At 31.1% G+C, this 98,058-nt stretch carries 112 protein-coding genes, 1 other RNA gene, 1 pseudogene and 1 other annotated feature; of the genes and pseudogenes, 95 read left to right on the forward strand and 19 right to left on the reverse strand.

The features are described from left to right. Positions 1-263 precede the first annotated feature (263 nt). From rpsJ to Q0O83_RS04565, 43 genes are all read left to right on the forward strand, one after another. Positions 264-575: a 30S ribosomal protein S10 gene (rpsJ, locus tag Q0O83_RS04355; RefSeq protein ID WP_023050803.1), complete on the forward strand. Its 312-nt coding sequence runs from the start codon at positions 264-266 to the stop codon at positions 573-575. Positions 576-753: 178 nt separating this feature from the next. Further along, on the forward strand, positions 754-1,380 hold the full coding sequence (gene rplC, locus Q0O83_RS04360; protein WP_294094492.1) for a 50S ribosomal protein L3: 627 nt from the start codon (positions 754-756) through the stop codon (positions 1,378-1,380). Positions 1,381-1,410: 30 nt separating this feature from the next. Continuing rightward, positions 1,411-2,043 carry a 50S ribosomal protein L4 gene (gene rplD / locus Q0O83_RS04365; RefSeq protein WP_294094494.1) on the forward strand — a complete coding sequence of 211 codons (633 nt, stop codon included), beginning with the start codon at positions 1,411-1,413 and terminating at the stop codon, positions 2,041-2,043. Then, positions 2,043-2,330, forward strand: a complete 288-nt coding sequence (gene rplW / locus Q0O83_RS04370) for a 50S ribosomal protein L23 (protein WP_023050806.1) — start codon at positions 2,043-2,045, stop codon at positions 2,328-2,330. The genes rplD and rplW overlap by 1 nt, the downstream gene beginning before the upstream one ends. Before the next feature lie 92 nt (positions 2,331-2,422). Then, entirely contained in the window at positions 2,423-3,253 is an 831-nt protein-coding gene (gene rplB / locus Q0O83_RS04375) for a 50S ribosomal protein L2 (protein ID WP_047384395.1), read from the forward strand. Between the two features lie 24 nt (positions 3,254-3,277). Continuing rightward, positions 3,278-3,559, forward strand: coding sequence for a 30S ribosomal protein S19 (gene rpsS / locus Q0O83_RS04380; protein ID WP_047384397.1), 282 nt, complete (start codon positions 3,278-3,280; stop codon positions 3,557-3,559). Between the two features lie 47 nt (positions 3,560-3,606). Next, positions 3,607-3,939 carry a 50S ribosomal protein L22 gene (rplV, locus tag Q0O83_RS04385; RefSeq protein ID WP_023050809.1) on the forward strand — a complete coding sequence of 111 codons (333 nt, stop codon included), beginning with the start codon at positions 3,607-3,609 and terminating at the stop codon, positions 3,937-3,939. Positions 3,940-3,954: 15 nt separating this feature from the next. After that, positions 3,955-4,611, forward strand: coding sequence for a 30S ribosomal protein S3 (gene rpsC, locus Q0O83_RS04390; protein ID WP_294094495.1), 657 nt, complete (start codon positions 3,955-3,957; stop codon positions 4,609-4,611). Positions 4,612-4,613: 2 nt separating this feature from the next. Next, a complete protein-coding gene (gene rplP / locus Q0O83_RS04395; RefSeq protein WP_294094497.1) occupies positions 4,614-5,036 on the forward strand; it encodes a 50S ribosomal protein L16 in 423 nt (140 codons plus the stop codon). Beyond that, positions 5,036-5,218, forward strand: coding sequence for a 50S ribosomal protein L29 (gene rpmC / locus Q0O83_RS04400; RefSeq protein WP_023050812.1), 183 nt, complete (start codon positions 5,036-5,038; stop codon positions 5,216-5,218). The genes rplP and rpmC overlap by 1 nt, the downstream gene beginning before the upstream one ends. Before the next feature lie 50 nt (positions 5,219-5,268). Then, positions 5,269-5,520 (forward strand): 30S ribosomal protein S17, encoded by a 252-nt coding sequence (rpsQ, locus tag Q0O83_RS04405; RefSeq protein ID WP_294094498.1) that lies wholly within the window; start codon positions 5,269-5,271, stop codon positions 5,518-5,520. A gap of 34 nt (positions 5,521-5,554) precedes the next feature. Then, the gene (gene rplN, locus Q0O83_RS04410) at positions 5,555-5,923 is read left to right on the forward strand and encodes a 50S ribosomal protein L14 (protein WP_294094500.1); all 369 of its coding nucleotides are present in this window, start codon (positions 5,555-5,557) and stop codon (positions 5,921-5,923) included. Between the two features lie 22 nt (positions 5,924-5,945). Further along, positions 5,946-6,287 (forward strand): 50S ribosomal protein L24, encoded by a 342-nt coding sequence (gene rplX / locus Q0O83_RS04415; RefSeq protein ID WP_185875512.1) that lies wholly within the window; start codon positions 5,946-5,948, stop codon positions 6,285-6,287. Positions 6,288-6,305: 18 nt separating this feature from the next. Beyond that, positions 6,306-6,857, forward strand: coding sequence for a 50S ribosomal protein L5 (gene rplE / locus Q0O83_RS04420; RefSeq protein ID WP_294094503.1), 552 nt, complete (start codon positions 6,306-6,308; stop codon positions 6,855-6,857). Positions 6,858-6,879: 22 nt separating this feature from the next. After that, positions 6,880-7,167 carry a 30S ribosomal protein S14 gene (rpsN, locus tag Q0O83_RS04425; protein WP_294094505.1) on the forward strand — a complete coding sequence of 96 codons (288 nt, stop codon included), beginning with the start codon at positions 6,880-6,882 and terminating at the stop codon, positions 7,165-7,167. A 23-nt stretch (positions 7,168-7,190) separates the two neighbouring features. Then, positions 7,191-7,586 (forward strand): 30S ribosomal protein S8, encoded by a 396-nt coding sequence (rpsH, locus tag Q0O83_RS04430; RefSeq protein WP_294094507.1) that lies wholly within the window; start codon positions 7,191-7,193, stop codon positions 7,584-7,586. A gap of 18 nt (positions 7,587-7,604) precedes the next feature. Further along, a complete protein-coding gene (gene rplF, locus Q0O83_RS04435) occupies positions 7,605-8,141 on the forward strand; it encodes a 50S ribosomal protein L6 (protein WP_294094508.1) in 537 nt (178 codons plus the stop codon). A 47-nt stretch (positions 8,142-8,188) separates the two neighbouring features. Beyond that, positions 8,189-8,557 carry a 50S ribosomal protein L18 gene (gene rplR, locus Q0O83_RS04440; RefSeq protein ID WP_047384416.1) on the forward strand — a complete coding sequence of 123 codons (369 nt, stop codon included), beginning with the start codon at positions 8,189-8,191 and terminating at the stop codon, positions 8,555-8,557. Positions 8,558-8,581: 24 nt separating this feature from the next. Further along, a complete protein-coding gene (gene rpsE / locus Q0O83_RS04445; RefSeq protein WP_294094510.1) occupies positions 8,582-9,082 on the forward strand; it encodes a 30S ribosomal protein S5 in 501 nt (166 codons plus the stop codon). A gap of 13 nt (positions 9,083-9,095) precedes the next feature. Then, complete coding sequence (rpmD, locus tag Q0O83_RS04450; protein WP_047384421.1) at positions 9,096-9,278, forward strand: 50S ribosomal protein L30; 183 nt, start codon at positions 9,096-9,098, stop codon at positions 9,276-9,278. Between the two features lie 3 nt (positions 9,279-9,281). Beyond that, positions 9,282-9,761, forward strand: a complete 480-nt coding sequence (rplO, locus tag Q0O83_RS04455) for a 50S ribosomal protein L15 (RefSeq protein WP_047384423.1) — start codon at positions 9,282-9,284, stop codon at positions 9,759-9,761. 36 nt (positions 9,762-9,797) lie between these two features. Next, positions 9,798-11,078 (forward strand): preprotein translocase subunit SecY, encoded by a 1,281-nt coding sequence (gene secY, locus Q0O83_RS04460; RefSeq protein WP_294094511.1) that lies wholly within the window; start codon positions 9,798-9,800, stop codon positions 11,076-11,078. Between the two features lie 57 nt (positions 11,079-11,135). Further along, complete coding sequence (locus tag Q0O83_RS04465) at positions 11,136-11,777, forward strand: adenylate kinase (protein WP_294094512.1); 642 nt, start codon at positions 11,136-11,138, stop codon at positions 11,775-11,777. A gap of 26 nt (positions 11,778-11,803) precedes the next feature. Further along, positions 11,804-12,571, forward strand: coding sequence for a type I methionyl aminopeptidase (gene map / locus Q0O83_RS04470; protein WP_294094515.1), 768 nt, complete (start codon positions 11,804-11,806; stop codon positions 12,569-12,571). A 90-nt stretch (positions 12,572-12,661) separates the two neighbouring features. Continuing rightward, positions 12,662-12,880: a translation initiation factor IF-1 gene (gene infA / locus Q0O83_RS04475; protein ID WP_040407300.1), complete on the forward strand. Its 219-nt coding sequence runs from the start codon at positions 12,662-12,664 to the stop codon at positions 12,878-12,880. Between the two features lie 28 nt (positions 12,881-12,908). Then, on the forward strand, positions 12,909-13,022 hold the full coding sequence (gene rpmJ, locus Q0O83_RS04480) for a 50S ribosomal protein L36 (RefSeq protein WP_185875523.1): 114 nt from the start codon (positions 12,909-12,911) through the stop codon (positions 13,020-13,022). A gap of 155 nt (positions 13,023-13,177) precedes the next feature. Next, positions 13,178-13,534 carry a 30S ribosomal protein S13 gene (gene rpsM, locus Q0O83_RS04485; RefSeq protein ID WP_023050828.1) on the forward strand — a complete coding sequence of 119 codons (357 nt, stop codon included), beginning with the start codon at positions 13,178-13,180 and terminating at the stop codon, positions 13,532-13,534. A gap of 61 nt (positions 13,535-13,595) precedes the next feature. After that, positions 13,596-13,985: a 30S ribosomal protein S11 gene (gene rpsK / locus Q0O83_RS04490; RefSeq protein ID WP_294094518.1), complete on the forward strand. Its 390-nt coding sequence runs from the start codon at positions 13,596-13,598 to the stop codon at positions 13,983-13,985. A gap of 60 nt (positions 13,986-14,045) precedes the next feature. Beyond that, complete coding sequence (rpsD, locus tag Q0O83_RS04495; protein ID WP_294094521.1) at positions 14,046-14,633, forward strand: 30S ribosomal protein S4; 588 nt, start codon at positions 14,046-14,048, stop codon at positions 14,631-14,633. A gap of 26 nt (positions 14,634-14,659) precedes the next feature. Continuing rightward, the gene (locus Q0O83_RS04500) at positions 14,660-15,637 is read left to right on the forward strand and encodes a DNA-directed RNA polymerase subunit alpha (protein ID WP_294094523.1); all 978 of its coding nucleotides are present in this window, start codon (positions 14,660-14,662) and stop codon (positions 15,635-15,637) included. A 24-nt stretch (positions 15,638-15,661) separates the two neighbouring features. Then, a complete protein-coding gene (gene rplQ / locus Q0O83_RS04505) occupies positions 15,662-16,012 on the forward strand; it encodes a 50S ribosomal protein L17 (RefSeq protein ID WP_023050832.1) in 351 nt (116 codons plus the stop codon). 235 nt (positions 16,013-16,247) lie between these two features. Further along, entirely contained in the window at positions 16,248-16,448 is a 201-nt protein-coding gene (locus tag Q0O83_RS04510; protein WP_294094525.1) for a cold shock domain-containing protein, read from the forward strand. 105 nt (positions 16,449-16,553) lie between these two features. Continuing rightward, positions 16,554-17,150, forward strand: a complete 597-nt coding sequence (gene coaE / locus Q0O83_RS04515) for a dephospho-CoA kinase (RefSeq protein WP_294094526.1) — start codon at positions 16,554-16,556, stop codon at positions 17,148-17,150. Continuing rightward, complete coding sequence (locus Q0O83_RS04520; protein ID WP_294094527.1) at positions 17,147-19,297, forward strand: U32 family peptidase; 2,151 nt, start codon at positions 17,147-17,149, stop codon at positions 19,295-19,297. Before coaE ends, Q0O83_RS04520 begins: the two co-directional genes overlap by 4 nt. Beyond that, complete coding sequence (locus tag Q0O83_RS04525) at positions 19,298-19,795, forward strand: phosphatidylglycerophosphatase A (RefSeq protein ID WP_294094529.1); 498 nt, start codon at positions 19,298-19,300, stop codon at positions 19,793-19,795. 12 nt (positions 19,796-19,807) lie between these two features. Next, positions 19,808-21,013, forward strand: a complete 1,206-nt coding sequence (locus Q0O83_RS04530) for a CinA family nicotinamide mononucleotide deamidase-related protein (RefSeq protein WP_294094531.1) — start codon at positions 19,808-19,810, stop codon at positions 21,011-21,013. 3 nt (positions 21,014-21,016) lie between these two features. Next, positions 21,017-21,565: a cupin domain-containing protein gene (locus Q0O83_RS04535; protein WP_294094533.1), complete on the forward strand. Its 549-nt coding sequence runs from the start codon at positions 21,017-21,019 to the stop codon at positions 21,563-21,565. 15 nt (positions 21,566-21,580) lie between these two features. Beyond that, positions 21,581-24,097, forward strand: coding sequence for a DegV family EDD domain-containing protein (locus tag Q0O83_RS04540; RefSeq protein ID WP_294094534.1), 2,517 nt, complete (start codon positions 21,581-21,583; stop codon positions 24,095-24,097). 149 nt (positions 24,098-24,246) lie between these two features. After that, positions 24,247-25,236 carry a UDP-glucose 4-epimerase GalE gene (galE, locus tag Q0O83_RS04545; RefSeq protein WP_294094536.1) on the forward strand — a complete coding sequence of 330 codons (990 nt, stop codon included), beginning with the start codon at positions 24,247-24,249 and terminating at the stop codon, positions 25,234-25,236. 47 nt (positions 25,237-25,283) lie between these two features. After that, positions 25,284-25,991 (forward strand): biotin--[acetyl-CoA-carboxylase] ligase, encoded by a 708-nt coding sequence (locus Q0O83_RS04550; RefSeq protein WP_294094538.1) that lies wholly within the window; start codon positions 25,284-25,286, stop codon positions 25,989-25,991. 25 nt (positions 25,992-26,016) lie between these two features. Continuing rightward, positions 26,017-27,060 (forward strand): tRNA 2-thiouridine(34) synthase MnmA, encoded by a 1,044-nt coding sequence (gene mnmA, locus Q0O83_RS04555; RefSeq protein WP_294094539.1) that lies wholly within the window; start codon positions 26,017-26,019, stop codon positions 27,058-27,060. Between the two features lie 11 nt (positions 27,061-27,071). Then, positions 27,072-28,136 carry an aminopeptidase P family protein gene (locus Q0O83_RS04560; RefSeq protein ID WP_294094541.1) on the forward strand — a complete coding sequence of 355 codons (1,065 nt, stop codon included), beginning with the start codon at positions 27,072-27,074 and terminating at the stop codon, positions 28,134-28,136. Between the two features lie 191 nt (positions 28,137-28,327). Beyond that, positions 28,328-29,854 (forward strand): AbgT family transporter, encoded by a 1,527-nt coding sequence (locus Q0O83_RS04565; RefSeq protein ID WP_294094542.1) that lies wholly within the window; start codon positions 28,328-28,330, stop codon positions 29,852-29,854. A 157-nt stretch (positions 29,855-30,011) separates the two neighbouring features. On the opposite strand, the gene Q0O83_RS04570 is transcribed toward Q0O83_RS04565, so the two are convergent. After that, the gene (locus Q0O83_RS04570) at positions 30,012-31,091 is read right to left on the reverse strand and encodes an SEC-C metal-binding domain-containing protein (RefSeq protein WP_294094544.1); all 1,080 of its coding nucleotides are present in this window, start codon (positions 31,089-31,091) and stop codon (positions 30,012-30,014) included. 133 nt (positions 31,092-31,224) lie between these two features. After that, positions 31,225-31,404 (reverse strand): 4Fe-4S binding protein, encoded by a 180-nt coding sequence (locus tag Q0O83_RS04575; protein WP_023049759.1) that lies wholly within the window; start codon positions 31,402-31,404, stop codon positions 31,225-31,227. Between the two features lie 184 nt (positions 31,405-31,588). Between Q0O83_RS04575 and yfcE the strand changes: the two genes are divergently transcribed. Next, positions 31,589-32,134, forward strand: a complete 546-nt coding sequence (gene yfcE, locus Q0O83_RS04580) for a phosphodiesterase (protein WP_294094545.1) — start codon at positions 31,589-31,591, stop codon at positions 32,132-32,134. 25 nt (positions 32,135-32,159) lie between these two features. Here the strand turns inward: yfcE and lon are convergent, their stop codons facing one another. Next, entirely contained in the window at positions 32,160-34,535 is a 2,376-nt protein-coding gene (gene lon, locus Q0O83_RS04585; RefSeq protein WP_294094546.1) for an endopeptidase La, read from the reverse strand. A gap of 161 nt (positions 34,536-34,696) precedes the next feature. Here lon and Q0O83_RS04590 point away from each other — a divergent pair, with 161 nt between their 5' ends. From Q0O83_RS04590 to Q0O83_RS04635, 10 genes are all read left to right on the forward strand, one after another. Further along, the gene (locus tag Q0O83_RS04590; RefSeq protein ID WP_294094548.1) at positions 34,697-36,211 is read left to right on the forward strand and encodes a Ppx/GppA phosphatase family protein; all 1,515 of its coding nucleotides are present in this window, start codon (positions 34,697-34,699) and stop codon (positions 36,209-36,211) included. A gap of 10 nt (positions 36,212-36,221) precedes the next feature. Next, the gene (locus Q0O83_RS04595; RefSeq protein ID WP_294094550.1) at positions 36,222-37,748 is read left to right on the forward strand and encodes an HD domain-containing protein; all 1,527 of its coding nucleotides are present in this window, start codon (positions 36,222-36,224) and stop codon (positions 37,746-37,748) included. Beyond that, a complete protein-coding gene (ppk1, locus tag Q0O83_RS04600) occupies positions 37,748-39,784 on the forward strand; it encodes a polyphosphate kinase 1 (RefSeq protein WP_294094551.1) in 2,037 nt (678 codons plus the stop codon). The genes Q0O83_RS04595 and ppk1 overlap by 1 nt, the downstream gene beginning before the upstream one ends. 27 nt (positions 39,785-39,811) lie before the next feature. Next, positions 39,812-40,456, forward strand: coding sequence for a 6-phosphogluconolactonase (pgl, locus tag Q0O83_RS04605; protein WP_294094552.1), 645 nt, complete (start codon positions 39,812-39,814; stop codon positions 40,454-40,456). Between the two features lie 75 nt (positions 40,457-40,531). Beyond that, the gene (locus tag Q0O83_RS04610; protein WP_294094553.1) at positions 40,532-40,795 is read left to right on the forward strand and encodes a glutaredoxin domain-containing protein; all 264 of its coding nucleotides are present in this window, start codon (positions 40,532-40,534) and stop codon (positions 40,793-40,795) included. Between the two features lie 70 nt (positions 40,796-40,865). Next, the gene (locus tag Q0O83_RS04615) at positions 40,866-41,243 is read left to right on the forward strand and encodes a hypothetical protein (RefSeq protein WP_294094555.1); all 378 of its coding nucleotides are present in this window, start codon (positions 40,866-40,868) and stop codon (positions 41,241-41,243) included. A gap of 48 nt (positions 41,244-41,291) precedes the next feature. Next, on the forward strand, positions 41,292-41,468 hold the full coding sequence (locus Q0O83_RS04620) for a hypothetical protein (RefSeq protein ID WP_294094556.1): 177 nt from the start codon (positions 41,292-41,294) through the stop codon (positions 41,466-41,468). Between the two features lie 8 nt (positions 41,469-41,476). Beyond that, positions 41,477-42,871: a potassium/proton antiporter gene (locus Q0O83_RS04625; RefSeq protein WP_294094558.1), complete on the forward strand. Its 1,395-nt coding sequence runs from the start codon at positions 41,477-41,479 to the stop codon at positions 42,869-42,871. A gap of 74 nt (positions 42,872-42,945) precedes the next feature. Next, entirely contained in the window at positions 42,946-44,112 is a 1,167-nt protein-coding gene (locus Q0O83_RS04630) for a class I SAM-dependent rRNA methyltransferase (RefSeq protein ID WP_294094559.1), read from the forward strand. A gap of 72 nt (positions 44,113-44,184) precedes the next feature. Then, on the forward strand, positions 44,185-44,727 hold the full coding sequence (locus tag Q0O83_RS04635; RefSeq protein WP_294094561.1) for a hypothetical protein: 543 nt from the start codon (positions 44,185-44,187) through the stop codon (positions 44,725-44,727). 78 nt (positions 44,728-44,805) lie between these two features. On the opposite strand, the gene ssrA is transcribed toward Q0O83_RS04635, so the two are convergent. The 5 genes from ssrA to Q0O83_RS04660 all read right to left on the reverse strand — a co-directional run bounded on the left by ssrA (position 44,806) and on the right by Q0O83_RS04660 (position 48,704). Continuing rightward, positions 44,806-45,153: a transfer-messenger RNA gene (ssrA, locus tag Q0O83_RS04640) on the reverse strand. A 45-nt stretch (positions 45,154-45,198) separates the two neighbouring features. Continuing rightward, positions 45,199-46,536: an MATE family efflux transporter gene (locus tag Q0O83_RS04645; RefSeq protein WP_294094562.1), complete on the reverse strand. Its 1,338-nt coding sequence runs from the start codon at positions 46,534-46,536 to the stop codon at positions 45,199-45,201. Positions 46,537-46,557: 21 nt separating this feature from the next. Continuing rightward, positions 46,558-47,187, reverse strand: coding sequence for a hemolysin III family protein (locus Q0O83_RS04650; RefSeq protein ID WP_294094564.1), 630 nt, complete (start codon positions 47,185-47,187; stop codon positions 46,558-46,560). Positions 47,188-47,197: 10 nt separating this feature from the next. Then, positions 47,198-47,689, reverse strand: a complete 492-nt coding sequence (locus Q0O83_RS04655; protein WP_294094566.1) for a cytidine/deoxycytidylate deaminase family protein — start codon at positions 47,687-47,689, stop codon at positions 47,198-47,200. Between the two features lie 22 nt (positions 47,690-47,711). Next, complete coding sequence (locus Q0O83_RS04660) at positions 47,712-48,704, reverse strand: chorismate synthase (protein ID WP_294094568.1); 993 nt, start codon at positions 48,702-48,704, stop codon at positions 47,712-47,714. 188 nt (positions 48,705-48,892) lie between these two features. Between Q0O83_RS04660 and obgE the strand changes: the two genes are divergently transcribed. From obgE to Q0O83_RS04695, 7 genes are all read left to right on the forward strand, one after another. Further along, positions 48,893-50,179: a GTPase ObgE gene (gene obgE / locus Q0O83_RS04665; protein WP_294094569.1), complete on the forward strand. Its 1,287-nt coding sequence runs from the start codon at positions 48,893-48,895 to the stop codon at positions 50,177-50,179. 57 nt (positions 50,180-50,236) lie between these two features. Beyond that, positions 50,237-51,142, forward strand: a complete 906-nt coding sequence (miaA, locus tag Q0O83_RS04670) for a tRNA (adenosine(37)-N6)-dimethylallyltransferase MiaA (RefSeq protein WP_294094571.1) — start codon at positions 50,237-50,239, stop codon at positions 51,140-51,142. A 107-nt stretch (positions 51,143-51,249) separates the two neighbouring features. Then, on the forward strand, positions 51,250-51,636 hold the full coding sequence (locus Q0O83_RS04675; protein ID WP_294094572.1) for a hypothetical protein: 387 nt from the start codon (positions 51,250-51,252) through the stop codon (positions 51,634-51,636). 4 nt (positions 51,637-51,640) lie between these two features. Further along, the gene (locus Q0O83_RS04680; RefSeq protein WP_294094575.1) at positions 51,641-52,033 is read left to right on the forward strand and encodes an ATP-binding protein; all 393 of its coding nucleotides are present in this window, start codon (positions 51,641-51,643) and stop codon (positions 52,031-52,033) included. A 1-nt stretch (position 52,034) separates the two neighbouring features. Beyond that, on the forward strand, positions 52,035-52,382 hold the full coding sequence (locus Q0O83_RS04685) for an STAS domain-containing protein (RefSeq protein ID WP_294094577.1): 348 nt from the start codon (positions 52,035-52,037) through the stop codon (positions 52,380-52,382). Between the two features lie 24 nt (positions 52,383-52,406). Next, positions 52,407-53,972 carry a ribonuclease Y gene (gene rny / locus Q0O83_RS04690; RefSeq protein ID WP_294094579.1) on the forward strand — a complete coding sequence of 522 codons (1,566 nt, stop codon included), beginning with the start codon at positions 52,407-52,409 and terminating at the stop codon, positions 53,970-53,972. A gap of 60 nt (positions 53,973-54,032) precedes the next feature. After that, the gene (locus tag Q0O83_RS04695; RefSeq protein WP_294094581.1) at positions 54,033-55,238 is read left to right on the forward strand and encodes a GGDEF domain-containing protein; all 1,206 of its coding nucleotides are present in this window, start codon (positions 54,033-54,035) and stop codon (positions 55,236-55,238) included. Positions 55,239-55,278: 40 nt separating this feature from the next. Here Q0O83_RS04695 and Q0O83_RS04700 read toward each other — a convergent pair whose 3' ends face one another. Beyond that, positions 55,279-56,619: an alanine/glycine:cation symporter family protein gene (locus tag Q0O83_RS04700; protein ID WP_294094583.1), complete on the reverse strand. Its 1,341-nt coding sequence runs from the start codon at positions 56,617-56,619 to the stop codon at positions 55,279-55,281. Between the two features lie 395 nt (positions 56,620-57,014). On the opposite strand from Q0O83_RS04700, the gene Q0O83_RS04705 reads away from it, so the two are divergent. The 26 genes and pseudogenes from Q0O83_RS04705 to Q0O83_RS04830 all read left to right on the forward strand — a co-directional run bounded on the left by Q0O83_RS04705 (position 57,015) and on the right by Q0O83_RS04830 (position 81,293). Further along, positions 57,015-57,617, forward strand: coding sequence for a DUF445 family protein (locus tag Q0O83_RS04705; RefSeq protein ID WP_294094584.1), 603 nt, complete (start codon positions 57,015-57,017; stop codon positions 57,615-57,617). Between the two features lie 9 nt (positions 57,618-57,626). Further along, positions 57,627-58,616, forward strand: coding sequence for a Holliday junction branch migration DNA helicase RuvB (gene ruvB, locus Q0O83_RS04710; RefSeq protein WP_294094586.1), 990 nt, complete (start codon positions 57,627-57,629; stop codon positions 58,614-58,616). Between the two features lie 5 nt (positions 58,617-58,621). Next, on the forward strand, positions 58,622-59,047 hold the full coding sequence (locus Q0O83_RS04715; protein ID WP_294094588.1) for an Rrf2 family transcriptional regulator: 426 nt from the start codon (positions 58,622-58,624) through the stop codon (positions 59,045-59,047). Positions 59,048-59,056: 9 nt separating this feature from the next. Then, on the forward strand, positions 59,057-59,767 hold the full coding sequence (locus Q0O83_RS04720; protein ID WP_294094590.1) for a 16S rRNA (uracil(1498)-N(3))-methyltransferase: 711 nt from the start codon (positions 59,057-59,059) through the stop codon (positions 59,765-59,767). Further along, complete coding sequence (gene mtaB, locus Q0O83_RS04725; RefSeq protein ID WP_294094592.1) at positions 59,757-61,076, forward strand: tRNA (N(6)-L-threonylcarbamoyladenosine(37)-C(2))-methylthiotransferase MtaB; 1,320 nt, start codon at positions 59,757-59,759, stop codon at positions 61,074-61,076. Before Q0O83_RS04720 ends, mtaB begins: the two co-directional genes overlap by 11 nt. Further along, positions 61,054-62,055, forward strand: coding sequence for a LytR family transcriptional regulator (locus Q0O83_RS04730; protein WP_294094593.1), 1,002 nt, complete (start codon positions 61,054-61,056; stop codon positions 62,053-62,055). The genes mtaB and Q0O83_RS04730 overlap by 23 nt, the downstream gene beginning before the upstream one ends. 19 nt (positions 62,056-62,074) lie before the next feature. After that, positions 62,075-62,470, forward strand: a complete 396-nt coding sequence (locus Q0O83_RS04735; RefSeq protein WP_294094595.1) for a hypothetical protein — start codon at positions 62,075-62,077, stop codon at positions 62,468-62,470. After that, the gene (mrdA, locus tag Q0O83_RS04740) at positions 62,467-64,257 is read left to right on the forward strand and encodes a penicillin-binding protein 2 (RefSeq protein WP_294094597.1); all 1,791 of its coding nucleotides are present in this window, start codon (positions 62,467-62,469) and stop codon (positions 64,255-64,257) included. The genes Q0O83_RS04735 and mrdA overlap by 4 nt, the downstream gene beginning before the upstream one ends. Before the next feature lies 1 nt (position 64,258). Then, positions 64,259-66,202 (forward strand): ribonuclease J, encoded by a 1,944-nt coding sequence (locus Q0O83_RS04745; protein ID WP_294094599.1) that lies wholly within the window; start codon positions 64,259-64,261, stop codon positions 66,200-66,202. A gap of 36 nt (positions 66,203-66,238) precedes the next feature. Further along, positions 66,239-66,547 carry a ribosome assembly RNA-binding protein YhbY gene (gene yhbY / locus Q0O83_RS04750; protein WP_294094601.1) on the forward strand — a complete coding sequence of 103 codons (309 nt, stop codon included), beginning with the start codon at positions 66,239-66,241 and terminating at the stop codon, positions 66,545-66,547. Positions 66,548-66,570: 23 nt separating this feature from the next. Continuing rightward, entirely contained in the window at positions 66,571-67,032 is a 462-nt protein-coding gene (locus Q0O83_RS04755) for a divergent PAP2 family protein (protein WP_294094603.1), read from the forward strand. A 12-nt stretch (positions 67,033-67,044) separates the two neighbouring features. Further along, positions 67,045-68,868: a 1-deoxy-D-xylulose-5-phosphate synthase gene (gene dxs / locus Q0O83_RS04760; protein ID WP_294094604.1), complete on the forward strand. Its 1,824-nt coding sequence runs from the start codon at positions 67,045-67,047 to the stop codon at positions 68,866-68,868. Further along, positions 68,855-69,685, forward strand: a complete 831-nt coding sequence (locus tag Q0O83_RS04765) for an HD domain-containing protein (protein WP_294094606.1) — start codon at positions 68,855-68,857, stop codon at positions 69,683-69,685. The genes dxs and Q0O83_RS04765 overlap by 14 nt, the downstream gene beginning before the upstream one ends. Next, positions 69,685-70,491: pseudogene (locus Q0O83_RS04770) on the forward strand (TlyA family RNA methyltransferase); the annotation flags it as partial. The gene Q0O83_RS04765 and the pseudogene Q0O83_RS04770, both read left to right, overlap by 1 nt. Beyond that, a complete protein-coding gene (locus Q0O83_RS04775; RefSeq protein ID WP_294094608.1) occupies positions 70,488-71,762 on the forward strand; it encodes a S41 family peptidase in 1,275 nt (424 codons plus the stop codon). The pseudogene Q0O83_RS04770 and the gene Q0O83_RS04775, both read left to right, overlap by 4 nt. Positions 71,763-71,779: 17 nt before the next feature. Further along, entirely contained in the window at positions 71,780-72,445 is a 666-nt protein-coding gene (gene rsmI / locus Q0O83_RS04780) for a 16S rRNA (cytidine(1402)-2'-O)-methyltransferase (protein ID WP_294094609.1), read from the forward strand. A 12-nt stretch (positions 72,446-72,457) separates the two neighbouring features. Next, a complete protein-coding gene (gene ylqF / locus Q0O83_RS04785) occupies positions 72,458-73,354 on the forward strand; it encodes a ribosome biogenesis GTPase YlqF (protein WP_294094611.1) in 897 nt (298 codons plus the stop codon). Between the two features lie 9 nt (positions 73,355-73,363). Beyond that, entirely contained in the window at positions 73,364-74,188 is an 825-nt protein-coding gene (locus Q0O83_RS04790) for an NAD+ synthase (protein ID WP_294094612.1), read from the forward strand. A 17-nt stretch (positions 74,189-74,205) separates the two neighbouring features. Further along, entirely contained in the window at positions 74,206-74,598 is a 393-nt protein-coding gene (locus Q0O83_RS04795; protein ID WP_294094614.1) for a hypothetical protein, read from the forward strand. Further along, entirely contained in the window at positions 74,588-75,007 is a 420-nt protein-coding gene (locus Q0O83_RS04800) for a YchJ family metal-binding protein (protein ID WP_294094616.1), read from the forward strand. The genes Q0O83_RS04795 and Q0O83_RS04800 overlap by 11 nt, the downstream gene beginning before the upstream one ends. Positions 75,008-75,032: 25 nt before the next feature. Next, complete coding sequence (locus Q0O83_RS04805; protein WP_294094618.1) at positions 75,033-76,319, forward strand: hypothetical protein; 1,287 nt, start codon at positions 75,033-75,035, stop codon at positions 76,317-76,319. A 247-nt stretch (positions 76,320-76,566) separates the two neighbouring features. Next, complete coding sequence (locus Q0O83_RS04810) at positions 76,567-77,376, forward strand: DUF3100 domain-containing protein (protein WP_294094619.1); 810 nt, start codon at positions 76,567-76,569, stop codon at positions 77,374-77,376. After that, on the forward strand, positions 77,369-77,836 hold the full coding sequence (locus Q0O83_RS04815; protein ID WP_294094621.1) for a hypothetical protein: 468 nt from the start codon (positions 77,369-77,371) through the stop codon (positions 77,834-77,836). Before Q0O83_RS04810 ends, Q0O83_RS04815 begins: the two co-directional genes overlap by 8 nt. Before the next feature lie 44 nt (positions 77,837-77,880). Beyond that, positions 77,881-79,197, forward strand: a complete 1,317-nt coding sequence (locus Q0O83_RS04820; RefSeq protein WP_294094622.1) for an amidohydrolase — start codon at positions 77,881-77,883, stop codon at positions 79,195-79,197. Positions 79,198-79,408: 211 nt separating this feature from the next. After that, positions 79,409-80,002 carry a TetR/AcrR family transcriptional regulator gene (locus Q0O83_RS04825; RefSeq protein WP_294094624.1) on the forward strand — a complete coding sequence of 198 codons (594 nt, stop codon included), beginning with the start codon at positions 79,409-79,411 and terminating at the stop codon, positions 80,000-80,002. After that, a complete protein-coding gene (locus tag Q0O83_RS04830; RefSeq protein WP_294094625.1) occupies positions 79,992-81,293 on the forward strand; it encodes an outer membrane protein transport protein in 1,302 nt (433 codons plus the stop codon). Before Q0O83_RS04825 ends, Q0O83_RS04830 begins: the two co-directional genes overlap by 11 nt. A gap of 41 nt (positions 81,294-81,334) precedes the next feature. Here Q0O83_RS04830 and smpB read toward each other — a convergent pair whose 3' ends face one another. The 10 genes from smpB to hrcA form a co-directional block, all read right to left on the reverse strand. Next, positions 81,335-81,778 carry an SsrA-binding protein SmpB gene (gene smpB, locus Q0O83_RS04835; RefSeq protein WP_294094626.1) on the reverse strand — a complete coding sequence of 148 codons (444 nt, stop codon included), beginning with the start codon at positions 81,776-81,778 and terminating at the stop codon, positions 81,335-81,337. Between the two features lie 3 nt (positions 81,779-81,781). Then, positions 81,782-83,929: a ribonuclease R gene (rnr, locus tag Q0O83_RS04840; RefSeq protein ID WP_294094628.1), complete on the reverse strand. Its 2,148-nt coding sequence runs from the start codon at positions 83,927-83,929 to the stop codon at positions 81,782-81,784. 18 nt (positions 83,930-83,947) lie between these two features. Further along, entirely contained in the window at positions 83,948-84,511 is a 564-nt protein-coding gene (gene yqeK / locus Q0O83_RS04845; RefSeq protein ID WP_294094629.1) for a bis(5'-nucleosyl)-tetraphosphatase (symmetrical) YqeK, read from the reverse strand. A gap of 55 nt (positions 84,512-84,566) precedes the next feature. Next, complete coding sequence (locus tag Q0O83_RS04850; protein ID WP_294094630.1) at positions 84,567-85,106, reverse strand: GerMN domain-containing protein; 540 nt, start codon at positions 85,104-85,106, stop codon at positions 84,567-84,569. 8 nt (positions 85,107-85,114) lie between these two features. After that, positions 85,115-86,146, reverse strand: a complete 1,032-nt coding sequence (locus Q0O83_RS04855; protein WP_294094632.1) for an N-acetylmuramoyl-L-alanine amidase — start codon at positions 86,144-86,146, stop codon at positions 85,115-85,117. A 72-nt stretch (positions 86,147-86,218) separates the two neighbouring features. Next, positions 86,219-86,491, reverse strand: coding sequence for a preprotein translocase subunit YajC (gene yajC, locus Q0O83_RS04860; protein ID WP_294094634.1), 273 nt, complete (start codon positions 86,489-86,491; stop codon positions 86,219-86,221). 70 nt (positions 86,492-86,561) lie between these two features. Beyond that, positions 86,562-87,725 carry a molecular chaperone DnaJ gene (gene dnaJ / locus Q0O83_RS04865; RefSeq protein WP_294094635.1) on the reverse strand — a complete coding sequence of 388 codons (1,164 nt, stop codon included), beginning with the start codon at positions 87,723-87,725 and terminating at the stop codon, positions 86,562-86,564. A 79-nt stretch (positions 87,726-87,804) separates the two neighbouring features. Next, on the reverse strand, positions 87,805-89,616 hold the full coding sequence (gene dnaK, locus Q0O83_RS04870; protein ID WP_294094637.1) for a molecular chaperone DnaK: 1,812 nt from the start codon (positions 89,614-89,616) through the stop codon (positions 87,805-87,807). A gap of 45 nt (positions 89,617-89,661) precedes the next feature. Continuing rightward, positions 89,662-90,192 (reverse strand): nucleotide exchange factor GrpE, encoded by a 531-nt coding sequence (gene grpE, locus Q0O83_RS04875; RefSeq protein ID WP_294094653.1) that lies wholly within the window; start codon positions 90,190-90,192, stop codon positions 89,662-89,664. Next, entirely contained in the window at positions 90,182-91,177 is a 996-nt protein-coding gene (gene hrcA / locus Q0O83_RS04880; RefSeq protein ID WP_294094639.1) for a heat-inducible transcriptional repressor HrcA, read from the reverse strand. Before hrcA ends, grpE begins: the two co-directional genes overlap by 11 nt. Positions 91,178-91,391: 214 nt before the next feature. Here hrcA and ptsP point away from each other — a divergent pair, with 214 nt between their 5' ends. From ptsP to Q0O83_RS04920, 8 genes are all read left to right on the forward strand, one after another. Next, positions 91,392-93,149 (forward strand): phosphoenolpyruvate--protein phosphotransferase, encoded by a 1,758-nt coding sequence (gene ptsP, locus Q0O83_RS04885; RefSeq protein ID WP_294094640.1) that lies wholly within the window; start codon positions 91,392-91,394, stop codon positions 93,147-93,149. Continuing rightward, complete coding sequence (locus Q0O83_RS04890) at positions 93,146-93,415, forward strand: HPr family phosphocarrier protein (RefSeq protein ID WP_294094642.1); 270 nt, start codon at positions 93,146-93,148, stop codon at positions 93,413-93,415. Before ptsP ends, Q0O83_RS04890 begins: the two co-directional genes overlap by 4 nt. 5 nt (positions 93,416-93,420) lie before the next feature. Then, positions 93,421-94,287: a 4-hydroxy-3-methylbut-2-enyl diphosphate reductase gene (gene ispH / locus Q0O83_RS04895; RefSeq protein WP_294094644.1), complete on the forward strand. Its 867-nt coding sequence runs from the start codon at positions 93,421-93,423 to the stop codon at positions 94,285-94,287. Next, the gene (locus Q0O83_RS04900) at positions 94,280-95,902 is read left to right on the forward strand and encodes a S1 RNA-binding domain-containing protein (RefSeq protein ID WP_294094646.1); all 1,623 of its coding nucleotides are present in this window, start codon (positions 94,280-94,282) and stop codon (positions 95,900-95,902) included. The genes ispH and Q0O83_RS04900 overlap by 8 nt, the downstream gene beginning before the upstream one ends. A 106-nt stretch (positions 95,903-96,008) precedes the next feature. After that, positions 96,009-96,145, forward strand: a sequence feature (ribosomal protein L20 leader region). Positions 96,146-96,157: 12 nt separating this feature from the next. Beyond that, entirely contained in the window at positions 96,158-96,670 is a 513-nt protein-coding gene (gene infC, locus Q0O83_RS04905; RefSeq protein ID WP_294094647.1) for a translation initiation factor IF-3, read from the forward strand. Positions 96,671-96,697: 27 nt separating this feature from the next. Beyond that, complete coding sequence (gene rpmI / locus Q0O83_RS04910) at positions 96,698-96,904, forward strand: 50S ribosomal protein L35 (protein ID WP_294094649.1); 207 nt, start codon at positions 96,698-96,700, stop codon at positions 96,902-96,904. Positions 96,905-96,956: 52 nt separating this feature from the next. Continuing rightward, positions 96,957-97,307: a 50S ribosomal protein L20 gene (gene rplT, locus Q0O83_RS04915; protein WP_023050246.1), complete on the forward strand. Its 351-nt coding sequence runs from the start codon at positions 96,957-96,959 to the stop codon at positions 97,305-97,307. Between the two features lie 132 nt (positions 97,308-97,439). Next, positions 97,440-98,003: a tetratricopeptide repeat protein gene (locus Q0O83_RS04920; protein WP_294094651.1), complete on the forward strand. Its 564-nt coding sequence runs from the start codon at positions 97,440-97,442 to the stop codon at positions 98,001-98,003. Positions 98,004-98,058: the final 55 nt, after the last annotated feature.

Genomic DNA, 98,058 nt, shown 5'->3' on the forward strand with positions numbered 1-98,058 from the left:
GGAAGAACGGTAGCTTCTGGAGTTGTTGCAGAAATTACTAAGTAATCTTACTTAATCAAGAATTTAAAAACTAAGTGAAATTTAGTTCATATAAAAGGGGACTTAGTCCCCTTTTATAATCCTAAAAAAGCTAAGTAAAAAAACTTTTAAATAAAAGCAAAAAACATTTGCTTTTTGTAAAAAATGTGATATAATTACCAGAGTGTACAAAAGAATTATTTAATTCTTTTAATCGAAACTTTTAAGGAGGTGCGAAAAGTAAAATGGCTTCTAACAAGTTAAGAATTTACTTAAAAGCTTATGATCACACTTTATTAGATCAATCAGCTAAAAAGATAGTAGAAGTAGCAAAGAAATCTGGTGCAGAAATTGCAGGACCTATGCCACTACCTACAAAAATAAAGAAATATACAGTACTTAGATCAGTACACGTAAACAAAGACTCGAGAGAGCAATTCGAGATGAGAGTGCACAGAAGAATGGTAGAGATTAAAAACTCTAACCCTAAGACAATTGCTTCTTTAACAGCAGTTAACTTACCAGCTGGTGTTGGAATCGAAATAAAGCAAGCGTAATAGTTTGTTGAAAAAGATTCTGATGAAAAAAAGCAAACAGCTGATTTTCGGGTAATTTGATACTAAGAATTAAATTATCCTTACAGAATAATACAAGTTGGCGTTTTTTTTAAAGAAAAGTGGTGGAACCACGAGGGCAAGTTGTCAACCAATATATTATTTGATGGAGGTAAAAGACATGTCAGGAATTTTAGCAAAAAAAATTGGAATGACTCAAATTTTCGAAGATGGAAAATTTATTCCAGTTACTGTTGTTGAAGCTGGACCGAACTTTGTTCTTCAAAAGAAGACTACAGAGAACGATGGATACACAGCTTTACAATTAGGATTTGACGAAAAAAGAGAAAAAAATACTACAAAGCCATTAATGGGAATTTTTAACAAAGCTGGTGTAAAGCCGTTAAGATTTGTTAAAGAGTTAAAAGTTGATTCAGTAGAAGGAATCGAACTTGGACAAGAGATCAAAGTGGATACTTTAGCAGAGGTTGCTTTCGTAGACATTACTGGTACTTCAAAAGGTAAAGGAACATCAGGAGTTATGAAGAGACATAACTTCAGTGGAAACAGAGCTTCACACGGTGTGTCTAGAAACCATAGACTTGGAGGATCAATAGGAATGTCGTCTTGGCCTGGAAAAGTTCTTAAGAACAAAAAAATGGCTGGACAATACGGAAATGCAACTGTAACAGTTCAAAACTTAAAAATTGTTAAAGTTGACGCAGAAAACAACTTACTACTAATTAAAGGTGCAGTACCTGGTCCAAAGAACGGATATATCGTTGTTAAACCAGCTGTAAAGAAATAATTAGTTAGTAGATGAGGAAGGAGGAAAATAATGGCAGTTTTAAACATATATGACTTAGCAGGTAACCAAACTGGTACTGTAGAAGTTAAAGATTCTGTATTTGGAATCGAGCCTAATCAAGCAGTATTACATGAAGTATTAACTGCGGAGTTAGCAGCTGCTAGACAAGGAACTGCAGCTACTAAAACTAGAGCTATGGTTAAAGGTGGAGGAAGAAAGCCTTTCAAACAAAAAGGAACTGGAAGAGCTAGACAAGGTTCTATCAGAGCTCCACACATGGTAGGTGGAGGAGTTACTTTCGGACCACAACCAAGATCATACGAGAAAAAAGTAAACAAAAAAGTAAGAAACCTTGCTTTAAGATCAGCACTTTCTGCGAAAGTTGCTGCTGGAGAAATCTTAGTTCTTGATGGAACTATAGAAACTCCAAAAACAAAAACGATAATCGCTTTAACTAACGCTTTAACAGCTAACACAAAGCAATTATTCGTTGTAAATGACCTTGCTACAGAAGCTGATTACAACTTATACTTATCAGCTAGAAACTTAGAGAACGCAGTAGTTCTTCAACCGAATGAGATTGGAGTTTACTGGTTATTAAAGCAAGAGAAAGTTATCGTAACTAAGGAAGCGTTAACGACAATCGAGGAGGTGCTTGCATAATGACTGCTTACGATATCGTAAAGAAGCCTGTAATCACTGAAAAAACTGAGATTTTAAGAAGAGATTACAACAAGTACACATTTGAGGTAAGTCCAAAAGCAAATAAAGTTGAGATCAGAAAAGCTATCGAAACTATATTTAACGTAAAAGTTGAATCTGTAGCTACAATCAACGTAAAGCCAGTTACTAAAAGACATGGAATGAAACTTTACAAGACTCAAGCTAAGAAAAAAGCTATTGTTAAATTAGCTGCTGGAAACACAATAACTTACTTCGCAGAAGTATAATTGAAAGATAATTAGAAGTTTAGTTCTTTATAAATAAATAAGGATAAAGCTAAAGATAATTATAGGTCAGGAAATTTTGGAGGTTAACAAAGATGGCAATTAGAAAGTTAAATGCTATAACTAATGGTACTAGACATATGTCTAGATTAGTTAACGAAGATTTAGATAAAGTTAGACCTGAAAAGTCTTTAACTACTCCATTAAAATCTGCTTATGGTAGAGATAACTATGGACACAGAACTTGTAGAAATAGAGACAAGGGACACAAAAGACTTTACAGAATCATCGACTTTAAGAGAAATAAATTAGATGTACCTGCAAAGGTAGTATCACTTGAGTACGATCCAAATAGAACAGCAAACATTGCTCTATTATCGTACGCAGACGGAGAAAAGAGATATATTCTTGCTCCAAAGGGACTTAAGAAAGGTGATATCGTAATGGCTGGTTCAAATGCTGAAATAAAGCCAGGAAATGCTCTTAAATTAAAAGAGATGCCTGTTGGATCACAGATACACAACGTTGAGTTACAAAGAGGAAAGGGTGGACAATTAGTTAGATCTGCAGGAACTGCAGCAAGACTAGTTGCAAAAGAAGGAACTTACTGTCACGTTCAGTTACCATCAGGTGAATTAAGATTAGTTCACGGAGAATGTATGGCAACTATCGGTGAAGTAGGAAACTCAGAGCACAGCCTAGTTTCACTAGGTAAAGCTGGAAGAAACAGACACAAAGGAAGAAGACCTCATGTTAGAGGATCTGTAATGAACCCTTGTGATCACCCACATGGTGGAGGAGAAGGTAAAGCTCCAGTAGGAAGAAAATCTCCTATGACTCCTTGGGGTAAACCAGCTCATGGTGTTAAGACAAGAGGAAGAAAAACTTCTGACAAGTTTATCGTAAGAAGAAGAAACGAAAAGTAATTTTCGAGAGGAGGCTAATAGGTAATGGCTAGATCATTAAAAAAAGGACCTTTTTGTGACCACCACTTAATGAAGAAAGTTGACGAAGCAGTTGCTACTGAAAATATAAAAGCGGTAATAAAAACTTGGTCAAGAAGATCAACTATATTCCCTAACTTTATAGGATTAACTTTCGGTGTTTACAATGGAAAGAAACATATACCAGTTCATGTAACAGAGCAAATGGTTGGACATAAACTAGGTGAGTTCGCACCAACTAGAACATACTATGGTCACGGTGTAGACAAAAAGAAAAAGAAAAAATAATTGATTTATTATAATAAATCAAATAGTAGAAAAAGGAGGTTGGACTAGTGGAAGCTAGAGCAATAACTAGATTCGTAAGATTATCTCCAAGAAAAGCTAGACTTGTAGCAGACTTAGTGAGAGGAAAATCAGCATTAGAAGCTTTAGATACGTTAGAATTTACTAACAAAAAAGCGGCTAGATTTATAAAGAAAACACTAGCATCAGCAATTGCTAATGCAACTAACAACTTCAATATGGACGAAGAAAAGTTAGTAGTATCAACTATAATGATAAATGACGGACCAGCTCTAAAAAGAATCATGCCTAGAGCAATGGGAAGAGCAGATATAATAAGAAAACCAACAGCACACATTGTTGTGGCAGTGTCTGAAAAGTAGTAAGGAGGTAAGACTGTGGGACAAAAAGTAGACCCTAGAGGACTGAGACTTGGAATAACAAGAACTTGGGATTCTATCTGGTATGCAGATAAAAAAGAATACGCAAAGTTCTTCCATGAAGATACAAAGATCAGAGATATGATCAAGAAGAACTACTTCCACGCGGGAATTTCGAAGGTAAAAATCGAGAGAACTTCTCCATCACACGTTGTAGTTTTAATACACACAGCTAAAGCTGGTATAATCATCGGAAGAAAAGGTTCTGAAATAGAATCTTTAAGAGCTAAACTTGAAACATTAACTGGAAGAAAAGTTACAGTTAAAGTTCAAGAAGTTAAAGAATTTAACAAAGATGCAACTTTAGTTGCTGAAAATATTGCTACATCTATCGAGAAAAGGGTAGCATATAAGAGAGCAATAAGCCAAGCTGTTATGAGAGCAATGAAGTCTGGAGCAAAAGGAATCAAAGTTATGGTTTCTGGAAGATTAAATGGTGCTGAGATCGCAAGATCTGAGTGGGTAGTAGAAGGAAAAGTACCTCTACATACATTAAGAGCCGATATCGACTACGCAACAGCTACAGCTCATACAACTTATGGAGCTCTTGGAATCAAGGTTTGGATCTTCCACGGTGAAGTACTTCCAACTAAGAAGGAAGGAGGGGAAGCGTAATCATGTTAATGCCTAAAAGAACAAAACATAAAAAAATGTTTAGAGGAAGAATGAAGGGTACAGCTCAAAGAGGTAACACTGTTGCTTTCGGAGATTACGGATTACAAGCCCTTGAACCAGCATGGATAACAAACAGACAGATTGAATCTTGTAGAGTTGGAATCAACAGAACATTCAAAAGAGAAGGTAAAACTTTCATTAGAATATTCCCAGATAAGCCAATCACTGCTAGACCAGCTGGAGTGAGAATGGGTAAAGGTAAAGGAAACGTAGAAGGTTGGGTAGCAGTAGTTAAACCTGGAAGAATAATGTTCGAGGTATCTGGTGTTACTGAAGAGAAAGCTATAGCAGCTTTAAGAAAAGCTTCTATGAAACTTCCTATTAGATGTAAGATTGTAAAAAGAGAGAATGGTGGTGAGAACTAATGAGAGCTAAGGAAATAAGAGAAATATCTACTGAAGACTTAGTAGTAAAGTGTAAAGAGCTTAAGGAAGAATTATTCAACCTAAAGTTCCAACTATCATTAGGACAAGTAACTAACACTGCTAAGATAAGAGAAGTAAGAAGAGAGATCGCAAGAATAAACACTATATTAAACGAAAGATAATTAAATCTTTTGTTTACAATATAGATTCTTAAGAAGAGGAGGTCAAAATCTTGAGAAACGAGAGAAAAGTAAGAGAAGGAATCGTTGTTTCAGATAAGATGGACAAGACGATAGTTGTTGCTATCGAAACAATGACATTACACCCAATCTACAAAAAGAGAGTTAAGAAGACTATGAAGTTCAAATCACACGATGAGAACAACGTAGCTCAAACTGGAGATAAAGTAAGAATCATGGAAACTAGACCATTATCAAGAGATAAGAGATGGAGACTAGTTGATATTATAGAGAAAGCTAAATAATAATCCAAATTATTGTTGAGAGGAGGATAATTTAATGGTACAACAACAAACTATCCTTAATGTTGCTGATAACTCGGGAGCTAAAAAACTTATGGTTATAAGAGTTCTTGGAGGATCTAGAAGAAGATTCGGTAGAATCGGTGACATTGTTGTGGCATCAGTTAAGGAAGCAATACCTGGTGGAAACGTTAAAAAAGGAGACGTAGTAAAAGCAGTTATTGTTAGAACTAGAAAAGAATTAAGAAGAGAAGATGGATCATACATCAAGTTTGATGATAATGCAGCTGTTGTTTTAAACAACAACAACGATCCAAAAGCAACGAGAATATTCGGACCAGTTGCAAGAGAATTAAGAGCTAAAGACTTCATGAAGATAGTATCACTAGCTCCAGAAGTAATATAATTGAGAGAGGAGGCTAATTGTCGTGGCTAAACCTAAGATTAAATTTGTACCAGAGTCATTACATGTAAAAACTGGAGATACAGTTTTCGTAATATCTGGAAAAGATAAAGGTAAAACAGGTAAGGTAGTAAAAGTGTTCCCTAAAAAAGGAAAAATCGTTGTTGAGAACATCAACATGGTTACAAAGCACATGAAACCTTCACAAATAAACCCACAAGGTGGAGTTGTAACTAAACCAGCTCCAATGTTCTCTTCAAAAGTAATGTTATTTGATGAGAAAGCTGGTAAACCAACTAGAGTTGGATACAAGTTTGTGGACGGTAAAAAAGTAAGATACTCTAAAGTATCTGGAGAAACTTTATAAGAGAGGAGGAGAACGTAAGTGTCTAAATACGTTTCTAGATATCACAAGTTATATAACGAGACAATAGTTGCTAACTTAATGAAAGAGTTAGGATTATCAAACGTTATGGAATGTCCAAAGTTAGACAGAATTGTTGTTAACATGGGAGTAGGAGAGGCAACTCAAAACACTAAGTTAATCGATTCTGCAATGGCTGATTTAGCAATAATCACAGGACAAAAACCAGTTGTAAGAAAAGCAAAAAAATCAGAAGCTGGATTTAAGTTAAGAGAAGGAATGCCAATCGGTGCAAAAGTTACTTTAAGAAAAGAGAGAATGTACGATTTTCTAGATAGATTAGTAAATGTAGTTCTTCCAAGAGTAAGAGACTTCGAAGGAGTTCCAGCGGATTCATTCGACGGAAGAGGAAACTACTCTTTAGGATTAAGAGATCAATTAGTTTTCCCTGAGATCGAGTTTGATAAAGTTGACAAGCTTTTAGGAATGTCTATCACTATAGTATCTTCAGCTAAAACAGATGAAGAAGGAAGAGCTTTACTTAAGGCATTCGGAATGCCTTTCAAAAAGTAAATAGTGAGGAGGTTAAGAATAAATGGCTAAAAAGTCAATGATCGCTAGAGAAACAAAAAGAACAACTTTATGCGATAAATATGCTGAAAAAAGAGCTGAACTGAAGAAGAGAATCAACGAGGGAGATATGGAAGCTATGTTTGAGCTAAACAAATTACCTAAGAACTCTTCAGAAGTTAGAAAGAAAAATAGATGTCAATTAGATGGAAGACCAAGAGGATTCATGAGAGAATTCGGGATTTCGAGAGTTAAGTTCAGACAATTAGCAGGTGCTGGACTTATTCCAGGTGTAAAGAAATCATCTTGGTAATTGATGAAAGGAGGATTTAATAGATGTTTTTAACAGATCCAATTGCAGATATGTTAACAAGAGTTAGAAATGCAAATGCTGTAATGCACGAGAAAACAGATGTTCCTCACTCTAACATGAAAGAGAAAATCGCTGAGATTTTAAAGGAAGAGGGATACATTTCTAACTATAAGATTGTAACAGATGGAAATAAAAAGAATATAAGAGTATACTTAAAGTATGACGGAAAAGAAAGAGTAATCAAAGGAATCAAGAGAATTTCTAAGCCAGGAAGAAGAGTTTATTCTTCTGTAGAAGATATGCCTAGAGTATTATCAGGTTTAGGAATCGCTATAGTTTCAACTTCTAAAGGAATCGTAACTGATAGAGTAGCTAGAAGAGAAAATATGGGCGGAGAAGTTCTTGCATTCGTTTGGTAAAAACTAGGAGGTAGCCATATGTCAAGAGTAGGTAAAAAGATCATAGTGGTACCTGCTGGGGTAGAAGTTACAGTAGCTGCAGGAAATGTAGTTACTGTAAAAGGACCTAAAGGTACTTTAACTAAGAATTTTAACGAAGAGTTAACAATAAATGTAGAAAACAACGAAATTACAGTTGCTAGACCAAATGACTTACCAGCTGTAAGAGCTATACACGGAACTACAAGAGCTCTATTAAACAACATGGTTGTTGGAGTTGCTGAAGGGTTCAAGAAAACTCTTACATTAGTAGGAGTTGGATACAGAGCTACTGAGAAAAATGCTGGATTAGAGATGGCTTTAGGTTATTCTCACCCAGTTGTAATCGATGCTGTTGAAGGAATCAAAATGACAGTTGAGAAAAATACAACTATCCACATTGAAGGTATAGAGAAAGATGTAGTAGGACAAGTTGCTGCTGACATCAGATCTAAGAGAGCTCCAGAGCCTTACAAAGGTAAAGGGGTTAAGTATTCTGACGAAGTAATCAGAAGAAAAGAAGGTAAGAAATCATAATACTAACTAAAATTAGTTAGTATGCTGAGAATAAGGAGGTTAAAACGTTGTTTAAGAAAGTTAATAGAGACGCTATTAGAAGAAGAAAGCACTTATCTATCAGAAACAAAATTTCTGGTACAGCAGAGAGACCAAGACTTTCTATATATAGATCAAACAACAACATCTTTGCTCAATTAGTTGATGACGTAAATGGAGTAACTTTAGTTTCTGCATCTACAATAGCTAAAGAGATCAAAGGAGATGTAAAACACGGTGGAAACATCGAGTCTGCTAAGCTTGTTGGAAAGCTAATAGCTGAAAGAGCTGTAGCAAAAAATATATCTGTTATCGTATTTGACAGATCTGGTTATAAATACACAGGAAGAGTAGCTGCCCTTGCAGAGGCTGCAAGAGAAGCAGGACTTAAATTCTAATTCTTGTAGAGAGGAGGACTTCACTTGTCTAAGTTAGTTAAAGAAGAAAAACAATTTCAAGAGAAATTATTAAAGATTTCTAGAGTTTCTAAGACAACTAAAGGAGGAAGAACAATATCTTTCTCAGTTTTAGCTGCTGTAGGAGACGCTGAAGGAAGCGTAGGAATGGGATTAGGAAAAGCGAATGGTGTACCTGATGCAATCAGAAAAGCAATCGCTGCTGCTAAGAAAAACATGGTAAAGGTTTCGTTAAAAGGAACTACTATTCCTCATGAAATCGTTGGTAAGTGGGGAGCAACATCAATTTGGATGGCACCAGCTTACGAAGGTACTGGAGTTATCGCAGGATCATCTTGTAGAGAGGTTCTTGAGTTAGCAGGAGTACACAACATCCTTACAAAAATCAAAGGATCAAGAAATAAGCACAACGTTGCAAGAGCTACAATCGAAGGTTTAGCAGCATTAAGAACTGCTGAAGAGGTTGCAGCTTTAAGAGGAAAAGAAGTAAAGGAAATCTTAAGCTAGGAGGTAAAAAAAGATGGCAAAGCTTAGAATAGAGCTTGTAAAAAGCATAATCGGAAGAAAGCCTAACCATATAGCTACTGCAAAGTCGCTAGGGCTTAAGAAGATGAATGATGTTAGAGAGCATAACGTGACTCCAGAATTAATGGGGAAAATCGCTCTAATTTCTTACCTAATAAAAGTAGAGGAGGTGCAATAATCAATGAAATTAAATGAATTAAAGCCTTCTGTACCAAGAAAAGCTAGAAAAAGAATCGGAAGAGGAGAGTCTTCAGGTTTAGGAAAAACTGCTGGAAAAGGAAGCAATGGTCAAAACTCTAGAGCTGGAGGAGGGGTAAAACCTTACTTCGAGGGTGGACAAATGCCTTTATATAGAAGAACTCCAAAGAGAGGATTCTCTAACGCTATATTCAGAAAAGATTATGCAGTAATAAACTTATGTGATTTAAATAGATTCGAAGAGGGAACTGAAGTAACTCCTGAGCTATTAGTAGCAGCTGGAATTATCAAGAAAACTCTTGCAGGAATCAAAGTTTTAGGAAACGGAGAGCTAGAAAAGAAAGTTTCTGTAAAAGCTCATAAAGTTTCTGCTTCTGCAAAAGCAGCTATCGAAGCAAAAGGTGGATCTGTAGAAATTATAGAAGTAAAAACTTTTGCTGATGTAGCAAAAAATAACAAGTAATATACAACTAGTTATTTCAATGTGAGGTGAAGAATTTTGGGTTTAATTGAAAAGTTTGAAACGAAGATTAGAGGTATATTTAAAATTCCGGAACTGAGAGAGAGAATCATCTTCACCTTATTAATGTTCCTAGTAGCTAGGGTAGGGACATATATCCCTGCTCCTGGTGTGGACATTGATCGTTTAGCTCAAATGACTGCACAGAGTGATTTACTAGGATACATTAATATGTTCTCGGGTGGGGCATTCCAAAGAGTATCTATATTTGCATTGGGAATTGTACCTTATATCAATTCATCAATTGTATTTAGTTTACTTGCTGTAATAATTCCTAAGATTGAAGAAATTCAAAAAGAGGGAGAGTCAGGAAGAAATAAGATTACTCAATGGACAAGATATCTAACAATTGTAATAGCTATAGTCCAAGGAATTGGAGTATGCACTTGGTTACAATCTGTAGGATTAGTAACAACACCAGGGTTTACATTTTTCTTATCAACAATAACAACTTTAACGGCAGGAACAATATTTTTAATGTGGGTAGGGGAACAGATATCTATCAAAGGGATAGGTAACGGAGTTTCGCTACTAATATTTTTAAATGTTATTTCTGGAGCACCGGGAGCTGTTATCCAAACTATACAAGATATGAGAGGGAGTAAGTTTCTTATTCCTGTTTTGTTATTAGTGGGAGTTGCTGCAGTTTTAACGATTGCAGGAATTGTTGTGTTCCAATTAGGACAAAGAAAAATACCAGTTCACTATGTAGGAAGAGGATTTGCTGGAAATAATGGAATGGGTCAAAATTCATATATCCCATTGAAATTAAATAGCTCAGGTGTTATGCCTGTAATATTTGCTTCAGTGGTTATGATGATACCTTCTTTAGTAGTAAACGTTCTTCCAGGAGAGTTTTCTGGAAAAGTAGTACTTGCTAGAATATTTAGTGACCAGCATCCTGTATACTTAATACTATTTGCTGCTGTAATTATATTCTTCTCGTTCTTCTACACTTCTATAGTTTTCGATCCTGAAAAGGTTGCAGAAAATCTAAAGCAAGGTGGAGGTACGATTCCAAGTATTAGACCTGGAGCAGATACAGCTGATTATCTTGAAGGAGTTGTAACTAGAATAACTTGGGGTGGAGCTATTTTCTTAGCTTTAATCGCAATTGCACCAATGGTTCTATTTAAAGCCTTTGGACTACCAGTATTCTTTGGTGGAACAGGAATTATAATAGTAGTAGGGGTTGCACTAGATACAGTACAACAGATAGATGCTCATCTTATCATGAAAGAGTATAAAGGATTTTTATAAAATCTAGGCACGGCATAAGTCGTGCCCTTTTTATTTAAAATAAAGGAGATGAAACTAATGAACATAATGTTATTTGGAGCACCTGGTGCAGGAAAAGGAACTCAAGCAAAATTCATAATAGATAAATATGGAATTCCTCAAATTTCAACTGGAGATATGCTAAGAGCAGCTATATCAGAAGGAACTGAAATGGGTATGGAAGCCAAAAAATTTATGGATGAAGGTAAATTAGTTCCAGATTCAACAATCATAGGAATAATAAAAGATAGATTATCTCAAGAAGATTGTAAAAAAGGATTTATCTTAGATGGATTCCCAAGAACTTTAGCTCAAGCAGAAGCTTTAGAAATACTTTTAAAAGATCTTAACATGAACTTAGATAAAGTTATTTCTTTAAATGTTCCAGATGAGTTAATTGTTGGAAGAGTTGTTGGAAGAAAAGTTTGTCCAAGCTGTGGAGCATCATTCCACGTTGTAAATAATCCTCCAAAAGTAGAGGATAAATGCGATTATTGTGGAGCAGATTTAATAGTTAGAAAAGATGATAATAAAGAAACTGTAGAGAATAGATTATCAGCTTATCATGAGCAAACAGCACCATTATTTAACTTCTATACTGAAAGAGGAGTAATGGTTGAGTTAGATGGTACTAAAGAGATCAATGAAATTGCAAAGGAAATCTTTAACATTTTAGGATAATTTTTAGATATCTAGAAAGGAAAAATATGGTTATATTAAAAACTAGAGAAGAGATTGAAAAAATCAAAAAACCATGTCAATTAATTGCAAGATTATATGCAGAGTATTTACCTCAGTTTATAAAACCAGGTATTTCAACATATGAATTAAACAAAATTATTGAAAACTACTTAATTGAAAATGGAGCAGAGTTAGCAACTGTAGGAGTTGGAGGACCAATAAATCCATTCCCAGCAGGTTCGTGTATCTCTGTGAATGAAGAAGTGGTTCATGGTGTTCCAAAAGAAAAAAGAATTCTTCAAGAGGGAGATATTGTAAGTGTTGATGTAGTAGCTAGAATGGATGGTTTCTACGGAGATTCTGCAATAACATTCCCAGTAGGAAAGATTGATGAAGAATCACAAAAATTAATCGATGTTACTAAAGAAGCAAGAAGAATAGGAATAGAGCAAGTTTTTGCAGGAAATAGACTTGGAGATGTAGGAAATGCAATCCAAAAATATGTTGAAGCAAATGGCTTCACTGTAGTTAAAGACTTTGCTGGGCATGGAGTAGGAAAAGCTATGCATGAAGATCCTTGTATACCTAACTACGGAAGAAAAGGTAGAGGTTTAAAAATCGAGGAAGGAATGGTTTTAGCAATAGAGCCAATGGTAAATATTGGTACTTACAAAGTGAATATAATCGATGATGGGTGGACAGTAGTGACAAGAGATGGAAAGCGTTCGGCGCACTTCGAACACACTGTTGCCGTAATAGATGGAAAGCCAGTTATTTTAACGGAATTAGCGTAGTAAATACAACAAAAAATAGTTAAAAATTAGCTAGACTTTTTGTAAAATAAATGTTAAAATAATATGAATTTCTGTTCGATAGGAGGTAGTATGTCGAAAAAGGATGTTATCGAATTAGAAGGAACTATATTAGAGGCCCTTCCAAATGCGATGTTTAAAGTGGAATTAGAGAATGGACACACAATTTTAGGGCACATTTCTGGAAAAATGAGAATGAATTACATTAAAATTTTACCAGGAGACAAAGTAACGGTACAAATTTCTCCTTATGATTTATCTAGGGGAAGAATAGTATACAGAAAAAAGTAAAGTTATGATCACGAGAGGAGGTAATTAAGTGAAAGTAAGAGTATCAATTAAGCCTATTTGTGACAAATGTAAAGTTATCAAGAGACACGGGAAAATCAGAGTTATCTGTGACAACCCTAAGCACAAACAAGTACAAGGATAACTTGAAAAGTTTTGCAAACTAGTACTGACATGGGAAGTACTGTAAAGGTATGTTAGGCTGTAGAGCTAGTAACTCGAAAGAGGCATACCGAAGAAAGTCTTAGTTGGTTTTTATACCGACGGATATATAAAATTTTCGGAAGAGGAGGAAAAATTTTGGCTAGAATCGCAGGAGTAGATATTCCTAGAAACAAAAGAATAGAGATTGCTTTAACTTATGTTTATGGAATTGGAAAACCAACTTCACAAAAAGTATTAACAGAAGCAGGAGTAAACTTTGACACTAGAGTAAAGGATTTAACTGAAGAAGAGTTAAACAAAATCAGAGCCATTGTTGAAACTATCAAGGTAGAGGGAGATCTTAGAAAAGAGATCAGACTTGCAATAAAGAGACTTATGGACATTAGATGTTACAGAGGTTCAAGACACAAGATGAACTTACCAGTAAGAGGACAAAAGTCAAAAACAAATGCAAGAACTAGAAAAGGTCCTAAAAAACCTATAAAGAGATAGTTTTAAGCTAATTATAGTATAGTTAAAAACGGAATTTTATCGTAAGGAGGTAGCTTAAAAAATGGCTAAGAAAAAAGTAGCTAAAATCAAAAAGAAATTGAAAAATATTCCTAACGGAGTAGCTCATATACACTCAACTTTCAACAACACAATAGTAGCAATTACTGATGTTGATGGTAAAGTAGTAAGTTGGAAATCAGGAGGAACTTCTGGTTTCAAAGGAACTAAAAAAGGAACTCCATTTGCGGCTCAAATCGCAGCAGAGCAAGCAGCTCACATCGCAATGGAAAATGGAATGAAAAAGGTTGAAGTAAAAGTGAAAGGACCTGGATCAGGTAGAGAGGCATGTATCAGATCTCTACAAGCTGCAGGATTAGAAGTTACAAAGATAACTGATGTAACTCCAGTTCCACACAACGGATGTAGACCACCAAAAAGAAGAAGAGTGTAATAACACCTTCAGCTCATTATCGTAGTAATTTATTAAAGTGTAAGGAGGAACAATAAAGAGATGGCAAGAAATAGACAACCTGTTTTAAAGAAATGTAGAGCTCTTGGAATTGATCCAGTTATCTTAGGAGTAAATAAATCTTCTAATAGAGGACCAAGACCAAATGCAAACAAAAAGCCTACAGAGTATGCAATTCAGTTAAACGAAAAGCAAAAAGCTAAATTTATATACAATGTAATGGAGAAGCAATTCAGAAAATTATATGAAGAGGCTTCAAGAAAGGATGGAGTTACTGGTTTAACTTTAATCCAATACTTAGAGAGAAGATTAGAGAACGTAGTTTACAGACTAGGATTCGCTAAAACTAGAAGACAATCTAGACAAATAGTGTCTCACGGACACGTTGCTGTTAACGGAAGAAGAGTTAACATTGCATCTTACAGAGTAAAAGCAGGGGACGTAGTATCAGTAATTGAGAACTCAAAGAACATTGAGTTAATCAAAACTGCAATAGAAGAGAAAGCAGTTCCAGCATGGTTAGAGTTAGATAAAGCTAACTTCGCAGGAAAAGTTCTTCAGAACCCAACTAAAGACGACTTAGATTTCGATCTAAACGAAGCTTTAATAGTTGAGTTCTATTCAAGATAATAAATCCTTTGACAGGAGTTGATTAAATGTTAAAAATAGAAAAACATGCTAAGGGTATTAACATTACCGAATTAAAAACAAGTGACTTTTCAGGTCAATATGTTATAGAACCTTTATATAGAGGATATGGACATACAATTGGTAATGCTTTGAGAAGAGTTTTACTATCATCTATACCTGGTGCTGCCATCAAAGGAGTTAGAATTGATGGAGTACTAAGCGAATTTTCAGTTATGGAAGGTGTAAAAGAGGCCGTTACTGAAATAATGCTAAATGTAAAAGAGGTAGTAATAAAGGCAGAAACTGCTGGAGAAAGAAAAATGACTCTTTCTGCAAAGGGACCTAAGACTGTTACAGCTGCTGATATAATACCAGATATTGGACTAGAAATTGTAAATCCTGATCAAATTATTTGTACGTTAACTACAGATAGAGAGATAGATATGGAATTTATAGTTGATACTGGTGAAGGATTTGTTGTTGCTGAAGAGATAGAGAAAAAAGATTGGGCTGTAGATTTTATAGCAGTTGATGCTATCTACACACCTATTAAAAAAGTATCTTACTCAGTTCAGGATACAATGGTTGGAAGAATGACTGATTTCGACAAGTTAACTTTAGATATTGAAACTGATGGAAGTGTAGAGATAAGAGATGCAATCTCTTATGCTATAGAGCTTTTAAAGTATCATTTAGATCCTTTCCTAGATTTAGGAAACAGAATGGATCACTTAAGAGTAGATCTTGAGGAAGAGGAGGAAACTCCAACATCAACAAACAAAACAGATGATATAATGAACACTAGAATAGAAGAGCTTGACTTGACTGTTAGATCATTTAACTGTTTAAAGAAGGCTGGAATAGAAGAAGTAGGACAATTGGCAAAAATGTCAATGAACGAACTTCTAAAAATAAAAAATCTAGGAAGAAAATCACTAGATGAGATCCTTGAAAAGATGAAAGAACTTGGGTTCGATCTGAATGGAAATGGATCTGTAGAATAATTAGATAAGGAGGCTAACTGACTAATGAACCACAATAAATCATATAGAAAGTTAGGGAGAAGAGCTGATCATAGAAAAGCTATGTTAATGAACTTAACAATATCTCTAATTTTATCAGATAGAATAGAAACTACTGTTACTAGAGCAAAAGAACTTAGAAAGTTTGCTGAGAGAATGGTAACTCTTGGTAAAAAAGGAACTCTTGCACACAGAAGACAAGCTTTCGCTTTCTTAAGAAGCGAAGAGGCTGTAGCTAAGTTATTTAACGATTTAGCTCCAAAGTATGCTGAGAGAAACGGTGGATACACAAGAATCATCAGAACTTCTGTAAGAAAGGGAGATTCTGCTGAGATGGCTATAATCGAATTAGTATAATTCTAATTCGTTTGGAAAGAGAACTACATTGTAGTTCTCTTTTTTTTTAATTTAAAATGCTATAAAATTAAACAAAACAAAAAAAATGTCCTAAATTTCAAACAAAGGTTAAAAAATCATTTTTTCTTCAAAAAACAAACAAAATGTATTGCAAATAAGACTTTATTAATGTATAATATATCCATAAAGTGCCTAGGGGGACTTACTATACTTTTATTATCATTCGGAGGTTAAAATGTTAAAAGGAACAGTAAAATGGTTCAACAAAGAAAAAGGATTTGGTTTTGTAACATGTGAAGAGGGAAAAGATTATTTCGTACACTTTACTGGAATTATTGGGGAAGGGTTTAGAACTTTAGAAGAAGGACAAAATGTTTCATTTGTTGTAGAAGATGGAAATAAAGGACCAATTGCTAAAGAAGTAACTGCAGCTTAATTAAATATAAAACCAAGAGTGAAATTTAAATTTCACTCTTTTTTTTTACAAAAAAAGTCAGAAAATATGTTAAAATATAATATATTCGATTTTAAGGAGATAATAATGATATTGGGATTAACTGGTGGTATAGGTAGTGGAAAATCGACAGTTAGCAAGATATTTTTATCTATGGGATTAAAAGTTTTTGATGCAGATTTAATAGCTAAAAATATCTTAGAAAGTGATACAACAAAAGAGGAAATTAAAGAAAGATTAGGAAAAGAGTTTGTAAATTTAAAAGATAACTCTGTTGAAAAAAATTTATTAAAAACAGAAGTTTTTAATAAGCCAGAAAAATTAAAAATTTTAAATTCGATAGTTCATCCAAAGGTTTTAAAAATTTATAAGGATTTGTCATCGAAATATTTTCAAAGCCATGAGATAGTAATTTTTGATGTTCCTTTATTATTTGAAGTTAACTTAGAAATGTATTGTAATAAGGTTATAGTAGTAGATATAGGCTCAGAATTACAGATAGAAAGAATAAAGAAAAGAGATGGAATAAATGAGGAACTTATAAATAAAATTGTTTCGAATCAGATATCTAGAGATGAAAGAAATTTAAAAGCTGATATTATTATAGAAAATAATGGAACATTAGAGGAATTAGAAATTAAAGTAAAAAAAATTATATATGATATAGAAAGAGGAAAAATATGAAAATAGTTGCCCCAGCGGGTAGTATAGAAAGATTTCACGCCGCAATAAAAGCAGGTGCTGATGAGATTTATATGGGTTTAAAAGGATTTGGAGCGAGAAGAAATGCTGTAAATTTAACATTAGAAGAGTATAAAGAGGCTTTAGATTACGCTCATGAAAGAGGAGTTAAAGTATTTTTAACTTTAAATACAATTATGATGGATGTAGAGATTGAAGCTATTTCAATCAACTTAAGAGAGTTGTATAAGCATGGATTAGACGCTGTAATTGTTCAAGATTTTGGATTGGCAAAATTTATAAAAGAAAATTATCCAGGGCTTGAACTACATGGAAGTACTCAAATGACTGTTGCAAATCATATAGAGGCAAATTACTTAAAATCTATTGGATTTGAGAGAGTTGTTTTACCAAGAGAGTTATCATTTGAAGAGATAAAAGAGATTAGAGAAAAAAGTGAAATTGAATTAGAGATATTTGTTTCAGGAGCACTCTGCATATCATATTCTGGAAATTGTTATATGAGTAGTTTTATTGGCGGACGTAGTGGAAATAGAGGAATGTGTGCTCAACCATGTAGAAAAAAATATAGTTCTGAAGGTGAAGATGAGGGATATGCTTTAAGTCCTAAAGATCAACTTTATGGATTTGATGAGATTCAAAAGTTAAAAGAGATTGGAATAGATAGTATTAAATTAGAAGGAAGAATGAAAGAGCCTAACTATGTTTTCCAAACAGTAAGTTATTATAAAGATTTAATAGATGGAAAGAATGTTGAGGAGAAGAGTTCTCAAATATTTAATAGAGGATATAGTACTGGATACTTCTATAAAAATAGACCTGAAATAATGAATAAAGAGTTCGCAAGTCATTTAGGTAAAAATTTGGGAGAACTTAAAGAAAATAGATTGAAATTAAATGAAAAAATAATTTTAGGTGATGGAGTTACATTTTTATCTAAAGATTATGAAAAAATTGGCGGAACTTATATAAATAAAATTGATACAAGGTTTGAAAGAGGAAAAAGAGAAGCTAATCCTGGAGAAACTATAGTATTAAGAGATTTACCAACTGGAACAAAGTATGTTTATAGAAATTACTCTAAAGAGATAAGTGATTTAATAGAGCAAAAATTAAAAACTACAGATAAGAAACATTTAATAGAATTTAATTTTACTGCTAAAGTTGGAGAAAATGCATCTATAAAAGTTTCAACACTTAATAATAGATTAGAATTAGTAACAGCAGAGATATTATCTGAAAATATTGTTGAATTAGCAAAAAATAAAGGTACTTCAAAAGAGGTTATAGAGGAAAAAATTCTTGAAATAGGTGATACAACATTTAAAGGAGTTGTAAGAAATATAGATATTGATGAAAATATATTTTTACCAATATCTGTATTAAAACAGATGAAAAGAGATGTTGTAAAAGAGCTTTTAGAAAAGTTAATTGTGAGTTATAGAAGAGAGGTTTTTGAAGATATAAAAAAGCTTCCTAGAGTGGAAACTATAGAGAAAGAAATTATAGTATCAGCTATAGTTTCAAATAAAGAACAAAGAGATATTTTAGAATCTTTAGGAATAAAAAAGATTTATAATAAAGGTTATGATGTAGCAAGAGAGGGTATTTTAGATAAAATTGATTTAAATAATAATATGGCTACAAATTTATACCAAGCGTTAGAAAATAAAAATGATAAAATAACTTTAGGTTGGAATTTGAATATTTCTAATCGTTATGCATTTGATCAATTTTCAACATTAAAAAATGTAGATACAATAATATTGTCTCCAGAAATAAGCTATAGAAGATTAGAAGAGATGGGAGAAACAAAAATTAAGAAAGCTATTTTAGCTTATGGAAGACCAAGAGCTATGTATACTGAGTTATCTTTAGGTGGAAAAGAGCAAAAAGTTATTGAAAATGAGCAAGGCGATAAGTTTACAATTATTCAAAATGATTTAGGGAATAGTGAAATCTACTTAGAGCATCCATTAAATATATTAGAAGATAAAGAATATCTAGAAGAGATAGGAGTTTCAGAATTAGTTTTAGAATTTACAACAGAAACAGAGGATGAAATAAAAAATATTTTAGAAGGTAAGGGAGAGTATAGACCTTATAACTATGAAAAAGGAGTGTTTTAAGTGAATATAAGGCTAGTTAGAAATTTAGCAACAGTATTTGGATTAGGAGATATGCCAGTAGCTCCAGGAACATTTGGAACATTGGGTGGAATACCTTTATATATTGGATTGGTTTTATTAAAAAGAATATTTCCAAATAATATGATATATAACTCTTTTTATTTTATGTTTTTAATGACCTTTTTCGCTATATCAGTTTACGTTTGTGATATTGCTGAAAGAGAGATATTCAAAGAGAAAGATCCACAAAAAGTTGTGATAGATGAGGTTCTAGGATTTTTAACTACTTTATTCTTAATAAATCCAGTTGGAATTTTTGAAACAACAGCAGCTATAATTTTAGGATTTATTATATTTAGATTCTTTGATATAACAAAGATAGGTCCAATTTATAAATCACAATTTTTTGGTAATGGAGTTGGGGTTGTTTTAGATGATTTCTTAGCTGGAGTAATTGGAAACTTTTTAATGGTTTGTATTTGGACTATATTTTTCTAAGAGGTAGATAAGATGAGATGTACTTTAATATTGGTTGGAACAGAGTTATTAAATGGTGCAACTTTAGATACAAATAGTGTATTTATGGCTAATGAGCTAAATAAAGTAGGCATAAAAATAGATTTTAAATTGACAGTAGGTGACTCTTTAGAAAAAGTTATTGAAGCTATAAAGTTTGCAAAAGAAAGAAATGAACTTGTAATTTTATCAGGTGGTTTAGGTTCAACAGATGATGATTTAACAAAAGAGGCTATCAGTAAATTTTTAAATAAAAAAATGATAGTTGAAGAGGATGAATTAGTTGAAATACAGAAAAAATTTGAAAAATTAAATATAGAGTTTCTAAAGAAAAATTATAAAGAGGTTGAGAAACCAGAAGGAGCCATTTCAATAAAAAATGATGTAGGAATGGCACCTGCATTCTTTATAAATGGAATTGCTGCTTTCCCAGGAGTTCCTAAAGAGTTATACAATATGTTTCCAAAGTTTTTAAAATACTATACAGAGAGCTATTGTGAAAATGTAGATCCAATTTACATAAAAGATATTGTTGTATCAGGAATTCCTGAATCTATATTGGAAGAGAAGATAAAAGTGTTTTTTACAGAACCAAATATAGAATATGAGTTTTTAGTTAAGGATTATGGTATAATAGTGAGGATGCAAACACTAGAGAGCTTTAAAAACACAGTGGAAAAAATTAAGGAAAAGATATATAATAGTATAGGAAAATATATTGTAACTGAAGACGAAGAGAAAATAGAAGAAAAAGTTTGTAATCTTTTAAAAAGTAAAAATTACACATTAGCTGTTGCGGAGTCATGTACTGGTGGAATGTTAGCTTCAACTATTGTAGGATTATCTGGAGTCTCAGAAATTTTTATAGAGGGATTAGTAACATATAGTAACGAATCAAAAATAAATCGGTTAAATGTTGATAAAAATATAATAGAGAGATATGGAGCTGTTAGTAAAGAAGTAGCAGAAGCGATGGTTTTTGGATTAAAAGCAAAAGTTGCAATTTCAACAACTGGAATTGCTGGTCCAAATGGTGGAACTTTAGAAAAACCTGTAGGTCTTGTTTATGTAGGTCTTAAGGTTAAAGATAAAATTAAAAGCTTTAAATTCAATTTCACAGGGGATAGAGAGAGAATAAGAAGAAAAGCAGTTCTCCATAGTCTATTTGAACTATATAAAATGTTAGAGGAGGATGAATAGAAAGTGAGTATAGGAGAAAGAATAAAAAAAAGCAGAAATGAGAAATCATTATCATTAAGAGAGTTGGCAACAATGGTTGATTTATCAGCTAGCTTTTTATCACAAATAGAACAAGGAAAAGCATCTCCTTCAATTGAGAATTTGAAGAAAATAGCAAACTCATTAGATGTAAGAGTTAGTTATCTAATTGAAGATGAAGAGGTAAAGAAAAACTCTGATTTAATTAGAGCCAAAGAGAGAAAATTTGTAGAGAGTGTGGATTCGAATACAACATTATCACTTTTAACGTCATCAAATATAGAGAAAAGTATGGAGCCAATTTTATATGAGATTGGACCTGGTGGAGAAAGTGGAAGAAGCTATTATACACATCCTGGAGAGGAGTTTATATTTGTTCTTGAAGGAAGTATTGATATATATATAGAGGAAGCTATTCATAACTTACACGAAGGAGATAGTTTCTATTTTAAATCTAGTCAAAAGCATAGATTTAAAAATAATACAGATAAAAGAGCTAGAGCTCTTTGGGTGGTAAATCCACCTACATTCTAATAATGGAGGCAAATAATGAATATAGAAGTAAAGGTATTGAATTCTACAAGATTAACTAAGCTGTTAATCGCAGCAAGTAGATGGTTATCAAAATATTCAGATGTTTTAAATGATCTAAATGTCTATCCTGTTCCAGATGGAGATACAGGAACAAATATGTCAATGACATTACAAGCGGTTGAGAATGAGTTAATTAAATTAAATCATGAACCTGATATGGAGGAGTTAGCAGAGATAGTATCTGAAGCTATACTTTTAGGAGCTAGAGGAAACTCAGGAACAATTTTATCACAAATAATTCAAGGTTTCTTAGAGGGTGTAAGAACTAAAGAGGAAGTTGGAGTAGATGATGTTAAAGTTGCTTTCAGAATAGCAAAAGAAAAAGCTTATAAAGCTGTAAGTGAACCTGTAGAAGGAACTATGTTAACAGTTATAAGAAGAGTTGCTGAAGAAGCTGAAAAATATACAGGACCATCGGATGATTTTATTCCGTTCTTAGTATACTTAAAAGAAGCAGCACAAGAAGCTGTTCAAGAAACTCCAAATCAATTACCAAAGTTAAAAGAAGCTGGAGTTGTAGATGCTGGAGGTCAAGGGATATTCTATATCTTAGAGGGATTTGAAAAATCTGTTACAGATCCAGATATGTTACATGATTTAGAAAGAATAGTTCAATCACAAGCTAAAAGAAAAGATATAATGGAACATTCAGGAAATCATGTTTTTGAAGATATTAAATTTAAATATTGTACAGAGTTTGTAATTGAATCTGGAGATTTTGATTTAGATGATTATAAATCAAAAATTGTAAATCATGGAGACTCTATGGTTTGTGCTCAAACTTCAAAGAAGACAAAAACTCATATACATACAAATAATCCTGGATTAGTTTTAGAAATAGCTGGTCAATTAGGAAATTTATCAAATATAAAAATTGATAACATGGAGATTCAACATAAAAATATGTTATTAGCTGATGCAGAGCATTATAAAGTTGATAAAAGAGGAAAAGTTTTAGTTCAAAATGAAAATAGCAAACCAATTGCTTACTTTGCTATTGTTGATAATATGGAGTTAGGTAACTTATTCTTAGATAATGGAGCAACAGCCGTTTTAATAGGAGGGCAAACTCAAAATCCGAGTGTTGCAGATATCGAAGAGGGAATTAATAAAATAAAGGCTGACAAAATTGTTATTCTACCAAATAATAAAAATATCATATCATCAGCAAAGATTGCAGCTGAAAGATCTTCTAAAGAAGTAATGGTTTTAGAAACAAAAACTATGCTAGAAGGAGAGTATGTTGTAAAAAATAAAGAGTTTGGAATGGATGAGATGTTAAAGCAACTTCCATTTAATACATCAATTGAAATAACTCAAGCAGTAAGAGATACAAAGGTTGATGAATTAGTTATAGCTCAAGGAGATTATATAGCTTTAATTAATGGTAAAATAAAAGCTAAAGGATTAACTTTAGAAGAGACAATTGAAAGTGTATATAAGATGTGTGTAAACAGTGAGACTTTAAATATATTTGCATGTATTGGAAAGGGTTCAACTGAAGAAGCTAATAAGGTTTTAAAAGGAATTAAATCTACAGTTAAATATTCAGATTTAGTAATTGGTCAAGAAAATTATCCTTACTACATATATGTAACAAATAGAAATCCTGAGTTACCTGAAATAGCGATTGTAACAGATTCTACATCAGATTTAACACCAGAGATGATAAAAGGTCTAGATGTAGATATTATACCATTAAAAATTAAATTAGCAGGAGACACTTACTACAGAGATGGTGTGGATATGTCTAAAGGTGAATTCTGGAAACAGTTATTAAAAGATGGTGTTGTTCCAAAAACATCACAACCATCACCAGCTGAGTTCAAGGAGCTTTATGAAAAGTTATTAGAAAGAGGATATAAAAAGATTATATCTATTCATATTTCAAGTAAATTAAGTGGAACTCAACAAGCTGCAAGAGTAGCGAGAGGTATGTTAAATAGAGAGGATGATATAGCGATAGTAGATTCTAAAGTTGTAACATTTGCACTAGCTCATATAGTTATTGAAGCTGCTAAAATGGTAAAAGATGGAAAAGCTTTTGATGAAATTATTGAATGGATAGATGAAACTAAGAGTAAAATGAAAGTTTACTTTGTTGTAAAAGAGTTATCGTACCTAGAAAAAGGTGGAAGAATAGGAAGAGCATCATCAGTTATTGGTGGATTCTTGAAAATAAAACCTGTTTTAAAATTAGAGAACGGTGAAGTTTGTATTGAGGCTAAAGCACTTGGAGAAAGAGGCGCTTTATCTTATATGGAGAAACTTATTAAAAACGAAAAGAACTCTATTATAATGTATACTGGTTGGGGTGGAACTCGTAATGAGTTAGAAGCAGCTGATCAATTAAGAAGTATAGCTGAAAAAACTAAGAAATTAGATTACAGATCTAGAATGGAGATTGGTGCAACAATAGCATCGCATACTGGTCCTGTATATGGAATGGGAATTTTAAATAAAATAAGATAATAAAAAATAGCTAGATTTTTAATCTAGCTATTTTTACAAAGAACATCTTTTTTTAATAAATTAAATAAGAATAGCTATAAAGAGATTTTAAGGGATTGACTGGACATTAAAAAGAAAATATAATAAAGAAAAACCATAGGAGGAGAAAGATGGCAATATTAGTTTGTGGTGGAGCTGGATATATAGGAAGTCATGCGGTTAGAGCTTTATTAGAAGCAAAGAGAGAGGTTATTGTTTTAGATAACATGCAAACAGGTCATGTAGAAGCAGTATCTGAAGATGTTAAGTTAGCATTAGGGGATTTAAGAGATATAGAGTTTTTAAAAAGAGTTTTTAAAGAGAATAAAATAGAGGGGGTTATACACTTTGCCGCTGATTCATTAGTTGGAGAAAGTATGACAAATCCAGCTAAATATTTTGAAAATAATGTTTTAGGAACAATGAATTTACTTAACACAATGAAAGAGTTTGAAGTAAAAAACATTGTATTCTCATCAACAGCAGCAACATATGGAGAACCTAAAAATATACCAATACTTGAAATAGATGAAACAAATCCAACAAATCCGTATGGTGAAAGTAAATTAATGGTTGAGAAACTATTAAAGTGGTACGACTATGCTTACGGAATAAAATATACAGCTCTTAGATACTTTAATGTAGCTGGAGCATATCCAACAGGAGAGATTGGAGAAGACCATAGTCCAGAAACACATCTAATTCCTATCATATTACAAGTTGCTTTAGGAAAAAGAGAAAAAATAGGAATATATGGAGATGACTATCCAACAGAGGATGGAACTTGTATTAGAGACTATGTTCATGTAATGGATTTAGTTGATGCACATATATTAGCGTTGGATAGATTAAAAAATGGTGGAGAGAGTACAGTTTATAATTTAGGAAATGGAGAGGGATTCTCAGTTAAACAAGTTATAGAGGTAGCTAGAAAGGTTACAAAGCATGAAATACCAGCTGAAGTATCTCCTAGAAGAGCTGGAGATCCTGCAAAATTAGTTGCAAGCTCTCAAAAAGCTATGAATGAATTAAAGTGGAAACCTAAGTATGCTTCGTTAGATTCAATAATAGAGACAGCATGGAAATGGCATAAAGAAAATCCTGAAGGATATAACGACTAAAAAAATTAGGCAGAACTCTGCCTAATTTTTTATTTTAAGGAGAAAATATGAGAATATATAGATTTGATGAGATAGATTCGACTAATAGATTTTTAAGAGAGAAAGATGATGTCTTAGAAAAAGATTTAGCAATTGCAAAAGTTCAAAATGCAGGAAGAGGAAGAAGAGGAAATAAATGGGTATCAACAGAAGGTGCAGCATTATTTTCTTTTGCCTTAAAGCATGATTTAGGAATACAAGATGAAGAATATATGAAGCTTCCTCTTTTAGTAGGGTATTCGTTATTATATTCTTTAAAAGAAATAGAGAATTTAGATTATAAGTTTAAATGGACAAATGATTTATATTTAGAAGATAAAAAAATTAGTGGAATCTTAGTTGAAAAGATAAAAGATTATTATATAATTGGAATAGGATTAAATGTAAATAATTTGAATTTAGAAGAAGCAAAAGATAAAGGAATGTCACTGAGAGAAAAAACAGGAAAAGAGTATGATCTAGAAGAGGTTATACTTACAATAGTTTCAGATTTCTTTAAGAGCTTTGAAGAGTTTAAAATTGGAAAATGGAAAGAGATTTTAGAGAAAATAAATAAAGTTAATTACCTATACGGAAGAAGAATTGAGATTGTAAATTTTGATAAAGAAGAGAGTGGAATAGCAGGAGATATTTTAGAAGATGGAACTCTTGAGGTATTTGTAGGAAACGAAATAAAAAAATATAATATAGGTTCAATCCATATAGCAAAAAAATAGAGGAGAATATAAACAAAAAGAGAATATGAACAAGAAGAGAATAGTATTAGGAATGAGTGGAGGAGTTGATTCTTCAACTTCTGCATATATGTTAAAAGAGGATGGTTTTGAAGTAATAGGAGTTACTTTAGTTGTAAGTAAAGAGCAAAGAGAGTCCCAAGATTTAAAGGATGCAATAGCTTTAGCCAAAGAGTTAGAGATTGAGCATATAATTTTAGATATAGTAGATGAGTTCAATGAAAAAATAGTAAAATACTTTGTTGATGAATACTCTAAGGGTATGACTCCATCTCCTTGTGTAGTTTGTGACGAGATTATAAAAATGAAAAAGTTGATTGAAACTGCAAATTTAAAAGATGCTTACTATATAGGAACAGGGCATTATTGTGAAGTAAGTAGAGATAATAGATTCAATAAAAGTTTATTTAAAAAACCAGCAGATACAAGAAAAGATCAAGGATATATGCTGTATAGAATAGATTCTGAAATAATTGATAGAATGATTTTTCCGTTAGCAAAGTATGAAAAAACATTAGTTAGAGAAAAAGCTAAAAGTTATGGAGCGAAAGTTCATGATAAAAAAGATAGCCAAGGAATTTGTTTTGCAAAAGAGGGGTATTTAGAGTTTTTAAAAAAAGCTTTAGGTGATAAAATAAAACCAGGAAACTTTGTAGATAATAGTGGAAAAATTTTAGGTCAACACCAAGGGTATCAACTATATACAATTGGACAAAGAAGAGGATTAGGGGTTTTATTTCCTAAAATATACTTTATTATAGATATTATTCCAGAAAAAAATGAAATAATTTTGGGAGACTATATAGAGTTATATAGAAAAAAAGTTGAATTAGAAGACTTTAAAACTCAGATTCCATTCCAAACTCTTTTGGAGATGAGAGTATTTGCAAAACCTAGATTTTCTAGTTTAGGTTTTTATGGAAAAGTTATTAAAGAGAATGAAAAAATATATTTTGAATATGACGAGGAAAATCCACAAAATGCTAAAGGACAGCATTTAGTTATATATAGCGATGATTTAGTTATCGGTGGAGGAAAAATAATATTTTAAGGGGGTAAAAAATGAAGCTAGAAAGATTAATGAAAGAAAAAGGGGTAGATGCAATTTTAATAACAAGTCTACTAAATGTAAGATATTTTACAGATTTTACAGGAACAACTGGAACGGCATTAGCAGTAAAAGATAAAAGGTTTTTTATAACAGATTTTAGATATGTATCTCAAGGTAAAAATGAAGTAGAAAAAAATGGATTTGAATTGATTTGCGAAAATATATCTACTTTAAAAAAAGTAGGAGAGTTACTAAAAGAGTTTGAAGTGAAAAAAATTGCAATTGAAAATCAAAGTGTTACTCTTGATCAGTTTAAATTATTCCAAAGTAATTTTCCAGAAGTTGAGTTTGTATATTTAGATGATACATTTATAAAAGAAAGAGAGATAAAATCAGAGGAAGAGATAGAAATAATAAGAGAATCTGTAAAAATTGCAGAAGTAGCCTTAGAAAAGACTTTACCAAAAATTAAAATTGGAATTAAAGAAAGAGAGATTGCTGCTGAATTAGAGTATCAAATGAGAAAATTGGGTGCTTCGAAAGCTTCATTTGATATTATCGTTGCTTCTAACGAAAGATCAGCTTTACCTCATGGAGTAGCAAGTGAAAAGCTAGTAGAAGAAGGTTTCTTAACAATAGATTATGGATGTTTTTATAAAGGGTATGCTTCAGATATAACGAGAACATTCTATATTGGAGATAATCCAACACAGAAGCATTTAGAGATATATGAGATTGTAAAAGAAGCAAACGAAAGAGCTATTAAAGCTGTAAAAGCTGGTATTACAGTTCATGAGTTAGATGCAATAGCAAGAGACTTTATAAAAGAAAGGGGATATGGTGAATATTTTGGTCATGGGTTAGGTCATGGGTTTGGATTACAGATTCATGAGTACCCAGGAATCTCATTTAAAGCTGAAAATAAAGTTTTAAAAGAGGGGATGATTATAACGATAGAACCTGGAATTTATCTTCCTGATTTTGGAGGGGTTAGAATAGAGGATGATATTTTAGTTACAAAAAATTCATGTGAAATATTAACAACTTTAGATAAGAAATTTAAAAAAATAAAATAAAATATCTAAAAAAATAAAAAAACGTTCGCAAAAAGCACGAATTGACGAACAATATATATTTTTTTTATAAAACATATATATAATTAATCTTTTTAATTTGTACAAAAGTATGATATTCTTTATACAATACTGGAAAGTTTATTAAGCATTTTGATATAAAATGAAAATAAATTATCAATATGGAGGGGATTATGCAGGCTGAATTAAAAAGAACAGAAAAAAAGAGTTTCATAGACAAGTTTTTGAACATAATTGAAAAAGGGGGAAATGCTTTACCTCACCCAGCAACACTATTTGCAATATTAGCATTAACAGTTGTAATTATTTCAGGAATAGGTGGAGCTTTAGGTTGGTCAGTTGATTTCGTTGGAATCAATAGAAAAACAATGAAAACAGAAGAGATGGTAATTGCTACTAAATCTCTTATGACAAAAGAGGGAGTAAACTATATATTTACTTCAATGGTAAATAACTTTACTGGGTTTGCACCGTTAGGAACAGTTTTAGTTGCAATTATAGGTATAGGAATAGCTGAAAGATCAGGATTAATGGCAGCTATTTTAAAGAAAGTAGCGTTATCAACGCCAAAGAAATTAGTAACAGTTATGGTTATATTCTTAGGAATTATGTCAAACGTAGCATCAGATGCTGGGTATGTTGTTTTACCACCACTAGCAGCACTAATATTTATATCATTTGGAAGACATCCAATAGCCGGATTAGCAGCAGCCTTTGCTGGAGTTTCTGGAGGATTCTCAGCTAACTTATTGATAGGAACAATCGATCCACTTTTAGGAGGAATATCAACAGAAGCAGCAAGAATACTTGATCCAACATATTATGTTGCACCAACAGCAAACTGGTACTTCATGATGGCTTCAACATTTGTAATTACATTCTTAGGAACTTTAATAAATGATAAAATAGTAGAACCAAGATTAGGAAAATATACTGGTGAAAGTGGAAGTGATTTCCAAGAAGTAACAGCTCAAGAGAAAAAAGCTTTAAGAGCAGCAGGGATAGCAACTGTAGTTATGTTAATCTTATTAGTTCCAATTTACTTAGCTTTAGGTAAGAATTTCTTAGGAAATGGATTAGTACCAGTAATTGTATTATTCTTTGCACTTCCAGGATTAGCTTATGGAAAATCTATAGGAACAATTAAAAGTGATTCAGATGTAATGGGTATGTTAACAAAATCAATGCAAGGAATGGCTGGATATATAGTTTTAGTATTCTTCGCAGCTCAATTTATAGCATACTTTGGATATACAAATTTAGGAACAATTTTAGCAGTTAAAGGAGCAGATTTCTTAGAGGCAGCTGGAATTGGTGGAATTCCATTAGTAATAGGATTTATAATAATAGTAGGATTCTTAAATCTATTCATGGGATCAGCATCAGCTAAATGGGCTATCTTAGCACCAGTATTTGTTCCTATGTTAATGAGAGTAGGTTACTCACCAGAGTTTACACAACTTGCATACAGAATAGGAGATTCAACTACAAATATAATATCTCCATTAATGTCATACTTTGCAATGATAATAGTGTTCATGCAAAAATATGATAAGAAAGCATCGTTAGGAACATTAATATCAGTAATGCTTCCATATTCGATTGTTTTCTTAATTGGATGGTCAATTTTCTTAGCAATTTGGATGATGAGTGGACTTCCAATAGGTCCAGGAGCATCAATGCTATTAGCAGGATTTTAATAATTAAAAGGTTGGAGTATTCCAACCTTTTTTATTAGAGCGTATTAATCAAAATATTATCTTGACAAAATCTGTATTATACTATACTATAACAGTATAGAAATTGACTAAACCAAATATAATTAAATAAAAAAAATAGGAGCTAGCTCCTATTTTTTTATTTTCCACAACATTTTTTATATTTTTTACCTGATCCACAAGGACAGTTTTCATTTCTACCTATTTTTGTAACAGTTCTAGGAGGTTGATTTTCTCCAAAAATTTCTGTGTAAGTATGTCCTTTTAAAATCCATAATGGTAATGATTTTGAGATTCTAGTAATTAAAGTTAGGAAGATAGACTCAGAATTTGAACTTTCAAATGTGATTCTTGTTTTTACATCTTCAACTATAGACTCAACAGATAAATTATTTTTTAATCTATCAATAATAGTAGTTATTTCAAAACCAATTTGTGGACCTTGTAACTTATGAGACATTAAAAGAGCTATTAAATCAGCTACATCTTGAGTTTTTTCGATATAGAAATAGTTCCAATAGTTTTTATACTCATCATTAGTTAAAACTTTATAATCTAATCCTTCATATTTGATAGTTTCATGTAAAATATCTACAGGTTCAGAAACAGAGTCTGCAATTAAGTAGATAGTTTTACTTCCAGAATCTTCTAATTTAGAGATAAATACATTTAAAATCCATCTTGAATCAATGAAAGCATGTATTTTCTCAAGAGTGATATCATTAAATGTAGGAGTTAATAGCTCTAATAATTTGTGCTCATCAACAACTCCATAGAATCTAATCATTCCTAGGATTAGCATCTCTAACTCTTGATAGAAATCTATAAGAGTTTTATTTTCATCTTTTTCAGATAAAGAATTAATTCTTTCAACGAACCATGTTGAAAGAACATAATGGTTGTTATCCTTTTCTTTTATAACAGTTTTAGAAATAAATCCAAAACTTTGTAGAGGTAATAAGAACTCCTCATATTCGAAGAACTCCTCTTCACTTACTTTACTATTCTCAATGTTAAATTGAGAAAGATAAGTTATTGTATCCTTAGAAAAAATCTCTAAGAAAGTATTTGAATTATTTTCATAAGCCTCAACAATTTTTTCTATAATTTTTCCTTTTACAGTACTTTTAGCGATTTTTATATTAAATTTAGCTAAAATTTTAAAAAGATCATCTTTAAGTAGGCTATTTAAAGATTCTATTAAAAATTTATCTTCCACGTTGACCTCCAAGCATTTTTTATTATTATTATACCACAAAAATATAAAAATACAAAAATGTATAGAAGTTAAGTCCAGAATGGGTTAAAACTTTATAATAAAAAAGAGATCAATACTGATCTCTCATTAAAATTTATTCAGCTGGAGCAATACACTCAACAGGGCAAGCACCTGCACAAGCACCACAGTCGATACATTGGTCTTCGTCGATTCTTCTTTTTCCACCATCTACTTCAGAAATGCAACTTACTGGACAGATTGCTTCACAAGTTCCACATCCGATACAGATATCTTCATTAATTCTATGAGCCATGATAACCTCCTTTTAAAATATTAAGTATGAATATACAAAATTAAAGTATACTCGACATGAAGTATACCATTTTGCTATTCAAAAGGCAACTATTTTCTAAGCTATTATTAAAAATTAATTTATAAATTCCTTTTTTTTTAAGAAAAATTAATATATAATTAGAAAAAAATGAGGTGATAAAATTATGAAAATATTTGTGATATCTGATATTCATGGTTCAAGTTATTATTTAAAAAAAGCTTTAGAAGCATATGCTAAAGAAAAAGCAGATTATTTATTAATATTAGGAGATGAACTATATCATGGTCCAAGAAATCCACTTCCTCAAGATTATAATCCAAAAGAGGTTTCAGAAATTTTAAATAAGTATAAAGAAAAAATAATTGCTGTTAGAGGAAATTGTGACAGTGAAGTGGATCAAATGTTATTAGAGTATCCACTTATGTCAGATTATTCTATTTTGTTTATTAATAGTAAGAGAATTTTTGCTACTCATGGACATATATACAATGAGGATAAGCTTCCAAATCTTTCAGAAGGTGATATATTTATATATGGACATACACATCTTCCAGTAGCAAAATATGAAAATAACTTATATATATTAAATCCTGGGTCGATAACTCTTCCAAAAGGTGGGAATAAAAATAGTTATGGATTGTTTGAGAATAATAGTTTTTATATTAAAGATTTAAATGGAGAGATTATAAAAGAGATAGAACTAAAATAGGAGTGCAAAAGCACTCCTATTTTATCTATTTAATTGCATACTTTAAAACATCAATGAAATAATCAACATAGTTTACAGTTATTCCAGTTTTTAAAAAATCTGGAAGTCTATCAAAATCTTTTTTATTGTCCTTAGGCAAAATCAACTCAAAAATACCAACTCTTCTAGCAGCAATAGTTTTTTCTCTAACACCACCGATAGGAAGAACTTTTCCAGTTAAAGTTAACTCACCTGTCATAGCAATACCTTTTCTTATAGGTGTATTCGTTGCTAGTGAGTAAAGAGCAAGAGCCATAGTTATACCAGCTGATGGACCATCTTTAGGAGTTGCACCTTCAGGAACATGTAGATGTACTCTATTATGATCAAAATACTCTTTTATTTCAGTTGGGTATTTATCCTCTTTAAAAAGAAGAGATCTAATGTACGAGTAAGCAATTTCAGCGGATTCTTTCATAACATCCCCAAGTTGCCCAGTCAGTTTAAGTCCACTATCTTTATTACTAATGCTTGTAGCCTCAATATATAAAGTAGCTCCACCAAGAGATGTCCAAGCCAATCCAAGAGTTACTCCAGGAATCTCTTTTTGATAAAGTTCCTCAGTTGTAAATATTGGAGCTCCCAAATAGGATTCTACATTGTTTTCATTTATTCTAACTTTATCTGTATTCCCTTCAGCAATTTTCAAGTTAACTTTTCTCATAATTTTTCGAATACATTTATCAAGAGTTCTAACACCAGCTTCTCTAGCATATTTATCTATTATAAATTTTAAAGCATTTTTACTGATAGTAACCTCTTTATTATCTAAAGCGTGTGCTTTTAATTGTTGAGGAATTAGATATTTTTGTGCAATCTGAAGCTTTTCTTCAAGTATGTACCCAGAAAGATGAATTATTTCCATTCTATCTAATAGTGGCCTAGGAATTGTATCTAGTTGGTTAGCTGTTGTAACAAAAAGTATTTTAGAAAGATCATATCTTATGTCTAGATAGTGATCTAAAAAATCTTTATTTTGTTCGGGGTCTAAAACTTCTAAAAGTGCAGAGGCAGGATCCCCTCTAAAGCTATTTCCAATTTTATCAATCTCGTCAATCATAATAACTGGGTTTGAAGTTTGGACAAGCTTCAGTGATTGAATAATCTTTCCAGGCATAGCTCCAATATATGTTCTTCTATGACCTTTTATTTCTGCTTCATCAACCATTCCACCTACAGAGAATCGATAAAATTGTCGATTTAAAGATTCAGCAATAGATTTTCCAATAGATGTTTTTCCAACTCCAGGAGGACCAACAAGGCAAAGAATCGAACCATTTACATTTCCTGTTTTTATAACAGTACTCACAAACTCTAAGATACTGTTTTTAATATCTTCTAATCCGTAATGATCTCTATCTAAAATCATTTTAGATTTTTTAATGTCCAATCTATCTTTAGAGAAAACTCCCCAAGGAAGTTCAACAATAGATTCCACATAGGTTCTAGCAACGTGGTATTCAGGAGAACCTTGATCTAGAATGGATAGTTTTTCCAGTTGCTCGTTAACAATTTTTTCAGCTTCTGGCGAAAGATGAATATGATTTATTTTATCTACTATTTTGTCGACGACAGCAGATTTTTCATCCTTTTCTAAGCCAAGTTCTTGCTTTATTAATTTCAGTTGTTCTCTTAAAAAATATTCTTTTTGCTGTTTACTAACTTTATCCTCAATTTGTTTAGAGATTTTAGCTTGAAGTTGCGATATCTCCAACTCTTTTTTTAACATAGTTAATAGTCTTTGAGAACGATTGTTTATATTAAACTCTTCTAAAAGCTCTTGTAAATCTTTGGCTTCTGCTTTTAGCATCGATGAAACAAAATCAATAAAGATACTTGGATGATCATAAGATGCTTGAGAAACTAAAAGTTTTAACTCCTCTTTTAAAATAGGATTAACTTCAAAAATTTCTTTTAAAGAAGTCATAATTGCTAACATATAAGCTTTTAATTCAATTGATGAATCACTAGTTTCTTTGTTGTATTTAACTTTCCAACATAATCTAGAGTTACCAGGGACTACTTTTTTCTTTTTAAAACGCTCTACACCAAAAACAATAGCTTGAACAGAATCTTGAGAAATAGAGGTTACCTTATTAATTTTAACAACAGTTCCTACATCATAAAGGTTAGAATTAAAATAGTCATTATCATCGATATCTTTAACAAAAACAAGTCCAATAAAACCGTTATAGTGTTCTTCAGCGTCTTTTATTGCTTGTAAAAAATCTTCTCCAGTAAATGCAATAGGAGTTAAAATATTTGGAAAAATAGGTCTTATAACAAGAGGAAGAATAGGTATATCTTCAGGTAAAAGATCTCTTATATTAACAAGATCTGTTGAATTATGGCTTGTAGTCATAGACGCCTCCTTAAATTTATATTATCATATAGTTAGAGTACATATAATTGATAACATTTCCTTTTATAAATTCAAAATAAAGATATTGAATTTTATTTTGAAAGGAATATCTAGAAAAAAACAGTAAATCCTTAAAAATATAAAAAATTTGGAGGGGCAGGATGAATGTAAGAAAAAGAATATGTGTTATGGATATAGGATCAAACTCTATAAGGATGGTTATCTATGAGATAACACCGAATAAAGCTTTTATACCGATAGAGGATATAAAAGAAACAATTAGACTTGGAGAGGGAATTAACGAAAAGAAAGAGTTAAAAGCAGAGAAGATAAGTTTAGCTTTAAAGACAATACAACTTTTCAAAAAAGTTTGCTTAAAAAATAATGTAGATGAAATTGTAGCATTTGGAACTGCGGCATTAAGAATTGCAACAAATGGAGAGTGGTTATTAAAAGAGATTTTGAAAACCACAGGAATAGATGTGATTGTATTTAAAGGAGAGGATGAAGCTTATTTCTCTTTTGAAGGAGCTATAAATACTTTAGATATAAACGAAGGAGTAGTAATAGATTTGGGTGGATCAAGTTTAGAGATTGTTCACTTTAAAAATAGAGAAGCTTTAGAACGAGTGAGTTTGAATTTTGGAGCTGTAACTTTATCAGAGGTTGTTGATTTGAAAGATAAATTAGGAAAAAAAGATGAAAATATTTTAAGAGAATTCATAAGAGAAGAATTAAAATTTGTTGAATGGAAAGATAACATCAAAAATTTACCGTTGATAGGTGTTGGAGGAACGGTTAGAAATATAGGCGGAGTTCATCTTTATATGAATAACTACCCTTTAGAGCTACTTCATAACTATAGAGTTAGCGTTGAAGGAGTAGAGGATGTAGTTAAAAAGTTAAAAGAGTTGGACTATAAAGAGAAGCAGGATGTCCAAGGTTTATCTAAGGCTAGAGCGGATATGTTTATAGGAGCAGCTATAGCAGTTGAAGAGGTTTTAACATATTTTAAATTAAAAGAGTTAATAATAAGTGGTTATGGAATTAGAGAGGGGGTTCTTTACGAACGTTTAAGTGAATGTGGAAAAGTAGTAGATAATCCATTTGAAGATGGATTTAAAGATGTAGTAGAGATATTAAGTGTAAATCCATTTCTGAAAGAAAAGCAGTATAAAATATTTAAAAAAATATATGAAAAAATAAACGAAGAGTATAGTTTTAATTCTATAAATGAAAAGATAATAAAAATTGTGACATACTTATATGATATAGGGAAATGTATAAATTATGTAAACTACCCTTTACATTCTGCGTATATGATATTAAACTTAGGGATAAAAGGAGTAGAACAAAAGGAGTTAATTGCTGCAGCTTTAATTGTAGCTAGAGGAAATAAAAAATATAAAGGACTAGAAAAATACAAAGATTTATTTGAGGATTATGAAGTAGATGAGTTTATGATGCTTTCTAAAATTTTGAATATCACTAATATCTTTAGTGATGATTTATTATTAGATGAAAAAAACTTTGATATAGAAGTGAATAAGGATGAGATTGTATTTTATATAAAAGAAAAAGATGAAGAGGATTTAAAAGTGATTGATCTATTTATTTCTCAAAAGAAATTTATAAATACATTCGATAAAAAGCTAAAGTTTAAATTGAAAAAATAGGGTGGGGATTATGCTGACTTATGCGGTAATTGAGATTAATTCAACTTTTATAGAGATGAGAATTTATGAAAAGAGGGATAGTAGTTATAGAGTTTTAGAAAAAATAACAGAGGATATAAATATTTTTAAAGAGATGAGAGAGAAAAATGAGATATCTTTAGAAAAAATGAGAAAGATGTGTGATATTTTAAAGAAAATGAACAATTTATCTAGAGATTATGGAGTTTTAGATAAAAAAATTATATTTAGTGATTTTTTTAAAAATATAAGTAACTTTCCAATGATAGTTGATCAGATTAAATTAAAAGTAAATATACCTGTAGAGGATATAGATTTAAATGAAAAAACATATCTTTCGATAAAAAAGGTTATCTATTCTGAAAAAGATATATTTTCTAAAAAGGATAGCAGGTTATTTTTTAATATGAAATCATTTAGTTCAAGTGTTTATCTTTTTTATAAAGGTGAACTCTCAATAAATGAAAATATAAACTTGGGTGTTGAAAAATTATATTCTATTTTAGAAGAAAATAATATTCACTCTAAAAAGGCGTTTGATTTTATTTGTGACTATATGGAGAGTTATGTTGAATTTGTGAGAAAAGGAATTGGACGTAAAGTAATAAAAAAGTTAATTTTAGAGGGAGAGTTAGAAGAGAAAGTAATGAAGATATTATTTTCTAAAAAACCTCTTGAAAGCATAACTTTAGCAGATTTGAAAGATAAGTTAAAATATATTCAAGAGCACTCTTATAATGAGATAGCCTTAAAGTATGGTTGTACTTTATCAATGGCAAAATTGATGGTTATATCACTTTGTTTAATTATAAGCTTTTGTGATTATTTTGAAATTCAAGAGATTAAATTTTTAAATTTTAATATAAAGGATATTTGTGCATTGGAAAAGTTTTATCCAGAGTTAAAAAAGAAATTTGATGATACTTTATGGAAAATAACATTAGATTCAGTGATAGAGCTAGGAGAAAGATTTGATTTTGACAAGGAACACTCAGAGTTTGTAAAAGATATAGGTTTAAAACTTTTAGAAAATTTGAAAAAATATCACTCTTTAGGAAAAGAGGAGTATAGATATTTTGTTGTAGCAGCTTATCTTCATGATATAGGAAAAGTAATAGATTTTAAAGAGCATAGTGAACACTCAGCTTATATTTTAGAGAATACAACAATTTTTGGTTTGAATAAAGAGGTGATTGAAAAGATAGCTTTTATAGTTAGAGCTCATACTGCTAGTGCAAAATTAGAAGAACTTTATAACTACGAGTTTAAAGGAGAAGAGCTAATAAAGCTATTAAAAATAGTAGCCATAATAAAGATAGCGACAGCTCTTGATAGAGGAAAAAAACAGAGGCTATATAATGAGAAGATTAGATTAGAGTGTAATACTTTAGTAATAGAGTTTGATACAGATGAAGATTTTTATATGGAGAAAAGTAGTTTTGAAAAACAATCAAAGTTATTTAAATATCTTTTTGATTTAGATGTAGAGCTTAAAATAAACAGGAGGTTTGGGGAGTAATGGCTTATACTGGAAAGGATTTTTACAATAGGGAATTGAGCTGGATAGAGTTTAATAAGAGGGTTTTGTCGGAAGCAGAAGGAGTTGAAAATCCACTTTTAGAAAAATTGAAGTTTTTAGCTATTGTAAGTTCAAATTTTGATGAGTTTTTCAAAGTTAGGGTAGCTGGATTGAAAGCTCAAGAGGAATCAAATTTAGAGTTAAGAGATATGGCTGGATTTCTTCCAAAAGAGCAGCTGTTGATGATAAAAAAAGAGGTTACAGATGTTGTTGATAAGCAATATAAGTATTACACATCTATAATGGAGAAAATAAAAAAAGATGGAAAGATATCTATAAAAAATTATAATGAATTAGCTGGAAAAGAGTTAAGATTTATAGAGAACTATTACAGTGAAACAATATTTCCGATTTTAACACCTATGGCAATTGATACATTTAGACCATTTCCTCATTTAAATAGTGGAGCTATAAATCTAATTTTAAATGTTAAGGAAAAAGATGGAATATCTTTTGCTATTGTTGAAGTACCTAGAGTAATCAACAGATTGATAAAGCTTCCGGGAGGAAATAGTTTTATTCTTTTAGAAGAGGTGGTAAAAAATAATCTGAAGAGATTGTTTAATGGCTATGAAATAATAGATATTGGACATTTTAGAATAACAAGAGATGAAGACTTAGGAATTGATGATAATAATGGTGCTGAGGATTTACTTTCAGAGATTGAAAAAGAGGTAAAAAATAGAAAATGGGGAAATCCTGTTAGGGTTGAATATATAGATGGAGTATCTAAAAAAAGCTTAGAGTTTTTAAAAGAGCAGATAGAACTAGAGGAACAAAATTTTTATTCGGTTTTAGGCCCACTTGATTTAACTTTTTTATGGGGTGTTGTAGGAGTAGTAGGAGCAGAGGAGTTACGATTTGTAAAGAATACTCCAAAGTATTATAAAGAACTAGCTGGAGAAAATTTGTTTAGAGTTTTATCTAAGAGGAATATACTGTTGAGACATCCATTTGAAAGTTTTGAACATGTAATCGACATGGTTAAAGTTTCAGCTCAAGACCCAAAAGTATTGGCTATAAAACAAACTCTTTATAGAGTGAGTGGAGATTCTCCAATAATAAAATATTTAAAAAAAGCTGCTGAAAATGGAAAACAAGTAACTGTTCTTGTGGAGTTAAAAGCAAGATTTGATGAGGAAAGAAATGTAAAATGGGCTAGAGAGTTAGAGGAAGCAGGGTGCCATGTAATATATGGACTGAGTGGACTAAAGACTCACGCTAAGTGTCTTTTGGTTATTAGAAAAGAGGATGATGGAATAAAAAGATATATTCACTTAGGAACTGGTAACTATAATGATTCTACAGCTAAGTTATATGTTGATTATTCATTCTTTACTAAAGATGAAGAGATGGGAATAGATGCAAGTCATCTATTTAATAAACTTACAGGATTTTCTATAATTGATGATTGGAAAAAATTGATTGTTGCTCCAACACACTTAAGACCTAGTTTATATAAACTTATAGATAGAGAGATTGAAAATGTTAAAAAAGGTGGTTTAGGAAAAGTTACAATAAAAGTAAATGGGTTAACAGATCAAGGAATAATTGAAAAGCTTTATGACGCTTCTAAAGCAGGTGTTGAAATTATTTTAATTGTAAGAGGAGCTTGCTGTTTAAAAAGTGGTATTGAAGGGTTGAGTGAAAATATAAAAGTATACAGTTTAGTAGGAAGATTTTTAGAGCATGATAGAATATATTTCTTTGAAAATAATGGAGATGAAGAGCTTTATTTAGGAAGTGCAGACTGTATGAGAAGAAATTTAGATGGAAGAGTTGAAACAATATTTCCATTAGAAAATAAAGATGATAGAAAAAAAGTTACACAATTTTTAAAGGATATTTTAAAAGATAATGTAAAATTAAGAATACAAAACAGAGATGGTAGTTATTCGTTAGTGGGTGCTAAAAATAAAAAAGGAACTCTAAAGTATAACTATCAGGAGAATTATAGAGAAAAGTATATAGAGTAAATTATATTTTAAGAAGGGGTGAATCTTATGAGGTTGATAAAAGTTTCAAAGAAAGTGGATTTATTTAAAAAAGCCATTGATATATTTAAAGAAACAACTTATGGAAAAGAAATAGTTAATATCGCTTTTTCAGGCGGAAGAACACCGAAAGAGTTTTTTACAAAATTATCAAAAGAGGATATTGATTGGGATAAGATAAATATATTTTTAGTAGATGAAAGATTTGTTCCCTTAGATAGTGAGCATAGTAACTACAATCTATTAAAAAAAAATCTTTTAGATAAGATAGAGATTCCAGAAAAAAATATACACAAAGTTGAAATTTTAAAAACACCATTAGATTCTAAAATAGATTATGAAAAAAGATTATTAAAATATTTTAAAGGGGATATAAAATTTGACGCAGTTTATTTAGGAGTTGGAGAAGATGGTCATACAGGTTCAATTTTTACATTAGATGATGTAGAGGTTGAAGAACCGACTCTTATAACTGAAAGCTCAAATCATCCGTATAAAAGAATAACGTTGAGTATGGAAACTATAAATAAAGCTGAGAAAAAAATATTAATTGCAACAAAAGAAAAAGGGTATGTTTTAGAAAATCTACCTCAATGGAGATGTCCTGCATTTTTTATAGAGGACCCTATTATATTGGTAGAATATGAAAAATAAAATTCTTGACTTTTAAACTAAAGTTTTATATTATATGTATTATATACAGAATAAGTATAAATGGAGGAAGAAATTATGAGAATAATGTTATTTACAACACCAACTTGTCAATACTGTGGACCAGCAAAAGAGTTATTAGCAGATACAGAGGGTGTAGAAGTTATAAACGCAATGGAGAACCAAGAGTTAGCAGCAATGTATGGAATTAGATCTGTACCTTGTTTAGTAGTAGAGAAATGTAGTGGAACACAATCTTACGTAGGATTAGATCAAATCGCTAGATTCGTTGACGAGAAAGGTCAAGCATCTGGTGGATGTGGATGTAGCTGCGGGCATTAATTATTAGGCCATGTAAACAATAGTTTACATGGTTTTTTTTTCGATGTATAATAAGCTCAGAGGTGAAAATATGAGAAAAAAAATATTTTTATTTTTGCTTCTTTCTATTATTTCAATTTTTGGAGGTATTAGGGAGGAAGCTAAAAATAAAGCAAACCTATATACTTTTGTAAGTTCTGAAATAAAAGAGTTGAAAAACGAAAAAAAAGATAAGCATATTGTGCTTAATATTTCTAAGAAAAATATCGAGCTTCTAAATAGCTCAAATAGAAATAAAAAAGATGAAGATATCGATGAAAATGAAACTCAAATCTATTTAATTAATTCTAATTTTACTCCAATTTTAAAAATTAGTTTTGTAGATAAAGAGTTGTTAAAAAAATATTCATATAAAAACTTAACTTATACAATTTTAAATAGAGATGAAAATAGAGTTTTAAGAATTTAAAAATAGTTTTTTCAGAAAATATATATTATATAAAAATTGGAGGAAAAAATGAAAAAACTATTAATAACTGAAGAGAATGAAATTTTACAAAAGAAAGAGAGCTTTATGGAAAGATTTTTTAAGGTTCTTTTTTTAATTATGTTTGTGGGATCATATTTGTTACTCGTAGGAGTTATGTCTTTTAAGCTTTTAGAATATATATTTATATATTTTATTTCAAGGTAGGTGTATAGATGGGTGTTGAAATATTAGTAGTTGGAATTATAATACTTATCAGTTTATTTTCAATAAGAATCTCTAAAAAATTGGAGATTCCTTTGTTAATAATGTTTTTATTAGTAGGAATGTTAGCTGGTTCAGAAGGAGTTGGAGGAATATATTTTGATAATGCTTTAGTTGCTCAAAATATAGGAACGATAGCTTTGATGTTTATAATATTTTCAGGTGGATTGGAAACAGATAAGGCAGATGTTAGAAAATCAATATGTCCGAGCGGAATTTTGGCAACTTTAGGTGTGCTTTTAACAGCGGGATTATCCAGTGTTGCTGTGTATTATTTAACTGATTTTACTTTGAAAGAGTCACTACTTTTCAGTGCAATGGTTTCATCGACTGATGCAGCGGCTGTTATGTCAATACTAGGAGATTCGAAGTTAAAAAAAGATGTTAAATCTGTTGTTGAGATTGAATCTGGAAGTAATGACCCTATGGCTTATGCACTGATACTATTTCTTCTTTCGTTTTTCAAAGAGGGAGAAAACCCATCTTTAGTTGTAGGAGTTATATTTTTATTAAAACAGATAACTTTAGGAGCTATGATAGGTTATATCTTTGGAAGAATAACTCTGCCTTTAGCGAACTATATAAAAATAGTGAGAGAGGAGTTTTTAACGATTCATCTTATAGCAATGCTGTTTATATGTTTTGGGTTGGCTACAGTTTTTGATGGAAATGGATTCTTAGCTATATATATAGCTGGAATAATGGTTGGAAATAAAAAGTTTAACTATAAATTAAACTCTATCAGAAATATGAGACTTATAACTTGGTTTATGCAAATAGGGATGTTTGTAATGTTAGGTCTTCTTGTTTTTCCGAGTCAACTACTTGGTTATATAGCGGTAGGAAGTTTACTCTCTGTAATTATGATTATTGTTGTTAGAATACTTATTGTTTATGGATTGTTACTTCCATTTAAATTTTCTTCGAAAGAGAAACTTTTTATATCTTGGGCTGGACTAAAAGGAGCTGTTCCAATTATATTTGCAACGATGGCTGTCACAGAGGGATTACCTAATGCTCAAGGGATGTTTAATCTAACGTTTTATATTGTTGTATTCTCAGTTTTACTTCAAGGGATGACATTGAAGTATGTCGGAAAAAAGTTGAATCTATTTGAAGAGGAGATTGAAACAGAGAACGCTATTGAAATGGATGAATTAGAGGAGTTGGCACTGAAGAAGATGTTACTTCATGAAGATTCTGAGTATGTGGATAAAAAAATCAAAGAGTTAGAACTTCCATCAGGAATGTTGATTGTTTCGATTAAAAGAGGGGATTCATACGTAACTCCTAAAGGTGATGTGGTGCTTTTAGTAGGAGATACACTTCTATTTTCTCGAAATTAATTGTATTTTTCTCAATATAGTTATAAAATAGAATATAAAATTAATTTATTTTTTGTTTAAAAGGACGTGAGAAATTGAGTAAAATTTTTATAAAAAAGGATAGAGAAAGATTATGGTATAGTGGTCATCCATGGATGTACTCTGGAGCTGTAGAAAAGATAGAGGGAAAACCAGAGGGTGGATCTGTTATAGAGGTATATAACTCGAAAAAAGAGTTTATAGGATATGGACACTACAATAAGAACTCAAAAATAATGGTTCGTATGCTTGAAAAAAATATCGATAAAAAGATAGACTTAAATTGGTATTGTGAAAAAGTGAGAGAAGCATTTACTTTAAGAGAGATGATATCTATAGATAGTAATGGTTATAGACTTATTCATAGTGAATCTGATTCTTTACCTGGAGTTATAGTGGATCGTTTTGGTGACTACTTAGTAGTTCAAGCTTCAACTCTTGGAATGGAGAGAGATAAAAATCTTTTAGTGGAAGCTTTGAAAAAAGAGATTCCTAATGTAAAAGGAATATATGAAAAGAGTGAAGGGGATGGAAGAAAGTTAGAAGGGCTTCCAGAAGTTTCAGGAGTACTTTTTGGTGAGGTTCCAGATGAGATTGAAATCTACGAAGGAAAAGCTAAGTTTACAATAGATTTAAAAGGGCAAAAGACTGGGTTCTATTCAGATCAAAGAGATAATAGAGTTTTAATGGGAAATCTTTCAAAAGGAAAGGATTTCTTAGATGTATGTAGTTATACAGGAGGATTCTCTCTTCATGCAATGGTAAACGGTGCTAACTCATCAACTTTAATAGATGTGAGTGAGGATGTTTTAAATGTAGCTAGAAAAAACTTAGAGGCTTATGAAAATGTTGAGTTTATAAAAGGAAATATCTTCAATGTTTTAAGAGACTTAGTGAAAGAGGGGCGTCAATGGGATTTAGTTAATTTAGATCCTCCGAAATTAGCTCCGAATAGAAGAGATTTAGATAAAGCATTAAAAGCTTACAAGGATATAATTTTAAATGGATTGAAGCTAACAAAAAAAGGTGGATTCTTATCTATCTATAGTTGTAGTGGAGCTGTAACAAGTGCTGATTTAAGAATGGCATTGGCGTTTGCAGTGAAAGATGCAGGAGTGAAAGCGATAATCGTTAATCAACTGCACCAAAGTCCATGTCACCCGATATCAGTGGCAGTACCTGAAACTGAGTATTTAAAAGGGTTCTTAGTTAGAGTAATATAGAGTTTAAATTATAAGGGGGCGTACCAATATTTGGTGCGCTCTTTTCTTAAAATATAAGGATGGTGGCGTTAGATGAAAAAAATTAGCTTATTATTTTTGACGGCAGCGATTGGTATGAACTTATTTGGAAGTGAGATGAAAAGTTTAAAATCAGAGAGTGTTAGAGATCGAAAAATTGAAGAGTCTCTAATAAGAGAGTTTGATTTAAAACGTGGAGAAGATAAAGTTAACTATATGTATAATAGAGTTGACTTGAATGGAGATGGAAAAAACGAGGTTATAGTTTATGCATATGGACCAATGATAGGTGGAAGTGGTGGCGACTCTGGTTTGGTTTTGAAAGAGAGAAGTGAGGGATATGATACTATCTCTAAATTTAGTCAGCTTAGAATACCGATAGTTATCAGTGATAAAAAAACAAAAGGTTGGAAGGATATCATACTTTCTGTATCAGGAGGGGGAGCTGAACCCGGTATGGTAGAGATGAAATTCAATGGGAAAAAATATCCAAGTAATCCAACAGTTTTACCACTTATATCTGACGAGAGTAAAATAAAAGGAATAAAAATTTTAACCGATAGTTACGAAGAAAATAAAGGGATACCTTTAGAGTAAAATAAAAAGCCCACATCAAGTTTTTACTTAATGTGGGCTTTTTTATCTCAACAACTAAATCTTAGTTGATATGTTCATTGGTGGAGATGACGGGAATCGAACCCGTGTCCAAAATTGCAAGCGCCATAAGCTTCTACAAGCTTAGTTTGCTATTTAGATTCGCAATAGTTACTCCCGCAAACAGGGCTAACTAAAGCTATCCTCTAAAATGTCCCCTATAGCTTAGAGAAATTACTTAGGGTAATCTGTATTTAAGTGACACCTTGATTGAACGCTCCTACAGAAGAGAATGTTCAGAGGTGAGCTGACATTATGCAGCTAAAGCGTAATTATTGTTTCCATCTAAACGATGAGTTGACCTCTCACAGCGGTCAACCTGGCCTGCTACTTATAACCTCACAACCCTGTCGAAACCTTTGCATCCCCATTTATTCAATTGTAGTAGTATTATACCACAAATATGTTTTAAACTCAATTCTCATTATTCATCTTTCTCATTTTTTTTACAGTTAGATAAAACATAGCAATAGCAATAGATGTGTCAGCTATAGGGAAAGCTAACCAAACTCCAATCTCTTTAAAGAAATATCCTAAGATATAAACTAACGGAATATTTAAAACGAGAATTCTAATTAAGAAAAATCTTGTAGCAAGAGCACTTTCTTTTATAGATTGGAAAAAGTTATTACAAGCTAAAAATAGAGCTGTAAATGGCATTAAAAATAGATTTAATCTCATTGCTGAAACAGTGAAGTCAACAAGAGTCGGGTCGTTTTTAATAAAGAACCTAACAACACTTTCAGTATAGATCATCATCAACAGAATCAATAAAGTGGAAACACTTAAAACAGTTAAAATTTGAATTTTTAAAACCTCTCGAACTCTTTTATAGTTTCTAGACCCGAATGTATATGATATTATAGCTGCTGTTCCTTGATTGAAGCCTTGTAAGCTAGTGTTTATAACACTTCTACAGATAGAGATTATTCCGATAGCTGCAGTGGCAATATCTCCACCATATATTCCAGCTTCTCTATTTGTTACAGTAATAACTGAGGATTGTAAAAGTTGATTGAAGAATCGAGGGCTTCCAATTTTAAAAATCTCCATAAGTATCTTTGGATTTAAAGATATATTTTTTCTTTTGAATGAAACAACATTTGATTTCATGAAGTAGATTAGAACATATGTTGCACTTAAAGCTGTTGCTATAAGTGTTGCAAGAGCAGCTCCTCCAATTCCCATATCAAGTTTAATAATAAAAATATAATCTAAAATAACATTGAAAAGACCAGTAAAAATATTTACTCCCATCGCTGTAACAGAATCCCCAATTCCTCTAATTAAAGTACTTTGTCCTAAAAGAATTTGGAAAGTAGCTATAGGAATTAAGAAATTTGTATATTGAATAGCTGATGACATATTACTTTGACTAGCACCTAAAATTTTTAAAATAGGAATATTAAATGTGAAAAGAAATAAACTTAAAAGAATTCCAACTATAAATATCCATAAAAACCCTGTGCATAAAACTTTTTCAGCACTCTCTTTGTCTTTTGCTCCAAGCTTTACTCCAATTATTATAGCAATCCCAGAAAAAGCAAAATTAAAACTATTGATAATCATAGCGTAAGGGAAAACGAGGGCAACTGCTGCCATGCCCTCTCTTCCTGCTACTTGACCGATGAAATATCGATCTGTTAAAACACAAAGCATTCCTATTATAGCTCCTAAAGATGAAGGAATACTGAATTTTAAAATAGTCATCAAGGTACTTTGTTTTTCAAATTTTGAACTTAAATCTTGCAAAATATCTCCCCCTGTAAAATGTTATAGTAAAAAATAGACTGAGAAGTAGTTGAAAACACTTCCTGCTAAAACAAAAAGATGCCAAACTCCATGAGCAAATTTTCTATTTTTCATTAGATAAAAAATAGTTCCAACTGAGTAACTGATTCCACCCCAAATTAAAAGCTTTAAAGAAAGTGGTGTAACTAAAGCTTTTAAATCTTTAAATACAAACATTACCATCCAACCCATGAAAAGATAGATTAAAGTAGAAATAACTTTAAATCTACCTACGAAAAACAGTTTGAAAATTATTCCAGCTAAGGTCATTCCCCATTGAATAAAGAAAAGTGTCCATTTCGTTCTACCATCAAAAACCCCTAAAAGGTATGGTGTATACGACCCAGAGATTAAAACATATATAGCAGAATGATCTAGTATTTTAAAGAATTTTTTTAAGTTTCCAACGTAAAGAATATGATATGTGCCAGACATGGTATAAAGTAAAATTAGTGAGAAACAAAATACCATAGAACCAATAACATATCCAATATTTCCACTTTTAAGAGAGTGAACCAATAGAGCACCAGTTCCAATCAGAGCTAAAATAGCTCCAAAATAGTGAGTCATTGAATTAATCCACTCCTCTAATCTAGTTAAAACAGTCGCCATTTTTTACCTCCTAATCGTTTGTTTTAAAATTTAAAACAAGTTCATCAAACTTAGGTTCTAATTGTCTAAGTTTAACATTAGCAGCATTTAAAAGTTTTTTAGAAGCAGTGTTTGAATCTGTATCTTTATATTTATCAGAAAGATATACGATTTCAGCTATTCCACTTTGTATTATACTTTTAGCACATTCGTTACAAGGGAATAGATCAACATAGATAGTACAGCCCTTTAAAGTTTTAGTACTATTTAAAATCGCATTAAGTTCAGCATGACAAACGTAAGCGTATTTGCTATTTAAAAAGTCACCATCTCTATCCCAAGGAAACTCATCATCAGAACATCCAGCTGGAAAACCATTGTATCCAACCCCAACTATTCTTTTATCAGGAGTTACAATACAAGCTCCAACTTGTGTTCCAGGGTCTTTACTACGCTTTGCTGAAAGAATAGCAACTCCCATAAAATATTCATCCCAATCAATATAATCAACTCTTTTTGACATTAAAAATCCTCCTTAATTAAAATTATTTTTTGTGTTGCAAATATAAATCCGCTAATGCGATAGCCGCAGCATTTTCTAAAACTATAGGAACTCTTAAAAGAAATGCAACATCGTGCCTTCCGTTTATTTTCAATGGAAGAATAGAGTTCTCTTTAAAATTAAATGTATCTTGAGTTTTGAAGATACTAGAGGTAGGTTTTACTGCAATCTTTAAAAGAAGATCATTTCCATTTGTAATTCCACCATTGATTCCACCATTATTATTAGACTCGGTTTCTCCATCAGAGTTTATAAAATTATCGTTGAATTGACTTCCTAAAAGCTCGCACCCTTTAAAGCCAGCTCCAAACTCTAATCCTTTTACACCTGGAATAGAGAAAATCATAGAGGCCAAAACCGATTCAACCGACCCAAAGAAAGGTTCACCAAGACCGATAGGAAGATTTTTCACAGCTAAAGAGATTGTTCCACCCAAAGAATCTCCAGATGATCCAGTTTCAATAAGATAACTTTCTAACTTCTCTTCAAACTCATTTTTATATAAAGTTCCAACAGTTTCAATCTCTGTATTAAATGAACTTTCACTTAATATTTTTTTAGCAACTACTCCAGCAGCAACAAGTCCAAGAGTCAATCTACCTGAAAAATGTCCTCCACCTCTGATATCATTGAATCCAGAGTATTTTTGAGTTGCAGCAAAATCAGCATGTCCTGGTCTAGGATGAGACTTAAAGTCAGAATAAACTTTAGAATCTGTATTGCTATTTTCAAAGAAAATATTTATTGGCGCTCCAGTTGTAAATCCATTAAAAACTCCAGATATTAAGTTTGGCATATCCGCTTCTTTTCTTGGTGTTGTTCCAACTTTACCAGATTTTCTTTTGGAAAGATCTACAATAAAATCATCTATACAAAGTTTTATACCAGCAGGGATACCATCTATTAAAACTCCAACTCCAGAGCCATGAGATTCCCCGTAAATGTGAACTCTAAAAAGAGTACCAAAACTATTCATAAAAATCCTCCCAAAAAATAAAATATATAACCTAATTTTAACACAAAACATCAAAAATATTAAGTGACAAAAACATGGGAAAATTAATTGCAAAATATCAGAAAAAGGTGTAGAATATAAGAATTAACGAGTTGAAATGAATTAGAATTTATATTATAGATATGAAATATATTTGGAGGAGATAAACTGTGTTTATAGATGAGGTAGTAATAACGGTAAAAGCAGGTAACGGTGGAGATGGAGCCGCTACTTTTAGAAGAGAAAAGTGTATTCAGTTTGGAGGTCCAGACGGTGGAGATGGAGGAAGAGGTGGAGATTTAGTATTCATCGCTGATTCTAACATCAATACTTTAATAGACTTCAAATACAAAAAGTTATTCCAAGCAGGTAACGGTGAAAACGGTGCTAAGAAAAATATGTTTGGAAAGTTTGGAGAGAGCTTAGTTATAAAAGTTCCAGTTGGAACTCAAGTAAGAGATGTTGAAACAGGAAAGCTACTTCTAGATATGAATAATTTAGGAGAGGAGAGAGTTCTTTTAAGAGGAGGAAGAGGAGGTTTAGGTAATACAAACTTTAAAAACTCTGTTAGAAGAACACCTACAATGGCAGGAAAAGGTAAAGAGGGAGCAGAACTAAGAGTTAAGTTAGAATTAAAACTTTTAGCTGATGTGGCTTTAGTTGGATATCCGTCAGTAGGAAAATCAAGTTTAATAAATAAAATCTCTTCAGCAAAGTCTAAAGTAGGAAACTATCACTTCACTACATTAGAACCTAAATTAGGTGTAGTAAGACTTGGAGAGGAAAGATCATTCGTTGTAGCTGATATCCCTGGATTAATAGAGGGAGCTCACGAAGGTATCGGTTTAGGAGATAAATTCTTAAAACATATTGAAAGATGTAAAATAATATATCATATAGTAGATGTTGCAGGAATTGAAGGAAGAGACCCAATCGAAGATTATGACAGAATAAATAATGAGTTAACAAAATTCAGTGAAAAATTAGCTACAAAAAAACAAATTGTTTTAGCTAATAAGATGGATTTAATTTGGGATATGGAAAAATATGAAGAGTTTAAAAAATATGTAGAATCTCATGGAAACGAAGTGTTCCCAGTATCTGTTATTTTAGGTGATGGATTAAAAGAGGTTTTAAATAAAACTTGGCATGTATTACAAGAAACACCAAGAGAAGAGTTAGAAGAAGAAGCTAATATTATAGATGTATTAAGAGCTAATAAAGTTCAAAAACAACCGTTCTCTGTTGTTCAAGACGAAGAGGGAGTATTCGTTGTTGATGGATCAATAGTTGATGGAGTATTAGCTAAGTATATCATAACTCATGATGAAGAGTCAGTAATTACATTCTTACATATGCTTAGAACTTTAGGATTAGAAGACGCTTTAAGAGATGCTGGAGTAGAAGACGGAGATACAGTAAGAATTGCTGATACAGAATTTGAATTTGTTGAGTAATGAGTTGTTTATTTGAGCTGAGCCATTAGGTTCAGCTTTTTTATTAAAAAAAAAGAGGTGGAAATTTTGAAAGGAATAGTAATAGCCGGACCTACAGGGGTAGGTAAAACGGAGTTATCAATAAAACTAGCTAAAGCTTTGAATGCGGAGATTCTATCTGCTGATTCAGCTCAAGTATATATAGGTATGGATGTAGGAACAGCTAAAATTTCTAAGGATGAAATGGATGGGGTTGTTCATCATATGTTAGATATAGTTGAACCTATAAAAAAATATAGTGTTGGAGATTATCAAAGAAAAGGTGATGAAGTATTGAACTCTTTAGGTGAGAAAAATGTACTTTTAGTTGGTGGAACAGGTCTTTATATTGATTCTGTTGTTAGAGGTCTTTCAGCTTTACCTGAAAGTGATCCAGTTATAAGAGAGAAACTTATGAAAGAGGAAGGAGAGAAACTTTTCGAAATATTAAAAGAAGTGGATCCTGAAAGTGCAGAGAGTATTCATCCAAATAATAAAAGAAGAGTGGAGAGAGCTGTAGAAGTTTTTTATCAAACAGGAGAAAAGTTTTCAGTACTATCGAAAAGAAATATAAAAGGAAATAACTGTAAATTCTTAAAAGTTGCTTTAGAAAGAGATAGAGATTATCTTTACGAAAGAATAAATTTAAGAGTAGATATAATGATGAAAAATGGATTGTTAGAAGAGGTAAAATCGCTTTATGAGAAATATGGTGATAATCTAAAAAAAATAAATATAATTGGTTATTCAGAGATAATTTCTTACTTAAATGAAGAGATTACTTTAGAGGAAGCAACTGATTTAATTAGAAAAAATTCTAGGAATTATGCTAAGAGACAATTCACATGGTTTAAAAATGATCATGACTATATTTGGTATGATTTGGATAAAATGTCCGAAGATGAAATTTTTTCAGATATTTTACAAAAATTTAATTCCTTATAAACCCTTAACTTGCCTGTAATTAGCTAAAAATAACCAAAATAATAGTCTTGATAAAAAAGTATTCGTATGGTATCATTGTACAGAAAAGCTTTAAAAGGAAGTGTTGAATGATAAAGAAAATTTATGTTATATTTTTAATTATTTTGACTGCTTCTTGTTCAAGTTTAGACAAGACAAAAGACCAAAATTTTTTAAATATTGATGATAAGTTGACATCTAAGTTAGAGCTAATTCAAAAAGATTTAAAACTAAACAATTTGAGAAGTCTAAAGGAAAGCATGGATGTCTCATTAAAAGAGAGGTATGCAATCAACAAGTTATCAGAATATGACTTATCAGCAGTTAAGCTCTACTTTACAAAACCAGAGATTACAAAAAATCAAGGTGAAAATATAATTGGTTTAGGGTTTGGTGAAGAGATCTTTTATTTTAATGTAGAGTATAAATATTTAAATGGTGATTGGAGAATAACCAAATTTACAGAGAGAAGGTGAAAAAATGCAGAATGAAATAAAGCTGTATGTTCCATCCTCTTTAAAGAATCTTTCTATCATTAGAGCTATGACGAAAACATATTTAGAGCATCAAAAAGTAGAGCAAAAAGATGTTATGAAAATATTATCTATTGTTGATGAGCTAGCTACAAATGTTATAGAGCATGGCTATGAGTATAAAACTGGTGATATAATTATAGAACTTCAAAAAAATAATGACGTTATTCATCTAGTAGTAGAAGATAATGGTGTTGGATTTGATGAGTCTAAAATTAGTAAAGATGAAGGCGGAATGGGACTTTTCTTAGCGAAAGCTATGGCAGATAATTTTAAAGTTGAAAAGAAAATCAATGGAACAAAAATAAAAGTTGAGAAGAGAGTTAAGGAGGAGATTTAACATGACTACAAATTTTGAAATAATTGAAAAAACAGTGGAAGATATAAGAGTGATAAAAGTTTGCGGAGAGTTAGACGCATTAGTTGCTCCAAAATTAAAGGAAAGAATAGCTAAGCAAATAGAGCTTGATATAAATAAATTTGTTATAGATTTTGCGGATTTAGTTCATATCAACAGTTTAGCAATGGGAATTTTAAGAGGGAAATTAAGAGTTGTAAGAGACTTAGGCGGAGATATAAAATTAGTTGGATTAAACGATCATATTAAAACTATATTTGAAATGATAGGATTAGATGAACTATTTGATATTTACACAACAGAAGAGGAAGCAATAGCTAGTTATAGATAATATTTACAAAAAAAGGAGAGACTAATGAACTTAATATTAGGAGTTGGATTAGCTATAGTTGGTTTTGCAATAATATTCAGTATTATGTATAAAAAATCTACTATAGATAAAAAAATAGAGGAGCTTAATAACTTAGAAGATGAGAAGTTAAAAGCTAAAATAAAAGCAAAAGATATCTTAGAAAGAGCTGAAAAAGAATCTTTAGCTAAGAGTAAAGAGATAGAGTTAAAAGCGAAAGAAACAGTTTACCAAATGAAAGAGGACGCTGAAAAAGAGATAAAAATTGCAAAAAATGAGCTATTACAAAAAGAGTCTAGATTAGCTAAGAAAGAGGAAACTTTAGAAGCTAAAATAGAAAAAGTTGAAAGTAGAGCAGTAGAGTTAGAAGAAGTTAATGCAGCTTTAGAGAATAAAAGAGGCGAAATAGAGGATCTGAAAAAAGTTCAAGAGGAAACTTTAGAGAAAATCTCTGAAATGACAAAAAATGAAGCTAAGGATATGCTAATCTCTAAATTAAAAGATGATTTAGTACATGAGACAGCTTTAGCAATAAGAGAGTTCGAAAATAAATTAGAAGATGAGAAAGATAGACTTTCAAAAAGAGTTTTATCGACAGCTATTGGAAAAGCTTCATCTGAGTTCGTTGCAGATGCGACAGTATCTGTTGTAAACTTACCAAATGATGAGATGAAAGGTAGAATCATCGGAAGAGAAGGAAGAAATATAAGAACAATAGAGGCTTTAACAGGAGTAGATATAATAATTGATGATACTCCAGAAGCTGTAGTACTATCAAGTTTTGATGGTGTAAAAAGAGAGGTTGCAAGAAGAGCAATTGAAAAGTTAATAAACGATGGAAGAATACATCCTGGTAAAATTGAAGAGGTTGTAAATAAATCTAGAAAAGAGATTGATAAAGATATCGTTGAAGCTGGAGAGCAAGCTTTATTAGAGTTAGGAATTCCAGGAATGCATATGGAAATAATAAAAACTCTAGGAAAGTTAAAGTATAGAACAAGTTACGGACAAAACGTTTTAACACATTCAATAGAGGTTGCTAAATTAGCTGCCAACTTAGCTGCAGAGTTAGGAGCAGATACAAAGTTAGCAAAAAGAGCTGGACTTTTACATGATGTAGGAAAAGTTTTAGATCATGATATAGAAGCTTCACATGCAATAATAGGTGGAGAGTTCTTAAAGAAGTTTGGAGAGAAACCAGCAGTAATAAACGCTGTTATGGCTCACCATAATGAAGTGGAGTTTGAAACAGTAGAAGCTATCTTAGTTCAAGCATCTGATGCTATATCAGCATCTAGACCTGGAGCTAGAAGAGAAACATTATCAACTTACTTAAAGAGACTAGAAGGATTAGAAGAGATTGCAACTTCATTTGATGGAGTAGAATCTTCATATGCAATTCAAGCTGGAAGAGAGATAAGAATAATAATCAATCCAGAAGTTGTATCAGATGATGCAGCTACAAAAATGGCTAGAGACATTGCAAAGAGAATAGAAGAAACAATGCAATACCCAGGACAGATAAAAGTTACTATTTTAAGAGAAACTAGAGCTGTTGAGTACGCAAAGTAAAATTGATTAAGGAGAAAAACAGAGTTTTTCTCCTTATTTTTTTAAGAGGTGGAAAATATAATGTTTGAGAAAATTTTAGATGAGCATAGAAATGGAATAATGATACTTAATAAAGACTTTGAAGTCTGTTATACAAATAAAATACTTCGAAAAATATATAACCACACTCCAGGGAAAAGATGTGGTGAATTTTTTGAATGTATTCATCAAAGCTTAGAGAAAAAAAGATGTTTAGAAACAGAAAAGTGTAAAAGTTGTAATATAAAAAATAATATCAAAAAAGTTTTAAGAGGCGAAATAAAAAATATTTATATAGAAAATATAGAGTATGATGCTCTTATAAATGAAAAAATTGAAAAAATATCAATGAGCATAGAGATAAAAAATTTACATTACAATAATGAACGTTATATAACGGTTGAATTTTTTAAGTTAAAAACAGTGAATGAGGTTTTTATTTCTAATAAAAGAATATTCGATGAGATGTTAGATAATTTAGGTGATTATATTTTCTATAAAGATATTTCAGGTAAATATATTTACGGAAATAAATCTTTTTGTGAATACATAGGAGTTAAGAAAATTGATTTAATAGGAAAAACAGATCATGATTTATTTTCACAAACATTGATAAAAGAGTGGGAAAAAGGAGATAAAAAAACTTGGGAAACTGGTAAGTTTATAATAGAAGAAAAGATAAATGGTCGATATTTCAAAGTTACAAAACAAAGATTGGATACAGAAGAGCAGTCAATTTTAGTTTGTATTATAAGAGATATAACTTATGAAAGAAAAGAGATGAAAAAAGCTTATTTAGACAGCTTAACAGGTGTAGGAAATAGACATGCTTATGATAAAAAGATAAGAAAGATATTCGAAGAGAAAACAAAAAAATATAGTATGGCACTTTTAGATTTAGATTACTTAAGAGAGATAAATAATCAACAAGGGCATAATCAAGGAGATATAGCTTTAAAAAGTGTTGCAAAAGTTATAAAAAACTCAGGGTTAAAATATATATATAGAATTGGTGGAGATGAATTTGCATTTTTAATAGAGAGTGAGTTGGATGATTTGGAAATTTGTCAAAATATAAATAAAGAGATAAAAAAGATTAAAATAGGTGAACATATTTTATCTTCTAGTATTGGACTTATAAATTTGAGATATGATAAAAGTATAATAACAAACTTTAATTTCGCAGATAAAGCACTCTATGAGTCTAAAAGATCAGGGCGGGGAAAAGTTACAATGATGAAAAAATAGAGGTCTTTCAAAACCTCTATTTTTTTATTGCTATTTTGTTTTACGCTTCCACAGGTTTGAATCTACTTTGGTACTCTTTTAGAGAGTTAAAAGCAATTTGTGAAAGTGGGAAAACGCCAGATAGATTTATAATTGTCATAAGAGCTAAACCTAAATCAGCAAGATTCCACATAAATAGATTTTGTTGAATTCCACCAATAAATATCATACTAAGAGCAAAAATTTTGAATGTTGTTTGTCCCCACTCTTTATCAGTTAGGAATTTAACATTAACTTTTCCGTAGAAGCAGATTCCTAAAAGAGTTGAGAAACAGAAAAGGAAAAGAATAATAGCTACAAAAATCTCACCAAATGTTGAACCTAAATGGAAATTAAAAGATTTTTGTAAAAGTTCCATTCCACCCAAACCTGCTACTGCAGAAGAGTCTGTTAGAAGCATAACAAGTGCTGTTGCTGTACAGATTACAAAAGTATCAACAAATACACCAAGACTTTGAATTAATCCTTGTTCTACAGGATGAGAAACATTAGCACTTGCAGCAGCACAAGGAGCACTTCCAGTTCCAGCTTCATTTGAGAATAACCCTCTTTTAACTCCTTGCATAATAACAGCTCCAATAGTTCCTCCAATTCCTTGTCTGATTCCAAAGGCCTCAGAAATAATTTGAGAAAAAACAGAAGGCAGAAGAGTTATATTTTTTACGATTATAAAGAATACAATTCCTAAGTATAAAACAGCCATCACAGGAACTACTTTATCTAAAACTTTTGCTGTTTTATCTGTTTTACCAAAGATAATAATAGCTGCCATTGAAGTTAAAACAGCTGAAATAACTAAAGGACTTAAATTAAATGCCACATTGAAAGATTCAGTAACAGAGTTTGAAACCACTTGAAGAACACCAGCCCAACAGATTATACCAGTTATTACAAAAGCTACTCCCCAAGACTTTTTTCCTAAACCGTTTTTTAAAAAGAAGCAAGGTCCTCCGAAAAATTGTCCATTTTTATCCTTTTCTCTAAATATCATAGCTAGAGTAGTTTCAACAAAAGCAGTAGCAGAGCCTAAGAATGCAACAACCCACATCCAAAATACAGCACCAGCACCACCTATAGATATAGCACTAACAACACCCGCTAAATTTCCAGCTCCAACTCTTGTAGCTGTACTTATACAAAATGCTTGAAACGGTGATAAATTTTCTGAATTGTTATTTGATTTCGTAGTCAGTAAAACTACCATATGTTTTAAGAAACGTAGTTGAACAAAGTTTGTTTTAAAAGTAAAAAATACTCCTGAAAAAATAAGTAAAACTACTAATAGATTTTTACCCCAAAGGATAGAATTTAAAAAATTAACAACACTTTCTAAAATAAACATAATATCTCCTCCTAAAATTTTAATATAAAAAACAAAAAAGCCTGTGGACTTACCACAGGCTGAAATAAACAGGTCTATGTAACAAATCCACTTACTACTATTAAAGTAACACAAAATGGATTCGTATTTGTCATGAAACAAAAATACCAATCCTAGGTTAAATAATAGTAGTAATATGCATTTGTATTAAAAACTATTTTTTGTTTCACTTTTTCCTCCTCATTAAATTATTTTGAGTTATTATAACACAAATCAAAAATAATACAAGAAAAAAAATAAAAAAACATCTTTTGGAGGAGGCTGGAAACAGCAAAAAATGTATTGGATATATAAATATAAAATGGTATAATAAATAATAATTTATAAAACTGATAAGGAATTGAAAAGGTGGTAAAATGTTAATAAAAGCGGTACTTTTAATTGTTATTGGATCCATGATTGGATGGGTTACAAACTATATTGCGATAAAAATGTTATTTAGACCATACAAAGAGATAAATTTAGGAATTTTTAAAATTCAAGGGTTGATTCCAAAAAGAAAACATGAAATAGGATTGAGTTTAGCAGAGACAATTCAAAATGAACTGATTTCAATGGCTGATATAACAGAAAGATTAAGTAATGCTAATATAGAAGTTGCAATGGAGAAAGTTATAGATGACATTTTAGAGAAAAAATTAGCAACGGAAATTACAACCAAATTTCCAATGTTAGCTATGTTTTTAAATGAGTCTACGTTAAACAAAATAAAAGAGATAATAAAAAATTCTATAATGGAAAATAAAGACCAAATTATAGGAATGCTATTTGAAACTTTAGAAAAGAATGTTAATTTTAAAGAGATTATAGTTGAGAAAGTAGATGCATTTTCTTTAGAAGAGTTAGAGAGAATAATATTCTCTTTAGCTAAGAAAGAGTTGAAGCACATAGAAGTAGTAGGAGCTATTTTAGGAGGCCTTATAGGAGTAGCTCAATTCTTTATAACAGTATTGATTTAAGGAGAAAAAATGAATAGAGTAGTTTCTAATGAAGAGTTAGATCATGAGGGTGAAGTTCAAAAAAGTTTAAGACCAAAACGTTTAGTCGAATATATAGGTCAAGAGTCTTTAAAAGAGAAGATGGAAATTTTTATAGAAGCAGCTAAAAGAAGAGGCGGATGTATAGATCACGTTCTTTTATATGGACCACCAGGTCTTGGTAAAACTACATTAGCAGGAGTGATTGCAACTGAAATGGGAGTTAATTTAAAAATAACTTCTGGACCAATACTTGATAAGGCTGGAGATTTAGCAGCTATTTTAACATCTTTAGAAGAGAATGATATATTGTTTATAGATGAGATACACCGTTTGAACACTTCGGTTGAAGAGATATTATATCCAGCTATGGAAGATGGTGAGTTAGATATAATAATCGGAAAAGGCCCGTCTGCAAGATCAATAAGAATAGAGTTACCACCATTTACTTTAATTGGAGCGACAACTAGAGCTGGATTATTGAGCTCACCCCTTAGAGATAGATTTGGAGTAGTTCATAGAATGGATTACTATAAAGAGCAAGAGTTAGAAGGGATTGTAAAAAGAGGTGGAGCTCTTTTAGGAGTTAAGGTAGAGGAAGATGGAGCAAAAGAGATTGCTTTGAGAAGTAGAGGGACTCCAAGAATTGCAAATAGGCTTTTAAAAAGAGTGAGAGATTACTGTGAAATAAAAGGAAATGGTATAGTAGATTTTAATAGTACTGTTAAAGCTTTAAATATTTTAGGTGTTGATAAACAAGGACTAGATGAGTTGGATAGAGATATAATTAAATCTATAATTGATAATTATGGAGGAGGTCCTGTCGGTATTGAAACGCTAGCTTTAATGCTTGGTGAGGATAGAAGAACTATCGAGGAAGTTTATGAGCCTTATTTGGTTAAAATTGGTTATATAAAAAGAACTAGTCGTGGTAGAATGGTTACTGAGAAAGCTTATAATCATTTTGAGATAAAGGAGTAATGAGGATGAAAATAAGTACAAAAGTTAGATATGGTGTAAAAGCATTGGTGTATATAGCAGAAGCTTCTCAAAAAGGAAATTTAGCTCGTATAAAAGAGATTTCTGAATCAGAGGATATTTCTGTTCAATATTTAGAGCAGATTTTATTTAAGCTAAAAAATGCGAGTATAATTCAAGGTAAAAGGGGCCCAAATGGAGGATATAAACTTTCTATGGAACCAGAGGATATAACACTGCATGAATTATATAAAATTTTAGATGAAGAAGTAAAAGTTATTGATTGTAATGAAAATAATAAAAGTAAGAATTGTTCATGTGTTGATGATGAGTGTTCAACAACTTGTATCTGGAGCAAACTAGATATAGCGATGACAAAGATTCTAGAGGGAACAACTTTAGCAGAGTTAATAAAAAATAAGGATATGATATAGGAGTTTATAATGATAAGTGTTATAATATCTAATGAAAATATAGCAAATGATATAATAGAGATTGTTGATAAAAATGATATTAATCATTTGAAAAATGCTTTTAGAATAAAAGTTGGAGAGATAATAAGAGCAGTAGATGGAGAGTATGAGTATATCTGTGAAGTTTTATCGATAGAAAAGAAAGTTATTGAAGCAAAAGTTATAGAGAAAAATGAGGATAGATTCTCATCTTCAGTAGAAATAGATGCGGCAATAGGAATTCTAAAAAATGATAAAATGGATTTAACAATTCAAAAGTTAACAGAGATAGGAGTAACTAGAATAATTCCACTTTTAACTAAAAGAGGAGTTGCAAAGATTACAGAGAAAAAAGATAAATGGGATTTGATTGTAAAAGAAGCTACAAAACAGTGCCAAGCTGTAAAATTAGTTCAAATTCAAGAGCCAAGAAAGTTATCTGATTTAAATATAGATGATTATGATTTAGCTGTTGTTCCTTACGAGTGTGAAGATGAGAACTCTTTAAGGAATATATTGAATAAAGTTGAAAACAAGCCTAAAAAGGTTTTATATATAGTTGGTCCAGAGGGGGGATTTGAAAACGAGGAGATAGAGTTCTTGAAAGAAAAAGGTGTAACACCTGTATCTTTGGGGAAGAGAATATTAAGAGCTGAAACTGCCTCAATTATAGTAGGAGGAATATTAGTAAATGAGTATTAATACAAAAAAAGTTGCCTTTTACACATTAGGATGTAAGGTTAACCAGTATGAAAGTGAAAGTATAAAAAATCAGTTAATAAAAATTGGATATGAAGAAGAGGAGTTTGAAAACAAATCTGATATCTATATTGTAAACTCTTGTACAGTGACAAGTGTTGCTGATAAAAAGACAAGAAATGTTTTGAGAAGAGCTAAAAAAATGAATCCAGATTCTGTTGTTATTGTTACAGGATGCTATGCTCAAACTAATTCGAAAGAGTTATTAGAGATAGAAGAGATAGATTTCGTTGTAGGAAATAGTAACAAAAGTGGATTGGTAGATTTTATTCAAGATATTGAAAATAAAAAATCAAAAATCTTAACAGAAAATATCTTTGAAGAAAGAAAATATGAAGAGTATGAGTTTGCAACTTTAAGAGAGATGTCGAGAGCTTATATAAAAATTCAAGATGGATGTAATAATTTCTGTTCATATTGTAAAATACCTTTTGGAAGAGGAAAAAGTAGATCACGTTCTTTAGATAGTATCTTAAAAGAAGTAGAAGTTTTAACAAAAGAGGGATTCAAAGAGTTTATAATAATTGGAATCAATCTAGGAGCTTATGGTGAAGATTTAGATTCAGATATAAATTTAGAGACTTTATTAGAAGCAGTTGTGAAACAAGATGGTGTTGAAAGAGTTAGAATTGGATCGATGTATCCAGATAAAATCTCAGATAGATTTATTGAAATTATGAGAGAGAATAAAAAATTGATGCCACATTTACATATCTCTTTACAATCTTGTGACAATACGGTTCTAGAAAGAATGAGAAGAAACTACGGTGCTGAACTTATCGTAGAGAGATTGTCAAAATTAAGAGATAACGTAGAGAATATGGAGTATACAGCTGATGTAATTGTAGGATTCCCAGGGGAAACAGATGAGATGTTCCAAAATACTTATGATGTTATAAAAGGAATCGGGTTCTCAGATCTACATGTTTTCCAATATTCTGATAGAGAAAAAACTTTAGCAAACACGTTTACAGACAAAATAGATACGAACGTAAAGAAGAAAAGAGCAGAAATTTTAGAAGGCTTAAGAAAAGAGATGGCTAAAGAAAGAAGAGAGAAATATTTAGGAAAAGAGTTAGAAGTTTTAGTAGAAGAGATTAAAGAAGACGGATGCTCATATGGATACAGTCAAAACTATTTAAGAGTGAAAACAGTAGAAGCGACATCAAATGTAAATGAATTAGTAAAGGTAAATATTTCAAATTTAGAAAAGGAGTTACTAATCGCAGATGAGAAGGGAAAAAAATCTTAATAGACAAAAAAAGAAAACAAAAACTGGAAAAACACTAGGAGGGCTTTTATTAGCCCTTATAGTTATTGGTATGCTAGGTGTATTTTTAACATATAATCTAAATAGAGGAGAGAAAAATTTAGAGAATTGGGATAGATATGCAATTATTGGAAAAAATAATATTATAGTTGTATATGAGGATAAACTAGCTGTAAAAATACCTTACGATGTTCAAGTAGATAAAGAAACAACTATAAAAAAATTGGTAGATTCTAAAAACTATAAAATGGTTATTGATTCTATAAACAATTTTTTACCTGAAAAAGTTGAAAACTATAAAGTTGTGAGATATAGCGATATAGCTTTAAATGTAAAAAATGCTAGAAATATTCCTGAGATGGTAATTGATAATAAAAAATATATTTTAACTTCAGGAACACAATCACTATTTTCGGATTTATATGGTGGAGATTTAAAAGGTTCTACAAATTTAGTTGTGGATATATTAAATGCAAACGGTGTTGGAGGATATGCTAGAAAAACTGGTGAAAACTTAAAAAATAAGCTATCTTTAACATACACTGCAGCAAACTATGAAAAAAATACAGAGTATAGCTTAATTGAAATAAATGAAATTAGTAAAGAAAATATTGAAAATGTTTTAGCTAATGTAAATGAAAAATATTTTAAAATCAAAGAGGATACAGGAATGCCAACACTTGCAAGTGTTGTTTTAGTTCTTGGAAGAGAAAAAGATATAGATTTTAAAATAGAAATAAAAGGAACTTCAGCAGCAGCAAAATCAGTATTGAAAGATTTAGAAGCTTCTGGATATAGAAATCTATCTTTAAAAGAGGAGTCTAAAAATTTAGATAAATCAGTTATTGAATATAACAAAGAGGATTACTATACAGCTTTAAAGATTACAAAGAAATTAAATATAACTAATATGTTAGAAAATAATTCTTTAAATAATAGAATAAATATTTTAATAGACTAAAAGATTAGAAGGAGTGAAAATGCTAGATTTTATCTCAATTTTATTTATTTTTATATTGGATAACATTCCTCAGACAACATCAAAGGGATTTTTAATAATGCCTTATTTGGCTTATCTATCTTATAGAAAAGATAAAAAAATAGCGTTTTTATTTCCAATATTAGCAGTTATATTAGCTCTACATTCAAGAGAACCTGCATATGCATTTTTATTTGTGGGATTAAATATAGTTTTTTATTACCTATACTTTATAAACTTTGATTACAACATTGGAAATGTTTATGTACTTTCTCTTTTACAAATTGTAGCTTGGAAATTCTATGTAGATATACCTTTTGTGATAGTTGATATACTATTTCTTTCAATATTTTATTTTGTAATTAACTTATTATATATGAGGAGAGCAACTAAGTGAAAAAAGATCTTGGAATAAAGTTAGGGAAAAGCTTTGAATTTAGAGGAGAAATATATAAGGTATTTATATTCCTAGTTTTTATTTTACTAGGAAGTAGAATGGCATATTTACAAATTGTAAAAAAAGATAAGTACAACTATTTAGCTCAAAAAAATAGAGTTAAATTAAGAAAGATTGATGCTGAAAGAGGAAATATATATGATTCGAATGGAGAGCTGATTGTAACAAATACCTTAGGGTATAGATTAGTTTATTTAAATCAAAGAAATGTAAGTGAAGATCAGTTGAAAGAGATGGCAGAAGCTACAGGGTATGCTCAAGAGTATCTCCAAAGAAGAGTTAAATATGGAGAGATTGTTCCTTATACAAGAGAGAATATTTTGATAGATGATTTAGAATTAACGTTAGCTCATAAATTGATGGAAAAAATTGGAGATTATCCATATTTAGAAGTTCAAAGCTATTCTAAGAGGAAATATATACACGATTCATTGGCTGCACATACGATTGGGTATGTAAAAAAAATTACAGAAAAAGAGTATGAAACACTTAAAGAACAAGGTTATTCTCCACGGGATATCGTAGGGAAAACTGGAATTGAAAAAGTTTATGACTTACAGATGAAAGGAAAACCTGGATATGACTATATTGAGGTTAATGCTTTAAACAGAGCCCAAAAGATAGAGAAAAATAAAGACCCTGTACCGGGGTATAACTTGCATCTATCTGTAGATATGAGACTACAAGAATATATGGAAAAAATATTCGAAGAGCAAAATTTATCGGGATCGATAATAGCGCTAGAAGCTCAAACAGGAAAAGTACTTACAATGGTAAGTTATCCAACTTATTCGCTAACAACATTCAGTTCAAAAATTTCTCAAGAGGAATGGGATGAGATAACGAATGACTCAAGAAAACCGCTGACGAATAAAAGTATTTCAGGAGAGTATCCTCCTGGATCAGTATTTAAACCATTTTCAGCTTTTGCATTTTTCAATAATGGTTTAGATCCGAAAACTAAAATCTATGATAATGGAGTTTATAGTATCGGAAAGTGGAGTTGGAGAGCTTGGAAAAAAGGTGGTCACGGAACAGTAGATTTTGAAAAATCTATAGTGGAATCAGTTAATCCATACTATTATAGATATGCAGATCAATTTGGTCTTGAACCTATAATTGATGTTGCAGGAAGTTTTGGTTATGGAAAACTTTCTCAAATTGATGTTTTTGGCGAAAGATCTGGAATTCTTCCAAATGAAAAATGGAAAAGAGCTAGATTTAAGCAATCGTGGTTTAAAGGAGATACAATAATCTTATCTATAGGTCAAGGTTATCTGTTATCTACTCCGATGCAAGTTGCAGTATCATATATGGGGCTTGCGAATCGTGGAAAAGCATATGTTCCTCATGTTGTAGATTATATGGAGAACGGAAAAGAAAAAATAGATATAGAACCAAAAGTTTTATATGAAACAAATTATCCAAGTTGGTATTATGATGCTTTAAATCAAGCTTTAATAAATACTGTAGAAAAAAATAACGGAACTACAAAAGCGTTAAGAACAAAAGGGTTAGTAATAGGAGCAAAAAGTGGATCATCTCAAAACTCAAGATTTGATGAAACACATGCTCTTGTGGCAGGGTATTTCCCAGCAGATAAGCAACCTGAAATTGTATTCACTGTTCTTTTAGAAGGAGCAGGTGGAGGGGGAAGTGTCGCTGGAGGAGTTGCTAAAAAATTTGTAGACAAATATTTGGAATATTACAATGAGGAGATAAAATAAAATGAATTTAGAGAATATTGTTGAAAAGGAGAAAGAAGTAGCAAAGAAAAAACCAAGACGTAGAAAATATTACAATAAAGCTAAACAAGGTGATAAAAACCAAACGAGTGAAGTTGTAAAAAGTGAACAAAATTTAGCTGTAGAAGAGATAAAAACAGTAGTAGCTCAAGAGACACCAAAAAATCAAGAGCCTAGAACACCAGCACCAAAAAGAAAAGCACCTAAAAAAACAGTGGTTCAAGAAGAAGAGAAAAAGCCAGTTGTGAAAACTGAAAAAGAGGAAAAGATGTATGTTATTCCTTTAGGTGGATTGGATGAAGTTGGAAAAAATATGACTTTAGTTCAATATAGAGATGAAATTATAGTTATAGATTCAGGAGTAACTTTCCCTGATGATGGTTTATTAGGAATCGATTTAGTTATTCCAGATTTCAGTTATATTGAAAGTAATAGAGATAAGATAAAAGGATTATTCATAACTCATGGTCATGAGGATCATATCGGATCAATTCCATACTTATATCAAAAGATAGATAGAAATGTTCCTGTTCATGGAGGAAAACTTACATTAGCTTTAATAAAATCTAAGTTTGAAAATGGAGAGGTTTCAAAAATTCTTCCAAAAATGAGAGAAGTTAAAGGAAGAGATAAGATAAAAGTTGGAAAATATTTTGAAGTAGAGTTTATAAGTGTTACTCACTCGATAGCTGATGCTTATGCAGTAGTTGTAACTACGCCAGCTGGAAGAGTTATGTACACAGGAGACTTTAAAATAGATTTAACTCCAGTTGGTGGAGATGGAGTAGACTTCTTAAGATTAGCTCAAATTGGAGAAGAGGGAGTAGACTTATTACTTTCAGATTCAACAAACTCTGAGATAGATGGATTTACACCTTCAGAAAGAAGTGTTGGTGAAGCCTTTAAGGTAGAGTTTGCTAAGGCAAAAGGAAGAATAATTATAGCAGCATTTGCTTCTCACGTACATAGACTTCAACAGATAGTGAATATAGCAAATGAGCATGGAAGAAAAATTGCTATTGATGGCAGAAGTTTAATAAAGGTATTTGATATAGCATCATCTTTAGGATATTTAAAACTTCCAGAAAATATTATGATAAACTTATCTGATGTAGATAAGATGAGAGATAATAAGGTAGTCATCCTTTGTACAGGTACCCAAGGAGAACCTATGGCTGCGTTATCAAGAATAGCTAAAAATATGCATAAGCATACGAAAGTTAAAGAGGGAGATACAGTTATAATATCAGCAACTCCTATTCCAGGAAACGAAAGGGCTGTATCAAATAACATAAATAGTCTTTTAAAATATGACGCTGAAGTTGTATTTAAAAAGATAGCAGGAATTCACGTTTCTGGACATGCTAGTAAAGAGGAGCAAAGATTGATGCTTAATCTGATTAAACCAAAGCATTTTATGCCAGTTCATGGTGAGTTTAAGATGTTGAAAGCTCATAAAGAAACAGCGATTGAAACAGGAGTTCCAAAAAATAATGTTGTAATAGCAACGAATGGAAGTAAAGTTGAAGTAACAAAATCAAGTGCAAAAATTAAAGGTAAAGTAAATGCAGGAGCAACTTTAGTTGATGGACTTGGTGTTGGAGATATAGGACACATTGTCTTAAAAGATAGACAGCAACTATCTCAAGATGGTGTTGTTATTGTTGTATTTGCTCTAGATAAAGAGACAGGAAAAGTTTTAAGTGGTCCTGATATAGTGACGAGAGGATTCGTTTACTCTAGAGATTCAGATGAAATTTTAAATGAAGCTAATGAACAGATTAGAGTTAAGTTAAAAGAGTTTGAAGATGGAGCAATAAAAGATTGGACAGTTATAAAAAATAGTGTAAGAGATTTAGCAAGTAAGTTCTTCTATAACAGAATAAAAAGAACGCCAGTGATTTTACCTATAATTATGGATGTATAAAATATTATTAAATTTAAGAGAGTAAGAGGAGAGAAAATGAGTTTAACAAGTAAAAAAAGAGCATTTTTAAGAAAGAGAGCACACAATTTAGAGCCAATATTTAGAATAGGAAAAGAGGGATACTCTGAAACTTTAGCACAAGGTGTTTTAGATGCAATAATTCCTAGAGAGTTAATCAAAGTAAAAATACTTCAAAATTCAGAAGCAGATAAGAACGAAGTTGCTTACCAAATTGCTGATGTTATAGAAGCTGAGGTTGTAGGAATAATTGGAAGAACTATAATATTCTACAAAGAGAATACAGATAAACCAACAATATCATTAGAATTAAAAGCAGTTAAATAAATAAAGAAGAGAGTGGGGAGACTATGGAAAAAGGAATAATTTTAGGAAATAGAATTCTAGACGTAGTATTTATAGCTTGGTTTGTTGCCCAGTTTTATAAAGTTATAACTACAATATTTATTGATAAAAAATTAAATATTAAAAGAATTTTTGAAACTGGAGGAATGCCAAGTTCCCACTCTTCAACTATGTCATCATTGAGTACAGCAGTAGCATTAGCTCATGGAACACAAAGTACAATATTTGCTATTTCATTTGTTTTAGCAGGAGTAGTTATGTACGATGCTGCTGGAATAAGAAGAGCAGCTGGAAAACATGCGGGACTTTTAAACACTTTAATGGATAGATTTGCGGCAAAAGTTGGAGAGAGATTACATGATGAAAAACTAAAGGAACTTTTAGGACATAGTCCATTAGAAGTATTAGTAGGGGCTATATTAGGAGTAGTTATAGCCTTTATATTTAAAGGTTATATACAAGCTTAAGGATGGAAAAAAATGAAGGTAGACAGACAATATATTAATAAGTTGCAGAACGAAAGCCAAAATATAAGAGATATATTAGTTGATATTACAAGTAAAAATGGTGGACATTTAGCACCTAATTTAGGAGTAGTAGAACTAACTCAAGCAATAATGGAAGTGTTTAACCTTCCAAAAGATAAGTTGTTATTTGATGTAGGTCATCAGTCATATGTTTATAAATTATTAACAGGACGAAAAGAAAGATTTGAAACACTGAGAACAAAAGGTGGAATAGGACCTTTTTCTGATCCGAAGGAAAGTGAACATGACTTTTTTATAGCTGGACATGCAGGAAGTGCTTTGTCAGCTGGAGCTGGAATAGCTAAAGCAAATCCAGATCAAAAAGTTATAGTTGTGATAGGGGATGCTTCAATTGCTAACGGACACTCTTTAGAAGCTTTAAATAATATTGGTGAAAATTTAAAAAACTTAATAGTTATATTAAATGATAATGAGATGTCTATTGGAAAAAATGTAGGATCACTTTCTAATTTTTTTGGTAAGTTAATGATAAGTAATGCTTATATGAATATTCGAAATGATGTTAGAAGTGTTATGAGTAAGGGAAAAGTAGGAAAACAGGTGAAAAGTGTTTTAGAAAGAATAGAACACTCTGTGAAACAATTTTTCTTACCTTCAAGTATATCAGAAGTATTGGGATACCAATTTTTAGGTGTAATTGATGGGCATAATTTGGAAGAGTTAATTAAAAATTTAATGAGAGCTAAAGAGATGAGTGGACCAGTTTTTATTCATGTAAAAACAGAAAAAGGAAAAGGATTCCAATTAGCAGAAGAGAATAAGGAAAAGTTCCACGGAATATCGCCATTCAATCCAGAAACAGGTGAGGTTGAATCAGGAGGCGAGACATATTCTAATATTTTCGGATCAAAATTAGTAGAAATAGCTGAAAAAGATAAAGATATATATGCTGTTTCAGCAGCTATGGTAAAGGGAACAGGTTTAGGAGAGTTTCAAAATAGATTCGATGAAAGATGTATAGATGTAGGAATAGCTGAGGGGCACGGAGTGACTTTTTCAGCAGGACTAGCTATATCGGGTAAAAAACCTTATGTAGCCATATATTCAACATTTTTCCAAAGAGCTATTGATCAGTTGATACATGATGTTGGGTTACAAAATCTGCCGGTGAGATTTATGATTGACCGTGCGGGGATTGTAGGTGAAGATGGAAAAACACATCAAGGGATTCATGATATCAATATGTTTTTAACTATGCCAAACTATAGAGTTCTAGCTCCAACAACTGGGAAAGAGCTGAGAGAGATTTTAGAGTTTTCTAAAAACTTTGAAGATGCACCTTTAGCGGTTAGATTTCCAAGAGGAAATGCATTTGAGTTAGATAAATCATTCAATTTTAAATTTGAGATTGGAAAATGGCAAGAGATAAAAAAAGGAGATAAAAATCTTTATTTAGCTACGGGAGCGATGCTAAAAGAGGTTTTAAATATAGAAGAAAAACTTTCAGAAAGAGGGTTAGGAGGAACTATTGTTAGCTGTTCATCGATAAGGCCTTTAGATGAAAATTTCATTTTAGATGAGTTTTCAAAATATGAAAATATATTCACCTTTGAAGATGGTTATGAAAGAGGTGGATTTGGTGATGAAATATTAAGATTTTTAAATGAGAAAAAAATAAAAATTAATATAAATAAAATAGCATTGAATAGTGTAGCAATACCTCATGGGTCAAGAAACATACTGTTAGAAGATTATGGTCTAAGAGGTAAAAAACTAATAGAGAGAATTGAGGGTAGCATTAATGGCGAAAAATAGTAATGCACTGAAGTTTATAAAACTTCTGCTAAACCATGGGATGGTCTTAGATTTAGACCATCATGATGATCAAGGGGTTAAAGTAACTACGCATACATACGACGTTTTAAAAATATCTTTTGAAGAGATAAGAAGAGATTTTAGAGATTTAAGAGAAGCAAGAGAAAAAGTTGAATTTTTCTCAATAGTTGTTGGAGTTATAATACATGATTTGAGTAAGGGAAGCATCAGAAAAGCTGATGAGAAGTTATCTCATTCACAAATGATGATAAAAAAGCCTGAGTATATTATGAAAGAAGCAGAAAGAGTGCTGTCTGAAATAGAAGAGGCTTTAAATCTAAAAATTGTAGAAAAAATTAAGAAAAATATAATACATATAGTTATATCACATCACGGTAAATGGGGGAAAATACAACCCAATACTAAAGAAGCTCATATAGTTCATAGAGCAGATATGTATTCAGCAAAATATCATAGAATAAACCCTATCGGTGCTGATAAAATATTGAGACTTATGAACGATGGAATGAACATAGACGATGTAGCTAAAAAGTTTAATTGTACAACTGGAGTTATAAAAGATCGTTTAAAAAGAGCTAAGCATGAGTTAAGACTTAAAAACACAAAGCAGTTATTAGGTTATTATAAAAGTAAGAAAAAAATCCCAATAGGAGATGATTTCTTTACAAAGAGAGTTAGAGAAACTGAAAAATTAATAAAAGCAGTTGATAGATTAGGGTTTGAAAATCTTATTCTAGAAAATCCACTATTAAATTATTTAGAGGATGACAAGATTTTTGAGAAGGAAGTGCAGTAATGAAAGAAAGAGTAGATGTTCTACTAGTTGAAAAAGGTTTTTATGAAACTAGAGAAAAAGCAAAGAGAGCTATTATGGCTGGTTTGGTTATAATAAATGATAAAAAAATAGATAAACCTGGAACATCTATAAAAATAGATGAGGAGCCTATAATCAGAGTAAAAGGCGACGCTTGCAAATATGTAAGCCGTGGAGGAATGAAGTTAGAAAAAGCTATAACTGTTTTTAACTTAGATTTACAGGATAAAAAGGTTTTAGATGTTGGTTCATCAACAGGTGGATTTACAGATTGTTCATTACAAAATGGAGCTTCTTTTGTTTATGCTGTAGATGTAGGAACAAATCAATTAGATTGGAAATTAAGAAGTGATAGCAGAGTTAAATCATTAGAAAATACTCATATAAAAGATTTAACTTTAAATGAGTTAGATAATGAAAAAGTAGATTACATTGTTATGGATGTATCATTTATATCGATAACAAAAGTAATTGAACATCTAATAAAATTCTTTAAACCCGAAACAAAGTTGATGGCTTTAATAAAACCACAATTTGAAGTAGGAAAAGAGAATATTGAAAAGGGTGGAATAGTAAAAGATAGTAAAAAACACATAATGGCAATAGAGATGGTAATAGAGGAAGCTAAAAAATCTGGATTAAGATTAAAAGCCTTAGATTTCTCACCAATAACAGGTACAAAAGGAAATGTTGAATATATCTCTTTATTTGAGATAGGAGCTGAAGAGTCTCATATTAACATAGAATCAGTTGTAAAGTTAGGAAAGAACTTGGGAGGAGCCTTATGATAAAACTGTTAAGAAATACTGGAGTAGCACTACTTTTATCTGGAGTTATGGCTATAAATACAATACCGTCATACTCTGTAGATAATGGATTTATTGCAAATATAAAGGAGTTAAAAGAACTTTCTGATATTATGAATATAATAAAAGAGAATCATGTGGGAGCGGAAAAAGACCCTACAAATACAACTTTAATGCAAGGAGCTTTGAAAGGGATGATGGAATCTTTAGATGATCCACATTCTAATTATTTTACAAAAGAGGAACTAGAAAGTTTTAAAGAGGATATAGAGGGAAAATATGCTGGAGTAGGAATGGTAATTCAGAAAAAAGCAGATGAACCTCTATTAGTTGTTTCTCCAATTGAAGATACGCCTGCCTATTTAGCAGGAATAAGAGCTAAAGATAAAATTATAGCTATCGATGGAGAAAGTACTTATAAATTAACGAGTGAGCAAAGTGTAAAAAAATTAAAAGGTGAGCCAGGGACTTCAGTAAAACTTACAGTTTACAGAGAAGAAGCTAAAGAAACGAAAGAGGTTGAACTTAAAAGATCAATAATTCAATTAAAATACGTTAAGAGTAAAATGATTGGAAAAGATGTAGGGTACTTAAGATTAACTCAATTTGGAGAAGATGTATATAAAGATCTTCGTAAAGAGTTAGAAGGATTAATGAAAAAAGGCGCGAAAGGAATAATCTTCGATTTAAGAAGTAATCCAGGAGGTTCTTTAGGTCAAGCTGTAAAAATTTCATCTATGTTTATTCCTGAAGGAAGAGTTGTTAGTACGAAAGGAAAAAATGGAGATGAAGAGGTAGCTTATAGAGAAGGTAAATACTTTGGAGATTTCCCGTTGATTGTATTGATAAATGAGGGAAGTGCTTCAGCATCTGAAATAGTTTCAGGAGCAGTAAAAGACTATAAAAGAGGTCTTTTAATAGGAGAAAAAACATTTGGAAAAGGAAGTGTTCAAACACTACTGCCACTACCAGATGGAGATGGGATAAAAATAACAATAGCTAAATACTATACTCCAAGTGGAGTTTCTATTCATGGTACAGGAATAGAACCAGATATCTTAGTTGAAGAGAAAGATGATTTCCTATTCTTCAATGGTTTTGTTACGAATATAAATGAGGATGAGACTAAAGAAAATAGAAATGAAATTATAAAAGAGGTAAAGGGAGAAGAGGAAGCCCAAAAAATTATCTCAAAAGGTGATATCCAATTAGACAGAGCAGTCGAAGAGATGGAGAAACTTTTAAAAAAATAAGAGAAATGAGGTAAAAAATGCTTTATATAGTAGCCACACCTATAGGGAATTTAGATGATATAACTTTAAGAGCAATTAAAACATTTGAAGAAGTAGATTTTGTTTTTGCAGAGGATACAAGAGTTACAAAGAAGTTATTAAATCATTTAGGTATAGAAAAAATTGTAAATAGATATGATGAGCATACAAAAATGCACCAAGTATCTAATATAGCAAATATGTTAGAGAATGGAAATAAAATAGCATTAGTAACAGATGCAGGAACACCGTGTATATCAGATCCTGGATTTGAAGTTGTTGATGAAGCTTTAAAAAGAGGGATAAAGGTAATTCCAATTCCTGGACCAAGTGCAATGACAGCAGCAGCTTCAGTAGCTGGAATCTCAACAAGAAGATTCTGTTTTGAAGGGTTTTTACCGAAGAAAAAAGGTAGACAAACACTTTTAAAATCATTAGCTACAGAAGAAAGAACGATAGTTATTTTTGAATCTCCACACAGAATAGAAAAAACATTAAGAGATATAGAAACTTTTATTGGTGTAAGAGAAGTTGTAATAGTAAGAGAGATTACTAAAATATATGAAGAAATTTTAAGAGGAACAACTACAGAGTTAATTGAGAAGTTATCTCAAAATCCTATAAAAGGAGAGATAGTTCTTTTAATAAAGGGTAATGAAAAATAGAGGTGAGAAAAAATGTCAATGACAAAAATTAACTGGTATCCAGGACATATGAAAAAAACAAAGGACTTAATAAAGGAAAATATGCCTTTAATTGATATTGTTCTTGAAGTTGTGGATGCAAGAATTCCTTTATCAAGTAAAAATCCTGATATTGCTGGGTTCGCAAAAAATAAAAAAAGAGTAATAGTTATAAATAAAGCGGATTTAGTTACAAAAGAGGAATTGAATTTCTGGAAAAAATTCTTTAAAGAGAATAATTTTGCTGATGAAGTTTTAGAGCTATCTGCAGAAACAGGATTTAATATGAAAACTCTTTACACTATTATTGATAAAGTGTCTAAAGAGAAAAAAGATAAAATGCTTAAAAAAGGATTAAGAAAAGTTAATACAAGATTAATGATTGCAGGAATACCAAACGTAGGAAAATCAAGACTTATAAATAGAATTGTTGGTAAGAATAGTGCTGGTGTAGGAAACAAGCCAGGGTTCACTAGAGGAAAACAATGGATAAGAATAAAAGAGGGGTTAGAGTTATTAGATACTCCAGGTATCTTATGGCCTAAGTTTGAAAATCAAGAGGTTGGATATAACTTAGCTATAACAGGGGCTATAAGAGATGAGATTCTTCCAATCGATGAAGTGGCATGTCTTCTAATTGAAAAAATGCTAAAAATGGGTAAAAAAGATGTTCTAAAAGATAAGTATAAACTTTTAGAAGAGGATTTTGAACAAGTTACAGGAGCTATAATAGAATCTATTGCAGTAAGAATGAATATGTTACAAAAAGGTGGATATCCTAATGTGCAACAGGCAACATATACTGTACTTAGAGATTATAGAGCTTCAAAACTAGGTAAGTTTGGTTTAGATATGGATATAGCAGAGCAGATTAAAAACTTATATAAGTAGGAGATAAAAATGAGTCATAAATTGGATTTAGATTTAAATTTAGTTGAAAATATATTAGTTAATTTCTTAAGAGAGGAAGCTAATAAGGTTGGATTTTCTAAAGTGGTATTGGGATTATCAGGAGGAATAGATTCAGCGTTAGTAGCTTATTTAGCAGCAAAGGCTTTTGGCCCTGAAAATGTTTTAGGAATTCTTATGCCATATAAAGCCTCTAGTAAAGAGAGTGTAGAACACGCTAAGCTAGTTGTAGAAGATTTAGGAATACAATCAAAATTAATAGAGATAACTCCAATGGTTGAACCATATTTTGATATGAATCCAGATATGGATGGGTTGAGAAAAGGAAATAGAATGGCAAGAGAAAGAATGTGCATTCTATTTGATTACTCAGCAAAAGAAAAAGCTTTAGTTCTAGGAACATCAAATAAAACAGAGATGTTATTAGGATACAGTACTCAATTTGGAGATGCAGCTTCAGCTATAAATGCTATAGGAGATCTATATAAAACACAAGTTTGGGAACTTTCAAGACATATGGGAGTTCCGGAAGCACTTATTGATAAAAAACCAAGTGCAGACCTATGGGAAGGGCAAACAGATGAAAGTGAATTAGGATTTTCTTATGCATTAGCTGATGAAATTTTATACTCTTTAGTTGATGAAAGAGATAAAAAAGAGGATGTAATTGCAGCTGGATATTCTGAGGAGATTGTAAATAAGATTATTTGGAAAATTAAATTGTCACAATATAAAAGAAAATTACCTCTAATAGCGAAGGTGTCGACTAGAACTATAGGAAGAGAGTTTAGATATCCTAGAGATTGGGGAGTATAAAATAAGGAGGGCTAAATTTGAGAGGGGAAGAGCAATTAAGGGAAGAGTTACAAGAGTTTCAGAAAGAAAAGGAAAGAATTAGAAATATTGTTGGTCAAATAGGTGGTTCAAGTAGCAATCAAAATAAAATAGTTAACACACTTCTGATAGTAATAATAGTTGCATTGTTAGTTTTAGGAGGGATTTTTAATAGAATAACTTCAAGCCTTGCAATTCAAGTTGCTATTTTATTTAGTGTTATAAAATTAATTTGGATGTTTTATGAATCACAAAGAGCAAGTCATTTCCAATTTTGGATATTAAACTCTTTAGAGTTCAGAATAAATGAGATTTATAAAAAAGTAAAAAAAATAGAAAAAGAGTTGGATGAATTAAAAAAAGTAGAGGAGTCAAATCAAAATGATAAATAATTTTAAAACTGCTGAAGAGTTAATGAGAGCGAGATATTCTGCTTTTGAAACTGGAAATATCGAGTTTATAGTGGATACACATCATCCTGATAGCAAAGCTGATATGGATGTTGAAGAGACAAAAAAATGGGCTTTAAACTCTGAATGGCTAGGGTTGGAAATTGTTTCAACAGAAGCAGGAAAAGAGGAGGATTCAGAAGGAATCGTAGAATTTAAAGCTTTTTATAAAGAGAATGGACAAGATGTTGTTCATCATGAAAAAAGTCAATTTTTAAAAGTTGATGGAAAATGGTATTACTATGGATGGTTACCTCTTCAAGGAACTATCGTAAAAGAAGAGAAAATAGGAAGAAATGACCCATGCCTTTGTGGATCTGGTAAAAAATATAAAAAATGTTGTGGAAAATAAACTTTTTATATAGGGAGAGTAGTAAATGAGAATTGCTATTGTAGGTTACCCTGATTCCGTAAAAAAGATTTTAAAAACTTTGGAGCCTCAATATCCTCAAATAAAATTTATAGCATATGAGATAGAAAAACTGGGGAGTTTTGTAGAAAATTTAAAAGAACTTAAGGGAAGAGTTCATGGTATATTTTCTACTGGAATAGGTGTTCATTCTGAAATCGTGAGCAAATTGAATCTAGATGTTCCAATGGTTTATTCGAATAGAGAAGCAGGAAGTGTTTTGAAAGCTCTTTGGGAAGTGAGAGAGGACTATTCAGAGATTAAAAATTTGAAAATAGGTTTTGATATAGTAGAAAGAGATGTTTTGATGGATACGTTAGAGGAGTTCGGAATCTCTTTGAAAAGCATAAATGTTCAGGAGTATGAGGTAGACAAAGGTGAATCTGATTTTTTAGATGAGCATATCAGAAATTTAATAAGAAATGATGTGGATTGTATTTTTACAGCATTTGGATATGTTTATGACTATTTTAAAAAGAAAAATAAACCAGTTTATAGATTGCAGGCAACTAAAAATGAGATAATTAATCAAATGGAAGCTTTGCTAAAAGATATAAAAATAAATGAAAATTCTAAAAATAGAATTGGAGTTAAAGTATTAAAAGTTGTAAGAAGATTTAGAAAAGATGAAAACTATTATGATAAAAGTGTCTTTAGAATGAAGCTAAATCAAATATTTTTAAAATATTCTAAAGAGTTACAAGGAAGTTTTCAGGAGCTGCTAGAGGATGAATACATCTTTTTTACAACTCAGAGAATTTTGGAAATAAAAGATAGCGAGATAAATTTTTTAAAACTATTAAATGAAGTTTCTATTTTAGGTGGAAAAGTATTTGTAGGAATAGGTTATGCTGATAATATTCAAGAAGCATCTATTAATGCAAAAAAAGCTTTAAATATAAGTTTAATGAATGGAAAAGGTGAAATATATCTTTTCTCTGATGATAAGATAAGAGGTCCTCTTTATAAAAGAAACAGATATGACTATAGTACAAAAATAAGTGACACTATAGATAAGGAAGCAAAGAAAATAGGAGTTACAGCGAAATATTTGTCTAAAATAAGAGCACTTCAAGAAAGCTTCAGAAAAAAAGAGTTTACTAGTAAAGAGTTAGCAGAAATTTTAGAAATAACTGAAAGAAGTGTAAATAGAATCGTAAAACCAATTATAGAAAATGGGTTTGCAGAGATTTTAGAATATGAGGTTTGCTCTAAAGCTGGGCGTCCTAGAAGAGTTATCAAATTTAAGTTTTAATATAAAGATATGAAAAGAATTTGGGATATTAAAGGACCGAATTCTTTTTTTATTTTCAAATAAGTTTTATTTTTGATCTTAAAAGGTTCAAAAACAGAACAATAAAATTTGTTTTAAAATAAAAAATTCGAAAAAAAGCTTGACATAATATCAAAAAAATAGTATTATTTCATTATTGAAATTAAGGACCTATTAAAGACAAAGTCTTAAGGGTTAGAAAAAATTAAGTTAAGGAAGAGTGAGTACTATGAACAAGAACACAATTAATGTTTTTTTAGTTGTAACAATTATTTCACTAGTATGTGAAAAAATTGGAAAAATTCAATTGGGAAAAGTAGCTTTATTCCCAATGTTATTTGCGGTTATTATTGGAATGGCATTAACACCAGATTTACTAGGAAAAAAGGTAGCAAAATTAAGAGAGATTATTGGAGAGAAAGAGATGAAAATAGCCAGTGATATGGTTATGCTAATTCTTTTAATGTTAGGAATAAAATTAGGAACTTTCGTAGGACCTAATTTAGATAAAATTATCCAAGCTGGTCCAGCATTCTTAGCTCAAGAGTTCGGACATGTTTTAGCACCTTTAGTAGCAGTTCCACTAGCTTTAAAATTAGGATTAAACAGAGAAGCGATTGGAGCAGGATCAAGTATCAGTAGAGAAGCTTCATTAGGAGTAATCGGAGAGAAATATGGAATAGCTTCACCAGAAGGAAGTGGAGTTTTAGGAGTATATTTAGCAGGTACAATCGTTGGAACAATATATTTTGGAATTTTAGGATCGTTATCAGTTTACTCTGGAATTCATCCATTAGCATTAGGAATGGCTTGTGGAGTAGGAAGTGGAAGTATGATGACCGCAGCAGCTTCATCATTAGCTGAAGTTGTAGGACCTGAGTATGCAGAGCAAGTGTTTGCATATGCATCAACAAGTAACATGTTATCGGGATTAACAGGAGTAAATATCCTTGTATTTATATCATTACCATTCACAGAGTGGTACTATAAAAAATTAGCTCCAAAGTTTGCAAAAAAGGAAGTGAAGCAAAATGCGTAGTTTAGATCTTAAAAAATATATATTATACTTTATACTTATGTCGATAACAGGAGTTATCGTTTTAGCAGGACAGGCTATAGGATTACAAAAACAATTTATAGGAGCAATCCCAGGAATGTTTTTAATTATTGCACTAGCTTTAGCATGTTTTGCGGTTAAGGATGCTTTTCCAAAGTTCCCTTTACCAGCATATGCGTTATCAACTATAGTTGGAATGATAGTAAGTATTCCAGCGTTATCGATATCAAAATTCTTTGCACCACAAATTGGAACAGTAGAATTTATGCCACTTTGTACACCACTATTAGCTTTTGCAGGAATTTCTGTAGGAGATAAAATAGAGGAATTAAAAGCTATGTCTTGGAAAATAGTAATAATTGCAGTAGCAGTATTTACAACGATATTCTTTGCATGTGCTTTAATAGCTCAAACGGTATTAAAGTTACAAGGTGTAATTTAATTATAAAAAACGATTAAGATTTACTTAGGGTTAAGGAGAAAACTATGAACTTAAATGAGATTAAAGAGAGAGTAATAAAAGCTATTGATGACAATAGAGATGTAATTTTAGCAGCTGGAAAAGCTATGTATGATAATCCAGAGTTTGGATATAAAGAGTTCGAAGGAACAAAGATAGTTTCAAACTACTTTAAAAATGAGTTAGGATTAGAGGTAGAAGAAGGAATTGCCTACACAGGATGTAGAGCAAGATCAAATAAAGATATAGAAGGGCCTAAAGTTGCTATTTTAGGAGAGTTAGATGCAATATCTTGTAGTGATCATACTGATTCAAACGAATTAGGTGCAGTTCACGCTTGTGGTCATCACATCCAAATCGCAGGGATGCTAGGAGCAGCAACAGGACTTATAAAGTCTGGAATCTTAGCTGAGCTAGGTGGAAAAGTAGATTTTATGGCAACTCCAGCAGAAGAGTTCGTAGAGTTAGGATATAGAACTAAATTAAGAGAAGAGGGAAAGATAAAGTACTTCGGTGGAAAGCAAGAGATGATATACAACGGTTCATTTGATGATGTTGATATGGCTGTAATGTTCCATGCCTTAGATTTAGGAGATAAAAAAGTTTTAACAGGACCAGTAAGTAATGGATTTATAGGAAAAACTGTTAAATTTATAGGAAAAGAAGCTCATGCAGGATCAGCTCCTCATGAAGGAATAAATGCTTTAAATGCAGCAATGTTAGGAATTAACAATGTACATGCTCAAAGAGAAACATTTAAAGATAGTGATAGAGTAAGATTCCATCCTATTATAACAAAAGGTGGAGATATAGTTAACTCTGTACCAGCAGATGTTAGAATGGAAGCTTATGTAAGAGCTAGAACAATCGAAGGAATGATCGATGCTAATAAAAAGGTAAATAGAGGATTAACAGCAGGAGCATATGCTGTAGGAGCAGAGATAGAAATAACTGAGCTTCCTGGATATTTACCAATATTAAAGCATGATTCAATGGAAGATGTTTTAGAAGGTAACTTAGAATACTTAGGATTAAAAGATGATATGATAAAAGGTGGGGACTTCACAGGATCATTTGATTTTGGAGATGTATCTCACATAATGCCAACATTACACCCTATGTTTGGTGGAATCAATGGAGCTCTTCATACAAGAGAGTTTAAAACTGTTGATAATGATGTGGCAATTTTAATGCCAGCGAAAGCTTTAGCTTTAACAGTTGTAGATTTACTGTTTGCTGAAGGTAAAAAGGCAAAAGAAATTTTAGATAACTTTAAACCTGTTATGACAAAAGAGCAATATTTAGAGTTCATGCAGTCAAATGATAAAGTTATAAAAGCTTAATAAAATAATACCTTATTTAATAATTTCTCATATGGAAGAGGCTAGTTTTCTAGCCTCTTTTTGTTATTTTTAAATAATTTCATAACAGTGTTTTGTAAAAAATAAAGTTATTTCATAACAGTGGTATATAATAAAGTGTTTGTATTTGTTTATCTTATGAGATATAATATAGGATGTGTTTAAAAATAACATAACATATAGGAGAATTATTATGGGGAGAAAGCCTAATTTTAGTAGAGATGAAATATTAGAAAGTGCATATGAAATCTTAAATAATGAGAACTTAAAAGAGGTTACAGCAAGAAATGTAGCTAAAAAATTGGGAGTTTCAACAATAGGAATTTATTCAGCTTTTAAATCTATGGATGAGTTGAAAAATGAACTTTCAAAAAAAGCAAAGACAAAACTTTTTGAATATACAAAACGTGACTATACAGATTTATCGCTTTTAAATATTGGAATAGGGATATGTCTTTTTGCAAAAGAGGAAAAAGCTTTATTTAGAACTATCTTTTTAAGAGAAGGATTACCGAGAGAGTTTATGGATGAAGTAATGGATGATTTTAGAAATTTAATCTACAATGGATTTAATAACAATAAAGAATACAATCAATTTCCTGTGGATATAGTTGAATGGGTGATAAAAAAAGGATGGTATTTTTCTCATGGTTATGCCACTTTAATTTGTACAGGATTTTATCCAGAAATAGAGTTTGAAACATTTAAAACAGAAGTTATAGAGATGGGTGATTTGTTGATAAACAAAGCTTTAGAAATGACGAAGGAGAGAGAAAATGAAGTTTAAGCAAAAATTAATGATACTAGGAACAATATTATCAGCAACTAGTTTTGCAGGAAGTATAGATTATCTTTCACAGCAGGATGCAGAGTATTTAGCACATCCAGCTATGGTAGGTAAAATTGGAGTATCTGGGGCATATTACAATCCAGCTGGATTGGTTTGGTTAGAGGATGGAACATACATTCAAGTTAACAATCAAACGCATTTGAAAGATTATAGTATGGAATATAATGGAGAGAAATTTAAAAGTGATAAAGCGTCACCAGCTGTTCCAAGTGTACAGATTGTAAAAAAAACTGGAGATACAGCATACTTTTTCCATGCAGGAGCAATAGCGGGTGGAGGTAGTGTTGCTTATGGTGGAGGAATAGCTACTTTTCCTGAGATAGTTGGAAGTAATCCACTATTTGGATTAATAGGAGCAGAATATGTAGGTGGGTCTACGATTCATGGTCAATCATATTATGTTGCTTTTCAAGGAGGAATAGCTAGAAAGTTTAACGAAGCTTGGAGTGGAGCAGTTGGATTAAGATTAGTTGATGCTGAAAGAAAATTTAAAGGTGAAGGAAACTTTGAATATAATAATCTTGGAGGAGGGCTGGGTTCTGGAAAAGCTAAGTTTGATATCGATTCAGAAAGAACAGCTTTTGGAGCTTCTGGAATATTCGGATTAAACTATCATCCAAATAACAAATTTAATCTAGCTATGAGATATGAAACAGAAACAAAGTTAGATTTTGATAACAAAGAATCTAAATTAAGAAAAGGCTTTATAGAATCAACAGGAAGTTCAGTATTAGGAGATAAATTCTATGATGTGGTACTTGGTAACCCAGCTATAAAACAATGGATGTCTGAGGGAAGTGGAAGAAGAAATCTTCCAGCAGTAGCAGCTTTAGGAGCTTCTTATAAAGTGGCAGAAAAAACTACTTTATTAGCTTCAGGTAACTACTACTTTATAAAAGAAGCTGGAGATGATTTAGGAAACTTCGATCACTATGACAACGGTTATGAAGTAGCAGTTGGAGTAGATTATGAATTAAATGAAAAGTGGACTTTTATGACAGGATATCAATATACAAATACTGGAGCAAATGAGAAAACTTACACAGATACAGATTATGTTTTAGATGCTGATATGTATTCTATGGGAGCTAAGTACAAGTACAACTCTCAGCTTGATTTAATGGGAACTTACTCATTCGTTCAATATAAAACTGATAAGAATTTAAAAGATATAACATATAAAAAGCGTGTTAGTGCAATTGGATTAGCAGCGATATATAAATTCTAATAAAAAAGCAGATGATTTTAATTTCATCTGCTTTTATAATTTTAATCTCTATCTTTAACAGCTCTCTCAATTGTTCTTTGCTGATCTTTTTTAGCTAAAGAGTCACGTTTATCATAATTCTTTTTACCTCTAGCTAAAGCAATTTCAACTTTAACATACCCTTTTGATAGGTGTATATTTAAAGGAACTATAGTATAACCTTTTTGAGTAACTTTCTCATGAAGTTTTTTGATCTCTCCTTTGTGTAAAAGTAGTTTTCTAACTCTTCTCTCCTCAGGATTATAAACACTTCCGAAAGACCAAGGAACAACAGTCATTCCCATTATAAAAATCTCTCCATTGATTATTCTAATAAAAGCTTCCTTTATACTTGTTTTTCCAGCTTTAATAGATTTAACCTCACTTCCAACAAGCTCAATACCAGCTTCGAACCTATCTTCAACAAAATAATCAAAAAAAGCTTTTTTATTATTAGCTAATATCATAAATTAAAATCTCCTTTCTTTTCTTCTCCCTGTATATTCTTGATGAAACTCAGTAGGAATAACTTCAATCTCAAGCATTTGTAAATCTGCTCTGACAGTTAAAATATCCATTTTATCCCCTAAATGGAATTCTCTACCAGTATCTATGTCTTTCATTACATAGTCAGTATCGTTGAATTCATAGAAGTTTTGAGCTGTAGTTACATCCCAGAAACACTCTACGTGTTCTTCTGTTTCAAAGAAAATCTTTTTATTATTAAATCCAACTATAGTAGCTTTGAATTCATCTCCAATTTTATCAAGCATATACTCAACTACTTTTATTTTAATACTTTCATCCTCTATTTTCATGGCCTTTCTTTCTGTCTGAGATATATGAACAGTAACTTCAGGAAGATAGTTGATTAAAGTACCATATTGTTTTTTAGTTGGATACCCATTTAATGAAATATTTAAAATTCTATGGATTAGTAAATCCGCATATCTTCTAATCGGTGACGTAAAGTGTGTATAGTAATTAGATGATAATCCGAAGTGACCTAAGTTTTCTACTCCGTATCTAGCTTGTTTAAGTGACATTAAAATCATCTTATGTACAATCATATTTATTCCTCTAGCTTCTGAATCTTCAATTATAGATTGGAACTTTTTAGGATGTAAATCTTCAAATGAGTGAAGCTTATATCCGAATTTAGAAAGAGTATCGCTTAGATTTTTAACTCTTTCAGGATCAGGAGTTTCATGAACTCTATAAACAGATGGCATCTCTAACCAGAAAAGTTTTTCTGCTACAGCTTCGTTGGCCATAATCATAAAATCTTCAATTATTCTTTCAGACTCTCCTCTTTCAATATTTTTTAAATATTTAACTTTTTTATTCTCATCTAAAACAGCTTTAACTTCAGGAAGATCAAAATCAATTGAACCTCTGTTATATTTGATAGCTCTTATAATTTTAGAAAGTTCTAACATTGTAAATAGCATATCAACGATATCTGAGTATTTTTCTGTTGTTTCAGGGTCTTTAGCAATAATTTTATTTACATTTGTATAAGTCATTCTGTGTACTGTATTAATTACTGACTTATAAGTTTGTACATCAATTGCTCTTCCATGTGAATCAATTAAAAGTTCAACAGAGAAAGTAAGTTTATCTTCGTGTGGATTTAAAGAACAAATTCCATTTGAAATCTCTTTAGGGAACATTGGAAGAACTCTATCAACCATATAAACCGAGTTTCCTCTTTTCTCAGCTTCTTTATCTAATTTAGAACCTGTTGGAATATAGTGAGAAACATCAGCTATTGCAACGATAAGTTTGTAGTAACCGTTATCTAACTTTTCAACATAAACAGCATCATCTAAATCTTTTGCGTCGTCACCATCAATTGTTATGATTGGAAGATGTCTTAAATCTTTTCTCTTTTTAATCTCTTCATCAGATATAGTAATAGGAATTTGACGAGCTTCTGCTAGAACATCATCTGGGAACTCTTCAGATAATCCCTCTCTTAAAATTAAAGCCTTTATCATATTATCAGTATCAAATGGATTTCCAATTTTTTCAACTATTTTACCTTCAGGTTTTTTCTCATCGCTTCCCCAGAAAGTCATTTCAACAACTACAAGTTCTCCATCTTTTGCTTTATTGAAGAAGTTTTTAGGAATATAGATATCTCTACCAAAAGATTGTGTAGGTCTAACAAAACCAAAATTTTCTTTCTTTTCAAATATTCCAATTATTGTATTTTTCTCTCTGATTAGAACGTTTACAATCTCTCCCTCTTTCTTTCCTTTTCCTTCAGGAGAAGTAACATTGATTAAAACAGTATCTCCGTCTAATGCATTTCCAAATTTACTTCTAGGAATGAAATATCCTTCAGTATCTGTATCAACAAATCCAAATTTACCTTTTATATTTGAGAATTTACCTTTAACAAATCCTAAATTTTCAGGGATATTATATTTGTTTCTTTTGTTTTTCATGATTTCACCAGTTTCTAACCAGTGCTCAAGAATCTCTCTATTATCTTTTTTATATTTAGGTGACCATCCTAACGCTTTTGTAATTTCATCTAAAGTTAAGGCTTTACTACCTTTTAAAACTTTTTTTAATTGTTCCAGTTGTTTATCTAATTTTGTTTGTTTCATAATTTTTAATTCCTCCTATTAGCTCAAATTTAAGAGCCAATTACGCATCTCAACAGAGTTTACATGTATCACATGATTCTCTTTTAAAAGATACTCAATTTTTTTGTTTACCTCTAATAAAATAGCTTTATCTAAATTTATTAAAGATAAATCTCTAATTTTTTCAACATATGGGTAATCTCTTTTAGGTTCTATAGCATCAGCTAAGTAAACTATTTTTTCAACTACACTCATATCTCTACGACCAGTTGTATGATATTTAATGGCATTTAAAATTTCAGAATCTGTGATATTAAATTTTTCTTTTGCAAAATAAGTACCAATGTAACTATGTAAAATCTCAGCATTTGAAAGATAATCTTTTGTTTCATCATAAAAGTGTTCTTTAGATAGATTTATAAGGTCATCTCTTTTAAATTCTTTGGCATAGTCATGTAGTAATGAAGCAATAGCAACTTTATTTAAATCAGCTTTGTAAATTTTTCCTAAAGAGATAGCAGTTTCTAAAACTCTAACAGAGTGCTCGTATCTTTTTTTAGAAAGAATATCTTTAATTTCATTTTTTAAAAAATCTATATCCATAAAATGTCCTCCAAATTTTGAAAAAGGAGTTTCAGTGCAAGAAACTCCTAAAAAATTATATATTACTATTTAATTTATAACTTTTATTAATATTGATAAAGTTAACTTTATCTGTAGGGGCTCCATTTATAAGAAGTACAACAGTATCAGCTCCGCCAGGAGTCAATAAACTGTTTACAAAAGAATAGATTAAAAGAAGTTCCTCTTGAGGGTTCTTTGCAGAGGCTAAAACTTTAGAATCTAAATCTAAGTAGATAGTTCTATTTTTTAAGTATACTTCGTATTTTAAGCTTTCTTTTTTTAAAATTTGTTTCTCTTCTAGTTTTAATATAAGCTGCGAGATAATATCTTTTAAAATATCCTCTTTATTGATTAAGTTAGAACTTAATATGATATCTTGAGAAGATAATTTTCCAACTTTAAAATCAGGGAAAAAAATCAGAGTAGTGATTTCAGTTTTTTTAATAGACTCTATAGTAGGAGCAGAAATAGAAGTTACTATTTCACTTTTTTTATTTAATCTATTTGAATATATCCCAGTAGCTACAGTTATAGAAGTTAAAATTACTAAAAATATTTTTAGTTTATTTGACATAATTCCTCCTAATAGAAAAATGATCTGATTTTGTTTGCTAACTCATCAGCCATAACATTTTGATTACTCTCTTTTGAAAGTTTAGTAACCTCAACTTTATTTGTAATAAATCCAAGTTCAACTAAAATTCCAGGACCATTAAATCCTCTAAGAACAGCAAAATTTGCTCCGTAGATACCTCTATCTCTCATATTTAATCTTTTAGCTAAAGATGTATTTAGTGGTTTAGCGATATTTATAGATTTTTCCATATTTTTATTGTAAGCTAACTCTCCCATTATTTGGGCGATACTTCCAGTTTTTTCACCATATTTTTCTCCGAAACTATTCTCATATGCAGCTATTTTTTCAGCATAAGGAGAGGATTTCTTTGAAAAATAGAAAATCTCAGCACCTTGAGCAGATGCATTGTTAGATGCATTTAAGTGTAGGCTGACAAAAAGATCTGCTTTAGCTCTATTTGCAACTCGGCTTCTTTCAGAAAGTGTAAGGTATCTATCATCACTTCTTGTCATAATAACATTAAAATCCTTAGATAGTCTAGTCTGTAATTTTTTAGCTACAGCTAGTGCAATATCTTTTTCTTTATAGATTTTAAAGCCGATTGCTCCAGGATCTTTTCCTCCATGTCCAGCATCGATAGCTATAGTGAACTCTTTTTTAGAAGAGGTTGTGGGTCTCAAATCCACAACGATTCTATGAGGATTAGTTAAAGAGTAGACTTTATGTCCAGCACCCTTTTTTAACTTTATAAAAAATCCAACATTAGTTCCATAATCGATTAAATCTATTTTCTCAATACTTTTTCCAATAAAGCTTGAAGGGTTAAATTTTGTGTTCATTTTAACTTTGTCAATTTCTAAGAAAAGTAATCGGTTGTACTCATCATAGCTGCTATTAAACTTGGGTTTAACTTGACTTGAAATATCAAAAACTAATTGTGCAGGGTTATTGTTCATTCTGACTTTTTGAATAGTTCCATTAGCAAAAATAGTAAAGGAAACTAAACAAAATATAAAAAATATAAGGTATTTTTTCATAATTGCTCTCCATCAGTTTAGAATAATAAAATAGGATGGAAAGTCATCCATCCCATCCTTTTGTAAATATTTTTATTTTAAAACTCTTGTTATAGAATTCTTAAGCACTTGGATGTTAACACCTTTATCAACTCTTATAGTTAAGAATTCAGGACTAATATTAGTAATAGTACCTTTAATTCCACCTGAAGTTATAACGTCAGCCCCTTCTTTTAATGAGTCTAACATCTCTTGATGTTTCTTTTGCTTCTTCTTGTTTGGTAAGATAAGTAGGAAGTAGAATACAGCTGCCCAAATAGCAAATGTAAGAATCATACCACCATATTTAGCAAATAGTTCGTTCATATTATAGCCCCCTTAAATAATATTTTTCTAAGACAAGTATATCATAAGGTTATTTTCTTTTCAATAAAATTTAAGAGAAGAAGTTCTTTAGTTTATCAAAGAAGTTTTTGTTATCTTTATGATTTTTATCTTTTAAACTTTCATCAAACTTTCTTAATAACTCTTCTTGCTCAGAACTTAAATTAACAGGAACTTCAATTTTTATTCTAACAATTTGGTCTCCAGTATAAGGGCTTCTAGGATTTTTAATTCCTTCACCTTTCATTTTAAATAGTTTATCATTTTGAGTTCCAGCAGGAATCTTAATAGTTTTCTTACCGTTTAGTGTAGGGATTTCAATCTCTCCACCAAGAGTAGCCTTAGCAAATGTAACAGGAACATCACAAATTATATCTACACCGTTTCTTTCAAAGAATGGATGTTGTTTAACAGAGATGTAAACATATAAATCTCCATTAGGGCCACCCTCTGTACTTGCATTACCCATACCAGAAAGTCTTAATTTTTGTCCATCATCAATTCCAGCAGGAATCTTAATAGTTTTTTCTACGACTTCAGTATCTATACCTGTACCATGACATTTCTTACATTTCTTTTCAGGAACTTCCCCTTTACCGTGGCAAGAGTCACACTCTTGAGTTGTTTGGAAGTTTCCAAACACAGTTCTTTGAGTAACATGAATAGTTCCAGTACCATTACATTTAGAACATTTGCTCATCTTAGAACCTTTTTCAGCTCCTGTACCATGACAAGTTCCACAAGAACCAGTTCTCTTATATTTTAATGTTTTTTCTACACCTTTAGCAGCTTCTTCTAAAGTTAATTCAAGATTATATCTTAAATCCTCTCCAGGCTCAGGTCCTCTTTGACGAGATCCACCGAAACCACCAAATCCACCTCCACCGCCGAAGAATGAACCGAAAATATCTCCTAAATCTTCAAATCCACCACCGAAACCGCCAAATCCACCAGCTCCAGCACCGCCTCCACCATTTTCAAAAGCAGCATGTCCAAATCTATCATACTGAGCTCTTTTATTTTCATCTGAAAGAACCTGATATGCTTCATTGATTTCTTTGAATTTATCTTCAGCTTCTTTTTTCTCAGTTTCACTAGCCCCACTAAATTTATCTGGGTGATATTTCATAGCAGCTTTTCTATAAGCTTTTTTTATCTCTACATCAGAAGCACCTTTGGCAGCTCCTAAAACTTCATAAAAGTCTCTCTTAGCCATTTAAAAAAATCCTCCGTTTCTTAAAATAAGGGATAGAGTAGCTCTATCCCTTAAGTAAAGTATATATTAATTAGTAATATTAGTCAACTATCTCAGCATCAGCAACATCGTCTTTAGCGTTGTTTTCTGGGTTAGCTCCACCTTGTTGGTTAGCTTGAGCATCTTTGTAGATCTCTTCAGCTAATTTATGAGCAGCTGTAGATAATTTTTCGATAGCAGCGTCAATAGCGTCTTTATCTTCTCCATCTTTTACTTTTTTAAGTTCTTCGATAGCTTCTTCGATAGCTTTTTTCTCGTCTTCAGTTACTTTTTCAGCATAATCTTTTACTGATTTTTCAGTTGAAGCGATTAACATATCAGCTTTATTTCTAGTTTCAACTAACTCTTTGAATTTTTTATCTTCAGCTTCGTTAGCTTCAGCATCTTTTTTCATTCTTTCAATCTCATCAGCAGATAAGTTTGTAGAACCAGAGATTGTTACGTTACTGATTTTTCCAGTTCCTAAATCTTTAGCAGAAACATGAACGATTCCGTTAGCATCGATATCGAAAGTAACTTCGATTTGAGGAACTCCTCTTGGTGCAGCTGGGATTCCTTCAAGGTTGAACTCTCCTAATTTATGGTTATCAGCAGCTTTAGCTCTTTCTCCTTGTAAAACATTGATTGTAACAGCTGGTTGGTTATCAACAGCAGTCGAGAATACTTGTGATTTCTTTACAGGAATTGTAGTATTTCTCTCGATAATCTTAGTGAATACTCCACCTAAAGTCTCAATTCCTAAAGATAATGGAGTAACATCAAGAAGTAATACATCTTTAACATCTCCCATTAAAACTCCACCTTGAATAGCTGCTCCTTCAGCAACAACCTCATCTGGGTTGATTCCTTTGTTTGGCTTCTTACCGAAGTATGATTCTACCCACTCTTGAACTGCAGGAATTCTTGTTGATCCTCCAACTAATAATATCTCATCGATATCAGATGGATTTAATCCAGCAGCTTTTAAAGCATCCTTTGTAGGAACTTGTGTAGCTTCAACTAAATCTCTAGTTAAGTCGTTGAACTTAGCTCTAGTTAATTTTATATCTAAATGTTTAGGTCCTGTAGCATCCATAGTGATGAATGGTAAAGAGATGTGTGCTTCCATTAATGTAGAAAGTTCTTTCTTAGCTTTCTCAGCAGCATCCTTTAATCTTTGGTAAGCCATTTTGTCATTTCCTAAATCGATTCCGTTTTCTTTTTTGAACTCTTCAACTAAGTATTTGATAACAGCATCATCGAAGTTATCTCCACCAAGATGGTTGTTTCCTGAAGTTGAAATAACTTCAATTACACCGTCTGCGATTTCAAGGATTGAAACGTCGAATGTTCCTCCACCAAGGTCAAATACTAATACTCTTTCCTCTTTACCAGCTTTTTCTAATCCGTAAGCTAGTGCAGCAGCAGTAGGCTCATTGATAATTCTTTTTACATCTAAACCAGCGATAACTCCAGCATCTTTTGTAGCTTGTCTTTGAGCATCTGTAAAGTAAGCAGGAACAGTTATAACTGCTTCAGTTACTGTTTCTCCTAAGTAAGCTTCAGCATCTGATTTTAATTTCTTTAAAATCATTGCAGAAATTTCTTGTGGAGTGTAGTTCTTTCCGTGAATATCAACTTTATGGTCAGTACCCATATGAGTTTTGATAGATAAGATTGTAGACATTGGGTTAGTGATTGCTTGTCTTTTTGCAATCTCTCCAACAATAATCTCTCCGTTTTCTTTTATACTTACAACAGATGGAGTTGTTCTAGCTCCTTCTGCATTAGAGATTACTGTAGTAGATCCACCCTCCATTACTGCAACACATGAGTTAGTAGTTCCTAAGTCAATTCCTATAATTTTTGCCATTTAAAAAACCTCCTAATATATCTGAATTTTTTTAATTTTTCTAATTTATTTTTTACAAACTTTAACCATTGAGGGTCTAATAACTTTTCCCTTCATTTTATAACCTTTTTGGAATTCAGCAATTACTTCATCGTTAGCATGATCAGCTGAATCCTCTACAGCTACAGCCATATGTAGATGAGGATCGAAAGATGCTTTTTCAGTCTCAATCGCTTCTACACCTTCACTAGCAACAGTACTTTTCATTTGAGAAAGAGTTAATTCAACTCCTTTAACTAATGAATCGAAATCTTTTGATTCAGAAGAAGCTGCGATAGCTCTTTCTAAGTTATCAACGATGTCTAAAACTTTTACAATTATCTTTTCAGAAGCAAAAGCTTTTAAATCATCAAACTCTTTTTCTTTTCTTTTAGTAAAGTTTTGGAACTCAGCTTGTTTTCTTAAGTAAGAGTTCTTCCAATCATCTACTTCTGTTTTTAATTTATCTATTTCATTTTCTTCAGAAAGAGTTTCAACAGTCTCTCCGCTTTCTATTGTTTCGTCGATTATTTCATCTTTTATATCTTTATCTGTCATTACTATCTCCTTCATTACTTATTTCTATAATAACTTTATTAACCTCTTTAGTGACATGTTGAATAAGTCCCATAGTCTTAGAGTAAGACATCCTCTTAGGACCCATAACTCCGATGATTCCAGGAGAGTTATCCACATTGTAAACTGAAAAAACAAAACTGTAGTCTTCTAAACCTTTAACAGCCAACTCTTCACCGAAGATAACATTAACTTCTCCCTCTTTAAAAGGTTTTGATTTGATAGCTTCTTCAAAAAGTTCTTTGATTTTTCCTCGTTTTGAGAAAATATCTAAGACATCACTTATATCATTCACCTGTTTGTCTCTGAAGATTTCAGATGAGTTTTCTAAGAAAAGCTTTCCTTCTACTTCACTATAAACAAAGTCAATAATTTTTTCAATCTCATGAGATTCAACAAAATGATTTTTAATCTCGTTATTAATATTTTGAGAAAGTTTAGCTAATTCCTCTTCACTACACATCTCATCAAAAAAGATTTTTTTAGTACGAACGCTTTTGTTTTCCATAACAATTACAGCCATAGCCATATAATCATCGATGTGGACAAGTTCAACTTTTTTTATCTTCTCTTTTTTGTGAGTAGGTTCAATAACTATTCCAACATAGTTAGTCAACTTTGAAAGTAAAGTTGAAGTTTTCTTTAAAACAGAGTCAAGTTCTCTCATTTTAATTTCATAAACAGAGTTTATTCTTGCTTGCTCTTCTCTTGAAAGTTTTTCAATTTTTAAAAGCTCTTCTAGGTAAAATTTATATCCCCTGTCTGTAGGGATTCTACCAGATGAAGTGTGGGTTTTTACGATAAATCCCATGTCTTCTAAATCAGACATTACATTTCTTATTGTTGCAGAGGATAGATCGATATTATATTTTTTTACAAGTGCTCTAGAACCAATTGTTTCACCAGAAAGTAAATAGAAATCTATAATGGCACTAAGAACAAGTTTTTCTCTATCACTGACAACCATAAAATCACCCTTTTCAACTTTTTATTAGCACTCGCTGTTACGGAGTGCTAAACTTGAAATTAATATAATACAAAATAAAATAAAAGTCAATAACTTTTTTGAAAAATATTAAAAAATTATTCAAGTGAAAAATTAAAGCATAAATAATAGTTTAAAAAAAGAGAGAAATACGGTATAATTTTTTTAGAGAAAAAATAGTCAAGGGGTGAGTGAAATGGGAGTTATTGTAGGTAAAAGTATTTTTCCTGGAATAGTTATAGGTCAACCCTATATAGAGAGAAAAAAAAAGATAGATATTGAAAATTATAAAATTTCATCTGATAAAATAGATGAGGAGATTGAAAGATTTTTAGGAGCGGTTCAGAAAGCTAAAAGTGATATAAAACAAATTAAAAGTAACTTAGAAGGCAAAATAAGCAAAGAGGATTTACAAATTTTAACAGTTCATATAATGATGTTAGATGATCCTCAGTTTATAACAGATATAAAAAAAGGGATAAAAAAAGAGGGAAATAACGCTGAATCGGTTGTAAAAAAAGTTTCAAATAAATATATTGAGATGTTTGAAAAAATAGCGGATCCTATATATAAGCAAAGAGCTTTAGATATAAAAGATATAAGTGAAAGAATAATAATGAGCTTAACTTCTGAAGAGGGAGTGGATTCAAATTTAGATGGTAAAATTTTAGTTATAAGAGAGTTGCTACCTTCAGAGCTTTTAAAAATTTATTATAGTGGAATTAAATTAAATGGAATTATTATGGAGTATATGGGAGAAACATCTCATACAGCTATTTTAACAAAAGCATTAGAGATTCCAACTCTGATGGGTGGAAATGATATATTTTCAGTCGACTGGGGAGATCAAATAATATTAGATACGACATCTATGGAAGGAAAGGTTGTAACCAATCCAGATACAAAAACACTTAATAGATGCGAAGAGGATAAAAATAGATATAGAAATAAAATTAAAGAGATAGAAGAGACAATAGATAAAGAAACGGTAACTTTAGATGGAGAAAGGGTGTATCTACATCTGAATATAGGTGGACGATTAGATATAGCTCAGGTGTGTAGAAAAAATCCAGATGGGATTGGTCTACTGAGAACAGAACTTATATATATGGATGCAGAAGAGTTTCCAGATGAAGAAAAGCAACGTAAAATATATGAAAATATAGCTCGTGAGTTTGATGAAACGCAGCCGAATAAACCTATAATCATAAGAACATTAGATATTGGAGCAGATAAAAAACTATCTTATTATAAGATGGTGGATGAAGAGAATCCATCACTAGGATGTAGAGGGATGAGGTTAACTTTATCAGATAAGGGGCTATTTAAAAATCAGATAAAAGGGATATTAAGAGCAGCAGAGCACCACAATATAAAGATGATGTATCCGATGATAACCAATTTAAAAGAGATTAATGAAGCTAAAGATTTAGTTCAAGAGTGTAAAAGAGAGCTTTTAGAAGAGAATAAAACATTTAAAAATGATATAGAGATTGGAATGATGGTAGAGGTACCTTCAAATGTTATGCTTGCAGATGTGTTTGCGGATTATGTAGATTTCTTTTCGATAGGAACAAACGATTTGACTCAGTATATATTAGCTACAGATAGATATAGTCCGATTGCTGAAAAGTTATATGATTGTTATGATCCTGCTGTTATAAGAGCTATTGAAATGGTTACAAGTGCAGCTTTGAAAAAAAATAAAAAAATCTCTGTTTGTGGTGAGATGGCTGGAGAAGACGCAGCTGTAATAGGTTTGTTGAGTTTAGGAATAAGAGAGTTAAGTATGGCACCGGCGTATATTCCTAAAGTAAGAAATCTAGTTAGAAAAATTAGAATTTCAGAGTTAGAAGATATAAAATTTAGTATGCTGAAAGCTAAAAATTCAGAAGAGATAAAAGAGATATTAAACGAATATTTATATAAAGTAGAAGGGAGAAATGTAGTATGAAAAAAGTAGAAGTGACAATAAAAAATAAAGCGGGATTACACGCTAGACCATCATCTTTATTTGTTCAAACGGCGAGTAAATATGATGCAGATATAAATGTAATTTTTGAAGATGAAACTATAAACGGAAAAAGTATAATGGGGTTAATGCTTCTTGCAGCAGAGCAAGGTAGAGTTTTAACATTAGAGTGCGATGGTCACGATGAGGATGAAATGATTGCTGAGTTAATAGAATTAATAGAAGTGAAAAAGTTTAACGAGGAGTAAAATCTGTGGAGATAATAAGAGCTGAAAAAATGGGTTTTTGCTTTGGAGTAAAAAAAGCAGTAGAAACTTGCTATGAAGTAGCTAAAAATAATAAAAATAAAAAATATATTTTAGGAATGGTAGTTCATAATAAAGATGTTGTAAGAGAGATGGAAAATATCGGGTTTATAACATTGGACGAAAAAGATATATTGGCGGAAAGAGATCCTTTAGAAAAAGGGGATGTCATAATAGTAAGAGCACATGGAACAACTTTAGAAATAATGGAAAAATTAAAGAAAAAAGAGGTCGAAATAAAGGATGCTACATGTATTTTTGTAGATAAAATAAAAGAGATTCTCATAGAGAGAGAGAGCTTAGGAGATGAAATAATATTTATCGGAGATAAAGAGCACCCAGAAGTTAAGGGGATTGTTTCGTTTGGAAAAAAAATCAATATTTTTAAAAATATTGATGAATTAAAAGAAAGTTCTTTAGATAAAGATAAAAGATATACAGTATTAACTCAAACAACTTTAAATAAAAAAAAGTTTTTAGAGATGAAAGAATATTTAGAAAAATACTATTCAAATGCCCAGATATTTGATAGGATATGTGGAGCGACAAGCGAAAGACAGGAAGCTACTAGAAAGTTATCAAAAATATGTGATATAGTTATTGTAATAGGAGATTTAAAAAGCTCGAACAGTAAAAAACTTCTAGAGGTAGCTTTAGCTGAAAATCCAAATAGTTATTTGGTTCAAAATGAAAATGAGTTGGATTTAGGAATGTTTTCTGAGAATATGAAAATAGGAATAACAGCTGGAGCATCAACTCCTGAAGATATCATAAAAAAAATAGAAAATAAAATAAGGGGGAACTTTAATGTCTAACTTTGATTACTATGAAGATTTTGAAGCATTACTAAATGAGTACATGCCAATAAAAGAGGATGAGGAGCTAAAAAGAAAAGTAACTGGAACAATTGTAAATACAGACAGAAACTTCACATATCTAGAGGTAGCGGGAGAACCAAAAGCTGTAAGAGTAAGAACAGAGGAATTAGCAGGATATTCTGTAGGAGACGAAGTTGAAGTTCTAATAGTTTCACAATTAGAAGAGGACGATTCACTAGTATTAATCGCTTCAAAAAGAAGAGTTGATATGGAGATTGGTTCAGAAAAGTTAAATGCAGCTTTCAATAATAATGAGACTGTAACAGGAAAAATTCTGAAGAAAGTAAAAGGTGGATATGTTGTTGAGTTATTCTTCCAACAAGGATTCTTACCAAACTCATTATCAGAGATTCCATTTGATCAAGGAGATTCTTTCGTAGGTCAAGAAGTTTCAGTAGTTATAAAAGATGTAAAAGAGGATAAAAAAGGTAAAAAGATTCTTTTATCTAGAAAAGAGATTGTAGCAGCTAAAGAGTTAGAAGCGATTGAGAAATTAACTTTAAACAGTGTTGTTAAAGCTACAGTATTAGACGTTCTAGACTTTGGTTTAACTGTAAAGTTAGATGGAGTAAGAGGATTTATACATATATCAGAGATAGATTGGAAAAAAACAGTAGATTTACAAAACCTATATAAATCAGGGGATGTAATTGAAGCTAAGATTATAGAGATTGAAAAAGAAAAGAGAAATGTAAGATTATCAATAAAAGCATTAAGAAAAAATCCATGGGAAATTTTAGCTGAAAAGTACGCTTTAGGTTCTGAAGCTACTGGAAAAGTAACAAGAGTAGTAAACTATGGAGCGTTTGTTGAATTATTACCAGGTGTTGAAGGATTAGTTCATACATCTGATTTCACTTGGGCAAGTAAAAAAGTTAACGTGAATGCTTTTGTAAAGGTTGGAGATGAAGTGAAAGTTGTTATCACGGAATTAAATCCAGCTGAAAGAAAATTAAAGTTAGGAATGAAACAACTTAGTGCAAACCCATGGCAAGATGCTTCGGAGAAATATGCAGTTGGATCAACTTTAACTGGAACAGTAGTAGAGGTTAAAGCATTCGGAATTTTTGTTGAAGTAGAAGAGGGAGTAGATGGATTTATTCATAACTCTGATTTTGCATGGTCAGGAAATAAAAAATACTCTAAAGGAGATAAAGTTGAGTTTAAAGTAACTGAACTAAATCTAGAGGCACAAAAAATAAAGGGAAGTATCAAGGATTTAACAAAGAGTCCTTGGGAAACAGCTTTAGAAAATTACAAAGTTGGAGATAGAATAGAAAAAGAGATAAAAAATATTCAAGACTTTGGAATGTTCGTTAAATTAGGAGAGGGAGTAGATGGGTTTATTCCAACTCAATTAGCATCTAAAGATTTTATTAAAAACTTAAAAGATAGATTTAATGTAGGAGATACAGTTTTAGCTGAAATAGTTGAAATTGATTCTGAAAAGAAAAGAATAAAGCTTTCTATAAAAAAAGTTCAATTAGAAAAAGAGAAAAATGAAAATAGAGAACTTTTAGAAAAGTATGGAACTTCTTCAAGCGAAGAGTAAAATGAAGAGAGGTCCTCAAATTAAAGAGGACCTCAATAAAATCAATAAAAAATTAAGTTGACTTTTTGTACAATTGTGTTATAATTATTAAAGACAATTAATAAGATTTATCAAGAAGAAACTTCCTGTTTCTCACCTTATGGGGGATAACCTACATAAAGGTATTTAAATTTTTGTTTAGGGCTAGCCTTAATAATTATTTGAGTTTAACAGGAATTTTATATCCTGTTTTTTTTATTTGATAGTTAATAGGAGGTGTCTATTATTTCGGACAAGGTTAGAATCAACGAAAAGATAAGAGGTAGAGAGTTAAGAATTATCTCTGAAACTGGTGAACAATTAGGAATTATGTCAGCTATGGAAGCTTTAGAATTAGCGGTACAAAAGGAGTTAGACTTAGTTGAAATATCTCCAAATGCTGCACCACCAGTATGTAAAATAATGGATTATGGAAAGTATAAATACGAGCAAACTAGAAAAGCTAAAGAAGCTAAGAAAAACCAAAAGCAAGTTATACTTAAAGAGGTTAAGTTTAGAGCTAGAATAGATCAGCACGATATGGATACAAAAATAGGACATGTAACAAAGTTCTTAGAGAAGGACAACAAGGTTAAAATAACTCTTGTTCAGTACGGAAGAGAAAGAATGTACGCTGATCAAGGAATTGAAATGTTAGATCAAATATCTGAAAGATTCGTTGAAATCGCAGATGTTGATAAAAAATATAATGATAAGCAAAAATATTTGATCTTATCACCAAAAAAATAGTGAAGATTCGAGAGGAGGAACATTACAATGCCAAAAATGAAAACTCATAGAGGTGCTAGAAAGAGAATTAAAGTAACTGGAACAGGAAAGTTCGTTGTTAAGAAGCCAGGAAAGAGCCATATCTTAACTAAGAAATCAAGAAAAAGAAAGAACAGATTAAAGAAGGATACAGTTATCACTTCTACATTAGAGAAGCACTTAAAAGGATTATTACCATACGGAGTAGGAAGATAATAATTCTTTAGGAATATTATTGTTAAAGAACCAATTTTAGGAGGATAAGTAAATGAGAGTTAAGACTGGAATAGTTAGAAGAAGAAGACATAAAAAAGTTTTAAAAGCTGCTAAAGGATTTAGAGGAGCGTCAGGTGACGTTTTCAAGCAAGCTAAACAAGCAGTAATGAGAGCAGAAGCTTTCTCAACAAGAGATAGAAAAGTTAGAAAGAGAAAGATGAGACAATTATGGATCATCAGAATCAACGCTGCTGCAAGAATCAACGGATTAACTTACTCAACTTTAATGAACGGATTAAAGAGAGCAGGAATCGAGTTAGATAGAAAAGTATTAGCTGATATCGCTTTAAACAATGCAGCTGAGTTCGCTAAATTAGCAGAAACTGCAAAAGCAGCATTATAATTTTACTTAAAAAGAGCTTAGGCTCTTTTTTTTTATTCTTTAAAAGTCTTTTTAAAATTTCTTAAATAAAAAGCAAAAATATGATATAATTCTCGAAGAGAAGTAGTTTTAAAAAACCTAAGGGGGATTAAAATGCTAAGAAAAAAGATACTAAAGAGAATAGATATAAGTAAGAGAGAGTTATTAGACCAAGAACAAGAGGTAAGATTTGAACTTTTAACAAAAGCTAATGATATTGAAAACTTAGAAAAATTAGGAACAATACTTTTTTATAAAAGAGATTGCGAAGGAGCTTTAGAAATCTATGAGAAACTTAGAGTTTTAGGGAAAAAAGATAGTGAAACTATTGGATTTCTAGGATATTTAAACTATGAGTTGGGGAATTATACAAGAAGTATAAAATACTTTAATGCGTTTTTAGACAAAAAACCTGGGGATGCTTTTATATATTTTTTACTTGGAAATGCATATTCAAGAGCAGGTAAAATAATAGAGGCTATAAATAGTTATGATTTTGCAATATTTTTAGATTTGGATATTTATAGTGCTCATCTAGATTTTGCAAAAGAGTATGAATATTTAGGTAGGTATAAAAAATCACTGAATGAGTACATAGCGGCTTATGAGATTGACCCTAGAGATAAAGAGATCAAAGAAAAAATAGAATATTTAAAAGATAAAATTAAGAGTAAATAAGAATCTGTTAACTAAAGATGAAAAATAGGTCCAGTTCTTTGAAAAGGGATAAAGA

The sequence above is a fragment of the uncultured Cetobacterium sp. genome (genome assembly GCF_945952365.1).
Lineage (GTDB): Bacteria > Fusobacteriota > Fusobacteriia > Fusobacteriales > Fusobacteriaceae > Cetobacterium_A.

What these genes read in the sequence shown, in the direction of transcription:
- rplO (WP_047384423.1), top strand. Translation starts at nt 9,282, where the DNA reads ATGAAATTAAATGAATTAAAGCCTTCTGTACCAAGAAAAGCTAGAAAA.
- smpB (WP_294094626.1), bottom strand. Translation starts at nt 81,778, where the DNA reads ATGATATTAGCTAATAATAAAAAAGCTTTTTTTGATTATTTTGTTGAA.
- rpmD (WP_047384421.1), top strand. Translation starts at nt 9,096, where the DNA reads ATGGCAAAGCTTAGAATAGAGCTTGTAAAAAGCATAATCGGAAGAAAG.
- Q0O83_RS04790 (WP_294094612.1), top strand. Translation starts at nt 73,364, where the DNA reads ATGAGTCATAAATTGGATTTAGATTTAAATTTAGTTGAAAATATATTA.
- rpmI (WP_294094649.1), top strand. Translation starts at nt 96,698, where the DNA reads ATGCCAAAAATGAAAACTCATAGAGGTGCTAGAAAGAGAATTAAAGTA.
- ruvB (WP_294094586.1), top strand. Translation starts at nt 57,627, where the DNA reads ATGAATAGAGTAGTTTCTAATGAAGAGTTAGATCATGAGGGTGAAGTT.
- mnmA (WP_294094539.1), top strand. Translation starts at nt 26,017, where the DNA reads ATGAACAAGAAGAGAATAGTATTAGGAATGAGTGGAGGAGTTGATTCT.
- pgl (WP_294094552.1), top strand. Translation starts at nt 39,812, where the DNA reads ATGAGGTTGATAAAAGTTTCAAAGAAAGTGGATTTATTTAAAAAAGCC.
- Q0O83_RS04635 (WP_294094561.1), top strand. Translation starts at nt 44,185, where the DNA reads ATGAAAAAAATTAGCTTATTATTTTTGACGGCAGCGATTGGTATGAAC.
- Q0O83_RS04730 (WP_294094593.1), top strand. Translation starts at nt 61,054, where the DNA reads ATGAGAAGGGAAAAAAATCTTAATAGACAAAAAAAGAAAACAAAAACT.
- rplT (WP_023050246.1), top strand. Translation starts at nt 96,957, where the DNA reads ATGAGAGTTAAGACTGGAATAGTTAGAAGAAGAAGACATAAAAAAGTT.
- Q0O83_RS04615 (WP_294094555.1), top strand. Translation starts at nt 40,866, where the DNA reads ATGAGAAAAAAAATATTTTTATTTTTGCTTCTTTCTATTATTTCAATT.
- Q0O83_RS04675 (WP_294094572.1), top strand. Translation starts at nt 51,250, where the DNA reads ATGATAAAGAAAATTTATGTTATATTTTTAATTATTTTGACTGCTTCT.
- Q0O83_RS04820 (WP_294094622.1), top strand. Translation starts at nt 77,881, where the DNA reads ATGAACTTAAATGAGATTAAAGAGAGAGTAATAAAAGCTATTGATGAC.
- Q0O83_RS04575 (WP_023049759.1), bottom strand. Translation starts at nt 31,404, where the DNA reads ATGGCTCATAGAATTAATGAAGATATCTGTATCGGATGTGGAACTTGT.
- Q0O83_RS04510 (WP_294094525.1), top strand. Translation starts at nt 16,248, where the DNA reads ATGTTAAAAGGAACAGTAAAATGGTTCAACAAAGAAAAAGGATTTGGT.
- grpE (WP_294094653.1), bottom strand. Translation starts at nt 90,192, where the DNA reads ATGACAGATAAAGATATAAAAGATGAAATAATCGACGAAACAATAGAA.
- rsmI (WP_294094609.1), top strand. Translation starts at nt 71,780, where the DNA reads ATGCTTTATATAGTAGCCACACCTATAGGGAATTTAGATGATATAACT.
- Q0O83_RS04855 (WP_294094632.1), bottom strand. Translation starts at nt 86,146, where the DNA reads ATGAAAAAATACCTTATATTTTTTATATTTTGTTTAGTTTCCTTTACT.
- galE (WP_294094536.1), top strand. Translation starts at nt 24,247, where the DNA reads ATGGCAATATTAGTTTGTGGTGGAGCTGGATATATAGGAAGTCATGCG.
- Q0O83_RS04805 (WP_294094618.1), top strand. Translation starts at nt 75,033, where the DNA reads ATGAGAATTGCTATTGTAGGTTACCCTGATTCCGTAAAAAAGATTTTA.
- Q0O83_RS04775 (WP_294094608.1), top strand. Translation starts at nt 70,488, where the DNA reads ATGATAAAACTGTTAAGAAATACTGGAGTAGCACTACTTTTATCTGGA.
- Q0O83_RS04540 (WP_294094534.1), top strand. Translation starts at nt 21,581, where the DNA reads ATGAATATAGAAGTAAAGGTATTGAATTCTACAAGATTAACTAAGCTG.
- mtaB (WP_294094592.1), top strand. Translation starts at nt 59,757, where the DNA reads ATGAGTATTAATACAAAAAAAGTTGCCTTTTACACATTAGGATGTAAG.
- Q0O83_RS04660 (WP_294094568.1), bottom strand. Translation starts at nt 48,704, where the DNA reads ATGAATAGTTTTGGTACTCTTTTTAGAGTTCACATTTACGGGGAATCT.
- Q0O83_RS04720 (WP_294094590.1), top strand. Translation starts at nt 59,057, where the DNA reads ATGATAAGTGTTATAATATCTAATGAAAATATAGCAAATGATATAATA.
- Q0O83_RS04765 (WP_294094606.1), top strand. Translation starts at nt 68,855, where the DNA reads ATGGCGAAAAATAGTAATGCACTGAAGTTTATAAAACTTCTGCTAAAC.
- rpsS (WP_047384397.1), top strand. Translation starts at nt 3,278, where the DNA reads ATGGCTAGATCATTAAAAAAAGGACCTTTTTGTGACCACCACTTAATG.
- rplB (WP_047384395.1), top strand. Translation starts at nt 2,423, where the DNA reads ATGGCAATTAGAAAGTTAAATGCTATAACTAATGGTACTAGACATATG.
- rplF (WP_294094508.1), top strand. Translation starts at nt 7,605, where the DNA reads ATGTCAAGAGTAGGTAAAAAGATCATAGTGGTACCTGCTGGGGTAGAA.
- Q0O83_RS04560 (WP_294094541.1), top strand. Translation starts at nt 27,072, where the DNA reads ATGAAGCTAGAAAGATTAATGAAAGAAAAAGGGGTAGATGCAATTTTA.
- rplW (WP_023050806.1), top strand. Translation starts at nt 2,043, where the DNA reads ATGACTGCTTACGATATCGTAAAGAAGCCTGTAATCACTGAAAAAACT.
- Q0O83_RS04650 (WP_294094564.1), bottom strand. Translation starts at nt 47,187, where the DNA reads ATGGCGACTGTTTTAACTAGATTAGAGGAGTGGATTAATTCAATGACT.
- Q0O83_RS04680 (WP_294094575.1), top strand. Translation starts at nt 51,641, where the DNA reads ATGCAGAATGAAATAAAGCTGTATGTTCCATCCTCTTTAAAGAATCTT.
- rplC (WP_294094492.1), top strand. Translation starts at nt 754, where the DNA reads ATGTCAGGAATTTTAGCAAAAAAAATTGGAATGACTCAAATTTTCGAA.
- rplQ (WP_023050832.1), top strand. Translation starts at nt 15,662, where the DNA reads ATGAACCACAATAAATCATATAGAAAGTTAGGGAGAAGAGCTGATCAT.
- rpsN (WP_294094505.1), top strand. Translation starts at nt 6,880, where the DNA reads ATGGCTAAAAAGTCAATGATCGCTAGAGAAACAAAAAGAACAACTTTA.
- yqeK (WP_294094629.1), bottom strand. Translation starts at nt 84,511, where the DNA reads ATGGATATAGATTTTTTAAAAAATGAAATTAAAGATATTCTTTCTAAA.
- Q0O83_RS04520 (WP_294094527.1), top strand. Translation starts at nt 17,147, where the DNA reads ATGAAAATAGTTGCCCCAGCGGGTAGTATAGAAAGATTTCACGCCGCA.
- dnaK (WP_294094637.1), bottom strand. Translation starts at nt 89,616, where the DNA reads ATGGCAAAAATTATAGGAATTGACTTAGGAACTACTAACTCATGTGTT.
- rpsH (WP_294094507.1), top strand. Translation starts at nt 7,191, where the DNA reads ATGTTTTTAACAGATCCAATTGCAGATATGTTAACAAGAGTTAGAAAT.
- dxs (WP_294094604.1), top strand. Translation starts at nt 67,045, where the DNA reads ATGAAGGTAGACAGACAATATATTAATAAGTTGCAGAACGAAAGCCAA.
- Q0O83_RS04920 (WP_294094651.1), top strand. Translation starts at nt 97,440, where the DNA reads ATGCTAAGAAAAAAGATACTAAAGAGAATAGATATAAGTAAGAGAGAG.
- yhbY (WP_294094601.1), top strand. Translation starts at nt 66,239, where the DNA reads ATGAGTTTAACAAGTAAAAAAAGAGCATTTTTAAGAAAGAGAGCACAC.
- Q0O83_RS04745 (WP_294094599.1), top strand. Translation starts at nt 64,259, where the DNA reads ATGAATTTAGAGAATATTGTTGAAAAGGAGAAAGAAGTAGCAAAGAAA.
- Q0O83_RS04550 (WP_294094538.1), top strand. Translation starts at nt 25,284, where the DNA reads ATGAGAATATATAGATTTGATGAGATAGATTCGACTAATAGATTTTTA.
- Q0O83_RS04620 (WP_294094556.1), top strand. Translation starts at nt 41,292, where the DNA reads ATGAAAAAACTATTAATAACTGAAGAGAATGAAATTTTACAAAAGAAA.
- Q0O83_RS04830 (WP_294094625.1), top strand. Translation starts at nt 79,992, where the DNA reads ATGAAGTTTAAGCAAAAATTAATGATACTAGGAACAATATTATCAGCA.
- Q0O83_RS04800 (WP_294094616.1), top strand. Translation starts at nt 74,588, where the DNA reads ATGATAAATAATTTTAAAACTGCTGAAGAGTTAATGAGAGCGAGATAT.
- rplN (WP_294094500.1), top strand. Translation starts at nt 5,555, where the DNA reads ATGGTACAACAACAAACTATCCTTAATGTTGCTGATAACTCGGGAGCT.
- hrcA (WP_294094639.1), bottom strand. Translation starts at nt 91,177, where the DNA reads ATGGTTGTCAGTGATAGAGAAAAACTTGTTCTTAGTGCCATTATAGAT.
- Q0O83_RS04625 (WP_294094558.1), top strand. Translation starts at nt 41,477, where the DNA reads ATGGGTGTTGAAATATTAGTAGTTGGAATTATAATACTTATCAGTTTA.
- map (WP_294094515.1), top strand. Translation starts at nt 11,804, where the DNA reads ATGGTTATATTAAAAACTAGAGAAGAGATTGAAAAAATCAAAAAACCA.
- Q0O83_RS04695 (WP_294094581.1), top strand. Translation starts at nt 54,033, where the DNA reads ATGTTTGAGAAAATTTTAGATGAGCATAGAAATGGAATAATGATACTT.
- rnr (WP_294094628.1), bottom strand. Translation starts at nt 83,929, where the DNA reads ATGAAACAAACAAAATTAGATAAACAACTGGAACAATTAAAAAAAGTT.
- Q0O83_RS04755 (WP_294094603.1), top strand. Translation starts at nt 66,571, where the DNA reads ATGGAAAAAGGAATAATTTTAGGAAATAGAATTCTAGACGTAGTATTT.
- Q0O83_RS04850 (WP_294094630.1), bottom strand. Translation starts at nt 85,106, where the DNA reads ATGTCAAATAAACTAAAAATATTTTTAGTAATTTTAACTTCTATAACT.
- Q0O83_RS04900 (WP_294094646.1), top strand. Translation starts at nt 94,280, where the DNA reads ATGTCTAACTTTGATTACTATGAAGATTTTGAAGCATTACTAAATGAG.
- Q0O83_RS04735 (WP_294094595.1), top strand. Translation starts at nt 62,075, where the DNA reads ATGCTAGATTTTATCTCAATTTTATTTATTTTTATATTGGATAACATT.
- rplD (WP_294094494.1), top strand. Translation starts at nt 1,411, where the DNA reads ATGGCAGTTTTAAACATATATGACTTAGCAGGTAACCAAACTGGTACT.
- ptsP (WP_294094640.1), top strand. Translation starts at nt 91,392, where the DNA reads ATGGGAGTTATTGTAGGTAAAAGTATTTTTCCTGGAATAGTTATAGGT.
- Q0O83_RS04715 (WP_294094588.1), top strand. Translation starts at nt 58,622, where the DNA reads ATGAAAATAAGTACAAAAGTTAGATATGGTGTAAAAGCATTGGTGTAT.
- rplP (WP_294094497.1), top strand. Translation starts at nt 4,614, where the DNA reads ATGTTAATGCCTAAAAGAACAAAACATAAAAAAATGTTTAGAGGAAGA.
- ylqF (WP_294094611.1), top strand. Translation starts at nt 72,458, where the DNA reads ATGTCAATGACAAAAATTAACTGGTATCCAGGACATATGAAAAAAACA.
- Q0O83_RS04595 (WP_294094550.1), top strand. Translation starts at nt 36,222, where the DNA reads ATGCTGACTTATGCGGTAATTGAGATTAATTCAACTTTTATAGAGATG.
- yfcE (WP_294094545.1), top strand. Translation starts at nt 31,589, where the DNA reads ATGAAAATATTTGTGATATCTGATATTCATGGTTCAAGTTATTATTTA.
- rpmC (WP_023050812.1), top strand. Translation starts at nt 5,036, where the DNA reads ATGAGAGCTAAGGAAATAAGAGAAATATCTACTGAAGACTTAGTAGTA.
- Q0O83_RS04590 (WP_294094548.1), top strand. Translation starts at nt 34,697, where the DNA reads ATGAATGTAAGAAAAAGAATATGTGTTATGGATATAGGATCAAACTCT.
- Q0O83_RS04465 (WP_294094512.1), top strand. Translation starts at nt 11,136, where the DNA reads ATGAACATAATGTTATTTGGAGCACCTGGTGCAGGAAAAGGAACTCAA.
- Q0O83_RS04685 (WP_294094577.1), top strand. Translation starts at nt 52,035, where the DNA reads ATGACTACAAATTTTGAAATAATTGAAAAAACAGTGGAAGATATAAGA.
- coaE (WP_294094526.1), top strand. Translation starts at nt 16,554, where the DNA reads ATGATATTGGGATTAACTGGTGGTATAGGTAGTGGAAAATCGACAGTT.
- Q0O83_RS04530 (WP_294094531.1), top strand. Translation starts at nt 19,808, where the DNA reads ATGAGATGTACTTTAATATTGGTTGGAACAGAGTTATTAAATGGTGCA.
- Q0O83_RS04655 (WP_294094566.1), bottom strand. Translation starts at nt 47,689, where the DNA reads ATGTCAAAAAGAGTTGATTATATTGATTGGGATGAATATTTTATGGGA.
- Q0O83_RS04500 (WP_294094523.1), top strand. Translation starts at nt 14,660, where the DNA reads ATGTTAAAAATAGAAAAACATGCTAAGGGTATTAACATTACCGAATTA.
- Q0O83_RS04565 (WP_294094542.1), top strand. Translation starts at nt 28,328, where the DNA reads ATGCAGGCTGAATTAAAAAGAACAGAAAAAAAGAGTTTCATAGACAAG.
- yajC (WP_294094634.1), bottom strand. Translation starts at nt 86,491, where the DNA reads ATGAACGAACTATTTGCTAAATATGGTGGTATGATTCTTACATTTGCT.
- rpsD (WP_294094521.1), top strand. Translation starts at nt 14,046, where the DNA reads ATGGCAAGAAATAGACAACCTGTTTTAAAGAAATGTAGAGCTCTTGGA.
- Q0O83_RS04810 (WP_294094619.1), top strand. Translation starts at nt 76,567, where the DNA reads ATGAACAAGAACACAATTAATGTTTTTTTAGTTGTAACAATTATTTCA.
- Q0O83_RS04890 (WP_294094642.1), top strand. Translation starts at nt 93,146, where the DNA reads ATGAAAAAAGTAGAAGTGACAATAAAAAATAAAGCGGGATTACACGCT.
- ppk1 (WP_294094551.1), top strand. Translation starts at nt 37,748, where the DNA reads ATGGCTTATACTGGAAAGGATTTTTACAATAGGGAATTGAGCTGGATA.
- Q0O83_RS04825 (WP_294094624.1), top strand. Translation starts at nt 79,409, where the DNA reads ATGGGGAGAAAGCCTAATTTTAGTAGAGATGAAATATTAGAAAGTGCA.
- Q0O83_RS04700 (WP_294094583.1), bottom strand. Translation starts at nt 56,619, where the DNA reads ATGTTTATTTTAGAAAGTGTTGTTAATTTTTTAAATTCTATCCTTTGG.
- Q0O83_RS04815 (WP_294094621.1), top strand. Translation starts at nt 77,369, where the DNA reads ATGCGTAGTTTAGATCTTAAAAAATATATATTATACTTTATACTTATG.
- infA (WP_040407300.1), top strand. Translation starts at nt 12,662, where the DNA reads ATGTCGAAAAAGGATGTTATCGAATTAGAAGGAACTATATTAGAGGCC.
- rny (WP_294094579.1), top strand. Translation starts at nt 52,407, where the DNA reads ATGAACTTAATATTAGGAGTTGGATTAGCTATAGTTGGTTTTGCAATA.
- Q0O83_RS04610 (WP_294094553.1), top strand. Translation starts at nt 40,532, where the DNA reads ATGAGAATAATGTTATTTACAACACCAACTTGTCAATACTGTGGACCA.
- rpsJ (WP_023050803.1), top strand. Translation starts at nt 264, where the DNA reads ATGGCTTCTAACAAGTTAAGAATTTACTTAAAAGCTTATGATCACACT.
- rpsK (WP_294094518.1), top strand. Translation starts at nt 13,596, where the DNA reads ATGGCTAAGAAAAAAGTAGCTAAAATCAAAAAGAAATTGAAAAATATT.
- lon (WP_294094546.1), bottom strand. Translation starts at nt 34,535, where the DNA reads ATGACTACAAGCCATAATTCAACAGATCTTGTTAATATAAGAGATCTT.
- Q0O83_RS04705 (WP_294094584.1), top strand. Translation starts at nt 57,015, where the DNA reads ATGTTAATAAAAGCGGTACTTTTAATTGTTATTGGATCCATGATTGGA.
- dnaJ (WP_294094635.1), bottom strand. Translation starts at nt 87,725, where the DNA reads ATGGCTAAGAGAGACTTTTATGAAGTTTTAGGAGCTGCCAAAGGTGCT.